General features: G+C 63.3%; 107 protein-coding genes, 1 tRNA gene and 3 pseudogenes (1 of these 111 running past the window's edge). 55 read left to right on the top strand and 56 right to left on the bottom strand.

What is annotated here, in order from left to right; all coding sequences use genetic code 11:
- Positions 1–182 precede the first annotated feature (182 nt).
- A complete protein-coding gene (locus HWV07_RS17950; protein WP_178335639.1) occupies positions 183–1,196 on the top strand; it encodes an N-acetyltransferase DgcN family protein in 1,014 nt (337 codons plus the stop codon).
- The gene (locus HWV07_RS17945; protein ID WP_178335638.1) at positions 1,193–2,227 is read left to right on the top strand and encodes a dipeptide epimerase; all 1,035 of its coding nucleotides are present in this window, start codon (positions 1,193–1,195) and stop codon (positions 2,225–2,227) included. The genes HWV07_RS17950 and HWV07_RS17945 overlap by 4 nt, the downstream gene beginning before the upstream one ends.
- 23 nt (positions 2,228–2,250) lie before the next feature.
- Here the strand turns inward: HWV07_RS17945 and rnhB are convergent, their stop codons facing one another.
- The 4 genes from rnhB to HWV07_RS17925 all read right to left on the bottom strand — a co-directional run bounded on the left by rnhB (position 2,251) and on the right by HWV07_RS17925 (position 6,219).
- Entirely contained in the window at positions 2,251–2,883 is a 633-nt protein-coding gene (rnhB, locus tag HWV07_RS17940; RefSeq protein ID WP_178335637.1) for a ribonuclease HII, read from the bottom strand.
- An 84-nt stretch (positions 2,884–2,967) separates the two neighbouring features.
- On the bottom strand, positions 2,968–3,786 hold the full coding sequence (locus tag HWV07_RS17935) for a lamin tail domain-containing protein (protein ID WP_211694173.1): 819 nt from the start codon (positions 3,784–3,786) through the stop codon (positions 2,968–2,970).
- A 516-nt stretch (positions 3,787–4,302) separates the two neighbouring features.
- Positions 4,303–4,860, bottom strand: a complete 558-nt coding sequence (locus HWV07_RS17930; protein ID WP_178335635.1) for a response regulator — start codon at positions 4,858–4,860, stop codon at positions 4,303–4,305.
- A gap of 111 nt (positions 4,861–4,971) precedes the next feature.
- Positions 4,972–6,219 carry a tRNA pseudouridine(54/55) synthase Pus10 gene (locus HWV07_RS17925; protein ID WP_178335634.1) on the bottom strand — a complete coding sequence of 416 codons (1,248 nt, stop codon included), beginning with the start codon at positions 6,217–6,219 and terminating at the stop codon, positions 4,972–4,974.
- A 310-nt stretch (positions 6,220–6,529) separates the two neighbouring features.
- Here HWV07_RS17925 and HWV07_RS17920 point away from each other — a divergent pair, with 310 nt between their 5' ends.
- The 3 genes from HWV07_RS17920 to glmS all read left to right on the top strand — a co-directional run bounded on the left by HWV07_RS17920 (position 6,530) and on the right by glmS (position 11,110).
- A complete protein-coding gene (locus HWV07_RS17920; protein ID WP_178336097.1) occupies positions 6,530–8,014 on the top strand; it encodes a spermidine synthase in 1,485 nt (494 codons plus the stop codon).
- Positions 8,015–8,129: 115 nt separating this feature from the next.
- Positions 8,130–9,314, top strand: coding sequence for a sugar phosphate nucleotidyltransferase (locus HWV07_RS17915; RefSeq protein WP_178335633.1), 1,185 nt, complete (start codon positions 8,130–8,132; stop codon positions 9,312–9,314).
- A complete protein-coding gene (glmS, locus tag HWV07_RS17910) occupies positions 9,314–11,110 on the top strand; it encodes a glutamine--fructose-6-phosphate transaminase (isomerizing) (protein WP_178335632.1) in 1,797 nt (598 codons plus the stop codon). Before HWV07_RS17915 ends, glmS begins: the two co-directional genes overlap by 1 nt.
- Positions 11,111–11,213: 103 nt before the next feature.
- On the opposite strand, the gene HWV07_RS17905 is transcribed toward glmS, so the two are convergent.
- Both HWV07_RS17905 and HWV07_RS17900 read right to left on the bottom strand, forming a co-directional pair.
- Entirely contained in the window at positions 11,214–12,824 is a 1,611-nt protein-coding gene (locus tag HWV07_RS17905) for a hypothetical protein (protein WP_178335631.1), read from the bottom strand.
- 25 nt (positions 12,825–12,849) lie between these two features.
- Entirely contained in the window at positions 12,850–13,605 is a 756-nt protein-coding gene (locus HWV07_RS17900) for an ABC transporter ATP-binding protein (protein ID WP_178335630.1), read from the bottom strand.
- A gap of 243 nt (positions 13,606–13,848) precedes the next feature.
- Here HWV07_RS17900 and HWV07_RS19995 point away from each other — a divergent pair, with 243 nt between their 5' ends.
- Positions 13,849–13,974: a hypothetical protein gene (locus tag HWV07_RS19995; RefSeq protein WP_281362314.1), complete on the top strand. Its 126-nt coding sequence runs from the start codon at positions 13,849–13,851 to the stop codon at positions 13,972–13,974.
- 106 nt (positions 13,975–14,080) lie between these two features.
- Here HWV07_RS19995 and HWV07_RS17895 read toward each other — a convergent pair whose 3' ends face one another.
- Positions 14,081–14,923: a hypothetical protein gene (locus HWV07_RS17895; protein ID WP_178335629.1), complete on the bottom strand. Its 843-nt coding sequence runs from the start codon at positions 14,921–14,923 to the stop codon at positions 14,081–14,083.
- Positions 14,924–15,146: 223 nt separating this feature from the next.
- On the opposite strand from HWV07_RS17895, the gene HWV07_RS17890 reads away from it, so the two are divergent.
- The 3 genes from HWV07_RS17890 (at position 15,147) to HWV07_RS17880 (ending at position 19,318) form a co-directional block, all read left to right on the top strand.
- Complete coding sequence (locus HWV07_RS17890) at positions 15,147–15,695, top strand: hypothetical protein (protein WP_178335628.1); 549 nt, start codon at positions 15,147–15,149, stop codon at positions 15,693–15,695.
- A 123-nt stretch (positions 15,696–15,818) separates the two neighbouring features.
- Positions 15,819–17,294, top strand: coding sequence for an O-antigen ligase family protein (locus HWV07_RS17885; protein ID WP_178335627.1), 1,476 nt, complete (start codon positions 15,819–15,821; stop codon positions 17,292–17,294).
- Between the two features lie 266 nt (positions 17,295–17,560).
- On the top strand, positions 17,561–19,318 hold the full coding sequence (locus tag HWV07_RS17880; protein ID WP_178335626.1) for a right-handed parallel beta-helix repeat-containing protein: 1,758 nt from the start codon (positions 17,561–17,563) through the stop codon (positions 19,316–19,318).
- Between the two features lie 2 nt (positions 19,319–19,320).
- Here HWV07_RS17880 and HWV07_RS17875 read toward each other — a convergent pair whose 3' ends face one another.
- From HWV07_RS17875 to HWV07_RS17865, 3 genes are read right to left on the bottom strand one after another with little or no spacing between them, the layout of a single operon-like run.
- The gene (locus HWV07_RS17875; RefSeq protein ID WP_178335625.1) at positions 19,321–19,854 is read right to left on the bottom strand and encodes a hypothetical protein; all 534 of its coding nucleotides are present in this window, start codon (positions 19,852–19,854) and stop codon (positions 19,321–19,323) included.
- Positions 19,851–20,591: a DUF4330 family protein gene (locus HWV07_RS17870; RefSeq protein WP_178335624.1), complete on the bottom strand. Its 741-nt coding sequence runs from the start codon at positions 20,589–20,591 to the stop codon at positions 19,851–19,853. Before HWV07_RS17870 ends, HWV07_RS17875 begins: the two co-directional genes overlap by 4 nt.
- 43 nt (positions 20,592–20,634) lie before the next feature.
- A complete protein-coding gene (locus tag HWV07_RS17865) occupies positions 20,635–21,456 on the bottom strand; it encodes an undecaprenyl-diphosphate phosphatase (RefSeq protein ID WP_178335623.1) in 822 nt (273 codons plus the stop codon).
- Positions 21,457–21,650: 194 nt separating this feature from the next.
- Between HWV07_RS17865 and HWV07_RS17860 the strand changes: the two genes are divergently transcribed.
- The 3 genes from HWV07_RS17860 to HWV07_RS17850 all read left to right on the top strand — a co-directional run bounded on the left by HWV07_RS17860 (position 21,651) and on the right by HWV07_RS17850 (position 26,070).
- Positions 21,651–22,133, top strand: a complete 483-nt coding sequence (locus HWV07_RS17860) for a hypothetical protein (RefSeq protein ID WP_178335622.1) — start codon at positions 21,651–21,653, stop codon at positions 22,131–22,133.
- Positions 22,130–24,067 carry a hypothetical protein gene (locus HWV07_RS17855; protein WP_178335621.1) on the top strand — a complete coding sequence of 646 codons (1,938 nt, stop codon included), beginning with the start codon at positions 22,130–22,132 and terminating at the stop codon, positions 24,065–24,067. Before HWV07_RS17860 ends, HWV07_RS17855 begins: the two co-directional genes overlap by 4 nt.
- Positions 24,068–24,402: 335 nt before the next feature.
- Positions 24,403–26,070, top strand: coding sequence for a thiamine pyrophosphate-binding protein (locus HWV07_RS17850; protein WP_178335620.1), 1,668 nt, complete (start codon positions 24,403–24,405; stop codon positions 26,068–26,070).
- A 102-nt stretch (positions 26,071–26,172) separates the two neighbouring features.
- Here the strand turns inward: HWV07_RS17850 and HWV07_RS17845 are convergent.
- Together HWV07_RS17845 and HWV07_RS17840 are read right to left on the bottom strand one after the other, a co-directional pair.
- Positions 26,173–26,574, bottom strand: a pseudogene (locus HWV07_RS17845) (flavin reductase family protein); the annotation flags it as partial.
- Between the two features lie 138 nt (positions 26,575–26,712).
- The gene (locus HWV07_RS17840) at positions 26,713–27,969 is read right to left on the bottom strand and encodes an RNA-guided endonuclease InsQ/TnpB family protein (RefSeq protein WP_178335619.1); all 1,257 of its coding nucleotides are present in this window, start codon (positions 27,967–27,969) and stop codon (positions 26,713–26,715) included.
- 1,551 nt (positions 27,970–29,520) lie between these two features.
- Here HWV07_RS17840 and HWV07_RS17835 point away from each other — a divergent pair.
- From HWV07_RS17835 to HWV07_RS17790, 11 genes are all read left to right on the top strand, one after another.
- Entirely contained in the window at positions 29,521–30,453 is a 933-nt protein-coding gene (locus HWV07_RS17835; RefSeq protein ID WP_178335618.1) for a transcription initiation factor IIB, read from the top strand.
- 599 nt (positions 30,454–31,052) lie between these two features.
- The gene (locus HWV07_RS17830) at positions 31,053–31,220 is read left to right on the top strand and encodes a helix-turn-helix transcriptional regulator (protein ID WP_178335617.1); all 168 of its coding nucleotides are present in this window, start codon (positions 31,053–31,055) and stop codon (positions 31,218–31,220) included.
- Positions 31,221–31,313: 93 nt separating this feature from the next.
- Positions 31,314–31,547 (top strand): DUF8118 domain-containing protein, encoded by a 234-nt coding sequence (locus tag HWV07_RS20225; RefSeq protein ID WP_484549445.1) that lies wholly within the window; start codon positions 31,314–31,316, stop codon positions 31,545–31,547.
- Positions 31,548–31,805: 258 nt separating this feature from the next.
- A complete protein-coding gene (locus HWV07_RS17825) occupies positions 31,806–32,204 on the top strand; it encodes a DUF7985 family protein (protein ID WP_246279794.1) in 399 nt (132 codons plus the stop codon).
- Between the two features lies 1 nt (position 32,205).
- A complete protein-coding gene (locus HWV07_RS17820) occupies positions 32,206–33,933 on the top strand; it encodes a DUF8186 domain-containing protein (RefSeq protein WP_178335616.1) in 1,728 nt (575 codons plus the stop codon).
- Positions 33,933–34,718, top strand: coding sequence for a twin-arginine translocation signal domain-containing protein (locus HWV07_RS17815; RefSeq protein WP_178335615.1), 786 nt, complete (start codon positions 33,933–33,935; stop codon positions 34,716–34,718). Before HWV07_RS17820 ends, HWV07_RS17815 begins: the two co-directional genes overlap by 1 nt.
- The gene (locus HWV07_RS17810) at positions 34,719–35,849 is read left to right on the top strand and encodes a TrbL/VirB6 family protein (RefSeq protein WP_211694171.1); all 1,131 of its coding nucleotides are present in this window, start codon (positions 34,719–34,721) and stop codon (positions 35,847–35,849) included.
- Positions 35,849–36,955: a TraC-like domain-containing protein gene (locus HWV07_RS17805; RefSeq protein WP_178335614.1), complete on the top strand. Its 1,107-nt coding sequence runs from the start codon at positions 35,849–35,851 to the stop codon at positions 36,953–36,955. Before HWV07_RS17810 ends, HWV07_RS17805 begins: the two co-directional genes overlap by 1 nt.
- On the top strand, positions 36,952–39,063 hold the full coding sequence (locus HWV07_RS17800) for a VirB4 family type IV secretion system protein (RefSeq protein WP_178335613.1): 2,112 nt from the start codon (positions 36,952–36,954) through the stop codon (positions 39,061–39,063). Before HWV07_RS17805 ends, HWV07_RS17800 begins: the two co-directional genes overlap by 4 nt.
- A 973-nt stretch (positions 39,064–40,036) precedes the next feature.
- Positions 40,037–41,128, top strand: coding sequence for a glycosyltransferase family 4 protein (locus tag HWV07_RS17795; protein ID WP_178335612.1), 1,092 nt, complete (start codon positions 40,037–40,039; stop codon positions 41,126–41,128).
- 318 nt (positions 41,129–41,446) lie between these two features.
- On the top strand, positions 41,447–42,721 hold the full coding sequence (locus tag HWV07_RS17790) for a glycosyltransferase family 4 protein (RefSeq protein ID WP_178335611.1): 1,275 nt from the start codon (positions 41,447–41,449) through the stop codon (positions 42,719–42,721).
- A gap of 389 nt (positions 42,722–43,110) precedes the next feature.
- Here HWV07_RS17790 and HWV07_RS17785 read toward each other — a convergent pair whose 3' ends face one another.
- Together HWV07_RS17785 and HWV07_RS20050 are read right to left on the bottom strand one after the other, a co-directional pair.
- Positions 43,111–44,103: a glycosyltransferase family 4 protein gene (locus HWV07_RS17785; protein ID WP_178335610.1), complete on the bottom strand. Its 993-nt coding sequence runs from the start codon at positions 44,101–44,103 to the stop codon at positions 43,111–43,113.
- Positions 44,104–44,282: 179 nt separating this feature from the next.
- On the bottom strand, positions 44,283–44,966 hold the full coding sequence (locus HWV07_RS20050) for an O-antigen ligase family protein (RefSeq protein WP_343046124.1): 684 nt from the start codon (positions 44,964–44,966) through the stop codon (positions 44,283–44,285).
- Between the two features lie 726 nt (positions 44,967–45,692).
- Between HWV07_RS20050 and HWV07_RS17775 the strand changes: the two genes are divergently transcribed.
- A complete protein-coding gene (locus HWV07_RS17775; RefSeq protein ID WP_178335608.1) occupies positions 45,693–46,805 on the top strand; it encodes a glycosyltransferase in 1,113 nt (370 codons plus the stop codon).
- Positions 46,806–46,811: 6 nt separating this feature from the next.
- On the opposite strand, the gene HWV07_RS17770 is transcribed toward HWV07_RS17775, so the two are convergent.
- From HWV07_RS17770 to HWV07_RS17750, 6 genes are all read right to left on the bottom strand, one after another.
- On the bottom strand, positions 46,812–48,614 hold the full coding sequence (locus tag HWV07_RS17770) for an ABC transporter ATP-binding protein (RefSeq protein WP_178335607.1): 1,803 nt from the start codon (positions 48,612–48,614) through the stop codon (positions 46,812–46,814).
- 114 nt (positions 48,615–48,728) lie between these two features.
- Positions 48,729–50,186, bottom strand: coding sequence for a sugar transferase (locus HWV07_RS17765; protein ID WP_178335606.1), 1,458 nt, complete (start codon positions 50,184–50,186; stop codon positions 48,729–48,731).
- A gap of 263 nt (positions 50,187–50,449) precedes the next feature.
- Positions 50,450–50,584, bottom strand: a complete 135-nt coding sequence (locus tag HWV07_RS19990; protein WP_281362313.1) for a hypothetical protein — start codon at positions 50,582–50,584, stop codon at positions 50,450–50,452.
- Between the two features lie 47 nt (positions 50,585–50,631).
- Positions 50,632–50,991: an NAD-dependent epimerase/dehydratase family protein gene (locus HWV07_RS17760; protein WP_178335605.1), complete on the bottom strand. Its 360-nt coding sequence runs from the start codon at positions 50,989–50,991 to the stop codon at positions 50,632–50,634.
- Between the two features lie 6 nt (positions 50,992–50,997).
- Positions 50,998–51,303 carry an NAD-dependent epimerase/dehydratase family protein gene (locus tag HWV07_RS17755; protein ID WP_178335604.1) on the bottom strand — a complete coding sequence of 102 codons (306 nt, stop codon included), beginning with the start codon at positions 51,301–51,303 and terminating at the stop codon, positions 50,998–51,000.
- Between the two features lie 204 nt (positions 51,304–51,507).
- Positions 51,508–52,263 carry an FkbM family methyltransferase gene (locus HWV07_RS17750; protein ID WP_178335603.1) on the bottom strand — a complete coding sequence of 252 codons (756 nt, stop codon included), beginning with the start codon at positions 52,261–52,263 and terminating at the stop codon, positions 51,508–51,510.
- A gap of 275 nt (positions 52,264–52,538) precedes the next feature.
- Here HWV07_RS17750 and HWV07_RS17745 point away from each other — a divergent pair, with 275 nt between their 5' ends.
- Together HWV07_RS17745 and HWV07_RS17740 are read left to right on the top strand one after the other, a co-directional pair.
- Positions 52,539–53,468: an ATP-grasp fold amidoligase family protein gene (locus HWV07_RS17745; RefSeq protein WP_178335602.1), complete on the top strand. Its 930-nt coding sequence runs from the start codon at positions 52,539–52,541 to the stop codon at positions 53,466–53,468.
- A gap of 191 nt (positions 53,469–53,659) precedes the next feature.
- Entirely contained in the window at positions 53,660–54,760 is a 1,101-nt protein-coding gene (locus HWV07_RS17740; protein WP_178335601.1) for a PLP-dependent cysteine synthase family protein, read from the top strand.
- A gap of 17 nt (positions 54,761–54,777) precedes the next feature.
- Here the strand turns inward: HWV07_RS17740 and HWV07_RS17735 are convergent, their stop codons facing one another.
- The 10 genes from HWV07_RS17735 to HWV07_RS17690 form a co-directional block, all read right to left on the bottom strand.
- Positions 54,778–56,190: an oligosaccharide flippase family protein gene (locus tag HWV07_RS17735; RefSeq protein ID WP_178335600.1), complete on the bottom strand. Its 1,413-nt coding sequence runs from the start codon at positions 56,188–56,190 to the stop codon at positions 54,778–54,780.
- A gap of 95 nt (positions 56,191–56,285) precedes the next feature.
- The gene (locus tag HWV07_RS17730; protein WP_178335599.1) at positions 56,286–56,675 is read right to left on the bottom strand and encodes a hypothetical protein; all 390 of its coding nucleotides are present in this window, start codon (positions 56,673–56,675) and stop codon (positions 56,286–56,288) included.
- Complete coding sequence (locus tag HWV07_RS17725; protein WP_178335598.1) at positions 56,618–57,238, bottom strand: glycosyltransferase family 2 protein; 621 nt, start codon at positions 57,236–57,238, stop codon at positions 56,618–56,620. Before HWV07_RS17725 ends, HWV07_RS17730 begins: the two co-directional genes overlap by 58 nt.
- A 1-nt stretch (position 57,239) precedes the next feature.
- Complete coding sequence (locus tag HWV07_RS17720; protein ID WP_178335597.1) at positions 57,240–58,595, bottom strand: sulfatase family protein; 1,356 nt, start codon at positions 58,593–58,595, stop codon at positions 57,240–57,242.
- Between the two features lie 22 nt (positions 58,596–58,617).
- Positions 58,618–59,457: a glycosyltransferase gene (locus HWV07_RS17715; RefSeq protein WP_246279792.1), complete on the bottom strand. Its 840-nt coding sequence runs from the start codon at positions 59,455–59,457 to the stop codon at positions 58,618–58,620.
- A gap of 134 nt (positions 59,458–59,591) precedes the next feature.
- A complete protein-coding gene (gene aglG / locus HWV07_RS17710; RefSeq protein ID WP_178335596.1) occupies positions 59,592–60,521 on the bottom strand; it encodes a glucosyl-dolichyl phosphate glucuronosyltransferase in 930 nt (309 codons plus the stop codon).
- 91 nt (positions 60,522–60,612) lie between these two features.
- Positions 60,613–61,455 carry a TrmB family transcriptional regulator gene (locus HWV07_RS17705; protein WP_178335595.1) on the bottom strand — a complete coding sequence of 281 codons (843 nt, stop codon included), beginning with the start codon at positions 61,453–61,455 and terminating at the stop codon, positions 60,613–60,615.
- A 2-nt stretch (positions 61,456–61,457) separates the two neighbouring features.
- On the bottom strand, positions 61,458–62,459 hold the full coding sequence (locus tag HWV07_RS17700) for an NAD-dependent epimerase/dehydratase family protein (protein ID WP_178335594.1): 1,002 nt from the start codon (positions 62,457–62,459) through the stop codon (positions 61,458–61,460).
- Complete coding sequence (locus HWV07_RS17695; RefSeq protein WP_178336094.1) at positions 62,456–63,424, bottom strand: NAD-dependent epimerase/dehydratase family protein; 969 nt, start codon at positions 63,422–63,424, stop codon at positions 62,456–62,458. The genes HWV07_RS17700 and HWV07_RS17695 overlap by 4 nt, the downstream gene beginning before the upstream one ends.
- The gene (locus tag HWV07_RS17690) at positions 63,417–64,592 is read right to left on the bottom strand and encodes an NAD-dependent epimerase/dehydratase family protein (RefSeq protein ID WP_178335593.1); all 1,176 of its coding nucleotides are present in this window, start codon (positions 64,590–64,592) and stop codon (positions 63,417–63,419) included. The genes HWV07_RS17695 and HWV07_RS17690 overlap by 8 nt, the downstream gene beginning before the upstream one ends.
- A gap of 399 nt (positions 64,593–64,991) precedes the next feature.
- Between HWV07_RS17690 and aglM the strand changes: the two genes are divergently transcribed.
- Entirely contained in the window at positions 64,992–66,287 is a 1,296-nt protein-coding gene (gene aglM, locus HWV07_RS17685) for a UDP-glucose 6-dehydrogenase AglM (RefSeq protein WP_178335592.1), read from the top strand.
- A 24-nt stretch (positions 66,288–66,311) separates the two neighbouring features.
- Here aglM and HWV07_RS17680 read toward each other — a convergent pair whose 3' ends face one another.
- The 4 genes from HWV07_RS17680 to HWV07_RS17665 all read right to left on the bottom strand — a co-directional run bounded on the left by HWV07_RS17680 (position 66,312) and on the right by HWV07_RS17665 (position 70,881).
- Complete coding sequence (locus HWV07_RS17680) at positions 66,312–66,641, bottom strand: hypothetical protein (protein ID WP_178335591.1); 330 nt, start codon at positions 66,639–66,641, stop codon at positions 66,312–66,314.
- 3 nt (positions 66,642–66,644) lie between these two features.
- Positions 66,645–66,962, bottom strand: a complete 318-nt coding sequence (locus HWV07_RS17675; protein ID WP_178335590.1) for a helix-turn-helix transcriptional regulator — start codon at positions 66,960–66,962, stop codon at positions 66,645–66,647.
- A 174-nt stretch (positions 66,963–67,136) separates the two neighbouring features.
- Positions 67,137–69,434: an STT3 domain-containing protein gene (locus HWV07_RS17670; protein WP_178335589.1), complete on the bottom strand. Its 2,298-nt coding sequence runs from the start codon at positions 69,432–69,434 to the stop codon at positions 67,137–67,139.
- Between the two features lie 118 nt (positions 69,435–69,552).
- Positions 69,553–70,881 carry an ABC1 kinase family protein gene (locus HWV07_RS17665; protein ID WP_178335588.1) on the bottom strand — a complete coding sequence of 443 codons (1,329 nt, stop codon included), beginning with the start codon at positions 70,879–70,881 and terminating at the stop codon, positions 69,553–69,555.
- A gap of 173 nt (positions 70,882–71,054) precedes the next feature.
- Between HWV07_RS17665 and trmY the strand changes: the two genes are divergently transcribed.
- The 5 genes from trmY to HWV07_RS17640 all read left to right on the top strand — a co-directional run bounded on the left by trmY (position 71,055) and on the right by HWV07_RS17640 (position 74,437).
- Positions 71,055–71,651, top strand: a complete 597-nt coding sequence (trmY, locus tag HWV07_RS17660) for a tRNA (pseudouridine(54)-N(1))-methyltransferase TrmY (protein ID WP_178335587.1) — start codon at positions 71,055–71,057, stop codon at positions 71,649–71,651.
- A gap of 79 nt (positions 71,652–71,730) precedes the next feature.
- On the top strand, positions 71,731–72,495 hold the full coding sequence (locus HWV07_RS17655; protein ID WP_178335586.1) for a DUF7847 domain-containing protein: 765 nt from the start codon (positions 71,731–71,733) through the stop codon (positions 72,493–72,495).
- A gap of 51 nt (positions 72,496–72,546) precedes the next feature.
- Positions 72,547–72,619, top strand: a tRNA-Pro gene (locus HWV07_RS17650).
- A gap of 820 nt (positions 72,620–73,439) precedes the next feature.
- Complete coding sequence (locus tag HWV07_RS17645; protein ID WP_178335585.1) at positions 73,440–73,919, top strand: type IV pilin domain-containing protein; 480 nt, start codon at positions 73,440–73,442, stop codon at positions 73,917–73,919.
- Positions 73,920–73,948: 29 nt separating this feature from the next.
- Positions 73,949–74,437, top strand: coding sequence for a type IV pilin domain-containing protein (locus HWV07_RS17640; protein WP_178335584.1), 489 nt, complete (start codon positions 73,949–73,951; stop codon positions 74,435–74,437).
- A 956-nt stretch (positions 74,438–75,393) separates the two neighbouring features.
- Here HWV07_RS17640 and HWV07_RS17635 read toward each other — a convergent pair.
- The gene (locus HWV07_RS17635) at positions 75,394–75,555 is read right to left on the bottom strand and encodes a hypothetical protein (RefSeq protein WP_178335583.1); all 162 of its coding nucleotides are present in this window, start codon (positions 75,553–75,555) and stop codon (positions 75,394–75,396) included.
- 102 nt (positions 75,556–75,657) lie between these two features.
- Complete coding sequence (locus HWV07_RS17630) at positions 75,658–75,813, bottom strand: hypothetical protein (protein WP_178335582.1); 156 nt, start codon at positions 75,811–75,813, stop codon at positions 75,658–75,660.
- A 142-nt stretch (positions 75,814–75,955) separates the two neighbouring features.
- Between HWV07_RS17630 and HWV07_RS17625 the strand changes: the two genes are divergently transcribed.
- From HWV07_RS17625 to HWV07_RS17595, 7 genes and pseudogenes are all read left to right on the top strand, one after another.
- Entirely contained in the window at positions 75,956–76,678 is a 723-nt protein-coding gene (locus HWV07_RS17625) for a profilin-fold protein (protein ID WP_178335581.1), read from the top strand.
- Between the two features lie 63 nt (positions 76,679–76,741).
- Positions 76,742–76,891: a hypothetical protein gene (locus HWV07_RS17620; protein ID WP_178335580.1), complete on the top strand. Its 150-nt coding sequence runs from the start codon at positions 76,742–76,744 to the stop codon at positions 76,889–76,891.
- A 66-nt stretch (positions 76,892–76,957) separates the two neighbouring features.
- The gene (locus tag HWV07_RS17615; RefSeq protein ID WP_178335579.1) at positions 76,958–77,197 is read left to right on the top strand and encodes an antitoxin VapB family protein; all 240 of its coding nucleotides are present in this window, start codon (positions 76,958–76,960) and stop codon (positions 77,195–77,197) included.
- A 231-nt stretch (positions 77,198–77,428) separates the two neighbouring features.
- Positions 77,429–78,685, top strand: coding sequence for an RNA-guided endonuclease InsQ/TnpB family protein (locus HWV07_RS17610; RefSeq protein ID WP_178335578.1), 1,257 nt, complete (start codon positions 77,429–77,431; stop codon positions 78,683–78,685).
- 16 nt (positions 78,686–78,701) lie between these two features.
- Positions 78,702–79,004: pseudogene (locus tag HWV07_RS17605) on the top strand (PIN domain-containing protein); the annotation flags it as partial.
- 63 nt (positions 79,005–79,067) lie between these two features.
- Positions 79,068–79,418: a CHY zinc finger protein gene (locus HWV07_RS17600; protein WP_178335577.1), complete on the top strand. Its 351-nt coding sequence runs from the start codon at positions 79,068–79,070 to the stop codon at positions 79,416–79,418.
- A 28-nt stretch (positions 79,419–79,446) separates the two neighbouring features.
- Positions 79,447–80,016 (top strand): NUDIX hydrolase, encoded by a 570-nt coding sequence (locus HWV07_RS17595; RefSeq protein ID WP_178335576.1) that lies wholly within the window; start codon positions 79,447–79,449, stop codon positions 80,014–80,016.
- Positions 80,017–80,055: 39 nt separating this feature from the next.
- Here HWV07_RS17595 and HWV07_RS20170 read toward each other — a convergent pair.
- From HWV07_RS20170 to HWV07_RS17585, 3 genes and pseudogenes are all read right to left on the bottom strand, one after another.
- Positions 80,056–80,301, bottom strand: a pseudogene (locus HWV07_RS20170) (HVO_A0114 family putative DNA-binding protein); the annotation flags it as partial.
- A gap of 210 nt (positions 80,302–80,511) precedes the next feature.
- Positions 80,512–81,195: a plastocyanin/azurin family copper-binding protein gene (locus HWV07_RS17590; RefSeq protein WP_178335575.1), complete on the bottom strand. Its 684-nt coding sequence runs from the start codon at positions 81,193–81,195 to the stop codon at positions 80,512–80,514.
- A 422-nt stretch (positions 81,196–81,617) separates the two neighbouring features.
- Positions 81,618–82,700: an SDR family oxidoreductase gene (locus HWV07_RS17585; protein ID WP_178335574.1), complete on the bottom strand. Its 1,083-nt coding sequence runs from the start codon at positions 82,698–82,700 to the stop codon at positions 81,618–81,620.
- Between the two features lie 135 nt (positions 82,701–82,835).
- On the opposite strand from HWV07_RS17585, the gene HWV07_RS17580 reads away from it, so the two are divergent.
- The gene (locus HWV07_RS17580) at positions 82,836–84,773 is read left to right on the top strand and encodes a S9 family peptidase (RefSeq protein ID WP_178335573.1); all 1,938 of its coding nucleotides are present in this window, start codon (positions 82,836–82,838) and stop codon (positions 84,771–84,773) included.
- 27 nt (positions 84,774–84,800) lie between these two features.
- Here the strand turns inward: HWV07_RS17580 and HWV07_RS17575 are convergent, their stop codons facing one another.
- Positions 84,801–85,349 (bottom strand): peptidylprolyl isomerase, encoded by a 549-nt coding sequence (locus tag HWV07_RS17575; RefSeq protein WP_211694374.1) that lies wholly within the window; start codon positions 85,347–85,349, stop codon positions 84,801–84,803.
- 240 nt (positions 85,350–85,589) lie between these two features.
- On the opposite strand from HWV07_RS17575, the gene HWV07_RS17570 reads away from it, so the two are divergent.
- Both HWV07_RS17570 and HWV07_RS17565 read left to right on the top strand, forming a co-directional pair.
- Complete coding sequence (locus HWV07_RS17570; RefSeq protein ID WP_178335571.1) at positions 85,590–85,967, top strand: transcriptional regulator; 378 nt, start codon at positions 85,590–85,592, stop codon at positions 85,965–85,967.
- Positions 85,968–85,969: 2 nt separating this feature from the next.
- Complete coding sequence (locus HWV07_RS17565) at positions 85,970–86,263, top strand: DUF7521 family protein (protein ID WP_178335570.1); 294 nt, start codon at positions 85,970–85,972, stop codon at positions 86,261–86,263.
- Between the two features lie 128 nt (positions 86,264–86,391).
- Here the strand turns inward: HWV07_RS17565 and HWV07_RS17560 are convergent, their stop codons facing one another.
- Positions 86,392–86,646: an MTH865 family protein gene (locus HWV07_RS17560; protein WP_178335569.1), complete on the bottom strand. Its 255-nt coding sequence runs from the start codon at positions 86,644–86,646 to the stop codon at positions 86,392–86,394.
- A gap of 243 nt (positions 86,647–86,889) precedes the next feature.
- Complete coding sequence (locus HWV07_RS17555) at positions 86,890–87,312, bottom strand: SCP2 sterol-binding domain-containing protein (protein WP_178335568.1); 423 nt, start codon at positions 87,310–87,312, stop codon at positions 86,890–86,892.
- Between the two features lie 226 nt (positions 87,313–87,538).
- Here HWV07_RS17555 and HWV07_RS17550 point away from each other — a divergent pair, with 226 nt between their 5' ends.
- On the top strand, positions 87,539–89,881 hold the full coding sequence (locus HWV07_RS17550; RefSeq protein ID WP_178335567.1) for a hypothetical protein: 2,343 nt from the start codon (positions 87,539–87,541) through the stop codon (positions 89,879–89,881).
- 74 nt (positions 89,882–89,955) lie between these two features.
- Positions 89,956–90,345 (top strand): hypothetical protein, encoded by a 390-nt coding sequence (locus HWV07_RS17545; protein ID WP_178335566.1) that lies wholly within the window; start codon positions 89,956–89,958, stop codon positions 90,343–90,345.
- Between the two features lie 105 nt (positions 90,346–90,450).
- Here HWV07_RS17545 and HWV07_RS17540 read toward each other — a convergent pair whose 3' ends face one another.
- Entirely contained in the window at positions 90,451–91,326 is an 876-nt protein-coding gene (locus HWV07_RS17540; protein ID WP_178335565.1) for a homoserine kinase, read from the bottom strand.
- Between the two features lie 121 nt (positions 91,327–91,447).
- Here HWV07_RS17540 and HWV07_RS17535 point away from each other — a divergent pair, with 121 nt between their 5' ends.
- Together HWV07_RS17535 and HWV07_RS17530 are read left to right on the top strand one after the other, a co-directional pair.
- On the top strand, positions 91,448–91,585 hold the full coding sequence (locus tag HWV07_RS17535) for a hypothetical protein (protein ID WP_178335564.1): 138 nt from the start codon (positions 91,448–91,450) through the stop codon (positions 91,583–91,585).
- Positions 91,586–91,646: 61 nt separating this feature from the next.
- Entirely contained in the window at positions 91,647–93,038 is a 1,392-nt protein-coding gene (locus HWV07_RS17530) for an NAD(P)/FAD-dependent oxidoreductase (protein WP_178335563.1), read from the top strand.
- On the opposite strand, the gene HWV07_RS17525 is transcribed toward HWV07_RS17530, so the two are convergent.
- Positions 93,035–93,613, bottom strand: a complete 579-nt coding sequence (locus tag HWV07_RS17525) for a DUF6149 family protein (RefSeq protein ID WP_178335562.1) — start codon at positions 93,611–93,613, stop codon at positions 93,035–93,037. The genes HWV07_RS17530 and HWV07_RS17525 overlap by 4 nt on opposite strands.
- A 199-nt stretch (positions 93,614–93,812) precedes the next feature.
- Between HWV07_RS17525 and HWV07_RS17520 the strand changes: the two genes are divergently transcribed.
- Positions 93,813–95,057, top strand: coding sequence for an NAD(P)/FAD-dependent oxidoreductase (locus HWV07_RS17520; RefSeq protein ID WP_178335561.1), 1,245 nt, complete (start codon positions 93,813–93,815; stop codon positions 95,055–95,057).
- A 287-nt stretch (positions 95,058–95,344) separates the two neighbouring features.
- Here HWV07_RS17520 and lwrS read toward each other — a convergent pair whose 3' ends face one another.
- Positions 95,345–95,752, bottom strand: coding sequence for an LWR-salt protein (gene lwrS / locus HWV07_RS17515; protein WP_178335560.1), 408 nt, complete (start codon positions 95,750–95,752; stop codon positions 95,345–95,347).
- Positions 95,752–96,030 carry a 4a-hydroxytetrahydrobiopterin dehydratase gene (locus HWV07_RS17510; protein ID WP_178335559.1) on the bottom strand — a complete coding sequence of 93 codons (279 nt, stop codon included), beginning with the start codon at positions 96,028–96,030 and terminating at the stop codon, positions 95,752–95,754. Before HWV07_RS17510 ends, lwrS begins: the two co-directional genes overlap by 1 nt.
- A gap of 437 nt (positions 96,031–96,467) precedes the next feature.
- Between HWV07_RS17510 and HWV07_RS17505 the strand changes: the two genes are divergently transcribed.
- The gene (locus HWV07_RS17505; protein ID WP_246279791.1) at positions 96,468–97,271 is read left to right on the top strand and encodes a ferritin-like domain-containing protein; all 804 of its coding nucleotides are present in this window, start codon (positions 96,468–96,470) and stop codon (positions 97,269–97,271) included.
- A gap of 41 nt (positions 97,272–97,312) precedes the next feature.
- On the opposite strand, the gene HWV07_RS17500 is transcribed toward HWV07_RS17505, so the two are convergent.
- Positions 97,313–98,149 (bottom strand): COX15/CtaA family protein, encoded by an 837-nt coding sequence (locus HWV07_RS17500; RefSeq protein WP_178335558.1) that lies wholly within the window; start codon positions 98,147–98,149, stop codon positions 97,313–97,315.
- Positions 98,150–98,296: 147 nt separating this feature from the next.
- Between HWV07_RS17500 and HWV07_RS17495 the strand changes: the two genes are divergently transcribed.
- The 6 genes from HWV07_RS17495 to HWV07_RS17470 all read left to right on the top strand — a co-directional run bounded on the left by HWV07_RS17495 (position 98,297) and on the right by HWV07_RS17470 (position 105,288).
- Positions 98,297–100,555, top strand: coding sequence for an NADP-dependent malic enzyme (locus tag HWV07_RS17495; RefSeq protein WP_178335557.1), 2,259 nt, complete (start codon positions 98,297–98,299; stop codon positions 100,553–100,555).
- Positions 100,556–100,850: 295 nt separating this feature from the next.
- The gene (locus tag HWV07_RS17490) at positions 100,851–101,789 is read left to right on the top strand and encodes an ABC transporter substrate-binding protein (protein ID WP_178335556.1); all 939 of its coding nucleotides are present in this window, start codon (positions 100,851–100,853) and stop codon (positions 101,787–101,789) included.
- 171 nt (positions 101,790–101,960) lie between these two features.
- The gene (locus HWV07_RS17485; RefSeq protein WP_178335555.1) at positions 101,961–102,803 is read left to right on the top strand and encodes a basic amino acid ABC transporter substrate-binding protein; all 843 of its coding nucleotides are present in this window, start codon (positions 101,961–101,963) and stop codon (positions 102,801–102,803) included.
- Between the two features lie 9 nt (positions 102,804–102,812).
- Positions 102,813–103,538 (top strand): amino acid ABC transporter permease, encoded by a 726-nt coding sequence (locus HWV07_RS17480; protein WP_178335554.1) that lies wholly within the window; start codon positions 102,813–102,815, stop codon positions 103,536–103,538.
- Positions 103,535–104,269 carry an amino acid ABC transporter ATP-binding protein gene (locus HWV07_RS17475; protein ID WP_178335553.1) on the top strand — a complete coding sequence of 245 codons (735 nt, stop codon included), beginning with the start codon at positions 103,535–103,537 and terminating at the stop codon, positions 104,267–104,269. Before HWV07_RS17480 ends, HWV07_RS17475 begins: the two co-directional genes overlap by 4 nt.
- A complete protein-coding gene (locus HWV07_RS17470; protein ID WP_178335552.1) occupies positions 104,266–105,288 on the top strand; it encodes an amino acid ABC transporter permease in 1,023 nt (340 codons plus the stop codon). The genes HWV07_RS17475 and HWV07_RS17470 overlap by 4 nt, the downstream gene beginning before the upstream one ends.
- A gap of 27 nt (positions 105,289–105,315) precedes the next feature.
- Here HWV07_RS17470 and HWV07_RS17465 read toward each other — a convergent pair whose 3' ends face one another.
- The 6 genes from HWV07_RS17465 to HWV07_RS17440 all read right to left on the bottom strand — a co-directional run bounded on the left by HWV07_RS17465 (position 105,316) and on the right by HWV07_RS17440 (position 108,995).
- Positions 105,316–106,791 carry a replication factor C large subunit gene (locus tag HWV07_RS17465; protein WP_178335551.1) on the bottom strand — a complete coding sequence of 492 codons (1,476 nt, stop codon included), beginning with the start codon at positions 106,789–106,791 and terminating at the stop codon, positions 105,316–105,318.
- A gap of 42 nt (positions 106,792–106,833) precedes the next feature.
- Complete coding sequence (locus HWV07_RS17460; protein ID WP_178335550.1) at positions 106,834–107,208, bottom strand: PIN domain-containing protein; 375 nt, start codon at positions 107,206–107,208, stop codon at positions 106,834–106,836.
- Positions 107,209–107,439 carry an AbrB/MazE/SpoVT family DNA-binding domain-containing protein gene (locus HWV07_RS17455; RefSeq protein ID WP_178335549.1) on the bottom strand — a complete coding sequence of 77 codons (231 nt, stop codon included), beginning with the start codon at positions 107,437–107,439 and terminating at the stop codon, positions 107,209–107,211.
- Between the two features lie 73 nt (positions 107,440–107,512).
- Positions 107,513–107,881: a hypothetical protein gene (locus HWV07_RS17450; protein WP_178335548.1), complete on the bottom strand. Its 369-nt coding sequence runs from the start codon at positions 107,879–107,881 to the stop codon at positions 107,513–107,515.
- Between the two features lie 46 nt (positions 107,882–107,927).
- A complete protein-coding gene (locus HWV07_RS17445; RefSeq protein ID WP_178335547.1) occupies positions 107,928–108,485 on the bottom strand; it encodes an HD domain-containing protein in 558 nt (185 codons plus the stop codon).
- Between the two features lie 72 nt (positions 108,486–108,557).
- Positions 108,558–108,995 (bottom strand): hypothetical protein, encoded by a 438-nt coding sequence (locus HWV07_RS17440; protein WP_178335546.1) that lies wholly within the window; start codon positions 108,993–108,995, stop codon positions 108,558–108,560.
- A 181-nt stretch (positions 108,996–109,176) separates the two neighbouring features.
- Between HWV07_RS17440 and HWV07_RS17435 the strand changes: the two genes are divergently transcribed.
- A complete protein-coding gene (locus tag HWV07_RS17435) occupies positions 109,177–109,521 on the top strand; it encodes a hypothetical protein (RefSeq protein ID WP_178335545.1) in 345 nt (114 codons plus the stop codon).
- A gap of 110 nt (positions 109,522–109,631) precedes the next feature.
- On the opposite strand, the gene carB is transcribed toward HWV07_RS17435, so the two are convergent.
- The 3 genes from carB to HWV07_RS17420 form a co-directional block, all read right to left on the bottom strand.
- Positions 109,632–112,874, bottom strand: coding sequence for a carbamoyl-phosphate synthase large subunit (gene carB / locus HWV07_RS17430; RefSeq protein WP_178335544.1), 3,243 nt, complete (start codon positions 112,872–112,874; stop codon positions 109,632–109,634).
- Between the two features lie 286 nt (positions 112,875–113,160).
- Positions 113,161–113,388, bottom strand: a complete 228-nt coding sequence (locus HWV07_RS17425; RefSeq protein WP_178335543.1) for a hypothetical protein — start codon at positions 113,386–113,388, stop codon at positions 113,161–113,163.
- Between the two features lie 139 nt (positions 113,389–113,527).
- Positions 113,528–113,919, bottom strand: partial view of a DUF5815 family protein gene (locus tag HWV07_RS17420; protein ID WP_178335542.1) — the 3' portion only. Its footprint extends 139 nt past the window's final position; 392 of the gene's 531 nt are visible here — the last part of the coding sequence; its start codon lies off the right edge, out of view — the gene reads right to left on this strand; it ends in the stop codon at positions 113,528–113,530.

The raw sequence follows: 113,919 nt of genomic DNA, 5'->3' as shown, positions 1-113,919 counted from the left end.
GCAATCACCATCTCACGACCACCCCATAAATACGTTCACCTGGAAATTGCAATTAAGATACGGGAACTCGGGATTGGTTGTGACGATCCGACCAGGTCGGTCACGTACCGGAACCCGGTCACCGAGAGAAGGCGGCGGGCCGAACTGATGTGTTTATCCCGCCGGCCGCTCTCTCCGGGCGTATGCGCATCGCGATCCTCGCCCACGAGCAGTTCCCGGACCGCGCGAAGACGGCGGTCGGTGTCCTCCGGTACGGCGACCAGGAGGTCGTCGCCGTCCTCGACCGCGACTCGGCGGGCACGACCGTCGGCGACCACCTGCCCGACGTCGACGCCGACGATGTCCCCGTCGTCGAGGGCGTCGAGGACGCCCCCGCGTTCGACGCCCTCGTCATCGGCATCGCCCCCATCGGCGGCGGCTTCGACGAGTCCTGGCGTTCCGACGTCCGCGGCGCCATCGAGCAGGGCGCCGACGTCGTCTCCGGGCTGCACTACTTCCTCGAGAACGACGCCGAGTTCCGCAACCTCGCCGACGAGCACGGCGTCGAACTGCGCGACGTCCGGAAGCCCCCGGACGACCTCACCGTCGCCGACGGCGTCGCTCGCGACCTCGACTGCGAGATCGTCCTGACGGTCGGGACGGACTGCTCGACCGGCAAGATGACGACGACGCTGGAGCTGGTCGAGGCGGCCCGCGAGGCCGGCCTCGACGCGGGGTTCGTCCCGACCGGCCAGACCGGCATCGTGATCGCCGGCTGGGGCGTCCCCATCGACCGGACGATCAGCGACTTCACGAACGGCGCCGTCGAGCGGATGCTCGTCGAGCGGGCCGACGAGCACGACTACCTCTTCGTCGAGGGCCAGGGCTCCATCTTCCACCCGGCCTACTCCGCGGTCACCTGCGGCATCCTCCACGGCGCGATGCCCGACCACCTCGTCCTCTGCCACGAGGCCGGCCGGGAGGCGATCCATGGCTACGAGTCCTTCTCGATCCCCGACCCCGGCCGGGTGGCCGACCGGTACCTCGACCTCGCCGAGAACGTCGCGCCCGCGGAGCTGCTCGGCGGCGCGCTGAACACGTACGAACTCGACGACGACGAGGCCGACGCGGCCATCGAGGCATACGAGGAGTCCATCGGCGTCCCCGCGGTCGACCCGGTCCGGGACGGCGCCGAGGAGCTTATCGAGCAACTATGAACCCGAGCTTCGAGACGGTCGAGCTGGCCCTGGACGTCCCCTTCACCATCGCCCGCGGGACGACGACTACGACCGAGAACGTCGTCGTCGAGATCGAACACGAGGGGGAGACCGGCTACGGCGCGGCGGCGCCATCGCGGCACTACGGGGAGACGGCGGCGACGGTCGAGGCGCTGCTGCCAGAGCTCCTCGAGGTCGTCGCGTCCGTCAGCGACCCGCACGCGCGTCGCGAAATCCACGACCGGATGGACGAGGTAGCTAGGGAGAATCCGGCCGCGAAGGCCGCCGTCGACGTCGCACTCTGGGACCTCGCCGGGAAGCTCCTCGACCAGCCGGTCTACCGGTTGCTCGGGCTCTCAGCCGATTCCGATGGCTGTCCACCGACCTCGTTCACCGTCGGTCTCGACGACACGCGGGCGATGACCCGCCGGGCCCGCCAGGCCGCCGACGCCGGCTACCCGATTCTGAAGGTGAAACTCGGGACCGACCGCGACCTGCGGATCGTCGAGGCCATCCGCGCCGTCGCCCCAGACGTGACGCTGCGCGTCGACGCCAACGAGGCCTGGACGCCGACGGAGGCCGTCCGGAAGTGCGAGGCGCTGGCCGAGTACGGCGTCGAGTTCGTCGAGCAGCCGGTGCCCGCCGAGAATCCGTCGGGGCTCCGGCACGTCCACGAGCGCTCGCCGCTGCCAATCGCCGCCGACGAATCCTGCCTCACCGCCGACGACGTCCCGGCCGTCGCCGACCGCTGCGACGTCGCGAACCTGAAGCTGATGAAGACCGGCGGGCTCACGCCGGCCCTGGAGTTGATCCACGCCGGGCGAGCTCACGGGCTGGAGGTGATGTGCGGCTGCATGATCGAGACGAACGCCGCCATCGCCGGTGCCGCCCACCTGCTCCCGCTGCTCGACTACGCCGACCTCGACGGGTCGCTGCTGCTCGAGTCAGATTCCTTTGGCGGCATCGAGGTGACCGAAGGACAGTTCGATCTACAGAGCGTCCAGCATGGGACCGGCGCCACACCACGGTAGGCGAGGATTCCCGGTCGACCGCGTCAGAAGTCGCCGAGCGCGGACTGTTCTGCCGCTGCGAGGACGTCGTCGCAGGTCGACCACGAGGTCCGCGCGCAATCCGGGAGTTCGCCCGTCCTTTCGACGTGGTCGCGGAGGAACTCGCGGGTCGTCGGGTCGCTGGGGTAGCCGCTGCCGACGTCGCCGAACTCCTCGCTGAGCGCGACGACGTGTCGCTCCCGGGCGCTCTTGGCGACGATGCTCGCGGCGCCGACGAGTTCGTCCGCACCGTCGGCACCGTGTTCCGCGGCGACATTCACGTCGGCGTCCACCCGTTCGGCGACGCGAGCGGCGAACCGGTCGGCGTCGACGTCGCCCGCGTCACAGAGGCCCGCGTCGCCAACCTCGACGACCGCCGAGAGCGCCTCCGCGTGCGCGGCGACCGTGAGGTCGTTCATGTTCCCGTCGTCGATGCGGGTGGGGGTGATCTCCGCGAGGCCGACGGCGACGCGGTCGTCCGCGCGGAGCCGGTCAGCGAGGTCCTCGCGGGTCGCGTCGGTGAGCCGCTTGGAGTCGTCGATGCCGTCCGGGAGGGCCTCGAGGGGCGCCCTGACGGCCGCGGCGAACATCGACCCCAGGACGGGGCCCTTGCCGGCTTCGTCGACGCCGAACTTCACGAAGGAACGGATCGTCCGGTACGCTCTTGAACCGTTCGGTGACGTGCGCCCGGGCCGGCGTTCGATATGGGTCGAAACTGCCGATCAGCCGTCGTACACGTGTTCGATCACCGTCTCGCCGGCGTCGTCGGTGACGTAGATGGTGTCTCCGCCGTTGTTCCAGACGGCCCGGCCCGACCCCCAGTAGAGATCGTCCTCGGTATCCGAGCCGCTCCCGGTGTAGATGGTCACCGAATCGCCCGCCCCGAGCGTGAACCCGGACGGGAACTGGTAGGTGTGGTCGGCCTGGTCCGATAGGGTCCAGCCGCTCATGTCGATCGCGCTCTCGCCGTCGTTGGTGAACTCGACGTACTCGTCGTTGAGGTTCTCGTGGTCGTTGCCGTCCGCGTCGGCGTGGACGCCCGAGACGGTCAGCGACCCGGACTGCTGGCCGCCGTCCGGTGCCGCGGTCGGCGTCGACGTGTCCGTGGCATCGTAGTTCCAGACGCCGACGTCGCCGTTCTGCGCCTGCGATTCGGCGGCCTCATACGTCGAGCGCTGCGTGAACTGCGTGTCGTACATCCGCGCGTAGCCGTCCTCGATCAGCCGCAGGTTGAACGATGTGTCCGCGGATTCCGACTGCGAGGCGTAGACGAGCAGCCGATCGTAGGTGCCGCGACGGTCGGACTCGGAGTCCGTCTCGATGTAGATCTCCTCGCCGGCGAGGTGGTCCTCCGCGTAGGCGGTTGCATCGTTACCCCACGACGTGAGCCACGCTCGGCCGTCCGAATTATCGGGGATGCCCTCCCACTCGTCGGGGCTCGTCTCCGAGGCGCTCGTCTCGGGGGTATCGACGCCGAGCAGCCGGATCGTGTCCTGACTGCCGTCCGGCATCCGGACCTCCATCGTGTCGCCGTCGATCACCTGGATTACGTCGACGGTCCACGACGACTGCTGTTCCGGTTGGGCCGTCGCGGTCGGCGTGGGCGTGGGCGTCGCGGTCGGCGTTGGTGACGAGGTTGGAGTCGCCGTCGCGGTACTGGACGGCGTCGCTGTCGCAGCAGGAGCCACCGCTGGAGTTCCTGTCTCAGGTGATTCTGTGGTCGCAGTCTGCGTCTGCATTGGCGTCTGGTCGCCTGCTGCTGCTGGCGTCGTTGCTCCGGTAGTATTGGTCGTCGCGTTGGGGTCGGCTGTCGCCGAGGGAGTCGGTGCCTCGGTCGCGTTGGATTCGACAGTCGGGGTGGGCGTCGCCGTCGAGTCGACGTCGCCACAACCGGCCAACAGGAGCACGCAGACGAGCGCGAGGAGGGGCCATCGCATGATGGCCCACCTTTCGTGACACCGTAGTAGTGCCTTATTTCGAATTCGGTTCGATTGGCTAGGGACTGCGAAACCAGTGTGGGAGAAGGAGAGCGGATCGAGGGATGTCAGTTGGGCCGCTCAGTGCAGCGCCGAAAGTGCGGTCTTGAACTCGTCGTCGTCGAACTGCTCGGCGAGATCCGCGGTCTCGTCGCGAAGCTTGTCAATCTGGGCCAGCAGGTACTGGTACTGCGGGTCGTCCTCGAGCTCCTCGCGGTCGTGCTGGTTCTCGAGGGCGATCTGTTTGGAGATGGCCGCGAACAGCTCGCGGACGTTCTCGTCGTAGACGCGCCGGTGCAGGAGGTGGTCGACGAGCTCGTAGATGTCGTCCTCGCGGATGGGCTTCGTGATGTAGGCGTCGAAGCCCATGTCGACGACGTCGACGTCGGGCTCGACGGCGGTGACCATCGCGACCTGCACGTCGGGCTTGCGGTCCCGGAGGAGCGGGAGGACGGCGTCGCCGTCCATCCCGGGGAGCTGCCGGTCCAGCAGGACGATCTCGACGTCCTCGTCGAACTTCTCGAGGGCCTCCGACCCGTCGTGTGCGACCCGTACTGGGTAGTTCTGCTCCAGCCAGCCGCTGTACAGGTCCGCGAGTTCTGGCTCGTCCTCGACGACGAGAATGACGTCTTTGCTCATGGAAGGATGCGAACGGCGTTCGTGGTTTATGCACCGCAATGGACGGTAATAAATCTCTGGATGAATCCAGCACGTGACCGCGCGCCCCGATAGCCGGCCGGTAGGCGGCGACTAGGCGTGGCCGGCGACGGGGTCGCCCTCGCGTTCCAGCCGGTACTCGTCGGTCAGGAACGGTTCGTCGACGCCCTGGACGTCGACGACGTCGAGTGCGCTCACGGTCGCCGCGACGCCCAGTAGCCCGGCGAGGCTTGGCTCGGTCCGGCCCTCGTCGCCGCTGACGAGTTCCTTGATGTAGAGGCCGCCCTCCCCGTGGACGTCGACGGTCGCCGTGCGTGCGTCCTCGAGGTCGCCCTCGATGGAGAGGACCTGTCGCTCGCGGACGAGGTCGGCGCGGCGGTGGTCGACGCGGTGTGGGGTCCGCTGCTCGACGGTGACGCCGTCCAGTTCCGCGAGGGCGTCCTCGAAGTCGGCTTCTGACACGTCCTCGTCGAAGCGGACGGACGCGCGGTAGGTCTTCGAGGCGTCGTGCTCCTTGACGCGCTCGACCATCTCGTGGGAGGCGAACGCGAGGTCCTCGACCTCGGCTTTGCCGTCGGCCTGCGCTTCGACCTCGGCCTGCAGTTCGTCGAGGTCGGCGTCGCGGCGTCGGGGCTGTTTGACCTCGAGGACGAACGGCCGGCCAGGGCCGAGCATCAGCGCGTCGACGTCCTCGCGGCCGGCGCCGTGGAAGACCGCCTCTGTCCCGCGGAACGCGCTGAGGAACGGCGGCGCGACGAGCTCCTCGACGCTCTCGTCGAACTTCTCCCACTCCGTCTGGGGGATGTCCCGCTCGAGCTTCCGGTAGCGGCCGTAGATCGCGATGGAGTTGCGCTGGACCTCGACGCGGTCGTCCTCGAGGTCGAGCAGGAACTGGACGTCGGGGCGCTCGAAGTCGACGTCGGCGCCGAGTTTCCGGCCGACGCGGCGCCCCACCTCGCGGTTGACCTCGGTCTTCAGCTGCTCGCCGGCGTCCTCGTCGAAGCCGGCGTCGAGTCTGAGCAGGCGGTCGTTCTCCTCGAGCAGGGGTGGGACGCGCGTCCCGATCTGGTAGGTGTACAGCTCCGTGTCGCCGAGCGCTTCGACGACCCGGTCGGCCAGCTCGTCGAACCGCTCGCAGGTGCCCTCGCAGACCCAGCACTCGGCGTCGGGAGCCTCGAAGGGCTCGTCCTGGGCGAGGGCGACGGTGGTGCGGAGCGCCCGCCCCCGTTCGGCGTTGGTGAGCCCGAAGCTGCGGTCGGCGACGGGGCGGCCGAGACAGGAGTCGCAGAGCTGCCCCGTCGCCAGGAGCGCGCGGGCGCCGTCGATGAGGTCCGGATCCATACGCCACGGTCGGGCGGCCGACGGTAACACGCTTGCTATCTTGCTATCCCGGTCGGGCGGCGAACCCGAGCGGTCGGCGACCAACTCTGCCGTCGCCCCGAGATTCAACTACGAGGCCCGCTAACGACGATAGCATGACTCGGGAGTCCACCGGCGTCGGGAGCGCCCTCGGGGCGCGAACCGGCACCGGGCAGGGAGACAGCGACGCGGGACGGGGCGACCGACCGTGAGTGCAGCGTCGGTCGTCGACCGCGTCGACGCGTCGGTCACGAAGCCGGAGCTGGCGGTGTTCGTCTCCGGCGTCGCCAGCATGGGTCTGGAGATCCTCGCCGGCAGGGTCATCGCGCCGCAGTTCGGCAGCAGCATCTACACCTGGGGGACGATCATCGGCGTGTTCCTGGCGGCGCTGAGCGCGGGCTACTACCGCGGCGGGAAGCTCGCGGGCCGCGCGAACGACCGCCGGCTCGTCCGGTTGCTGCTCGGGACCGCGGGCTACGTGGCGATCGTCGTCTTCGCCGGCGAGTTGCTCGTCCGGTCGACGGTCGCCTTGCCGCTGCCGAGCCGTGCGGCGTCGCTGCCCGCCGTCGTGTTGCTGTTCGGGCCGCCGACGTACCTGCTGGGGTTCATCAGCCCTTACGCCGCCGAGCTCTCCGAGAAGCGCGGCATCGGCGAGGCGTCGGGCCACGTCTACGCCGTCGGCACCATCGGCAGCATCTTCGGCGCCTTCGGGACGACCTACCTGCTCGTCCCGACGTTCGGTATCGACGCCATCGCCTTCCTCTTCGGCGTCCTCCTCGTCGGGACGGCGGCGCTGCTGACGCTGCCGTCGCCGTCGCGGTCGTCGATCGTCGCGGTCGCATTCGCGCTCGTGCTGCTGGTCGCGGCCTTCAGCACAGGCTACGCGGGCGTCTCCGTCGACGGCCGGGTCGTCTACGAGACCCAGACCCAGTACCAGGAGCTGCGGGTCGCCGACATGGGCGACACCCGGACGCTGTACCTCGACGGCCAGCGGCACAGCGCGATGGACAAGAGCGCGCCGAACCGCCACGTCTTCGAGTACACCCGCTACTTCCACATGCCGTACCTGTTCGCGTCCGACCCCGACCAGATCGACCGGGTGCTGTTCGTCGGCGGCGGCGGGTTCACGGGGCCCAAGCGGTTCGCCGAGGAGTACAACGCGACCGTCGACGTCGTCGAGATCGACCCGGAGGTCATCAGCGTCGCGAAGGGGTACTTCCGCGTCGAGGAGTCCGAGCAGCTCAACATCCACCAGGGCGACGGCCGGCAGTACCTCCGGGACACCGAGACGGAGTACGACCTCATCGTCCTTGACGCCTACAAGAAGGACAAGGTCCCGTTCCACCTGACCACCGAGGAGTTCATGGAACTCTCTAGCGACCGCCTCTCCGAGGACGGCATGCTCATGGCGAACCTCATCTCGGCGCCCTCCGGGCCGGCCTCGCAGTTCTACCGCGCGGAGTACCGGACGATGGACCGCGTCTTCCCCAACGTCTACTCGTTCCCGACCTCGAACGCCAACGTCGTCCAGAACATCGAACTGGTGGCGACGAAGAACGACACCGTCGTCACCGAGGAGACGCTCCGCGAGCGCAACGAGCGCCGCGACATCGGCATCGACCTCTCCAGGGAGATCGACAGCTACCGGCGCGACGAGGACGTCGGCGACGCGCCGGTGCTCCGCGACGACTACGCGCCCGTCGACTCGCTGCTCGACCCGATGGTCGGCCAGCGGTACGTCATCGAGCAGACGAACGGGACGACGGCGAGCGGCTGAGGGACCGGTCGAACCGCTGGAGACCCCCGGACGTCCGGGCCGGCGATTCCGGACGCACGTACACTCCGCTGTCCGCTGCCGGTACTTTCATTCCTCGCGGGGGTCTCTGGTCGCTATGGACGTCTCCACCGGCATCGTCCTCGCGGCGGGCGAGGGGACGCGGCTCAGGCCGCTGACCCACAACCGCCCGAAGACGATGCTCCCCGCTGCGGATCGCCCCATTCTGGAACACGTACTCGACGTCCTCGTCGAGTGCGGCATCGACCAGCTCTGCGTCGTCGTCGGCTACCACCACGAGCGCGTCCAGGAGCACTTCGGCCACGCATACCGCGACGTTCCGATCACCTACGTCCACCAGCGCAAGCAGCTCGGGAGCGCCCACGCCCTGCTGCAGGCGAAGAACGAGGTCGAGGGCCCGATGCTCGTCCTCAACGGCGACCGCGTCATCGACGAGCGGATCGTCTCGGAGGTCACCGTCGGGTTCGACGGCACGCCGACGCTCGCCGTGATGGAGCACTCGACGCCGTCGAACTACGGCGCGGTCAAGGTCTCGAACGGCCGGCTGACCGAACTCGAAGAGCGGCCAGAGGCCGACACCTATCGGCTCATCAACGCCGGCGTCTACGCCTTCGACGAGTCGGTCTTCGACGCCATCCAGCGGACGCCCCGGCGCAGCGGCGAACTCCCGCTGCCCGACGTCATCGAGACGCTGCTCGACGACGGCGAGGTGCGGGCCGTCCAGACCGACGGCCTCTGGGTGGACGCGACGTACCCCTGGGACCTGCTGTTCCTGAAGCGGGAGCTGCTCGCCCGGGGGCGCGTCTCCCAGCCGGCCCGCGAGGGGAAGGTCTGGGTCGCGGATAGCGCGCGCGTCCACCGCGACGCGACGATCCAGGGACCCGCCGTCGTCGGCCCCGACACCGAGGTCGCCGCCGGCGCCGTCATCGGCCCCGACGTCGCCATCGGTCGCAACGGGACGATCGGCGCGAACGCCACCCTCGAGAACGTGCTGCTTGACGCCGACTGCCGCGTCGCCGCGGGCTCGACGATCGTCGACTGCGTCGCCGGCGCCGACGTGACGATCGGTGCGGGCTCGACCGTCCCGGGCGGCCCGAGCGACGTCCGGGTCGGGGACCGGGTCTTCGAGGACCAGAACATCGGCGCGGTGCTGGCCGACCGGGTTGAGGTCGGCGGCAACGTCTCGTTCCACCCGGGCGCGATGGTCGGGGCGAACGCGAACGTCGAGACGGGCGCGCAGGTGAGAGGGGCTGTCGACGAGGACGCGGAGGTGGTCCGCTGATGTGCGGCATCATCGGCTGCGTCGGCTGCGGCGACCAGACCCTGACGACGCTCGTCCACGGCCTCTCGAAGCTGGAGTACCGTGGCTACGACTCCGCGGGCGTGGCGCTCGTCGGCGACGACGGGCTGCAGGTCGTCAAGAAGGCCGGCGAGCTGGACTCGCTGCGCGGCGAACTGGACGCCCTGGAGGGCGTCTCGGGGACCCTCGGCGTCGGGCACACCCGCTGGAGCACGCACGGCCCGCCGACCGACGAGAACGCCCACCCCCACCAGGACTGCACGGGCGACGTCGGCGTCGTCCACAACGGCATCATCGAGAACTACCAGTCGCTGCGCGACGAACTCGAGTCCGCGGGCCACACCTTCGAGAGCGACACGGACACGGAGGTCGTCCCGCACCTCGTCGAGGAGGGCCTGGAGGACGGCCTGGACGCCGAGGCGGCGTTCCGCGAGGCCGTCTCGCGGCTGGACGGCGCGTTCGCGCTGGCCTGCGTCGTCGCCGGCAGCGACGCCGTCCTCGTCGCCCGCAACGACTCCCCGCTCGTGCTGGGGATCGACGACGGCGCGACGTACCTCGCCAGCGACGTCCCGGCGTTCCGGGAGTTCACCGACCGCGTCGTCTACCTCGACGACGGCGAGTTCGCGCGCCTCGACGCCGACGGCTGGCGCGTCTCGGACGTCAAGGGCGAGACCATCGAGAAGTCCGTCGAGACCGTCGAGTGGGACGCCGAAGACACCGGCAAGAGCGGCTACGACCACTTCATGCTGAAGGAGATCCACGAGCAGCCGCGCGCCCTCCGGCAGTGCCTGCAGGGCCGCGTCGACGAGCTCGGCGGGACGGTCACACTGGAGGAACTCGGCGACCTCGAGCCCGACCGGATTCATCTGGTCGCCGCGGGGACGAGCTATCACGCCGCGGTGTACGGCTCGCAGCTCCTCCAGGCCGACGGCGTGCCCGCCCAGGCGTTCTTCGCCCACGAGTACGCCTCCTCGCCACCGCCGGACACCGACGCGCTCGTCGTGGGCGTCTCCCAGAGCGGGGAGACGGCCGACACGCTGTCGGCGACGCGGACGGCGCGTCGCCACGGCGCCGAGACGCTCGCGCTCACCAACACCGTCGGGTCGACGATGGCCCGGGAGTGCGACCACGTCTGCTACATCCGCTCGGGGCCGGAGATCGGCGTCGCGGCGACGAAGACCTTCGCCGGCCAGCAGACCGCGCTCAACCTGCTGACGCAGGTGGCGACGCCCGGGCCCTCCGACCGCGACGTCATCGAGGCGCTGCGGGAGCTGCCGAGCGACACCCAGGAGATCCTCGACGAGTCCAACGCCGAGACGGTCGCCGAGGAACTGCTGGACAGCGACGCGTACTTCTTCATCGGCCGGGCGCTGAACTACCCGGTCGCCCTGGAGGGCGCCCTGAAGATGAAGGAGATCACCTACAAGCACGCCGAGGGGTTCGCCGCCGGCGAGCTGAAACACGGGCCGCTGGCGCTCGTGACCGGGAACACGCCGGTGTTCGCGACCGTCGTCGGCGACGGCGAGCTGGCACGGAAGACCATCGGGAACGTCAAGGAGGTCGAGGCGCGGGACGCGCCGGTCGTCGCCGTCACCGACGGCGTCTCGGACGTCAAGCGCTACGCCGACCACGTTCTCGAGGTCCCTGACACCCACCCCCGAACCGCGGCCATCCTGGCGAACGTGCAACTGCAGCTGGTGTCGTACTACACGGCGGCGAAGCTCGGGCGGTCGATCGACAAGCCGCGGAACCTCGCGAAGAGCGTCACCGTGGAGTAAGTCGGACGGTCTTCCCCGTCTTGGGGAGCAGCTGGCTGACATAGCGGAACTGATTCTCACTTTCTTCGAGCAAGTACGAAGGAGCGAGTAGCCGAGAGCAGCGTCAGTCGAAGCGGAAGGCGTCGACGGTTCGGACCGCATACAACGCCGAGAGCGCGCCCGTCGGAAGGGCGAGGACGGTCGTCAGGAGCGTTCCCGCGAGTCTGACGGTCGGTCGTGGGATGCCGAACCAGGATTCGAGGGCGTGGCCGACGAGCCCGCTGTGGCCGACGAGCGCGGGCAGAGCGACGATCACGATCACCGTCGAGAAGATCGCAAACGCGACCATGCTCGGGACGATGGCGCGGGTACTCCGGGAGAGCCGGACGGCCTGGAATCGCGGGAACGCGGCGCCGATACCGCTCGCGATCGGGCCGGCGGCCATCGCCAGGACGAGCGCGCTCGCCGATAGCGTCGCGACCGCCGAGAGCGGTCGGGGACTGGCGACGGCGAGCCCTGCGGTCGCCAGCACCGTCACGGGGACGCCGACGAGAGCGGCGGCGATGACGTGGCCGCCGACCAGGGCGCGGCCGGGATCGCGGCCCAACAGCGTCGCCGGGAGCACGGCGCCCTCGTTGCCGACGACGTTGAGCGGGAAGACGGCGCCCGTGACCCAGGCCCCACAGAGGACGATCCACAGTGGGAGCGCGCCGTCGACCGACCCGGTCTGGACGGTCGTCATGATCGGGTTGACGAGCAGGAAGAGCGGGTAGAGGACGAACGACAGCGAAACGGGTGCGCGGCGCGCCCGCCGGTAGTCCACCGCGACGACGCCAGCAATCGGTTGCGGGAGCAGAGCACCTAGTCGAGTGTCAAGCGTCGAGCCCTCCGTCGGCGCCGCCTCGTGTTCGATGTGAACCCCGTCGGCGTACCACAACAACGCCGCGAGCTGGGTGATCGCTGCAATACCGACCAGGAGAAGGCCGCCGCTCGCGAGGACCGCGCCGACGCTCCGACCGAGTGACGCGGCTGGCGCCGTTCCGACGAGCAGGAGGTCGCCGAACCAGGCGACCGGCGTCGGCTCGAGCAGCCGGTAGAGCGGTGCCAGGACGGTGTCGAACGATTCGGTGAAGATCACCCAGAAGTACACGACTCCGAGGAGAACGAATAGGAGCGTCCGGAGTCGCGTGAGGAGCTTCGACCGGACGCCCATGTTCCGGACGACGAGGGCCAGCAGGAAGCCGACGAGCAATGCCGTCGCCAGCACACACAGGACGGTCGCGACGGTGAGCGGCGCGGCGACCGGTGAGCCCGCGCCGACAGCGAAACTCAGGGCGCCGATCCCGGCCAGCAGGAGCGTCGGAACCCCCACTATCACTGCCTCGGTGAAGAGGAGCCCCCCGATCAGCTCTCGATGGGAGACGGTCGTCAACAACCCGTCGAGGTGGTCCGGTCGGAGCGCCGTGGAGTACGCTCGCAGCCCGCCGAAGCCGACGGCCAGCAGCCACACGTAGACGAGGCCGGTCCGGGCGAGGGTCACCGTCGTCGTGGCCGCGCCGTCGCCGATGCTGCGGCCGAACAGGAATCCGCCGAACGCGACGAGCGCGACCATGGGAATCGCGAACAGCGCCATGAACGCGATCGCGACGAGCTGTGCCGGGTTCCCCCGGACGACGCGCCATCGGCGCCGAAGCTCGGTGCGGCCGATCGTCGAGACGTGCTGCCACTCGGTCATCGCGACCGGGCCTCCTGACGCATCGTCACGGCTCCGGCACCGCCGTTCGATCGGTCGTCACCGCGAGGAAGACGTCCTCCAGCGACGAGTCCTCGCCGCTCTCGAGGGCCGCCGTCAGCTCCGCCGGCGCACCCTCCGTGACGATTCGACCATCCGCGAGGACGCCGACCTCGTCGGCCAGCTCCTCGACGACGGGGAGGATGTGCGTCGACAGGAAGATCGTGTGGCCCTCGTCGGCGAGCTCGGCGATGACGTCCATCACGGTCCGGGCGGCACGCGGGTCGAGGCCGCTGGTGGGTTCGTCCAGGAAGAGCACGTCAGGCGCGTGGAGCAGCGCCTGTATCAGGCCGATCTTCTGGCGCATCCCCTTCGAGTAGTCGTCGATACGCTTGCCAGCGTCATCGGTCAGCCCGAAGCGGTCGAGCCATTGCTCGATGCGTCGGTCGGCCTCGTCGGACGGGATGTCTCGGAGCCGCGCGAAGTACGCCAGCTGCTCTCGGCCGGTGAGTTCGTCGAAGACGGGCGGGTCCTCGGGCAAGTAGCCGATGGCGTCACGGACGCCGTCGCGATCCGAGATGGGGACGCCCGTGATCGCTGCCTCGCCGGCGGTCGGACGGGTCAGCGTCGTCAGCATCCGCATGGTCGTGGTCTTGCCGGCGCCGTTGGGGCCGAGGAACCCGTAGACGGTTCCGTCCTCGATGGCGAGGTCGACGCCATCGACGGCCACGCTGGTACCGTAGTACTTCGTCAGTCCGGACGCGGCTATCGCAGGGTGTGGCATGTCTCTCGTGGGGTGAGTCGCCGCCACGGAGCGGGAGTGGAGGGCGGCGTAGTCGGGCGGGGTCGTCAGTATCGCCGATCGGTGGGCCGATCGGGAGCGACGCCTGGTGCATCCGCCCTGACGCCGGCCCGATAGAAGCCCGTTTCGGTCACCCCGACCGGGTTGCAGGAAAGCCAGACAGGGACCATCAGTTCCCGAGACCGGCGGTACTTTCAATAAGGGTATGTCCGTTTGTGGATGTGAATGAGCCTCAAAGGGGAGCAACGGCCGACCGCGATCTGTAACGCCTGCCAGCGACCGGTCGTCGACGCGACGACCGGCTACGATGGGGAACCGTACCACGTGGAGTGCGTCCGCAAGCTGCGATAACAACGACCGAGCCGAGAGACGCCGACTGGGAGCTCGGCGTTCGACGTATCCACGCGGTATCGACTGCAATCGACCCACACGATTTTTTCGCCGCCGCTGACCTCACTCAGCCGTCGGTAACCCACTCCGGCTCGGTGGCCGGCAGGAGATCCGGCGCGTCCTCGGTGTAGGTGACCGCGTTCTCGGACGTCCAGTCGACGGTGTACTGGTCGCCGTTCCGCTGGAACTGCTGCTTTGATGCCAGCGTCCAGCCGTCGATGCGGCCCTCGGCATCCAGAGAGAGGTCGCCCGTCTGCGGGACGCCGCGCCAGCCCTCCCAGAAGACCTCGGGGAGACCGTCGCCTGCGGGTCGGTTGCTCGAGAGCGCGAACGCGCCATCGGCGTTCCTGGTTGCGTCGGTCCAGCGGAACGTGACGTAGAAGTAGGGGATGGAGCCGCCGACCGCCCGTCGCGTCACGTGGGCGCGGTCGGCCGAGCGGTGGACGACGCCGTCGGCGTCCCGGAAGTGATGGACGCCGTCGGCACCGTAGCGTTCGGCTCCCCGAGCTGTCTCGATGTAGTAGTGTCCTGCTTCGACGTCCGCGGCCACGCGCTCGGTGGTTGTCGTCTCGTCCGTGCTGCCATCCGGCCGATGTTCGACGCGGGTGTCCGTAAGCGTCGCCGAGACGTAGGTGGACTTACTCACCTGCACGTCGTGGAAGCGGAGGAAGGCCTTCGGGTCGGGCATCCCGCCGGCGTCGACGCCGGGCGGCCACTCGCCGTCGAACTCGGGGGCCGACTCCGGGTCCGGTTCGACCGGCCAGTCGTGGTCGGCGTGAGGGTCGCCGTACTCCCCTTTCGCCGACGCGACCCCCGAGGCGTCGCCGTCGTCGCCACCGCTATCGAGGCTGTTACAGCCCCCGATGGCCAGCGTGGCGCCCGCGACGCCGAGGAAGGCTCGTCGGTTCATGGTTGCGCCATGTCACTACCAGGACGGTATAAGCTTACTTTAGGATATATTGTGTGAGCAAGTCGGAGACCGGAAACACAGCCAGCGGATTTGGAGCCGCTCTCGTGTCATTCCACCCGACCTGGGTGTTCTCACACAGGCCGCTGAGATAGTTCCAGCCGGTCGTGAATCGCGTTCTAATCTGTCCACAACAGTTGTGAGGCCCGCTTCGAGATACCGGGCAGTGAGTCTGCTGCCCTGGCTGCTCGATTGGCCGCCCACGCGGGCGCAGGTCGCCGTCTTCCTCCTCGTGTCGGCACTCAGCGTCGGTACCATCGCGATGATGGGCGGGGTGGCCGACGACCCCGCCAGCGAGAACGTCACTGTCGAGGATATCGACCTCGCAGTCAGCCTGAACGACGAAGCGAGCTACCCGGAGGGAGCCAACGGGACGGTCCAGACATGTTTCGCGAGCGGCACGCCGGGCGACTCCGTGAGCGTGCTGGGCGACGTGATCCTCGACGTTCCCGAGAGCGATGGTCGAGGGCGGTCCTCCGAGCGACAGCTGCGCGTCACGGTGAACCTCACCGAAATGTCGGAGACAACCGCCCAGACCGAGACCGGAACGGGAACGGTGCACAGCGACGTCTTCTGGCTGATCGACGACGACGAGACGCTCGCCGTCGGCGATACGGTAACGCTGCATGTGACGGTTCACGACGAGCGGGGACGGGTGGCCACCGCGACCGACAACGTCGTCGTCCAGGGAGATTCGCGCACCTACGACTGCTGACAGGTCGAATACGTCCCACGGTCTTGTTACTCTATGCCAAGGGCCCCATACCGGAAGTAGCCCCAAGAACCCAGGGACTTAACCAAGTGATAACAAAGCCGGTCCCGTCGAACTGCTGCGCTAATGGCGCATCCAGAAGTCGATTCTACGAGGTGGCGATTCGACACGTCCGGGCTCGTCGAGCGACTCGGCGGCCTCGGGCTGTTCGCGATCGTGGGGGTGGCGATCCTCGGCAACGCTGCGGGCGGCCCCGAATGGCTCGTCGCCTGGCACGTCACGGCCTCGGTCCTGCTGTTGACGGGGGTGCTGATCGTCGCCCAGTTCCTCCGCTCGGAGCCGACGGAGTTCCGGTCGGACCTCCAACCGTACCGCTTCGGCGCGCAGCTCGTGTTGCTCGTCGGGTTGCTGGGAATCACCTATCAGAGTCAGTCGCCAGGGTTCGGCCTCGGCATCGATCGCGCGATCGAGGCTACGATCATCTTCCTGGGGCTGGTCGCGTTCTGCGTGCTGGCTCGCGACCCGCGTCGGTACTCGGCCGTCCAGTGGCTGGTGATCGGCTGCGTGGCGACCGTCGTCGGCATCTTCTTCTATCACAGCGTCTCGATCGCCGAGGTCAGCTTCCGGTCGCGCCACCCGGTCTGGGCGGGATTCATCATGGCCGTCGGGCTGATCGTCCTGCCGCAATACCTCTCCAGAGAGCAGTTCCTGTGGGCAGTCAACCGCCTCGCTGCCGTCCTGGTTCTGCTCACGGTCCCAGTGTACGTCATCGGTGAATACACGCTGTTCGGCCTGTCGTTCACCTTCCACGGTGCGTACACGATCCCAGTGGTCGATCACGAGGTGCAGGCGACACGCTCGCTGTTCGTCAACCGCAACGCCTTCGCGGTGGTGGTGTTCACGGGCCTCGTCGCGGCCGTCTCCGAGGTCCACCGGTCGTACATTCGAGAGACGCCGACCTGGACGGTGGTCGTCCCGGCTGCGCTGCTGGCGATCAACGGCGTCGGCCTGGCAATCGCCTACGGGCGGGCGCTGTGGGTCATCACGCCGATGGCCGTCGGCGTCTATCTCGCGTACGTCGCCTTCGGACGTAGGGCGGTTCCGTTCGCCGTCGTCGGTGGCTTCGCGTACCTGGTGACGGGTATCGCCGCCGTCCACAACGGTATCATCCCGCTCCCGGAGGGCACGCCCACGCGGGCGGAACGCTGGTATCCATCGGTAGCTGCGATACTGGACCAGCCGTCGCTGCTGGGTGCGGGACTCGTCGACCCCGGCCAGGTCATCGCCGAGTACCACCCGACAGGCTCCTCGGGGAGCCCGCACAACTCCTATCTGACGATGGGGATCCGCGCCGGTCTCCTCGGCGGCATTGCGTACGTGCTCGTGATGCTCTCGAGTCTCCTGCACGGCATCCTCTGGGACCGGGACGTCGACGTGGCCGCCGGCGTGGCCATGCTCGCGCTCGCGGTCGGATTCACTGCCCACCAGCAGTTCGAGGCCTACACGCTGTTCAACTGGGCCAGCGGCACCGTCCTCGCGGTGCTCGTCTTCGGCTTCCTCGTCTTCGCCGGCGCGGACAGACCCTCGCGCACCTCGGCCTGAAAGGCGATTTCGCGAACGTCTGGTCTCCCCTATATGCTCGTTCAGTAATTGCCGAGTGGCCAGACAGCTGATGGCTAGTGGTTGAGTCGGTGATAGGCGTCGGATAACTGCCGTGACATACGGACAGCGTCGATTTACCGATTGCATACCTGCTGTATTGTGTACTTACCATTTGACATCCACCTCAACAATCTGACGGGTTTAATTACGGTCTGGGTCAAGCGATGGCAGTCAGACGGCCCTCCGGTTCCTCACGAGATCCCAATATGAACGGACTACACCTTCGATTCGGACCTGCATCGCTCACTGGCGCGTGGCGTCGCTTCCTCGTCGTTTCGATCGCCTTCCTGGTCGCCGGGAGCGTCCTGGCGCCCGTCGGGTTCAGCTCGACCGCACTCGCACAGGACAACCAGAACCAGATCACGTCGTGTACCGTAATCGACGAACCCGGCGACTACCAGCTCGCCAACGATATCACCGCGGACTCCCCGACCGAGTGCATCGAGGTCCGCGGTGTCGAAGCGACCATCGACGGCAACGGCAACGCCATCGTGGGACCGGGCGCGACCGGCGATCGCGATCCCCCGAATTCGGGGATCGTGGTGAACCAGAGCACGACGGGGACGGACCTGACGGTCCAGAACGTCAACATCGAGGGCTGGGACCACGCCCTCTTCACTGATTACGTCACTGGCCCGGTCACCGTCGAGTCATCCGAGATCAGGGACAACGGGGTCGGTGTCAGCGCCTCCTACGCCGACCAGACCACCATCACGGATACCGTCATCGAGGACAACGGTGTCGGGTTCATGGGCTCATCGCCCACTGGCGTCACCCTCTCCGAGGTCACCGTCCAGAACAACAATGGGTCCGGGTTCTCGACGACCGAGAGCCGCGACGTCGAGATCGAGTCGTCGACCTTCAGTGACAACGCTGGGGCGGGAATCATGGTGGGCGGCCGGGCGGGCACGTTCACGTTCAGCGACATCACGGTGACGGGCAACGAGAACCACGGGATCGGCGCGTTCGCGGACGGCGAGCGCATCACCATCGATGGTGCGACCGTCAGCGACAACGGCGGGACCGGCATCGGCGTCGCGTTCGACGCCCAGATCACGGACGCCGATATTCAGAACAACGGCGAACGCGGCCTGGCGCTCTCGGGGACCACCGACATCGAGAACACGCTCGTCGCGGGCAACGATGGCCGGGAGTTGGATGCACGGGACGGAAACGCCTCCGCGTCCGGGCTCACCATCGGCGATAGCGCGGCCGCAGCATTCTCGAACGAGTCTGTCGCACTCGAACCGGTCGAGCAGGACTCGCTCCCGGACCGGGCCGACGGCGATGCCGCCGGCGATGGGATGGCCGTCGAGGGTGACGTCGGGTCGGTCGACCTCGAACTCGGCGTGACGACGGGCGATGATACCGTCGACTTGTGGCGCCACGACGGCTCCGAGTGGTCGACCGTCGACACGGACATCCCGGTCTCCGACGGCAGCATCGTGGTGTCCGTCGGGAACGCCGGCACGTACGCGCCAGGGACGACTGCAGGCGAGGAGACGGCGACGCCGACCCAGACAGCCTCGCCGACGACGACATCGACTGCGACCGACTCAGGGCCGGCGCCCGCAGCGACCGAGACGCCCGGGTCGGGCCCAGGGCCCTCGAGTGACGGAAACGGTGATACGGATTCGACGCCGACGGCGACCGAGGCGGCGCCGTCGAACCCGAACCCGACGCCAATCACGACGGGGACGGCTGGCGTCGATACGGCGACGCCGGCTGCCACGGACGCGCCCGTGGAGACCGCCGTGGTAGGTGGAACTGATACGGCGACCGAAGATGGGGGCACAGATTCCACGGAGGGGACCGCGACCTCGACCGACGATGAGGATACTACGAACGGCGCGACGTCCCCGGAGCCAGCCGACGATACGGAGAACGACGGGCCCGGGTTCGGGCCGCTGGTCGCTATCGGCGCGCTGCTGGTGAGTGCGGTACTCGCTCGACGGCGCGAGTGAGGCTACTCCCGTCGTTCTGGGGGCTGGGGTGGTTCGAACGCGGCGATCGCTGCCTTACCCACGCGGGTCCTTGCTAATGCCGCTGCTGACCGAGTCTCCCGAGTTGCCAGCAGCGCGAGTCCGAGGAGAATCAGCCAGCCGCCGACAGCGCCGTCCGATGCGAGGGTCGTCACGATGCCGCCGAGTGCGACCAGGCCGAGGAGGACGCCGAGGACGAACAGTGGCGCCGACGTGACGATCGCAGCGAGTCGGGAGAGTCCGTCGGAGATTCCGGTCCGGTCGTCGATTCTACCGGCGACGGCGACGACCCGATCCAGAACCCTGAGCACGGGCCCGACCGTGTAGGTCTCCCGGAGGTCGATGACGATGACCTCGGGGTCGGGTTCGGCGAGGAACCACTGGACGAGTCGCGAGCCCCGGCCCCACCGCCCGAGCGTCGACTCGATGCCACGCGTGGCCCGGACCAACAGCGAGTTGTCGATGGCCCGTTGGAGTCGGCTACGGGTGGCGTCGAACCGCGAGGAGCCATCGGTCATGGTCTCGCGATGATCTCGCCGTCGAACTCGTACTCGTCGGTCGCGACCGTGAGCTCGCGGCCGAGTCGGACCGGGCGCCCGCCGTAGTAGGGCGTGTCGTCGACGGCTCGCGTCTCGAGGTCGAGCGTCGCCTGCAGGTCTGTGTGGGTGTCGTTGACCTGCGTCGTCTCGGTGTTCGTGATCTCCAGGACGGTCCCGTTGCCCACCTGCTGTTCGTCGCCCTCGGAGACGGCCTCAGCCAGGGGCGTCCGGACGGTCGTCTCGACGGTGACCGTCGTCGTCTGGCCGTCGAACTCGGGGGCGACGTCGCGTTCGACGACGCGTGAGCCAGTGCGAGTCACGTTGTTCGTGACCGTGTACGTGTCACCGACTCTGACGTGGCTGTCGGCGAACCGGAATCGCCCCTCGGATTCGGTGCCGTTGAGCGCGACGCGGAGATACGAGCGCGGGCCGGGCGTTCGGTGGACGTCGGTGATGTTCGCCGACGTGCCGTCGAGGTGGACTTCCTCGGTATCGAGCGCCGTGGCCGCGTCACCAGTCGCCAGCAGCGTCACGTGGAGCGTCCGTTCCTCGGGCTCGGAGTCCGAATCGGGCCCGGGCTCCGGCGTTGTTGCTGGGCTGTCGCCGACCACCAGTGCCGCCCCGGCGACGATGACGGCGACCGCGAAGAGCACGACCAGCGCGTCGACGATGTTCACACGACCGAAGAGCCGGCCTTCCTCGTCGAGGACCTCCATTGGGCGGGAGTGTTCGGCGACTCACAAACCAGTTTCGTTCGCCCTACGCGACTGCCAGCCCGCCGAGGACGGCCAGCGATCCGAGGGCGACACAGACCGCCCAGAAGGGGACGCGGGCGACGAACCGCATCAGCGCGTCGATGGTGAGGTAACCGACGACGGCACTGGAGGCCAGCGCGACGAGCGCCGCGAGTGGCGAGATGCCCGGGAGCCCGCCGTTGGACAGCAGGACCAGCAGGGCCGCGCCGACGCTTGCCGGGATGGAGAGCAGAAACGAGAGCCGCAGCGCGGTGGGGCCCTCGTAGCCACGGAGGAGCATCACCGAGACGGTCGTCCCGGAGCGGGAGATACCCGGCAGGATCGCGAAGCCCTGGAGGGCGCCGACGAGGAGCGTATCGCGGAACGTTGGCGTCTCCTTGCCCACGACGTCGATGGCCTCGGAGGCCCGCTGGAGCAGGCCGGTGGCGACCAGCAACGCGCCGATGAGCGCGATGAACAGCCCGCCAGCGAGGCCGGCTGCGGCCTCCCGGAGCGTGAAATACAGTGGGATGCCGACGAGGCCGGTCGCGACGCTGGCGAGGACGAGAAAGGTCGTATCGGCGTTCTCAGGTTCGAAGGCGCTCTGTGGGCGCCACCCCGGTGCGTTTCGGAGTGCGTCTGCGATGTCCTCGCGGTAGTAGGCGGCCGCGGAGGTGATGGTGCCTAGCTGGACGAATAGCGCGAGGTCGACCGCCACGGTGGGATCGACGTTGGTGACGAGCGTCGTGAACAGCGAGACGTTGCCCTGACTGGAGATGGGGAGCCACTCGAGGAGGCCCTGGAGGATGCCGACCAGCAGGGCGAAGACGAGATCCGCGCGGGTCACTATCCGTGGAGGGGGTCCGGGGGTAGAAAACCGACGTGGTTCGGTCGGCGCTCGATTCTGGCCAGCCCGAGTGGCCTCGTACTCGCCGGTGGCGTCGAACGGGCGGTGTCGTCGTTTCCGCCGTCGTTTGTGGGCGTTTCAGCAACGATGGGCCACACAGGGATTTTAACCCCTGACCGCGGAGAGAACGAACGATGAACTGCGAACGGGCCGTCCTCGTCGCGACGGTGACCATTCTCCTCGGCGTCACCATCGTTTCCGGCCCGCTCGTCGGCGTCTCCCTCACCACGTCGGAGGCCTTCGATCCCGGCTCCGGAACGATCGAGGCGTCCGTCACGGCGGCGCCAGAGACGGCGACACTCGAGCGTGGTTCCCACGGGGCCGGCGTCTACTATCTCCGTGCGGCTCCCATCGAGGTCGAGATCGAGGAGGCGTCCGGCCAGCCGTCGCTCACGTACGAACTGCTCGTGACCGAGCTGGGCCATACCGCATCCAGCATCACGTTCCTCGACGGCGATGCCGCGGGGACCGCCAGCCTCGAGTTCGACGCCTCGACGCTGGAGGCCGACCGCGTCGACGCCGAGGCCTACTCGGGCGTCTTGCGCGTGATCGCCAACGACGGCGACGGCGAGCGGGTCCTCGTCGAACGGAACGTGACCGTCGAGGTGGTCGAATGACACATCCGCCACAGCTGAGACGAGTCCTGCGGCGACTCCGTGCGGGGGGCCGCGACGTCTCGGTCGGTGATCTGCAGCGGGCGATCTTCGGCGATCGCCTCGGTACCATCGTCTTCCTGGCCGCGCTCGCGGTGTATCTGAGCTACTGGCGCATCGGGATGGTCATCACGGACACCTACACCGTCGCGAACACGCTGGTCGCCGTCTCGGAGGGCCACCTCCACGTCGAGCGTGCCGTCTACGGCCCCGGCCTGGACACACCCGGGATGGGCACACGGGATGGGCTAGCGTACGGGCGGAACTACGGGCAGGTCTTCCTCGCGCTGCCGTTCCTGTGGCTGCTCGAGGCCGTCGCGGCGGTCGCCGACCTCCGCGTCGCACTCGCCGCCCTCTGGGCGGGCCTGTTGTTGGGCGTGAGCCGTCTCGTCGGCGCGGAACTCGAGCGGTCGACGGCCGGGACGTACGTCGGGTGTGCGCTCGCGCTGCTGGTCTTCGCGAGCGTGGTGACCGGGGCGACCAGTATCGACGCCAGCCAGCATTATCTCATGGCGCTGCAGCTGCAGACGATGGTCGCAGCGGCGCTGGTGGGCGTCGTCTGCTATCGGTTCTTCACGTGGGCGTACGGTCGCCGTGTCGGGCTGGGCGGTGGCCTGGCCGCGAGTCTCGCGACACCGATCGGGTTCTGGGCACAGTTCCCGAAACGCCACGTCCTCGTCGCCCTCTGTGTCGTCACCACGATGGCCCTCCTCTATCGGAGTCGCGAGGGCGACGGCGTCGACACCCAGTATCGTGCCGCGGCGTACGTCCCCGTCGGCATCGCGGCCTGGGTCAGCGCCGCCGAAGGGATCGTCCTCCTGTTGGCGTTGCTGGCCATCGACGTCCCGACCGGCGGCCGGAGCATCCGGTCGCTCAGTACGGCAGGTGTCACGTGCGTTTTGGCGGTCACGCCCATGTTCGTCACCAACCTGTTCGTGACCGGGAATCCCGCCGAGCCGCCGCGGGCGCTCACCTACGGCGGTGGGGGCGGGTCCCTCGCCGAACGCGGCAGCGAGGCGACCGGCGGGAACGGGGGTGGTGGAGACACCGCCTCCGGATCAGGGACGGGCTCCGGATCAGGATCGGGCTCCACGGGCAGCTCGGGAGCTGGCGATGACAGCGGACTCCTGGGGTCGCTCGACCAGCTGGTGGACACACTCGTCGGCGGGTTCGATCTCGCGTTCGAACTCGTCGGTCGGGGATTCGATACCGCGACGATGGATGTCGGCCAGCTGTATCCGGTGTTCGTCCGTGGCGGCTACATCTCGACCGTGGCCAGCCGGGACGCCGGCGAGGCGATCCGGCTGTCGTTCCTGGAAGCGATGCCGCTGGCGGCCGTCCTCATCGCCGTGCCGGTCGTCGTTGCACGGAGCGATGTCCGGGCGCGACTGACGGCGCTGGGCGACAGACAATGCCTCTCCGCCCTCGGGACGGTCGACGCCTTCGCGGTCGTCTACGCGCTCGGGCTGACGCTCGTGTACCTCCCTCGACTCCCGCTGCACGCCACGATCACGGTGCGGTACCTGCTGCCGTTGTTCCCAATCGCACTGTACGGCCTGCTTCGACTGCCCGCCGTCCGCCGCGTCATCGACGAACAGAGCGTGACGTGTGCACTAACGTATCTGGGCGGTGTCTGCATCGGTGGCCAGCTTCTGGTCGTCTATCTGTGGTCGATCGACGCCGCGCGGGGCGAGGCGATGCAGGCACACGCTCTCGTCGGCCTCGCGGTCGCGGCACTGGTCGCGGGCTGGGCGGTCGTCGATGCGAGCGGCTCTCGGAACGATCGACTCGGGGCGATCGCGCTTGGATTGGCCGCGGCCGCGGGGACGGTCTTCCTCCTCTTGGCCGCCCTGTGGCACTTCGCGTTCGTCGGTGGACTCGCCTTCCCCATCTTCTGAGTGGTGGCCGGCGCCCGGGGAGAGCACATCGAATGTAGCAGTGATCGAGTCTCGAGAGGGACTCGTCGGGTGGTGCATCGCATTGTCCAAAGCGGGATTCGTTCACGTCACGATGACGTGGTACCCAATATCAATCCCCCTGACGAGCCTCAACCGGTGTGATACCGGAACCGACATCGAGAAGCTCCTCTCGAGTTCAGATGATAATAGAGGACACTACGTCGGCCAATTCCGCATCCATAAACCTTGGAGGAGGGAACGCTTATTATCCGAATCCGATTAGTCCGCGCCATGGATGCACATAGTCTGCCACCGCACATCGGAGGGTCGGCCGCGTGACCGTCGGTGACGAGGTCGTGGCGGCGCTGGCCGAGGCCGGCATCGATACCGTGTTCGGCATCCCCGGCAAGCAGACGCTGCCGCTGAACGAGGCGATGGCCGACCACGGCGTCCGGTACGTCGTCGCGCGCCACGAGACCGCGGTCAGCCACCAAGCATGGGGCTACGCGGAGACATCGGGACGCCCGGCCGCCACGGTCGTCATCCCCGGCCCCGGCGACATGAACGCCATGAACGGGCTGAAGAACGCGCGCAACGACTGCACGCCGCTCGTCCACGTCGCCGTCGAGACCGAACCGGACGTACGGGGCGGCGATGGCATCCACGAGACGCCGCCGGACACCTACGACAACGTGGTCAAGGAGAACGTCACCGTCGAACGGCCGCAGGCCGCCGCAGCGGAGGTCACCCAGGCGTTCCGCACCGCGACGACCGACCCGAAGGGCCCGGTCCGGGTCGGTATCCCAAAGGACTTCCTCGGAATGACGGTCCCTCTGGCGGTGCCGAGTGCCGACGGACCAACTGAGTCGTCGAAGCCAGGGCCGAGCGGCGTCGCGGAGGCCGTCGAGACGCTCGAGGCGTCCGACCTGCCGGTCGTCATCGCGGGTGGCGGCGTCCGTGCATCGGGCGCGACCGACGAGCTCGTCGCGGTCGCCGAACGGCTGGACGCACCCGTCGTCACGACCTACAAGGGGAAGGGGACGATTCCGGAGGATCACTCGCTTTCGGCCGGCGTCCTCTGTGGCGGGACCAGCCCCGATCTCGCGGCGCTGGTTGCGGAGTCCGACGCGGCGCTCACGGTCGGAACCGATTTCGACGCCGTCTGGACCGGCCAGTGGCGGTTCGACCTCCCTGCGGACCTGATCCACGTGACGCTGGACCCGGAGGACGTGGGGACCGGCTACGAGCCGTCGACAGCCATCGTCGCCGACGCCGGCCGGACGCTCGCCGAACTCGCCGAGCAACTTCCTCCGAGCGACGCGACGGGCGAGACGGAATCGGACGATCGAAACGGTGCCGACCGAGCCACCGGTGTCCGCGAGGCTGACGCGGCCCGCATCGACGACCTCCGCGACGACGACGAACCGCCGCTCACCTCGCCGTCTGCCCTCGCCGCGGTGCGAGCGGCGCTCCCACGGGATGTGACCGTGGCGGCCGACGCTGGCGGCTTCCGTATCTGGACGCTGGTGTCGTTTCCCGCGTACGGCCCGCGCTCCTACGTCAATCCCGGCTCCTGGGCGACCATGGGGACCGGACTTCCTTCCGCGATCGGTGCGAAGCTCGCGAATCCCGACGACGACGTACTCGCGCTGACGGGCGACGGAGGACTACTGATGTGCATCCACGAACTCCACACCCTCGCTGCGGAGGGCCTGGACGTGGTGGTCGTGGTCTTCTCGAATCAGGATTACGCCATCATCAGCGAGGAGGCCGAGCGGAGTTACGGGCTGGCCCCGATGGCCTACGGCTGGGACGATGCAGCGATCGACTTCACCGCCATCGCCGAGGGCATGGGCGTCCGTGCGACTCGCGCAGAGACACTGTCCGGGATCGAGACTGCCGTCGCGGACGCACTCGCCCACGACGACCCGGCGCTCATCGAGGTGCCGACGGACCCCGAAGAACCGCAAGCGAGCGAGTGGATGCGCGACGGCACCAGCTGAGCTGGCGTTCTGGTTGTCCAAGCCTTTCGGTACTCCTCAGGGGTGTCCGGCGGCGAGGAGACAACCCGGTGCCGGTCGCCACCGCTGACCGTACGCCAACGGTTAGAACTGCCGTTCGAAGTCGACTGGCTCCGAGACAGTGTAGTACGGCCCGCCGAGACGGCCGACAGTGGGGATCTTCTGCATATCGATCTCGCCGTCCGTTAGGATCGTCTCGTCGACGTGGACGTGCTGGACCTCGCCGAGGACCATGGTCCGGTCGCGGACGTCGAACGTCTCGAAGAGGGTACACTCCATGGTGACGACGGCGTCGGCGACGCGCGGCGGGTCGATGGTTCGACACGCTGCTCGCTCGACGCCGGCGACGTCGAACTCGCTTTCGTCCGCTGGGACGCTCTTCGAGGTGTGATCCATCGCCTCGATCAGCGGTTCGGTGACCACGTTCACCGCGAACGCCTCGGTGTCGAGTGCGTTCCGGACCGTGTCCTTCGGCCCGCCGTCGGAAGCCTGCGACGCGTTGAACTGGAGGAGGGGTTCGCTCGACCCGACGTATGTGTACGAAGTAAACTACCCCACCCTACTCCCTCGGCGCATACGCGCCTCGGTCCGTGAGGGTGGGGTTTTGATGTGGACTCCCGGCAATCAGTCTCCAGCAATAGGCTGGTGACTCTTGCCGTTCAACGTCCCACCATTCACACGCACGTCTACTGGTGCGTCTCCGCTCCCCGACTTGGGCGAGGACCGGAGTCTATGTGTTCGCTTCCGAGCGTACCGCATCCCGATGTTCTTTGCGCCGTTGTAGTCCGCGTTCGCTTCGTACCCGCACTTCTGGCAACAGAAGCGTTCTCCGTGGCGGTTGTCGTCGTGTGTGAACCCACAGTCCGTTCGAGAACAGCGTTGTGACGTGTGGTTCGGCTCGACCTGTTCCACGGAGATGTCGCGCTTAGGTGCCTTGTAGGAGACGTACTCGTAGAGGCGTCGGAACGCCCAAACGTGGTGCCACTCTGCCTGCGGAAACCGCTCGCGTATATCGGTCAGGTCCTCGAACACGATAATGTCGCAGTCGTGTTCGACAGCTTCCGTGACGAGTTCGTTTGCGACGGTGTGGATGTACTGTTTGCGCCACGCTTCTTCACGCTTCCCGAGGCGAAGGAGAGCATTGTGCGCGGGTTGCGTCCCACGCTCTTGCATCTCTCCCCGTCGTTTCTCGAACTCGCGGCACCAGTGGTCGTAGTCGTCTCCCTGCCAGAACCGCCCCGTGGAGGAAACGGCGAGGCTATTGACGCCGAGGTCGATACCAAGGACTGTTTGGTGCTCGGTATCTTCCGAAACCTCGGATGAATCGCCGTCTCGATCAGAGTCATACTTCCGAGTGGTGATGTGAAAGTAGAACTCGTCATCCACTGCGTCGTACTGGAGCGTACTCGCTCGGAACTCAAATTCCTCGGATAGCACGTACCGCTCATATGGCGTAGGGCTGTCTGAGGGAAGTTCAAAGTCGCACTCGACACGCCCGTTGATAGTCGAGAGCGAGACTTTGTTCCGGTAGAATGTGGCGCTTCGTTTGTCGTAGAGCATACTCCACGATGTGAACTCCGGTTGACTCACTCGCTTCCCCTGTTTCCACCGTTCGACACATCCGGTGACGGCTTGGACAGCGCGGCGGATGGCTTCTTGGACGAGGTTCGCGGTAAGTTCAGTTTCCTCACGGAGCTCGTCGTACAGAGCGTTTCGTGCGGTTGTGTTGGCCGTGACGCATTCGTTGTAGGAGTGATCGGACCAACAGAACTCAGCAGCACGGTTGGCACACTGAAGAAACTGCCGGGCGGATTCGTGGAGGTCGTCGCGGTGCTCGTCGGGAACGACGAGTTTGACAGGTGCGGTACGCCGGACCTCCATATTTCAGATTAGTAGTTCACGGTTGTTAAAGACCTGGGAGTCGGGCGGTCGTAGTATGCCGGTTGTATCGCACCATGTCGGTTTCCTCTCCGGCCTACTCGCTCACTGCGTTCGCTCCTTGAGGCCGGAGGCTCCACCTCGAAAGTGCTGAACGGGGCGAGGTTGTCCACCCCATCCTCGCCGACCGTGCTCACCCACGCGATCGGGCGGGGCGTGACAGTGCTCTTCACCAGCCGCGCGTTCTCTCGATCCGTCAACTCCGCAACAGCAAATTCGGGCATTGCCGACCGTTCGGTCGCCCGACGTATACCATCGGCGTTGCTGGAAACTCGAGCCATACAGGAGTGGCCAGTGAACCGTGAAGTACCGCAGAGACACGCCCCGAGGTACTCGCCTTGCCCCGCCTGTAGACCCGGGTCGCACTGACCGTTCGTATCAGAACCCCGAGGCGTGTGAGGGAGAGACGGCACCCCCTCGTTGCCCACTGAACTACAGGGAGAAAACGCCGGATAGAAACCCTGTGCCCGGCGTATTCTGGACCCACCGCTACTGAATAGTGGATAGCCCGGGATTCACCCGGGATTTCCTTGCTTTTCGGCTGGCCGGTTGTACAGAGAGGCGGTCTCCCGCAAGAATACGTGTGGTAGCGCGCTGTAGTTGCTCCCAGCGGAGGGGCGGTGCCGAGGGGGAGGTCGCCGCGATGGGCTGACGAGCGAAGGTGAACAGGAGGCAAGCGATCCCTGGGTAGACGATAGCTATCCGTGATATTCGGCGGGGAAGGTCGATAGCGCGATCGGTGATGGGGGGACGCCGCGGAGCGGGGAGAGTCGGCGGTGTGTTCGATCGAGGGGGCGATCGTACTACAGGGACTCGCCGTCCGGGGGTTTTGGGTGCGCGGAACCGGTGGGGTGAACTCGTTCCAGGAGAGTCGATATCGACAGATAGCAGGCTGCTAGCCAGGCATATCGAGCGAAGAGGGGCTATGACGACCGTCGAGGAAAGTGCCAGATAGCAGATAGTAATGGCGAATTCCAGGGAGCCGATACCAACTACAGGGACTCGCAGTCATGCGGTTTCGTCTCTGTATCGATTCCCATATGAGATACGATAGGTTCGGGAACCGTGGTTCAGACCCATCGCGCTGGGGCCGCTCACCACCGATTCTGAAACGGCCGTCCGAGACACCAGATTGCACAGCCCGGGGCATCCCCACCCCCGTACTACAGAACCCACAGTAGAACACGTCTTCCGGGGAATCACTCGCTGTAGTTCCAACATGGGAGATAGAACGTCGGTTCACACTCGACGTTGTGATCGAACGTATCAAGTTTTCGACTATGGATCGCCGAGGTCCTCACGGGGGGCCGGGTAGGGAGAACTGTCGGTGAGTCCGGGGGTGGCGATGGCGACGTCCTCGGAGCACATATTCACGCGACACGGGTTGCGGGACGGAGCAGTGGCTTCAGGACACCCGTTAGCGGCGGTGCCCGCGACGTGTTTGTCTGTCCCTGACGGGCGAGGGTCGTAGTGAGGCGTCCTTCGTGACGTGAGATGGCGTCGAGAGAGATCTACGAGCAGACGTTCGACGAAGACGGACAGCAGACCGACCAGAACACGTGTCCGGAGTGCAGCGGTCGCGTGACGACCAACGTCCACGAGACGGTCTGTGAGGACTGTGGGCTGGTCATCGACGACGAGCAGATCGACCACGGACCGGAGTGGCGAGAGTTCGACGACGACCGGACGGGCAAACGACGAACGGGGTCGCCGAACACGGTCGCACGGCACGACCGGGGCATCGGCACCGAGATCGGCTGGGACCGGGATAGCAACGGGCGGCAACTGGACTACAGCACGCGGCGTCGGCTCTCCAGACTGCGACGGGAGCACCGGCGGGCGAAGGTCGGCTCGAAGGCCGACAACAATCGAATCGCAGGGTTCGTCGACATCCGACGCATCATAAGTGCGCTGGGGTTGAGTCGAAGCGTCCGCGACCAAGCGTGTCAGCTGTTCCGGACGGCACAGGACGAGGGGCTGCTCTGCGGGCGCTCCATCGAGGCGATGGCGTCGGCCTGTGTCTACGCGGTGTGTCGACTCAACGAGCAACCGCGGACATTTGACGACATCGCCACCGTCTCGAAGCTCGGTGCGGAGCGAATACGTCATTGCTACGGCGTGCTGAATCGCGAGCTCGACCTTCCGGTGCCGCTGGCTGGGCCCACACACTACCTCCCGCAGATCGCCTCGGAACTCGACGCTCACAGCGAGACGGAGCGGCGAGCCCGGGAGTTACTCGAACGAGCGGACGACCGGCGCGTCGCGAACGGGAAGAAGCCGATGGGGGCCGCGGCGGGCGCACTGTACCTCGCTGGGCGGACGACGGGCGAGTACTTCGATCAGGACTCGGTCGCGGACGCGGCGGGCGTCTCGACGGTGACCGTCCGAGAGCGGTATCGCGACCTGGAAGACGTCCCGTGTGCTTGAACGCTCGTAGCGACGGGGGTGGCTCAATGGAAGCTGCCGGCTGATCGCTCCACTGAACGCTTAGAGAGTCCAGGTCCGCGACAGTACGGCGACACGGACGGCTCGAGAGGTGCCGCAGGCCGGATGCCGCAAAGCCGGATCGGAGGTGCAAGAGGGCACAAAACGGAGGAGAACTCGTCCGAGCGCTCCCTCCAGATGGGGTCATAGTCGGATGGATCGAGGGGTACTGTCGTTCACCCCTGTATAAACTCCCGGTTAATCGCGGGAATAGAATCTCGGTTGCATCCACGCACCCGTCAGATAGCTATGGATGCCAATGGAATGTCAGGTCACCGTCGATGGGGACGGCGCGCTACCGGGAGCTCGACCAGCGAACCGAGGTCCGTCCTGGAGTCCATGACGCCGAAGCGCGCTGGGTGTCCCAACACATGTTAGGGGACCTCGTCAACGCCGTTACCACGTCAGCCGACGACGAGCCGGAAACGCCGGCGTCTCCCAGCGACAGCACCCCGACGAGGGACCACGACACGCCACCAGTCGCGTCGTCGCAGTCTCCCGAAGCGACCGTCCAAGCGCTCCTGGACGAGCGTGGTGGCCGGATGTTCCAACAGGACGTCGTCGACAACACGGACTACTCGGCGGCGACCGTCAGCAGACTCCTCACCGAGATGGAGGCCGACGGGCAAATCACCCGCTACCGGAAGGACCGCCGCAAGGTCGTCGCGTATCCCGGCCTGGGTCCCGAGTCGGTCAAGCACGGTCAGTGACATCCTCCCCGCGCTGAAGCGCGAGGATTCCTTCGTAGGACATCGGGCCGGTCCATCAGCCCCCGAAGGCAACTTCCTCCCCGAAGGTCGTCGGTGGGTTGCATCACCAAGCGTACGCGCTTCCTCCCACGGTTGAATGGCGGTGCAGGGGCCGGGACAGATATCGACCTCGACGATGAGGACAGACGGCGCGTCGATGGCCCGCTCCAGGAGGTCGACAGGCACGGCCGGCCGACTGGCGCCGTGTACTATCGCTGTACGGTGTGTGGCTCGGAGGCGATGCGCCGACAGGACCTCGAGGACTGCTGTCCGGTCGCGCGGCGCTGAGCAATCCTCTCTGGAGAAACGTTCTCCCTCAATGTCACGTTCTCGCAGGATTTGCGTGCAGTTTTAGCAAGCTAAATCACACTAAATCAGATGATAAATTTCTGATATAACAATGTCGTTTGAGACATAGTTTGTGTGATATCTAGTCCGGTTAATGCTTCCTTGCTTCAATGACGTCGATGAAGTATGACGGAAGCTGTCGCAACGAGGTTGTCTCGTGTCTGTAGGAGCGGTCTTCCTACATGTGCTATCCGGAACGTGTCCGTCGATTCGACGCGTCTCGTCAGTCTCGCTCGTCTCTGCGTCGGGCTGCTTGTCGTCGGGCTGCTGGTCGGAATCTTCACTGCGCAGCCGGTGGCTGCACAGGCCGACAATCCCGTCTGTTCGGGCGAGTCAGGGGTACTGCCGAACATGATCGAGGGGATCGTCCAGTTGACGACGACACTGGGGCTGATGGGCCTGCTCGTCGTCTGGCAGATCGACGAGCTCGCCCAGATGTTCACGGTGCCGGCCGATCGGGTGGAATCCCTCAAGCGACACAAGTATCAAGCGGCGAAGTCCGCGGCCGTGTTGGTCCTGCTCGGTCCGACCTTCACCATCGCCGGGCAGTTGATGCAGTTGCCCGTCGCCCAGTGTGTCGACCTCGTCCCGTTCTAGGATGCGGCAGGTCGGCATCGCACTGAGTGTCGCGCTCCTGTTCGTCGCCTCTGCGACGGCCGTGGTCGGTGGTGACCCACCCAGGCCGGGGACGACCAACAGCTCGCTGTCCGAGAGCGAGGAGGCGACGCTGTGGGCACGCCAGCCCACCGAGGCGTACGTCTCGAACGACGCGTATCAGGAATCGTTCGGCGAGAACCGGACGACGATCCACCAGGTCGCCAACGGGACGGACCTGACGTTCACCGAGCCGCCGTCGACGGCCAGCCGCTGGACGCGCTTCGCTCACGGCGAGTTCGAGCCGGGCGACGCGAGCACCTCGCGGTACCCGCCGACGGCGAACACGACCAACGGCACCTACATCAAGGACGCCCACGCGACGATCTTCGCCGTCTCGCCGTCGACGCGGGCCCACGTGGCGCCTGGCGACGAACGGTTCTACGTCCCGACGGAGGGCGAGGTGCTGGGCCTCGTGGACTATCGGCTCGCTGGCTCGGGCGGTGGAGATCCGCTGCGGCTCTCCGACTCGATGCAGGTCGCCGGCCACGAGGTCTCGGAGACGCGGCTGTACGCCGACGGCGAAGCGATCGCCAACGGGTCGGGCAGTCACCGGCCGGCCCTCAAGTACGCGACCGACAGTGCGTCGAATCTGACCCTGGAGGCGGAGATCACGGTGACGATCGTCCCCGCGTCTGGCGGAGACGCGACCGTTGCGAACGGGACGATTCCCGCCAACGAGACGGGCACCGACGTCCTCACGGAGACGGTCACGGTCCGCGATACCATCGCGGTCGACCTCTACGACCTGCGGGCGTCGGTCCACTACGCTGAGTATCCGAGCGGGGAGACCGGCGTGTCGATCCACCAGACCGAGCCCTGGCAGGGGTACACGCTCGACGAGTCGGGCGACGAGAGAGTCCGAGGCGTCTGGCGGTTCTTCACCGCTCGCAACCCCGAGTGGGACCAGCTGGTCGAGTCCAATAGCACCGACTCGCGACAGGTCGACTCGGACGTCCTGCCGGTCTTCGTCCACGCCTATCCGTCGAAGCTGGGGCCGCGGGCGAAGCCGGAGCACGCGGGGCCGACGATCATCCGGACGTGGGGCGAACAGCGCCGTTCGCCCGCGGGAGCGTTGCCGGAGAACGTGACCGTCGACGTCGTCAACGAATCGTACGAGCCGACCTACGGGCTGGCCATCGAGTCCCGGGCCGTGGATACGGAGAACCTGACCGTCCACGGCATTGTCCACGGGACCAAAGCCAAGCTCCTCGGCCCGCTCGAGGACCGCGAGATACGCGAGAGCGACCTCACGACGGAGATCGTCGACGAGAACGAGAGCGGCATCACGGTCCTGGTGACGCTCCGGGAGGCCGAGTCGGGTGACCCAATCGTCCTCGCCGACGACGACCGCATTGCACCGATCGCGGACCTCGAACGCGAGGGGTACGTCGAGATCGACGGGCAGCGAGTGAAGACCAACGCGACCGGCGAGGCGGTCGTCCACCTCACCGAACAGGGTGTCTACACGGCGCGGTACGAACCCGCGTCGTGGCTGGATAGCTATCCCGTGTACGCCGGTGACTCGGCGATGGTGCGGTGGCACGCACTGGGGTCGATCGATGGGTGGCTGGAGCTGTTCGTCCGGACGGGGCTCTTGCTGGCTCCGTTTTTGGTGGTGTGGTATGCCGGGCGGCAGCTCGGTTCGATGTTCGAATGGAGGCGATACTGATGACGAAGCTTACACGACGCGACGTACTCGGTACCGTCGGAGCAGCCACAGTGTTGGCAGGCTGCTCGGAGAGTAGTTCAACCAGTTCAAGTGGCTTCACCGAGATCGCAGTCGAAGACCAGCAACTCGTCGTCGAGTTCGAGGAGTCACTCGAGGCGGAGACCATCTCCGTGATCGACCCGGCCGGTGAGTCGTTCGCTGAGACGTCCGTGGCCACAGGGGCATCTCGCGTTACGTTCGACATCTCGATGCCATACACGCCCGGTGAGTACCGTCTCGTCGCCGCTGCTGATGACGAGACGCTCGCCGAGACGACGCAGGTAATTCGGCCCGAGTTGGAGATCGTTGACGTCGGCGTCGGCGCGAACCGACTCGACGAGATGCCTGAATCGCTTGGGACAACGAAAGGTAGTCAGGCGGTAGTAGTGGTGGAGAATACAGGGAATGGTCCCGAGGCAATGCAGAAGATGCACTTCCTAGGGGACGTGCCCAATCCGAAGCAAGTAGAAGGTGATCGAACTGGGGTATGGGATCCGGAATCGGGCGGTCGAAGGTATGACCCATTAATAGTGAACGGTGGAGAACGAAGAACTTTCTTCAGCAGTACATTTCCATTCTTCTTCGAGGGGGATGGCATCCGATGCACTTCGACTCAGCAAGAGGGTACATTGACGGTCAAAATCCGTGGTGGGGTAAGTGGAACATCATCTGTACAATATAACGTCGAGTATTCAGCTTCAGACACCTACGATGGTTGCGAGATCTCCCTAAAGGAGGTGTCGTAGTTGGCCGAGATACCGTTTTCCGACTTCGGGATTAAGTGGTTTGAGGATATTGTCGACCAGATTACTGAGTGGTTCGTTGAAGAGTTGGTTACTGGGCTGCATGAAGCTTCTATCTCACTATTCGATACACCACTTCCAGAGGGCGAAGGCATTGATTTGATCTTTTCTCCACCGAGAGGGTCTGACGGTCTTTGGCAGAGCATCTACGAATCGACGGTTGCGGGTGAGACGACGTTCTTCGCTCTATTGATTCTCTTCCTCTGTGTCCAAGGACATCACTTCATCCGGATATTCAATTACGGGAGTGCCTACGAAGCTCGCAAAGCTCGTCGTTCATCTTGGGTAGGGGCATTCCTCATAATCACATGGTACTGGTTGGGGGTACTCGCTCTCTATTTCGTTCAAGGATTGACCGTAGGTTTACTGCCAGATATCGGCAAAGTCGGTGGAGTAGTCGCCGATATCCTCCCCCAGGCGGCCGGCACACCGGGGCTGACCCTCGTGATGGCCAGTTTAGGAGGGCTCGCGATGGTCGCGCTGAAGGCGTTGTTCATCATCCGGGAGTTGCTTCTGTACGTCTATCTGTACGGCATGCCGTTCGGCATCGCCATCGCGTACGGCAACCTGCCGGTCCTCTCGAACATCGCCCGGCGATTGATCGCCCAGTTCATTCCACTGGCCGCGTTGCCCCTGCCGGCAGCCATCCTCTTCCGTGGCTACGAACTGCTGTTCGCTGGCGACCACCAGCTCGAACTCGGCGGACAGTTCGCCCAGTACCTCGTGGTGATCTCGCTGCCGATCATCACCCTGTACGTCACCTGGAAGACGTTCAAGTTCGCCGCGCCGATGGCGTCTCGCGCAATCAGTGGCACGGGACGTGGTGCGGTCCTCGCGGGAACGGTCGCGACGGCTGGGTATCTGGCCGGGCCGACGGCAGCCGCAGCTGGCGCACGGTGGGGACCGACCGCGGCAGCGGGGTCGGCACTCGCCTCCCGGCAGTCGCAGTCGAACAGTTCGGAAGGGCAGGCCCAGGCAGCGGGACCAGGCGATGACGGTGACGGCAGCGGTGGCGGTGGCAGTGGTGGCATCCCCGAGTATCGGCGCTCAGAGAACGATCCTGGATACTACTAATGGCAGACGAACACAGCGCAGCAGCACGACGCATCATGAATCGCCTCGGGGAGGATACGCGCCTCCCCATCGTGAACATCCGCGAGGGTGACGTCGGCGTCCTCCTCGGATTCCCGGTCGCGGGCCTGTTCATCGGCGCCAGCACCGGCTTCGGCGCCCTCGCCATCACCCTCCTGTTCGTCGGGTTCGGGCTCGGCGTGGCCACCGTCTATGCGTCGCCACCGCACCTGACGGCCTGGGAGTGGCTCCGCATCGTCGGCCGCTATGTGTTCAAGCGGCCGCGAGTCACGCACAGCTATCGGGCCGACGACGCGAATCCATCGACGGAGGGTGGCTGGGTCGAGTACACGCCGTTCAGCGTCGACGAATCGACCCAGGAACTCACCAACGTCGAGCGGGCCTGGCCCGGGGCTGGTGCGATCGAGCGGACGGACGGGACGATGGAGGCGTTCGTCGAACTGGAGCCAGCGAACATGGACTTCGCGATGGCCGAGGACTGGCAGACCGTCCAGGAGCAAGCCGAGGAGTTCGCGAACAACGAACTCGACTTCCCGCTCACGTTCTACGCGACGACGCAGGCGTTCCCGGTCGAGCGATTGGTCGCACAACTCGACAGCCGGTTCGACGACCCGGACGTCGAATCCAACCCCGTGTTCCGTGAACTGCTCGGGGAGTACCTCGAGCAGCGACCGGCCGATCTCGCTGGCGCTCGGCAGTTCCACTTCTATCTCGGCGTCGAGGTCGACCGGATGGCGGTCTATCATCGCTACGAGGAGGAACTCACGCCAGGCGAGCAGCTCGTGCGGTTCCCCGTGATCGGGCCGCTGTTCAACCCATTCGTCACTCGACGGGAGGACTACTCGGAGGCCGAGCTCCGGGCGGCGATGTTCGAGAAGCTCGATGACCGCATCCGGACCGTGCGCACCGAGTTCGTCGAGAAGGTCCCCGGGTGGTCTGCGCGGCGATTGGATTCCGTCGAACTGTTCGTGCTGAACGCCGAGTTCTGGAACGGCGAAGAGTACTGTGAGGACGCGGCAGAGCGGCTCGTCCGCGAACAGCCGGTGCTCGACAACTCCGAGCGCGTCGATGCGGAGGTGGATGGATGACGGGCTCATTTGTGTTTCAGATCCAGGCACAGCAGCTGCTCGACTCGCTGCCGCCACTCGTCTCGACGGAGGGCCTGTTCGTCTACGGCCTCGGCAGCGTCGTCCTGCTGATCGCCGTGGCGAACCTGCTCTCGTGGTACCGCGAACGCAAACGTGACGACCCCGTGCTGGACGACCTGCTCGACGAGGAGACGCTGGAGGCGGCCGAGGTGGAGTATCGCGTCCTCGACGAACTGGCCGAACGCCAGCAGGACGTGATGGCGCCAGCGGCCATCGAGTGGGACACACGGACTGCCCGGGTCGGCGAGCAGTGGACCTCGACGCTGTACGTCGCCGAGTATCCGGACGCGCCGAACGACGGCTATCTCAGCGACCTGTTCGAGCTGACCGACGTCGAGTTTGATATCACGGCGCGTGTCGACCCGAGGAACCAGGCGCGAGCCCGGGACGAACTCCAGCGGGTCGCCGACGACCTCCAGGCCGAGGCCGACCTCGAGCGGACCGTGCGGAGTTCGTACCTCCAGGAGCGTGCGAACGCGGCGAGACAGACGTACACCGCGGTCGAGAACGGGCAGAAAGTCTTCGACCAGGAACTCGTCGTCACCGTCCGTGGAAACACGAGAGACGAGCTTCGCCAGTCGGTGAAGCAGGTCCGAGCCGCGCTTCGCGAAGAGCCAGCGCAACTGGAGCCGAAGACGGCTATCTGTACGCAGGATCTTGCCGTGCAATCGGCGGCACCGATCGGGCCGAGCAAGTTGGAAAGGAACGCTGTCGCATTGGGTGGCGCTGTCGGTGCCTTGCTGGCCTCGCCACAGGACGCCACGATTCTTGAGGAGGGTGGCGTCGAGTTCGGCGTTCACAAGGACACGCGCAGTCCGCTCGTCATCGACCCGTTCGCCCGCGAGGACGGCTATGCGATGTTCACCGTGGGCGATCCAGGGTCGGGGAAGTCCTTCGGTTCGAAACAGAACTTCATCCGGACGATCGAACAGGACCCCGACCGCATCGGCGTCATCCTCGAGCCGCTCAACAACTGGGCCGGTGTCGCAGAGGCGCTCGGTGGCCAACGCATCACGGTCGGTGGCACGCTCGGGTTGAACCCACTGGAGATCAAGCCCACGCCAGAGCACGTCCTGCAGGCGCGTGGCAATGATGCGAGTCCCCTGAAGGAGCGTCGGAACCGGGCTGTGAGTTTCTTCGAGAACTTCTTCGCCCACCGTGATATCGAATTGGGCGACCGCAGAACGACGCTGGAACTCGCGATTGACGAGGCGTACCAGCGGAAGGGCATCACCGAAGACGTGACGACGCACGACCGGGAGAGCCCGACCGTTCGAGACGTCCTCGACATCCTAGAGGAGATGAGCGAGAAACCTGAAGAGTACGTCGTCCGCGTCGAAGCGGAAAGTGAGAAGATCGAGACTGACGTCTTGTGGTTGCTCGACCAGTTGCGGCCCTTCGACGAGAACGGGCAGTTAGAGAACCTGGGACGGCACAGCGAGTTCGATATCCGGAATGAGGATCTCGTCTACCTCGATCTCCAGCAGCAAGGCGGTTCGATCGGCGGTCACACGAGTCTCCTGATGGAGTTGCTCATCACGCTCGTCTACGAGCGCGCCAAAGCCACGGACAAAGAGGTCGTTCTCGTCGTCGACGAGGCGCGATACATACTCTCCGATACGGCCACCTTGGAGCATCTGGAGACGATCTTCCGACATCATCGCCATCACGACCTCTCGATACGCCTCGTGACCCAGACCGTCGACGAGTTCTTCCAACAACCCGAGGCGGAGATGATTCTCGATCAGTGCGCCATCAAGCAGTTCCACAAGCTCGACGGCATGGACGAACAGTGGGCCGACGAGTTCGGCTTGAACTACGCGCAGATGCGATTCGTTCAGGACGCGGTCCCAGGGAGTGATGAGAAGGGGTATTCACAGGCGTTGCTCGGAATCGACGGGGAGTGGCGCGGCATGGAGGTTCGAGCATTACCGACTGAAAAGGCTGTCATTGACTATGAACCGCGTTCGAAGCAGGGTGTCGAGGATAATTTGCCACTCGAGGGGATTCGCCGCGGAGGAAAAGGTCCGTTAGCGGGAGACGACTAAACCTAATGCCCGTTACTGTTCACTGGCTGTTTGACAAACGGTGGCAGGCCTGGTGTATACGGTGCTGCATCAAAGTAGCAACTGATATAGAGGGTGATTAGATTTCGGGGAGCATTGAATACATCCGGATTCGACGACGTGCATGCTCCACAGATAAGGTGGACATCGAGTTGCCGATCAAAGTCTTCCTTATGAGCGGTCTCGCTGAGTCCGCAGGCGACACATTCTCGACTATCCCAGTCCCGAACCTTCTCACCTGACCTTAGACCCAAGATATGTGACGGAAGTCGGTCGCTGACGGCTGGTATCGTTCAATACCAGCAGAATCAGAGATTTCATGGTGAGCACTATCCAATTCAGATAGCGAAAAGTCGGTCGTCTATCCACCGGGTCCTAGCTACTACAGAGCAACGCCCTCTGTGAGTTTTCTAGCTGTACCAGGTCACATCAGCTCACGGATGGGTTGGAACCCCCCATCGAGAACAGTCGTATACTCCCCTGAAACAGCCGATTCTGATCATCGATAGTTCTGGTCACTACTGGAGTACAGCAGTGGTGTTCTGGTAGATAGTCCATCACCTGGGGGAGCCTTTCTTCCGGAATATCGTCCCTGTATTTCAATTGGCTGGGTGCGCGACATCGACATGGACCAGTCCTCAATTCTATACACACCATTCTCGATGATTTCTTCCGGCGATTCCACCAACAGTTCTTGTGGAGTCAACTGGATGTAGCTGTCCTCGATCTGAGTGCCAATATTGAGCCCACTATCGCGGCTGCCCCGTGGTGACCTTCAAGGGTGGCCAGTGTGTCCCAGTATGGATTGGCAACGACTAATCTGCCCTATTGAAGATTATCTTGCCCATTTAGTTGGACAGAAAGGAAAGGGGAAGTATTAATTTGATGTATGAACAAGCTAAGTCCTCATGACCCCTGGACGAAAAGAAGGGAATAAATCGTTTTACAAGAACCAATGAAGTTGGGACTGTATATTGGGACACATTCAGACCCCGTGAGCAATATAGCCCCTGTTCTTAACGGATGGTCGGATATATTAAAAAACACCTCAATAGAAGTTGAGTTATATGGAGGCGCCTCAGTTCCAAAATCTTTAGAATCCAAATACAATTATATAAAACAAGAACGTCGATCGGATCAGCTACCACACAAGATAATACGAGGGTATCAATATACTCGGGATTACATCCGAGATCACAAACCAGACGCGGTTATGCAGGTCTGGAAATATGCAACTCATGCACCAGGCGTTGCACTCGCCGGAAGAAGATGCGGCGTCCCAGCAATTGGCCGATTTACTGGAGACACGTTTAATGAATATCGGGGAATATCATATCCCAAACGCATTGGGATCTTCGGACTAAATAATGTCAGTGCTCGTTTCCCACTACATCTTTTTGATAAAATAATCGCCCTTGGACCTTACGGTGAATCTCAAATTATCAAGAGAGGGGTTTCAAAGACTGATGTGGTTATTCTTCCACCACCAAAGCCATCCGACAACCGGTTTAATTCTCAATATTCCACCTCTGAATACCGGGATAAGCTTAATTTACCCCATCATAAGAAAATATTCCTCTATGTTGGACGAATGAGTTACCACAAAGGATTGGCATTTCTTTGTGAAGCTATAAACGAATTATCATCACTGGACCAGTATATGTTCTTATTGGTTGGAACGGGTCCGTATGAATCGGTGATTAATCGTGAATTCGATAATAATCATGTACGTGCGTTGGGGCGAGTTCCTTATGAAGAGATCGATCAGTATTACAAAGCTGCAGATTGCTATCTACACCCCTCAGAATATGAAGGTATTCCACTCGTGATTCTTGAAGCATTAGCTTGTGGCACACCAATTCTAGCTCGTAGTGCCGGTGACATTCCTTTTGTGACAAGCAACATCATACACTCTCCAAACGAGCTCGCATCTGCAATTGCCAATGAAAACTATACAAATACCTGGAAGAATAAAAAGCTATTTGAAAAACCCGAACAACGGCGAAGGTTGACAAAAATGATAACTAATACGGCTGATAAATATTGAAATAAGACCACAACTACATAATAACATCCTCTTGCTTCCAGTAACAAATCCTCATACACGGTGGTTTTTTTAATCTGACTGAAGAATTTTATGGGCTTATTTACCCGAGAAAAGACACCCTAGTTATGACCAGCTGTCAGATAGTTATAGAGGGAAAGGCAGTCGCGGTATTGCTACCGTTGGGACTACCAAGAGAACCAAATATGGAATCCGTTTAGTCAAGAACATTGTTGAACTACATGTCCCAATTTCGAAAGTACTCTATTTCTAATCAACGGGCCCAGAAGTTCCGAATCTGCCGCGCCAAGACCATTTGAAATGAGTTTCGTCATCACTAGACGTACATATTTTAACCCCGCGGAAAAGGCCTTATCCCTCATGAGGTTAGGTTTCAGAACAGGTAAAGGCGACGACAGCGATACATCTCACGAAACCCGTTCTATGTACACAATACTGCTCTATGACGAAGGTGCTCAGGGGAAAACTGAGCTTGGGGGAGGACAACTTTCTCGGCTCTCACTCATGGAACGATTGAGTAAGGACTTCAACCCCATTCTTCTTACATCAGAGAACGGCGTGCTCGCCGAAGAAGCAAGAAAACGAGGAATCAGCGTACTGGTAAAGAACATCACTGAGTCGCAGAATCGATTCACCAGATCAGAACTTCAGGCGAGTCCGCACCTCGCAATCTTATCGAGTTTATCCCTTGCGAAAGCAACGATTCGACTTCGACAAATCATTCGAGAAATCGATCCAGACATCATTCATCCTAACGAGAACCTCTCGCGTGTACTTACCGTTGCCGCCACTGTCGGGATGGACGTTCCCTGTGTTATGCACATCGATGGAGAGTGGGATTCGTCGTACATCGACGCACTCATGCGCCGACTATATGTCCGCTCGTTCGACCGTCTCATAGCGGTATCTGATGAGGTAGGGGATGCATTCGGGGACGACAACCGTCCCGCCAACATTCAGACGATATACCCAGGTATCGAACTCGATCGGTTTGAGAACGTTGGAGAGCCTACTGAACCATTACCCAATCCGGACGAACGTCTCGTACTCACCTCGGTCGGAGCGCTGATTCCAATCAAAGGACACGAGACGTTGCTCCATGCTCTTTCAGGATTGGATTTAGAATTCGTTCTCTACATCGTCGGAACAGGACCCCTTAAATCGTATCTCGAATCGTTGGTCCGAAATCTTGGCATCTCGGATGAAGTGCACTTTCTTGGATTCCGCGAAGATGTCCCAGAGATTTACGCCCAAACTGACATTGCCGTAACTCCGTCATTGTCAGAAGCATTCCCGCGAGTCGTCCTCGAGGCAATGGCGTCATCTATCCCGGTAGTGGCCTCGGATGTAGGGGGAATCGGCGAAGCCATCAATGATGATCGGACCGGAATCCTGGTTCCACCGAAGAATTCCGATGCGTTCGCCTCTGCCATCTCTAATCTCGCGAAAGATCCTGACCGACGGCAACGGATGGGTATAGCGGGGCGCGAGCGAGTCGCAGAAAGGTTCGCGTTTGAACGTGGTGTCGAGCAGGTTGAAGCCGTTTACCGAGATCTGATTCAGTCGCGGGGATAACCCCAAGTCCCTCCATTTACAATACTCTCACTCTGACACCCGGATAAATGCCAATATGTAGCCCTTCAATACATTCCCTTACATCGCTAACGAGCTAAGTACCTTGGTAGATTGACGGATTAGATTCGTGGCATCAAGGAGGAGATATTCGAATATCTTTGAGAATTCGCCGACCAGACGAGTCAGGACTGACGTGTCATTGGCTATTGCCTTCAGAATGACATCCCGTAAACCTTCGATTCGTAATGGATGGACAAGGAGATTGGCATGGACAAACTAACTCGAAACACCAGCATTAACAACCATATTACCCATTATTATATAATTTATTTATAGTGGTAAAAATATTTTTATAAAATTTCTTTAATATTTTCGTATTTATTGGGCGCCTATAATAGCAGCTCGTAGAGCCTTTTGTATTGACTAGCAATCTTCTGCCAAGAATACATTTCTGCTACTCTTCGAGGGTTCAAATCATGGTCTTCAAAAAGGATTCGGTTCAGATTGTTTATCCATTCCTCTTTTTTCAGGGTTTGGCAGAGGATCCCTCCATCTTGGCCAATTAGGTTTGAATGATTACCCCCATCCAGAGCAAGCACGGGAGTCCCTGAAGCTATCGACTCTAAAACGACCATTCCAAACCCTTCGTTCTCTCCAGGACATACGGTCACGGCCGCTTTGGCATATAACCCTCTAAGCTCCTCCCAGGGGACATGTCCTAAGAAATCTACATTCTCCGGCGCGTCTTTCTCTAGTTCAGCCTGAAGAGGGCCAGTCCCTGCTATATTGAAAGAGAGGTCTGAGAATTCACGAGCGATTGCAATCATCATTTCTGGATGTTTTTGATCGCAAAGCCGGCCAACAAACAGAACCTGGTCTTCATGGGTTGGAGATGCTTGAGGGGTGAATTTTCCAAGATCAACACCGTTGGGAATAACCTTATTGACAGTTGCATCGATAGTGTCCTCAGCCCAACTTTTCACATAGGGGCTGACGGCAGTCACCTGATCTGCATTCTTGCAAAGAGTTTTGTTCAAAGCAATTTGTTGTGGGGATGTTGGAGCTGCATGAAGCGTATGGACCCACGCCGCTCCACGGTGCGCAGTAAGTTTTCCAAACCTGTCCCGGGATGCTGGCCCAGTGTGGATAATATCATATCTCCCAGTATAAGCCCGTAAAAATTGTACGGCTTTCCAAATGATTGTCGCGTCAGCTGGGATTATATATACATTGGAAATCGTTTCTTGAAGACTGTTTTGACTGCTGTTGACAAACGCTATTAATTCGTAGCCATCAAGATGTTTCGAGACCTCCCGATGGACTGATTGTACCGGATTTGGTAAATCCAAACGTCTGGGATAGAATACTCGCGGGGGACTCATTGGTGAAGTTCTATAACTTCAAGAGGTAAATATTACATCATAAGCAACTCCAGACATATCATTTAAGTCCGTTGAATGGGTCGCCGCGGTGATAGCCCTTTAATCGAACCAATTGCACCCGCTCAATGGTCGTTACACGGTCCACTCTTTCTCGTATTTGGCATTAATCTCCTGACCAGTCATGTTAGACTTTTATATTTACACTCCCTATCTCTAGGTTTCAGCATATATCCGAGGACAATTGCCTGCATAGAGGAGGTAACCCCGACTCCGAAAAAGAGCGTACTTTCGAATAACATGTATCCCAAAAATCCAACTGCAATTGCGGCAGGGAAAATGTTGCTCTGCGGATCGCGCATAGATTTAAGTATCGGATAATAATAGAAATATAGATTCATTAGTAATCCAATTAGGCCAAATCTCATTATTGCGTGATAATATGCGTTGTGAATTCCTTTACCCACAAACCGTGAATCTCTTATATGAGGTTCTAGCAGGATTGGGGGATGTACGAAACCTTTCCCCAGGATGAGATCAACCATAGACATTCTGGACAAAACTATTCTTGTTGAATCCCAAATTATCAGACGTCCACTAAACTGAACCGACGATAGAATTGATGGCTGGGGAAAGATACTCATGAAAACGAACAGAATGACTATTAGTAATCCGAAGTAAAGAGAAACGCCAATTGAGGCCATTCGCCGACTAATGACTTGATCTGCTGCAATGACACCTAGCGCCAGAAGGAGAGCTAATAGGGCTGTTCGAGAACGACTGAAGTACAGGCCTATTGAAGAAATAAAAACAATCAACAATGGCTGCCAATCCTTCGTTTCTTTATACTCATTAAATGATGCCATTATAGATACCATCGTCACAATACCAAGTGTATTTGGATTATTAAATACCGACCTCATTATATGGGGTCGCCATGGTGTGAGTTTGAGAATTGTCAGGTCAATACCGCCACTTAGAATCAGTATAACGCCTATGCTACTAATTATCGCACCTAACCTCCCGATAATTTGGCAAAATTGAAACCAGCTACATATTTGCTGAATAAGGAAGATGTTCACAATGAGTATTACTCCAACATATACCGGAAATACCAATAAGGATGAAGGCAGCTCAGGAGTAATAACCAACGCTATCGAAAATAATGCTATTAAACTAAAGACTCCTATGGTAGCCCAATATTGTCCTCGTAGCACCCAATCACCCCGATATAGAAGCCACGTGAATGTAAGGATATACCCTACTATCATTACCTGTCTCCCTATAGATTGAAATATATCAAATTGAGTTTGAGACAATGCTGAGAGAGATAATAACGTAACAACCACAGCTGCCCCCCGATTCATACCGACTCTGTCATCCTTAAGGGTTAATATAGATGTGGATTCTCTGTAGACTAGGCAACGTAAATCACATTCTCAGAAATGTCTGAGCAAATAACGATTGTTCGTTACCATCCTATCTGGAGAATTCAATCTAATATACAGATCGATTAGTGGTGGTGAATAAAAAGTCACTGTAAACCGAATCTTGTACAATATAGAACCCCGGATATTGATAGTACTCCCGCTATGAACATACTCCAAGTCAGCAAATACTACTATCCGACAATTGGTGGCGTTGAAGACGTCGTCCAAACGATAGCGGAGGGACTCTCTCAAAGTCAATGGACTGTCCGTGTTCTCACATCCAGAGAATTCGGTATCGGCTATTCTAACGATGTCAATGATATTTCGGTCTATCGTACAAGCAGCCTAGGTGAACTCATGTCAGTCCCTATTGCGCCGGCCTTCCCACTTCGGATCTATCAACACACAGATTGGGCTGACATTGTCCACCTCCATTTACCCAATCCGCTCAGTGTCGTCTCACAGACTATTGCCGACCCTAGTTCTTCCAAACTCATAGCCACGTATCACAGTGACATTGTAAAACAACGTTCCGCGGCGAAGTTCTATCGCCCTCTTCTTGATAGCTTCCTTGCGCGCACCGATCGCATAATTGTGACCTCACCGTCCCTTCTGGAACACTCCAAAGTCCTTGCGCCCTATCGGGACAAGTGCGAGATTGTTCCACCCACGGTGGACTTGGACGCGATAGACCGCTTAGATGCACTTTCTTCCGATGAAATATTGGTGGATAGAGGCGCGGTTATACTATTCGTTGGGCGACTCGTCTACTACAAGGGCCTTGAGCACCTGATTGATGCAATGAAAAATGTCGACGCGACGCTCCTTGTAGCTGGTTCTGGGCCCCGTCGAGCTGCATTGGTTAAACAAGCAAAAAATGAAGGCGTAGCCAATCGCGTGAGATTCCTAGGCAGAATCACTGACGATCGATTACACCAGCTCTATGAACAGGCCGACGTCTTCGTCCTCCCTTCAGTTGAACCGAGCGAGGCATTTGGCATTGTTCAGCTCGAAGCGATGGCCCACGAGACGCCAGTCATCAATACCTCACTTCCCACAGGCGTCCCATGGGTCAGCAAGGATGGAGAGACCGGTCTGACCGTCCCTCCTCGCGATTCGTCCGCCTTATCGAAAGCAATCAATGAACTGCTTTCGAACCCAGATCGTCGTCGTGAACTCGGTAGAAATGGCCGGCGGCGAGTCCAGAGGCACTTCACGCACGAAGTAGCTACGTCAAAGGTAGAGCAAATCTACTGCGACGTGTTTGGCAACTGATTCGGTTCAAGACTGCAGAGAGTATAGTTGTGAGTACGCCCCATCTTGCGATATGAGGGATCCATGATCACCCGATTCGACGATCCTGCCATTCTCCATTGCATAGATACAATCAGCGTCCGTAATGGTCGATAGTCGGTGAGCAATCACCAGCATAGCATAGTCGCGTTCCATCGCCTCGATGCCATCATGTACCTCTTTCTCAAGAGAAGTGTCCAAATCACTGGTCGCTTCGTCAAGAATTAGGAGGTCCGCGTCCTTCAATAGCGCCCGTGCGATGGCTACACGTTGCCTTTGTCCGCCCGATAATCGAACCCCTTGGTCACCTAGCGTTGTATCGTACCCGTCCGGAAGTTCATCCAAAAACTCGGTTACTCGCGCGATCTCGCAAACTTCTTGGATTTCCTTCTGCGTCGCGGCGCGGTGTCCAACGGTAATGTTCCTTCTGAGCGTGTCGTTGAAGATGTGGGGGTTCTGCCGGACGATGGAGACGTGGGAGCGCCATTCGTCAATGTCGAATTCCGCTAGCGGGATGCCATCAGCCGTAATTTTCCCCGAGTTCGGTTCGTACATCCGGGCCAATAGTGAAGCAATAGTCGACTTCCCAGCGCCAGACGGCCCGACAAATGCGATGAAATCACCGCGCTCCACATCGAAGGAGACCTCCCTAAGGACCGGTTCGTCGGCAGAGTCGTAGGTAAACCATACCTTATGGAATTCGACTCGGTCGACGGGTGCCTGTACAGACTGCGAACCGCCTTCCACCTCTCGGTTCGATTCTAGCTTGTCAAGGAACCGTTGCGTCCGTACGAGATGAGGTAACTCGCTTTCCATCCGGTAAATATGTTTATTCACGTTACTGACCCGTGGACCTAGCTGATACATAGCGAAGAGGAATACACCGAGTTCACCGACATTCATCGCCGAGAAAGTTAGGGCGAAGTAGATGAGTACAAAAACCGTTACCGCCACCGTTAGGTTGTAGAAGCTGCTCATCGCCTCCTCATTGCGCTGTAACTTAATGCGATACCGTTCAAACTTGTCAGCTGCCTCCGAGAAACCCTCGCGAAGTTCATCACCGATCCCGAACAGTTTTACCGCGCGTACACCTTGTGTTCCGGCTTGGGCTCGGGACTGAATACCCTCCTTAGCGTCGGCCACCTCGTCACCAAGAGAATATCCTGTGTCAAGGACATTTCTGAAGAGAAACGTTACGCCGCCAAGAAAAATCCCTGTAATAATCGTCAATAGTGGCGAGAGGTAGAGCGCTAGTGCGATGTATATCAGCGCCAGCAAGCCCTGCTCAAACGCTTGTAGCGTGTATCTGATTACGAATCCTGCATACTCCGCCTGCGTTACAATGGCATTCAATATCTCGTCGGAGCCTTGCTCATCGAAGTATGCCACATCAGCATCTAGCGCACTATTGAATGACGCCTCCTGTAAGTACCGTACGTATCGGGTCTCTAAAGCCGCTCGGAACCAACGGACTAAGAACGTCATCGTATAACGTGTAGTCATCACGCTCGCGACCCCAATGATCAGATAACCCAGCGTAAATGGAATGCCCAAGAATTCATAGAGACCCATAAACACACTAAGTAATCCGTCAGCTTCTGCAATACCCCCAGACGACTGAGATAGCTCAACGATAGGCATGATGAAACTCAATCCGAAGCCCTCGAGGACTGCTGCAAATACGCCTAAAACAAGAATGGCGGCGGAGAATCCCGGTTGAAACTTCGCAACCTGATATAGCGCGCGCCCCTTTTCCCTCCACGAAATATCGAGATTATCTGTGTCGTTCATTAGTACAGAAGGATCACCGGAGGGCTTCCCTTACGTCCCTCAGTGATCCATGAGCGTAAAATAGCGTCGGTCTAAACAGTGTACCTAAAACCAGAATATTTGGTTTCATATTATTTACTGTATATTGGGTCCACTTGGTAGTACCTCCCAAAATTGTTGGGCAATAATCTTCAAATCGAACCACAATGATTGTCGTCTGATGTACTCTATGTCGAGTCGAAGTTTCTCCTTCGGTTGAAACCCGGTGACGCCATTAATCTGTGCCAGTCCAGTCAAACCGGGTTTCACGAACCACCGCCGGCGCCATGCTACAGCATCCGATTCCATATTCGTCTCCAATTCGGGTCGCTCGGGTCGTGGACCGACCACACTCATATCACCAATCAGAATCGACCAAAGCTGTGGGATTTCGTCAAAATGAGTTCGACGCAAGAACCGGCCAATCCGGGTGACTCGTGGGTCAAAGTTGCCGTTATCTTCGTCGCTGATCTTTGCTCCACTTATCGATTCTGCGTCCTCCACCATACTCCGAAATTTGTACACACTGAACATATCTCCGAAGGCTGCAGTTCGGGCCTGTTGATACAATACAGGCCCGCCGTCGTCTAGTTTGATAGCCAAAGCAATAACCAGCATCACTGGCACCGTAGCAATCAATCCAAAAATCGAGAAAACTACGTCGAAGGTCCGCTTCAACAGGTGGTCCACCGTGTCCCAGGGCTCGAGGTCCACGTCCACCAGCTCTCCGCTCCCAAACCCGTTCGTCAACACCGAGTCCGCGTGCTCGCGGTGGACCTTCACCGTTACACCGTGCTCGTAACACGCGTCGAGCGTCCCGAAGAACTCGGCCCGGTCCGCTCGAGAGAACGCCAGGAACGCGGTGTCGACATCGTATTCAACCAGTGCCTCGTCGAGCCGCGAGAGCCCCCCCAACCGGTCAAGTTCGCGGAGCCGTGGCCTGGCGTCAGCCTCGTCTACCAGCTCCTCCATTACGGAACCTCCGTCAGTCACATAGGCCTGCGAGTACTCGTCTGAGCTGATTGTCGAGTGCGACAGCGGCGAGACGTAGCCGATGACGGGGCTCTCCGCAGCCGCCAGGACGGCCTCCATCGCCTCTGTATCGTCACCGATGATGATCACTCGGCTGTTCTCGCCGTTCGGCCTTCGTCGAATCAGCACAAACCAGGTGGGCAGCACGACGAACAGAATCCCGCAGGTTATCACAAGCGTTGACCGAGGCAACCGGTGTGACCAATTGAAGTACCCGAGCGTCGCGAGAATACAGCCCGCGACGACGGTCCGCTTGTCTGCCAGCGTGACGGTGTCGAGGACGCGTCTCGGTCGCGGCTTGTATAGCGGGAGGAAACAGACGACGAATACCGTCGCCGCCACCCACAATACCGTTGTCAGCGGCCCATATGAGAGCGTCACAGGATCGAGCCGCCAGAAGACCGGGACATACGTCGTGAATACCGACTGCATCACCGGCTGATTGGCTACGACTACGGCCAACATGGAGAGTCCCGCGACCCCCACTATGCTCCCAACTCGATAGGGCCACCCTGTTCGCATCCTTAGCAGTTAACTGTATCCTGACCGAATAAACGCTGCGCTGGAGTCAGTCCCTGACGTTCCCTTGAAATATCTCTCCGAGGGTAAATTATGAACTAGAATGCCAACCCGATGAACATTTCTCTCCGATTAAATACTAAGCACATCAGTCTGACAAGCGCGCGTCTTCGACGGCTCGTACCACTCGCGATTTTCCCGGTACCTTCCAGCTAACTTCGTGTTGGCCTCCCCCATGAGGTGCTCGGGCTGTAGTTGAGCAGCTCCTAATCCTTCGTGGTGTCATTGGAGGTGTAGTCGGTGTCGTAGCGTTGGGCGGACTCCAGGTCGGGCGCCAGCTGATTGCGGATTTCGTTGACGAGCGTCCGAATCTGGATGTTATTCGTCGAACTGATGTTCATAGCCCCACCATCGCCGGCGTCAGACTCGAGCAGCGTCCTGTGGACCTTTAGAACGTCGTCAATGGATGTGAGTCTCTCGTCTGAGTCCCATCACCGTATACGACCAGTGACTGGCCGTTCAGACACCGCGAGACAAAGTTCAATATGGCCATGATTGGGTGGACCCACAGCCCGTAGACGATGAAGTACTGCAGCGCGACCGCTGGATGTCGTACACCTCGTGTTAGGCGCAGGCGCAGCACTCGGCAGCGAGCTTCGAGGCGCCGCGCGGCGAGACGAGCATCGTCGGGCCAGTCTTCAAAAACGGGGGGGTACTCCTCGCGGCCGCCGTAGACCGACGACGAAGAGGTTATCACAAAGCACTCGAGAGCTGCGTCAAGAAGGTTGAGCGTCTCATTGTCCTTCATCTCATTTTACTCTCGCGGCGCCTCGACATTCGGCCGTATCCCTGCCTTCGCGGCCTGATGATGTATGTAGGCAACCTCCTCAACGTGTTCCTCAATCAGATCAGCGTCGCAAATATTCCCATTGACGAACTCATAGTCGCTACCCATCTCTGCTGCCGTCTCATGGTTGATCTCGATGGTATGTTCCTTGATCCAAAGATCGTTGAACAGGTCCATCGCCTCGATGACAGTCACGTCGTAGCCATTTGAGAGGATTGTCTCCGGATGGGATCCACCGATGGAGCCAGCCCCATCCACGTCGAGAACGTACATACTCCTGCAATCGGCAGAAGCCGTGAAAATCGATTGGAAGAAATGCACCAATAGTCGCCCATCGAGTAGAACAATTCGGATCTGTAATAAAACCGAAAGTAGAGCAAAATCCTGGATTAAAGGGCGAGCTGAGTTCACACCACTCAAAACAGCCAAACAGATTGCACTCGAATCAACTGAAACGACCTGAGTCGAAACGGACCACTATGTACTGGGGGTAACTCCCTTGACAATCGTATTCGGGTCCGGAAGGTGGTTGATATCATCGAAGTCGTGGTTGATGAGGATGGTTTCGACCTCGTCGAGTTCTGCATCGTCGTGGACCTCAACGTAACAGAGCTGGCACGCATCCAGGCACTCCCCCAGCCCATCGAGGACCTTCAGTTCGTGGCCTTCGACGTCGATCTTCATGACATCCGGGGTTGGTGCGTCAACTGACTCTCCGCGCTTAATCTGCACTGTATCGCCGTCCTGTTCACCATCCGAGACGAGACTCCGAGTCCCGGTATTCCCCGTCTTCGCGAGGGTCTTCTCGCCATCTTCGTCACTCAGCGCGAACGAGTGCACGTTCACATCTACGTCGTTCAGGGCTTCATTCTCCCGCAGAATCGAGCGGGCCTTCTCACCGGGTTCGAAGGCGTGGACGTCCAGGTCCTGTTCAGCTGCCAGCATCGAGTAAATGCCCTGGTTTGCACCCACATCCCAGAATACCTTGCCTTCATCCACATTCTTCACGAAGTCCTCCATGACGACCGTCTCGCTGATGCCGATTGCACGCGACGCCGACTCCTGATTCGCGATCGTCCACTCAATCTCGACGTCATCTACTTTGATCTGGCTCGTGTCCTTGATCTGGGTGAAGACGGGCCGTTTAATCTTGTAGAGGTACCAATCGGTAACACCGCGTTGGACTTCCGAGAGACCGCCTTCCGAGTAGAGTTCGACAGGACGAATTGACATCGTACGCGGGAAGTTCTTGGCGTCCGTATTTAACCCGTAACTCGGTTCACAGCTTCAACCGTACCTACTCCAGACAGGAGTCAATTAACGTCCGTATAGCACCGGTTTCACGACTGAAACCGAGCATCGGTCGCCCGCGATTCGAAGATATCTCCAAGGTCTACAGGAGAGGGGATGGTTGACGGTCTTCGACACGTCAGTTCACGTGGAAGAAGGTGTTCGTCGGGAATCACCACGTATCAATGCTTATTGGTGGACTTCCTGTAGGAGTAGCCGTGCTCCAGCGAAAGGCTGCCATCCTGAAAGACTCCCTGCTGCAGGAAGGGCCGCTCGCTGCCCTGAAACGGATCGCGAACCACATCCTGATCCATAACCCTGCCAGCCCCTATCTGAAGGCCGCTCTGGGAAAGGAACTCCATCTGAAGCTCTTCATGTATCTGCGGCTGGGCTACTGGCCACAGATCAAGAATCCACGCACCTTCAACGAGAAGGTTGCTCATCGCAAACTCTACGAGGACAACGAGCTATTCTCGACCGTCGAGGACAAGTGGCAGGTCAGAGACTACGTCGCCGAGAAGGTCGGGGAAGACTTCCTGCCAGAACTCTACCACGTCACTGACGACCCCGAAGACATTCCGTTCGATGAACTACCCGAGTCGTTCGTCGTGAAGCCGAACCACATGGCGGGGCCGATCATCTTCGTCGAAGAAGGGGACACAGTCCCCAGAGAGGAGATCAAGGCGAAAGGTCGGGAGTGGCTCGAGACGACGCATAACGTGATGAAAGAAGAGTCCTGGTACTGGGATATCGAACCCCGCATCCTGTTCGAAGAGTACCTTCAGAACGAGGACGACGACGTTCCACCTGATTACAAGTTCTTCGTTTTCCACGGAGAGGTCGAGTACGTACAGGTAGACCTGGACCGGTATTCCGATCACAAACGACGGTTCTACGATAGAGACTGGAACCCCCAGGAGTTCAAAAGAGGCTATCCTCTGGCCCCGGTGACAGAGAAACCAGACACGTTCGACGATATGGTCGAGATAGCCGAGACGCTGGGCGAAGATCTCGACTTCATCCGCATAGACCTCTACGACATCGATGGCGAACGAATCGCCTTCGGCGAGATGACTGTCGGGCCAGGTTCAGGCGTCGGTGACTTCGAACCTGAAGAAATCGATCACCACTTCGGGGAACTCTGGTAACCATCTACGAAGCCGCTGTAGTCTCCGGACAATCCTATCCCCGATTGAAATAGAGAAAGTCGTTGAAATTAGGTCGGCTCCTCCTTTGGTCCCTGTACACCCGCTCTCAACGGTCTCTATAGCATTTCAGCGCCTGAATCCATCTGGAATCGGGAGTACCTATTTACAGTTCGGACGACTACTCCAGGGTAATGACAGACGATACGAATGATGAGGCATTTGAAAACTCCCCTGTCGATATTGATAGTTCTAAAGCTGTAGAGTACACGACGGAATATGGAGAAGAGGGCTCGAAAGCAACCCGAAATCCAGAAGACGATCTCAGCCAAACGTTCGTAACCCTTGAGGAGAAGGAGGGGATTCCATTCGACGAAATCCAAGAGGACCCGATTCTCCGAGAGATCGGGAACACGCCACTGGTGGCACACCCGGAGAACGAACAGATCGTCGCCAAGGTAGAGCGGGAGAACCCGACGCTCTCACATAAGGACCGCATCGGTCCCGGGATGATCCTCGGACTCCGCCAGATGGGCGAGCTCGAACCCGGACAACGTATCGTTGAGGCGAGCTCTGGCAACACGGCCGGCGCGGTCGCACTCGCAGCGAATCGGCTCGACCACCCCTGTACCATCGTCATGCGCGAGACGACCTCACCGGTGAAGGTCGGGTTCGTGAAAGCCCTCGGCGCCGAGATCGTGACGACGCCGGACGTCGGCCACGAACACGACTACTACTACCAGACAGTGGCCGAGCGCTACGCCCAAGAGCACGACGCGGTGTATCTCAACCAGTACGGACGCCCCCTGAATCGCCACATCCACTACGAGTGGACGGGCCCCGAGTTGTACCAACAGATCAAGAACGACGACGTCACCCACATCGTCGGCGCGATGGGAACGTGCGGTCTCCTGACGGGCGTGGCTGAATACTTCAAGGAGGTCGCACCGCACATCCAGATCGTCGGCGTCGACGGCGAGGACTCGAACATCTCTCGAGAATTCCACGACGAAGAACTGGGCGACTACAACGTTGATGTCGAAGGCCTCGGGCAGTGGCGTGTCTCGGCGTCCGCGAATCTCGACGTGATGGACGACATCCGGTCGGTCTCGGACTCGATCGCGGTCTCACGAGCGAAGCACGAGGCAGCCGACAACGGAATGTTGATGGGACCGAGTTCGGGTGCCGCGATGGAGGTCGCCCAAGCCATCACGCAGGAAGACGACGACGCCAACGTGGTCACGTTCATCCACGACGGAGCCGAACAGTACTTCCACGAAGTCGACGGCTGGTAGGCGACGACGATCCTGTTTCAGAGGACGGGGAGATTATCGGCCACGGTCGTCCGGAATCCACTCGAGAGGCCGAACAACGAGACGAAGTATACCGTTGCCCCCAAGACGGTGAGTGCGACACCGACAGCGAAGATATCCGGGAGGAACTGCCGCGGGATATACACCACGACACTCATCATGCCCGCTGCAACGGCCTGCCGGGCGAGTTCGCCACCCGGGATGGGGACACCGTCGATAATCGCTCGCACGTGTCGATACGAGATCACCAGCGCAGCCACGGCTGAGACAACGGTCGCGACAGCGGCGCCGTACCATCCGTAGAGGTACACCAACACGAGGTTGAGCGACAGGTTCACGACGACGAATGCAGCGTTCGCCCGGAACGCCAGGTCCGGGCGATCGATGCCGTTCAGGACGGTGAGCAACTGGTCGGCGTAGTTGTAGACGAGTCGCGAGAGGACGAGCAACACCAAGATGTAGTGGCCTCTGGGGAACTCGTTGCCGTAGACGTACAGGACCAGATCACCGATGATGACGGCACCCACGAGGCCAGGGATCAGGAACAGTCCGGAGAACGCGATACTCTTCTCGAGGAGTGACCGCACCTCCTCGGCGTTGCCTGCACTCGAGAGCTTGCTGAACTCGGGAAAGAGCGTCTGACCAAGCACGGCGCCGAAGACGGCGAGTAGCGACGCCAGGTTCCACGAGACCTCGTAGATGCCGATGAGATTGACGGAGACGAAGAGTCCCAGGACGATCGTGTCCATGCTGGTGAAGGTTCGTGAGCTGAGCGTCCCCAGCCATGCGAATTTGGCGTAGCCGAACAGGTCGTCAAAATGCTCCCGGTCGGGGCGTTTCGGTGTGAGATCGACGATATAGACCAGGCCGATGAACGCTGCGATGATCGCGCCCAGCCCATAGCCGAAGAGGATGCCGCCGAGGCTGAATCCCAAGACGACAGCCGCAATCTGGACGACGCTTCGAATACCGATATCCACCGGCCGCAAGAGAGCTGCGTAGTGGACGAGATGCTGTCCGTGAAGGACGCCGGTCGCGAGCGACAGCAGCGAGACCGACCACGTCAGCGCGATGATGCTGTACGTCGCAGTCGTCCCGATGTATGAGTCGACGTAGCCCTGCGCAGTGACCAACACTGCGGAGAGGAACAGGAGAATTGCAACGAGGATGCCAGCGCCAGCGACGACGTATTCGCTCGTTTCGCCGGTTTCACTCGCCCGTTTGATGACCGCGGAGCGAACCCCCATCACGGCGATCGTCTTCAGCCAGATGACAACCGCGATGATGAGTGCGTACGTCCCGAAGACACCCGAGCCCAACAGCTGGGTGATGACGACGGTCGCAACGAAGCCGCCAACGGAGGTGACGATCTTCGAGACGAAGTTGACGAACGATATCTGTCCAAGCCTCATAACTAGGGGACCGCTCAGAGAGAGTGTGTGGCAGTGCGATGCGGCGTTATTTAGTCCCTCTCATCTTTTCGGGGCTCACGGATCGTCTGCCACGATCAATCAAGTAGCGCTCGCTTGACCCGTCTTCCAGCCGTGTACAGTGGCTTTCCACCGAGGGCGACACCAAGATACAGCCAGAACGTGAATTCGAACGGATAGAGCCGAACCGCGCGAAACAGGAAGCGACGCGCGTCCGCAAAATGCCCCGTCCGCAGCGCGTTGTATGCGCCGACTCTGAAGGCCGCCCACGCCAGCATCTTGCGTTCGAATACGCGACCGTATTCAGCAGCGAGTGGGCGATATTTCTCGAGAAACAGTGGATACGCTTCGTCGCGAATCGTCGAGAAATCGTCGCTGATCTGTTCGTGGTCGGCCTGCTGGATGACCGTCAGCGATTCGTCGACGGCGACGAACGCCCAGTTCTGGGAGAGAGACGGACGTACCACTCCATGTCCTGCCAGCTCGGGAAGCGTGAATCCGGGAGGCCGACCTCCTCGATGGCCTCGGCCCTCACGAGCACCGTCGAGTACGAACCGACGACGTTCCGACAGAGCAACGTCTTCGTGAGATCGCCGGATTCGGTCGGGACGTGCTCACGTTTCGTCTCGCCGTCCGCATCGACGTACCGCATTCCGGTGTATGCGACACCGGCGTTCTCGCCCCATACCCGGATGGCTTCGACCTGCGTCCGTAGTTTCTCCGGTGCCCAGCGATCATCGTCATCGAGGAACGCGATGAACTCGCCCGTGGCGGCTTCGATACCCGTGGCTCTGGCTGCAGCTGCCCCCTGGTTGTCGTCGTGGCGAAGGACACGCACGTCCTCGAACGTATCCAGGTCCATCTCGCGGATTCGAGGTTCGATCGGCTCCGGTGAGCAGTCGTCGACGAGGACGAGCTCGATGGACTCGTAGGTCTGCTCTCGAACCGTCTCGACGGCGCCGGTCACCAGCTCCGGTCGGCCGTAGGTCGGGATGACGACGCTGACGAGTGGGGCGTCCGTATCGGCCATCTTACTCCGCGTAGCCGAGATCCCGGAGCCGCTCTTTGACGTCCTCGTCCATGTCGGCCTCGACCATCGACTCAGAGTTCGCTCGGACCGCCTGTTTGTGTTCGTCGAGCACCTCGCTCAACCGTTCGACGACCTCGGGATGCTCGTCGAAGACGTTCTGCCGTTCCTCAGGGTCGTCGGTGAGGTGGTAGAGTTCGTCACCGGAGTTGCGCTGGATGAGCTTCCACTCGTGATCCCGGTAGGCAAACCGCTGTTCGTCCTCGCGGTTCCCCCAGTCAGCGACGATGTGGGTACGTGGCCAGTCGTCGTCCTCAAGCAACGACCGTAGTGAGTAGCCATCGAAGGCCTCTGGCTGCTCGAGACCCGCGTAGTCGACGAGCGTCGCTGGAACGTCCTGCAGGCCGACGAGGTCGTCATGGCGGCCCGACCCATCGACGCCCGCGAGGACGAGCGGGACGTGCAGTACCTCGTCGTAGAACGTGGCGTAGTGGCTGAACCGGCCGTGGTCCTGGAACTCCTCGCCGTGGTCAGCCGTGACTGCGATGAGTGGATCATCACCCCACGCGCCTCGGATTCCACTGACGAGACGGCCGATCTCGGCGTCGTTGAACCGGATCTCCGCGTCGTACAGATCGATGATGTCCTGCCGCTCCGCCTCGGTCACGTTCTCCGGCTCCTCGATCATCTTCCGGCGAAGCTTGATCGACTCGGTCTCAGAGATGGGGTCGTCCCGGAACTCCCGTTGGTATCGCTCGGGCGGGACGTATGGGTGGTGAACGTCCATGTAATGAACCCAGAGGAACCGCGACTCGGCGTCCTCGGTCTCCTCGACCCATTCCAGCGCACGGTCGGTGGTATCGTCAGCCGACTCGTAGGCGGAGCCGATGTTCACGCCAGCCTGTCGCTCGGCGGTATCGAACGCCGACGCGAGGAACTGATAGATGGCGCCATTCTGGTCGAGATTGTCCTTGACGAACTGGCGGAGTCGCGCAGTCGCCGAGGGGTCCGTCTTCGAGTCGTAAAACGTGTCGAACCCGCGGTCGTAATCGAAGTCCGCACTGAGATAGAGGTTCGAGTGGAAGCCGGCGGTATCGTACCCGGCGTCATCGAAGACTTCGGCGAGCATCGTTCGGCCCTCGGTCATCCGCTCGAACCCACCGTGGTTGAGCGCGTGCGAGGAAGAGAGGATCGACGGGAACGACGGGCGGGTACTGCAGGCGTGTGCGTACGTCTCCTCGAACAGGTGTCCGTCATCGGCCAGCGCGTCTATCTCCGGGGTCGTCTCCCGGTCGTAGCCCATGCAGTGGAGGTGATCTGCACGGAGCGAATCGATCGTGACCAGCAGGACATCCCTCATAAGCGAAGTATGCCTGCGGCCGCTATTTCACGGTTGTGATAGCTCGAGCGTACTGCTCGGCGATGCGACCCCAGTCGAAGTGTCGGACGTACGTTCGCAGAGCTTCGCCAGTCTCTGACCGACCCGCTTCTCGAATCGCCTCGGGAATCGCCTCCGGGCCCGGATCCGTGTAGGTCACCAGGCCACCGAACCGCGACTCGGCCCGGCCAGCCAACTGGACGACCGGCAGTCCGGCCGCGCCATACTCCAACACCTTCAGTGTGTGCGGGTCGTCGACCAGCGCGATTCCCACGTCCGACAGCGAGAGATATCCCGGGACGTCCTCGTGGGGAACCGTCCCGAGATACCGGATCGACGCCGACTGGTCGGCTGCAGTCTCGACCTCCGACTCCAGCGATCCCGTCCCGGCGACGAGCAACGTCCAATTATCAAGATGCTCGACGGCCTCGAGCATCGCCTCGATACGATAGATCGGTTCGAGCCCACCGACGTACACGGCCACGTTGTCTTCAATATCGCCGATCCGGTCACGGGCGGTTGCAATGGCATCCTCTGACGGTTCGGCGAACCGCTGATAGTCGACGCCGAGGTCGGTCATCGAGTACGAGTCCGCACGCGTTCGAAGCCGGGATTCCTCCTCGGGATAGACATAGAGGACATGCGCTGCACGTCGGAACGCAAGGTTCTCGAGGCGCTCGACGATGTGCGGCAGCGGTCCCGACTCCGTCTCGTAGAACTGACGGATGGGATCGACGTGATCGACGACCAGCGGGATGCCCTTCGCGATCGAGACAGCTGTCCCGACGATAGCACCAGCACGGGTCGTCCCGATGACGACATCGTAGTGCTCGTCGCTCGTCACCTGCTCCCGCAGCGTCGCTCTGTCACCGGCCCGGAGCGTGACATCGATGCCGTTGTCCTCGAGATGCGAGGTGATTCGTTCTCGGCCGACGCTGATGTTCCCGGGTTTGTTCGGCGTGAGCCAGAGAACCCGCGTCATGGTTGGCCACGCCACTTGACGAGCCCATAGAGGTACCCGAAGCCGACCAGCGCGGTGAAGACGAACATCATCACGAACTGCAGTGCCTTCTCGATGGAGGGTGCGTCCACCAGCTCCTTCGTCCGGGCTGGGACGAACTCGGTCACCAACTGGCCGAGGAAGTCGAACTCCTCATCGGTCGACTCATCGACGAACACTTCCATCCCACGTTTGGAGTACCCCTGCCAGAAGGCTCGATTGAGGAGCCACCCCACCTCCGTGCGGTACGCGAAGACCTTGTGTTCGACCTCCGCGTCCGGGATGTACCAGACGCCCTCGCCGTACTCGGCCTGTAATCGGGCACAGAGTTCCGTCTCACCACCCTGGAGGTTGGCATCACCTTGCCGACCGCCTACGTCGCTCTCGAAACCACCCAACTCGAGGAAGACGTCACGACGAAACGAGATGTTGGACCCGAAGGTGTTCCGGACCTCACACGGCCCGTCCGCGAAGCCGCGCTGGGTGACGCCGACCAACCAGTAGAATTCAGCAGGGAGATACGACGGCTTCCCAGCCACCCAGCGGGGCGTCATCTTCCCGCCGACGGCGAGAGCGTCCCGTTGCTCGTAGCCTTCGACGAGCAGTTCAATCCAGTCGCCGGCCGGGACCGCATCGTCGTCGATGAAAGCCACCACGTCGCCAGTTGCTAACTCTGCCCCGCGGTTGCGGCTCGTCAGCAACCCCACGTTCTCATCGTTACACTCGACGATGACGTCATTCCGGTCGTCGAAGTCCTCGAGAGCCCGCTCGTAGACGGTCTCGTTGCCGTCGATGACGACCACGAGTTCGACGTCGTCGTACGTTTGCGAGAGAACAGCATTCGCAGCTTCGGTGAAATCGTCGTACCGCTCCATCGAATGCTCACAGAGCACCACCGAAACTCGCATTGGCGACTGTTACAACGATGAGGGATATGGGCTTTTTTGTATCCTATTCCCGCAGTCTACAGAGAGGACACTTCTGCCTCAAGTTGGCGGGCTACTCGAAGCTCTCGTACTCCCAGATCAGATCGAAGTAGCGTTTCATCCCCGCGACGAACGACCCGTTCTCCGTGATCGCGGCCTGGCGCTTGTAATCGGGAACGTCGGTCTCTTCGACGAGGAAGATCGCTTGTCCGGAGCCGTAGTCCATACTCGGGTCGACGAACGTCCCGCGCCACGGCAGCACCTCCTCGCTGAACCGGAAGTCGATAGCCGGATACTCCGATTCGATCCGCTCGACGATGGCCTCCTGGTGAGGTACGTTCTCCTCTGGTAGTAGCTCGGGATTCAAAAAGAGCACCGAGACGTCGATACCCTCCTCCAGCGCGTTCGCGACGGCAGGCTCTACATCATCGAAGTACGCGAAGCTGTTGGTGATGACGTAGACACTGTCGTCGGCGATGCGATAGAGACGTCGCGTCTCGGTCTCGCTGGGCTCGCCGACGTCGACGACGTGGAACAGCTCGGAGATCGGGGAGACGGCCTCCTCGGCCTGCTCGTACATCGGCTCGAACACCTCAAGGAAGCCTGGACGCATCTCGTCGACCTCGCCGCGGAAATCCTCGAACTGCTGGCGGCGGTTCTCCTTCGCCCGGTCGAGGATCTCCCCGGGTGCCTTCGGCTGATAGTGCTTCGGCCGCCCGGGGATGACCTCGATGAAGCCGCGGTCGGCCAGCGAATCGAGCACGCCGTAGATGCGGGCATTCGGGATACCGGTTGCCTCGGCGATATCGGGCGCCGTGGTTCGCCCGGAGCGCAACAACCGAGCCAGGGCCTTCGCCTCATACTCCTTGAGGTCGAGTTCCTGCAAAAGGTCGGTCGGTTCGCGATTCGGATCCATTGTCAGGCCCGCCGCTGAAGCAGGTCTCGGATGGACTCCTCGACCGTGTGGGTCGGCTCCCACCCGAGTTCCGACTTCGCCTTCGAGATGTCGACGGTGAAGTCCTCGACGTTCGTCTCAGCAGCCCGGGGATTCTCGACGAGCTTCACCTCCGGTTCTTCACCGAGTTCCTCACCAGCGATGCGCTGGACCTTCTGGGCGACCTCCATCACCGATGGATCTTCCGTACCGGCAATTTCGTATGCCGCCGACCCCGTCTCGCCGGCCTCAAGCTGGTCGAGCAGACGCTCTGCACTCCGGACGTACGACCGGGCAACGTCCTTGACATGGATGAAGTTCCGCGACTGCGACCCTGGTTCGTATACCGTCAGGGGCTCTCCGGCTTCCACACGGCTGACGAAGAAGTTGATCACCGTCGACTTCGAGACGGCCGTCCCATTGATCTCGTGTTCGCCGTAGAGATTCGACTTCATCAGCTGGTGGGCGGGGAACGATCCCTTAGCGAACGTCTCGATGGACCGTTCGCTGATGTACTTCGTTCGCCCATACCAGTTCATCGGCTGCCGTGGCAGGTCGACAGTGATAGGGAACGACTCGGGGTCACCCAAAACGGCCATGCTGAACGGGAACGTCAGCGCCGCGCCCGTCCGACGACAGAACCAGGCCACGTTGTTTGTCCCGGTGACGTTCACCTCGTAGGCGAGATCAGCGTGCTCCTCACAGTCGTCGACCCCACTCACCGCGGCCAGGTGAAGGACGACGTCCGCACCTTCAATCGCTTCTTCCAGGCGGTGTCTGTTGCGGATGTCGACGTGCTGGATGTTGACGTCACCAATTGAGTCGACCTTGCCGAGATAGAAGTTGTCCAGAGCGGTTATCTCCCAATCGGGATGCGTCGCCTGCAGGCGATCCACTACCCGGCTGCCGATGTAGCCAGCGGCTCCCGTTACCGCGATTTTTGGTGTACCACTCCCGTCGTAACGTTCGGTTGCTGTGTCCGTCATGTTTCGATCATCTCTCTATTTTTCCGAGCCATCTGTTCGGCCACGTCCTGGATTCCCTCACGAAGCGTCCATTCCGTCTCGAAGCCGGTCTCCGAGAGCCGATCGAAGTTCACGTGATAGGACGGCCCTGGATGCTCGTCCTCGAGGTAGGTAATGTCAAGCTCATAGTCGAGTTCCTCGCGGACAATCTCAGCAATCTCTGAGATGCGGTAGTTCCCCTCGTTCGAACCGACGTTATAGACGAACTCAGGCCACTCATCGGGTTCCAGGACGGCACTCGCGTACGCCCGAGCGGCGTCCTGTACGTGGATGAACGGTCGCCAGTTGCTCCCGTCACCGTAAACGGTCAGCGGTCGGTCGGTCAGCGCCCGGAACACAAAGTGGTTCACCACGAGGTTGAATCGAATCCCTGGTGACCACCCATAGACCGTGCTCATCCGGAGTGCAGTAGCGTCAATGCCGTGTTCGTCGACAGCCTCCTGAAGCAACTCCTCGGATTCGACCTTCGACTCCGCGTAGGGGTTCAGCGGGTTCTGTTCGGTCTCCTCGTCGATATCCGTGCTGGCCGCCCGCCCGTAGTTGTTACACGAGGAAGCGAAGACGATCGTCTCGACGTCGAACTTCCGGGCGGCCGTGAGAACGTTCTCCGTGCCGTCCTGGTTGACGGCGAACGTCTCTCCTCGTCGGTCGTGTGTTGAATCGGCGCCGGTGATCGCCGCGAGGTGGACGATGCGGTCGATGTTCCGCGTCGCACTCTCGACGTCACCGTACACCCGGACGTCGCCGCGACGGAACCGGAGGTCGTCGCCGAGACAGCCCGCGAGGTTCCGGGGGGAACCATCAATCAACGAGTCGACGACGACGACCTCGCCGACCTGGTCGTCGTCGAGAAGCTGGGGAATCAGCGCACTGCCGATGTACCCGCAGCCACCTGTGACCAGAACGCGAAGCCCGTCGTCACTCATCATCGGTCAGGACGCCCGGGAGGAAGCGATCCTCGCGGGCGGTGATTCGGTCCTCGTGGTCGACGAGGGTCCCGAGGATGCTCCGGACACCCTCCTCGAACGTCGTGGACTGCCCGCCGATGAGATCATCGTAGCGGTCGTGCTCCATCTCCATCTTGTGGGTCTCGTCCTCTTCGCGGGGGTTCTCGAAGTGTTCGACCTCGACGTCGAGGTCGTACTCGTCGGAGACGTCCGCGATGGTCTCGGCGACCTCGACGATGCTAATCGCGCGCGTGACCTGGTTGTAGACGACGTGGTCGTCGGGACGGGAGTCGGTCTCCGAGAGCGCGAGCTGTGCGAGGCCCTCGACGGCGTCCTCGAGCGCGATGAACGGCTTGCGCTGCTCGCCCTTCCCGTAGACCGTCATCGGGTAGCCGGCGATGGCCTGCGCGCAGAAGCGGTGGGCGACGACGCCGAAGTAGTAGTCGAAGTCGAAGCGCGTCGCCAGTCGATCGTCGGCAGAAGTCTCCTCGGTCTCGGTCCCGTAGATGATGGCGGTCCGGACGTCGGAGATCGGGAGGTCGAACTGCTTGTGTGCGAGCCGCATGTTCGCCGCGTCGTGGCTTTTGGTGAGGTGATACCAGCTGCCAGCCATCGCCGGGAACGGGACCTCGTCGCGCTCGCCCTGGTTCTCCATGGTCGCACCGCCTTCCGGGATGGGGAACTCGGGAGCGCCGTAGACACCCGTGGTGGTCGTCTCGATGAAGTGGGTGTCCGAGAGGTCGTGTTCGTGGAGCCCCCACAGCAGGTTCCGCGTCGCCTGGAGGTTGTTGTGCTGGGTATAGTTCGCGCGCTCGCCGTTGATCTGGGAGTACGGCGCCGAGGGCTGGGCCGCCGTGTGGACGACGACCGAAGGTTCGTGGACGGACAGGAGCTCGTCGACGGCCGCACGCTCGGTGAGGTCGGCTTCGACGAACGAGAGGTTCGAGAGGTCGTGGACCTCCTCGGCGGCTTCGATTCGCTCGTCGATGCTGCCGATCGGGACGGCGCTCGTCGAGCCGACTGATTCGACCCACTCTCGGCGCGCGAAGTTGTCGACGAGGACGACGCGCTCGTCGGTCCCGTCGGCGATGCGAAGTGCGGTCGGCCATCCGAGGTACCCGTCGGCACCGGTAACTACGATTGACACAGTTACTCAGGTAATGAGTAAGCGGAAGTAAAAACCTTCCCATGACTCAACCTCCACCTACGGGTTCAATGCAAGGTTTCTGGGGGAGTGACAAATCGCAGTCTGTGGCAACCGAAGAGTTTTGTATCAGTATGTAGTAACAGTTACTCACAGATTGAGAGAATGGCCAGCAACTATCGATCCTCTGACGACGCGGACGACCGAGACGACGAGCACCTGAAGGACGTGGAGGACGGCTGTGGGTGCGCCGAAGTCTGGGAACACCTCTCCGACCAGCGAGCGTCCGAATAAGACTTCTCGGGTCTCTTCGTTCTGGTGTCTCAACACCGGATTTCTACACTTCTACTACGACTGCAGCAGAGCCGAAGTCTCAAATCCTCCCGGCCGAAATGAGTCGCTATGAACGTCAGCGTCGTCGGGAGCGGGTACGTCGGCACCACGCTCGCGGCCTGTCTTGCAGACCTCGGTCACGATGTCACGGCCATCGACATCGACGAGGAGACGGTCGACCGTCTCAACGAGGGCGAGACCACCATCCACGAACCCGGCCTTGACCCCCTGGTCTCTGCGTACGCGGGCACTAGTCTACAGGCGACGACGGACCACGCAGCGGCCGTCGATACGGATCTCACGTTCCTCGCCGTCGAGACACCAGCCCGTGAAGATGGGTCTATCGACCCGACTGCACTGCTCGCCGCCGCGGAGGACGTCGGTGAAGCCATCGCCGACAAAGACGGCTACCACCTCGTCGTTGTGAAGTCAACCGTCCTGCCGAACGTCATCGAGGAAGAACTCGTTCCCACCATCGAGGACGCCTCGGGTAAGGTCGCCGGTGAAGATATCGGCATCGCGGTCAACCCCGAGTTCCAGCGTGAAGGCAGCGCTGTCGACGACTTCATGAACCCCGACAAAATCGTCGTCGGGACCGAGGACGACGGCCAAGCGCTCGACCGCCTCGCCGAACTCTACGAACCGCTCATCACCGACTGGGACGTCCCCACGGTCGAGACGGGTCGCAAGGAGGCGGCGATGATCAAGTACGCCAACAACACGTTCCTGGCGGCGAAGATCAGCCTCATAAACGACCTCGGGAACGTCTGCAAGGAGTTCGGCGTCGACACCTACGAGGTCGCCGACGCCATCGGCCTCGACGACCGCATCGGTGCGAAGTTCCTCCAGTCCGGGGTAGGGTGGGGGGGTTCGTGCTTCCCAAAAGACACCGCAGCACTCGTCTCAGCTGCAAACGAGGAAGATTACTCTCCTGCGATGGTCGAGGCAGCAATCGAGATCAACGAGGTCCAGCCCCAGCGTCTCCTTGCCCTCCTCGACGACCACGCCGATGTCGACGGCAAGCGAGTTGCGGTGATGGGCCTGGCGTTCAAGCCGGGGACGGACGACATCCGCGGGTCACGCGCGAAACCGGTCATCGAAGGGCTACAGGACCGCGGGGCAGATGTCGTTGCCTACGACCCACTCGCGGCGGACGTGATGGCCGAGGAATATCCTGACGTCGAATACGTGGAGTCGGCAGCCGAGGCTCTCGACGACGCGCACGCGGCCGCGTTCGTCACCGACTGGCCAGAGTTCGCCGACCTCGACGACGAATTCGACGCGATGGCCGACCCTGTCGTCGTCGACGGGCGGCGAATCGTGTCTCGGCGTGAGGGCCTCACCTACGAAGGGTTGACCTGGTGAGGTAGGAAGATTTCTGCTACACGCCTAATTAACACCGAGGTAGCTGGCAGCCTCGATTGCAATTGTTCTCGTGATATCCTCTTGGAGACGGCCCTCTTCTCGTTCGATATCGGCGAGACGAATCGAAACGAGTGTCCAAGGATTCACGTAGCTCTCTCGCGGGAGATTACCGGACGTGAAGTGGTTGTCGGTAAGCGGAATAGCAGCGTCACGCGGGGTTGAGGTAACAGCGGTGTAGAGGGCCTCCTCATCGCTGAATGGATGAGATTCGTCGCTGAGCTGTACATACGGGCGGTAATCGTGATCGGCAAACAGGTCAGGCCCTTTCACCACCGTGCCACGGTCGTATTGCATCCGCTATTCTTCTCCATAGTAATCATCAGTGGTCGAAATCGAGCTCGCCTGTGTCTGGGCCGCATAAGAGGCCAGTCGGTCGTCCTCAGCGATAGCCCAGTATCGTCCCCGGTGGCGGACAAGCCCGCGATCTTCTAGGCGTGACAGCGCGGCGCCGACACTGCCGCGCTTGATATCGGTCGCCTCGTGGATTTCCGTTTGGGTGAACGCCTGAGCATCGTGTTGGGAGAGAAACTGGAGGATGCGATAGGGCTGTGTCCCCTCCTTGATGTCGAGTATGTCCCCTGGGACGTCTTCGAAGTTGTCGATGCTAATAGGCATAGGTAATATAATGTAATAGCTTGCAATAAGATTGATGGCTGCCCACCTACGGCAATAGTGACTTTCAAACCAGCATCGGGACGATCATCCGGAGCGCTGAGGGAACGACTACCGGTACCACAGGTGACTATACTGGTATCGCATAGGTTCCCTGAATCCGGAGTTCCTGAATTGCTACGACAGGCTAATATTCCCCCCATTCTGGACCGCACTCTCGTCTATCGTCACCGTCTCTGCACCAGCTCCTTCGAGTTCGTACTCGCCGGGGTAAGGGACGGTCACGTTGAATCGGCCGTTCTCACCAGCCGTGGTCTGTCGCTCGTAGGTGAACGAATCACCTGAGATATCCACGTCCGTACGTAACAATACAGGTTCGCCGGCAGTCGCATTGCCCTGGATGGTCGCCCCATCGACCACGCGGAACGCTTTGTAGTCGCCGCTGGGGCTGGCATACAGCGCCCGGTAGTGGCCAAGCCCCTCGACACCGCTCCCACGACTGCCGTAGCGATCGTGGAGCCGCGACTGCATCGACGCCTCGGGGATGTCCGGATCACCCGGGACTGGCTCGGTGACGAGATAGGCGCCATCCGAACGACCCCGCTGTATCATCTGATAGGCCTGCTCGGGGGATTGCAGCTGCGTGAACGGGCGATAGAACTGCTGGGCATAGGCGTACGATTGGGCCTCACCATTGACGTGGTAGTTGTACATCCGGTTCCACGACCACGGACTGAACACGTACGATTGCGGGTACTCGGTCCCCGTTTCTGTAGCGTGTCCTTCGATGAACGCAGCAGTCTCGTACTGCTCTTCAGGGATTGCAACGTTGTTGGCGCTGATCGGCGCCAGAATCGCCGAGAGGCCACAGACGAGGAGGACGACGAACCCGAGTCGCATAGCAACGTCGCGGTCCGGCAGCGAGATGGACTCGTGGACGCCCCCGAGCGGCACTGGAAGGCCTGCGGCATCGACGCGCTCGGCGAACACGAGGATCGCGAAGCCACCGAACAGGGCGGCGAAGGGCGCGAACTCACCAGCATACCGGGATTGCACGGCAGCGAGGAACAGCATGAACCACGCGTAACTGCTCGCGACCAGCCACCGGCGATCACCACGATACGCCCTGTAGGCGCCCCACAGCATCGCAGGGATGACCACGAGCAACAGCAGCCCAAACAAGACGAGCCAGCCCATCGTCGTCGCGCCGAACAGCGAGTGCATCTCGACGATCTCCTCGTCCGAGAACAGTCGCGAGACCTGTGACGAGACGCGCGCCCACGCGTCGGGCGCGAGGAAGTACACGCCAGCAGCAACGATAGCGATCCCGCCAACGCCTGTCGTCGGGAACGCCCAGGCTGGGAGTTCGGCACGGCGCCACGCATATGTCGCGGCGACCACGCCGACAACACCGATGGCCACGGCGACAGGGACGCCGACGATAACTGGCTCGTGCCACCCAAAGGCGACGTGTGCCAGAACGACGATGGCAGCGCCGAGTCCGACCCCCAATCCCGTAGCGATACCCGGAGCCACGAACGCCGTATCGTCGCGGACTGCGAGCGTGCCGGCAACGACGACGGCGATAGCGATCGGGAACAGCAGTAGCGACCCGGCCCACCACGCGAGGACCCCACCAGCTACCCCGGCAGCGAGCAATCCAATCGATCGGATGGTCCGATGGTCGACGCCCAGCGAGTCGAGACCCATCGTTCCCACGAGTCCCCACGCAGCCAGAACAATCCAGAAGTAATCGAAGGCGTGGTGGTCGACGAAGCCCAGCGACGTGCGCAGGACGTGAATCGGCAGTGTCGCGAGTACGAGGACGCTGGCGAGCGCGATACGTCGGTCGTGGCTCACCGCCCGGGCGAGCCCGTAGAGTGCGAGTGCGGTCGCCACGGCGGCGATGACAGGTAGCCACGCCAGGATGGCTCGATGGCTTCCGAGGCCGCCTGCAAACTCGCTGGCGAGTAGCATCACGACGAACGTGAGCGGTTCGCCGGTCAACATCTGTCTCGGAAGCTCACCGAGCGACCAGCCGTTCGCGAGGGACTGCTCGACGAGATACACGTAGAAATACGGGTCGTTCCCGGAGTAGACGACGCGGTCACGGAAGACCGACCCGTACGTGCTCGCACGGAACACGATGGTTAGTACAAGCAGCGCGACGAGGGCCAGAGCTGCATTCCGGTCGACCGTAGGTAGGGAGAGATCGATGCCATCCCGTTCGGTCGACTGGTCGGTGACGTCCCCCTCGAGTGCCCGGTCGACGGCCGAGGGGTCCGCGACTCGGTACTCGTCGCCGACGGACTCGACGACACCCTCGCCGACGAGTTCGCCGAACGCGCCCGAATCAACATCGACGTCATTGAAAGTCCACGTCTCCTGGTTCGCATCGACCGCCCGGACCTCCTCGAGGGCACGTTCGAGGTCCGGGCGTTCGTCGAGCAACTCGCGCACGTCGCGGGCATCCATACCACCCCTTGCCGAGGCGCGGGCGATAAAAACACCGTCCTCGAATCGGACTGTCGCGCCGATACGGCGAGCCGTCCCCCGATCCAATGCCGTGGATTCGACCTAGGGGGTTCCTGCCTCAGTTGAACTGTGCGCCTTGCTCGACGGCACGTTGGGCCTCGGCTTCGTCGACGAAGTCGTTGTCAGCGAGGAAGTCCGCGACGATACTGAAGAAGTCGTGGTCGTCATCGAGCGTGTTCGCGACGCCATCGGCGAGCGCCGTTACGCGCAGAATCAACGCCAGGTCCGCGGGCAGCCGGAACGGCATCTCATAGACGGTCGCCTCCAAATCCTCGAGCAGTGCGTCGAGTCGGTCGACGTCGACGTCGCCACCACGCGACCGCTCGACGAAGAGGTCGATCACCTCCCGCAACTCCTCGCGGCCGTCGTCGGCAGCGCCCGGATGGAGCGTCCCGAGATCGACCAGCGCATCCAGGACGCCATCGACGTTGGTCCGGCCGACCGCGACGAAGAGATCGACGATGTGCTGCCGGAGGTCCTCGTCGAGGCGGTCGCTCATCCCGAAGTCGTAGAAGACCAGCGTACCGTCGTCCTTGACCGCGAGGTTGCCAGGGTGGGGGTCGGCGTGGAAGACGCCGTCCAACAGCGTCATCTCGAGATACACCGACCGGAGCGTCCGCGCGAGTTCAGGTCGGTCGATGCCCTGGTCGTTGAGCGCCTCGACGTCGGTGATCTTCGTCCCGTCGACGTACTCCATTGTCAGCACGCGGCGTGTGGAGTGGGAGCCGACGACCTCGGGGATGCGGACGCGTTCGTCGGCGGCGAATCGCTCTCCGATCTCGGTCATCAGCTCAGCTTCGCGCTCGTAGTCCATCTCCTCGCGGAGCGTCTCGCCGTACTGTTCGACGAGCGTCTCCAGGGAGAAGGCCCGTCCTTCATCGAGAAGGTGTGTCGCCAGCGGCACGACGGTCTCGATGATCCGAAGGTCACGGAGCACTCGCTCCTCGAGGTCGGGGCGACGAACCTTGACGGCGACATCGTCGCCATCGACGGTCGCCCGATACACCTGCCCGAGACTAGCCCCACTCAACGGCTCTGTCTCGAAGTCGTCGAAGCGGTCCTCAACGGGGCCGAGTTCCGCCTCGACGACCTCCTTGGCGTCCTCCCACGGCGCGGGCTCGATGTCGTCCTGCAAGGTCTCGAGGACCCGGACGTACTCAGCTGGGAGGAGGTCGGGTCGCGTCGACATGGTCTGGCCAAGCTTCACGAACGCCGGTCCGAGATCGACGAGGGCGGCTCGGAGTTGGCGTGCACGCTTGGTGCGCTGGGCGCTCGACGTCGAGCGGCGCTGATCGCGGGCGATGCCAGCTACGACGGGGAGGGACGTTGCGGCGATATCGAGGCTTCGGCGAGCGTCGTCGACGAGGTCGCGGGGACCGTAATCCATACCCCATACATGGGTGTGCAACACGTGTGCGTTCAGCATCGCATCAGAGGCGTTATTTGAGTCGGTTAGCAGACCACACAACATCGGGACTCGACTGCCCTATCTAGTATGCATTCTACCAGCCAGTCGCATAGTTCCGACAGCGGTAATGCGGTGTCCATCGAACTCGCGGTATGCGCCAGTTCGTCGTCGTCGGCCACGACGCGCCGACGACCCCCGACGAGATATCGCTCGAGGACCTGCCGGGCGCCGGTCGCCTCGACGTCCTCTGCCGGTGTGTCAACAGCGCCTTCTTCCTCTCACATGACCTCCGCGAGAGCGTCCGCGTTCACCTCGTCCTCGACGACGAGTACGTCGTCCGTTTCGAGGGCTCGGAGCTCAGACGACTCAATCCCGACGAGCGATCGACGGCAGCGTTGATTCGCGGCGCTCTCGAGGTCCGCGAGGAGGCTATCGGCGCGATGGAGGCCAACCCCTCGCCGGGCGTCTACCTCGGCAAGGGGGACTTCGAATCGACGATCGAGACCGTCGCTGAAGACGCCACCCTCGTCGAACTTCACGAGGAGGGCGATCCGGTTGTCGACGTCGATCCGCCTGAGAACCCTGCGTTCGTCCTCTCGGACCACCACGACTTCACGGCCGATGAGGCGGACCTCCTGGCAGCGTACGCCGACGAACGCGTCTCTCTCGGGCCAAAGGCGCTCCATGGAGACCATGCGATAACGGTCGCCCACAACTACCTCGATACGGTCGGATTCGCCCAGTACTGAACCTCCACCCCCATATTAGACACTTGATTGGCACAGTTCAACACCTCATTTTATGTCAGCCACGGTCGGAGTAAGTGATATGACCCTCCAGATAGGCGACGCGATCGGCGACGGCATTCGGCGGTCGCTCACGAAGAGTGGTGGCGTCCTGATGGCCCTGATGTTCGCGTACATGCTCGTGTTCATGGGCGCGATGAACACAGTCATGCTCGAGTTCCTGCCAAAGGAAGCGCAGGGCTCCGAGCAGTTCGGCCTGGCACTGCCTGTACCGCCAGCGGTCGCCGGTGCCATCACTCTCCTCGGGATGCTCTTCGGCATCGTCTTCTACATCGTCGCCGTGCGGGCGTTGACGCGCGATCAAGCCAAACTCTCGTCGCTGCCCTCCGAACTGTTCACCCGTCGTATCGGCCGGGCGACGATCTCAGCGATCGGCGCGAACATCATCACGCAGATCGCCATCACGATCGGGTTCATCCTCCTGTTCATTCCGGGGATATTCCTTGCGGTGAGCTTGATCTTCGTCGTCTTCGCGATCGGCGTCGAGGACCGCCGCGCCATCGACTCGCTGAGCCGTAGCTGGCAACTGGTCAGCGGCAATCGGTGGAGCCTGTTCGCACTCGGGCTCATCGTCGTCGTCACCGTCGGCATCGTCGGTGGTGTGTCGTCGATATTCACCATCGTCGACCCCGTGATCGGCCAGATCGTCAATCTCGCGGTCATCTCGATCGTCTCCATCGTCTCGTATGGCATCCTCGCGGACGCGTACGTCCAGCTTCGCGACGACGAGGAGATCGGCGGCTCGGGCGGTACAGAAACGCCCGACACGACGGGTACTGCAATCTGAATCGGGTCGTATCACAACCCTTAAAGTTAGCCACGGCGTGGATACGCCTGCGGGCCGGTGGGGTAGCTTGGTATCCTTCGGCCTTCGGGTGGCCGTAACCACGATTCAAATTCGTGCCGGCCCACTTCACCCCATCTTCGTACTCGACGACCAGCAGTGCGTAGCTTCTAATCGCAGAGTTTCAGTTACTCTCCAACCCTCTGCTTCCAGCTTGTCAGCCTGGATACGGACGCTGGCTGGATAGGCTGAATCGACCAGAAGATATTCACCCCTCATTTCCTACGCTGCGGGTAGTCATGACTCAGAGCCCAGGGTTCCCCGACTGGATTCCACGCGAGGAACGGCCGACCCCGACACCGGAAGCTGTCCCCGAGGAAATAGTCGAGCACGCTATCAGGGTCGGCACTCGTTACGCCAGCTGTCCGACCTGTGGCACCGAACAGTGGTTTCCCTGGACACCCGACGAGACCACCAGTACGGAATGTACGGACTGCGGTACAGACATCACCGTTGTCTGATACGGAGCCAAATTCTACTACTGTACCAGTATTCGATGTGTTCGCATAGCACAGACGGATATGTGTAGGCTTCTTCCAGCTGCGATAGCTGTACGCGAATACCGGCCATTCGATTTATACCCCTGTCTTCACTATAGAGTCTTGTCCGCGTGCGCTCGGGGAACCGTCGACTCAACGCAACGACGTGAGCGTCGCGGTGTGTCGCGAGCAGGACGATCCGCCCTGGGTCGTCCACTCGTTTTTATACTCCCTAGTGGTCAGACTCAGCATCTGAATCGCATAGGATTATTAAGTAGTTACCTAGCCACGACCAGAGTAAGCGCTCGCGACACCGCGACAGATACCCCGGCGTTCCCCTCGGGCACTCGCTCGACACCTCGCCACTTCTGTCGCGCCTCAGCTGGGCGCTCGATACAGGACACAACAATGCAACTGAAACAACTACTCAACGACAACGACGCAGTTTCGCCCGTCATCGGCGTCATCCTGATGGTCGCGATTACCGTCATTCTGGCTGCCGTCATCGGGACGTTCGTCCTCGGTCTCGGCGACCAGGTACAGACCACGGCACCTAACGCACAGTTCAGCTTCGACTACAGTGCAGACAACAGTGCTAGTGGTGATAACCCCCAGCTCGACATCACGCACGCCGGCGGTGACGGAATTGCTGGGAACGAACTCATCATCCGTGGCGACGTCGAATCCCCACATGAATGGGGATCCTCTGACTCGACCATCCGCGCAGGCGATAGCGTAACGGTCGATAATGACGGAACAGGCCTTGATTGGGCTTCTAGTGCGAATCCCAGTGACGGCGATGTCGATCAGGGTACCGAAGTCCGTGTCGTCTGGCAGGACAGCGACAGTGAGCAGTCCTCCACGCTCCGCACCTGGACGAAGCAGTAACTACTAGGATTGCAGCACCAAAATTTTCAATGAATCTCAGAGAATTACTCAACGACGAGGATGCTGTTTCGCCCGTTATCGGCGTCATCCTCATGGTCGCGATAACCGTAATCCTGGCGGCCGTCATCGGGACGTTCGTCCTCGGTCTCGGCGATCAGGTCCAGACGACCGCACCCAACGCACAGTTCAGCTTCGACTTCAATGACGGGTCAACCGAAGACATCCTCACCATCACGCACGAAGGTGGTCAAGGCATCAATGCCGGCGAAGTCGCGGTCATGGGCGACGTCTCCAACCCTGGGACGTTCGCTGAAACAGTCGACGGTTACGACGCCAGCAGTTCCGTTCGAGCAGGCACTGACGTTACGGTTCGAAGTAGTGCCGAGGGAGACCAATATCATTGGGACGCTAGCGATGGTGACAATGGCATCGCTCCTGAGGACGCCGAAGTTCGCGTTGTCTGGCAGGACGCAGACAGCGATCAGTCCTCGACGCTCCGCACCTGGAGCCGCAACTAACCACCGCACTTAACGCGGCCCCGACGCTTTCTTTCGGTGAAGCTCATTGACCCAACAGAACCCTCTATCGTCGTCGGCGAGGTAGCACGCACTTACAACACACGGCTACGCCAATCCTGGGAGTGCTTGCAAGACTACCGGCGCGTCCAATACTACTGCGCTTACCACCCACGACAGAAATTCCAGGCCGTCATACCGCACTAGACCTCTCCCGTGTACACGTCCGGGGGTGGTAGACATCGATGGCAAATCTGACGCGTACTACGGCCTCCAGACAGCCATCGACAACGACTGGATTATCGACGACTGGCAATAGGATACAGCCCGTGCACTCAATCGACTCGCCACCTAAATCCTCGCCTTGGAGTCAATCAACGACAACTGGGTCGCTGCCTTCGTCGCAGAAGAAGCTGGAATCTAACAGCTCCGAGCAATCGGACAAGCAGCGGTCATCCCGCTCAGGCGGACACGAAACGAAGACGAATGCTCTGGTGAATGGATTCCACGACAAGACACCAGCATGCTCAGCTGTGTCCTCCATACCTGGACTGACGTTAGGAACAGTCAGTCCGAAAACGAGATGCAGTTCCCGCGGTACCCTCCGTTCGCACAACGAGATTTCGTCACCGGTTCGCGCAACCTATGTCCAACTCCGCGCCATTGTACGCGAAGACACGGCCGACGAGCGCATCCAGATAAAAGAACATCGAATCAACCACTCCCGCAAATCACTGGTTGACCTGAGCGAGCGCCCGTCAACAACAAAGACGCAATCCGAGGGGCTTTTTGACGATTTACATCGCCTGCATTGAGGCTATCCAGCACCTAACCGACCCTCGAAAGAACAACACCACCTAACGCCCGCTCAATCAGCATAACCGACACACCCATCTCTACAATCTTACCAACAGCCCATCTTCTACCGCAACGGACCATAGCCGTCCCTAACGCCGAGTCTAGACCCCGCGGGCGATCGCGGGCGTGACGGCGACGACGGAGTTGTCTTGCTGGAAGTCGCGGACGCACTCCTCACAGAGCGTGAGTTTACAGAGTCGTTTGCTCTCGAAGTTCACCCGCTGGTCTGTCCCATCGGGGGCGCCACAGTGGTTGCATCGCATATCCATCCGTGCAACCCAGACCGGGTTATTTCCGCGGCCTAATATCTTAGAGCTCGTGTAGGGCGCCCAACACGACCGTTTTCAGTCGAATTGACACTACCGTCAGTGGGTGATCTGGTAGGTGGCAATCTCCGCGGAATCACACACCGGGCATTCCTCCTCGGTGGTCTCGACTGTCGTCCCGCACCGCCTGCACTCACAGACCGTCTCGGGGCGCCTCCGGCCGAACCGTCGGAAGATTGTTGCGATCGATGCCATGGGAGTTGTCAGACGTGCGGCACACTCCGACTTGTATGTTGTTGTTCAAATTACGTTCACTTGTTTACCAGTAAGCTCTACCAGGTGTCACAGTAATCTCTCAGACGTGTGGGTTATCTACCTTGGCGTCCTCCATTCAGTAATGGAAGCACTGCGGGAACTCGACCTCGAAGACGTCTCGGTCGTCGCGGATCGACGCGACGACCTCCTGGCGGCCGTCCGGGACCACGCCGGCCAGATCGCCTACGACCTCGCGCGCGTCGAGGGCGGCGACTACGGCCAGCGGGCGTTCAAGACCGACGCCGGCGAGTGGACGCTCAAGTACGAGGCCGGCGACCTCGATTACCTCCGGTTCGCGCCGCGCGGCGGCGGCGAGACCTACGTCGTCTCCTCGAAGCAGGCTGCCGACCCCGAACCATTAGCAGAGGCACTGTCCGACTACGAGGCGTTCGTCAAAGCGTACAACGACCACGTCCGCTCGCTGGACGGCATGCTCGACGACGTCGGCGGCGAGTTCCCCGCGGTCGAGGCCACCGACGGTGTCGTCGCCGAACGCGACCGCATCCTCGAGCGGGTCGACTCGGCCTGCGCGACGATGGCCGGCGAGCTCCGTCGCTACGAGGGCACCGACTACGGCACCTTCGCCTCCCGGGTCGACTCCACGCGCTGGGAGCTGAAGTGGGACACCGACGGTGTCTCCTACCTCCGGGCGGGCGGCTCCAATGGCGTCTACCTCGTCTCCCAGTACGGCCCACCCTCGGCGGCCGACGTCCGCGAGTACGCCCCCAAGTTCGGCGGCTTCGTCGAGGCCTACAACGACCACGTCGCGGAACTCGAACTCGACCTCCAGCAGATCGACCTCTGAGACAGGGAACTGGTCGGGAAGGTTTTGCCTTTCCAGACACAATTTCCTATGAGGTGTTACCGCATGTGCCACCACACCCGTGATGCGGCCCGAGAACGGTGGAGCGAACCAGAAACCACCGACGAAGAGAACCTCGAGTCGGACGAGGACCCGTCGTTCGCACAGGACGAGCGGGAGGTCGACGTCGACCTGCTGGAAGCGGACGACGACTAATCACCATTTTTCGGCCGGCAAGGGCACAATTCCTAAATCCTGTCAACGCCAACGTCAACGAAAGCGATGGCTACAGCAGACGAGCAGATCCGCGTGAGCAGCGCGGTCAAGCGCGAATTGGAACGACGACGCCGAGAAGGGGAGTCGTTCAATGATGTACTCGAGCGTGTCCTAGACGATAATCGGGATTTCCTAGCTGGCTTCGGACGGTGGTCCGACGACCATGCGGATCGGGTTCGAGAAGCTCGACGTGAACACAAACGCCAATCGAAGGAACGAACGGAACGACTCGAATCCGACGGATGAAAGTCCTGGACGCATCTTTCCTCATCGATTATCTAGATGGTGTCGACGAAGCCGCTGAGTACCTCTTAAACAATGAGGACAAACGATTCATAAAACCGCAGCGCGGAAACCCACGGCTTCAGCCGTGGGAGGAAGCACGTCCGCTCCAGTACAACGTCTCTTGGTGCTCGCAAGGCCGACTCCTCGGTCCCGGTCCAACCTTTATGTACGATAACGCAGCCAACGGGCGGTGTGACGGTCGTCCGGAACATCCAGGTGAAACTCGACGTGCCAGCGGACGCTCACAGCGTGCTTGATGCAACGTTCGAGCAGTTCCGCGAAGCTGCCCAGTACGTTGCGGATCACGGATGGGCCGACGACCCACGCGATATCATCACTAACCAACGTGACCTCAACGCTGCCACCTACGACGAGGTACGCGCTCAGACCGATCTCCACTCGAATCACGTTCAATCGGCGCGGCGGCTCGCTGCCGAAGCTCTATTGAACTGTCAAGACCGACTGTTCGAGGGTGGCACGGCGAGCAAACCCACGTTCCGCGGGTCGGTCATCGTCTACGGCGACCGCACCATCACGTACAGCGAAGATCACTGCACGCTTGCTACTGTCGAAGGGCGTGTTCGCGCCGACTACGTCATGCCCGAAGACAAGACCGGTACACCGTTTGAGGATTACTGGAATCGCGAGGAGTGGGAGCGTAAGGAAGCGACGCTGCACAAGCGGAACGGTGAGTACTACCTTCATATTGCCATAGAGAAGGAGCCGGAGACGGACGTGTCGACAGTCGAGAACGGAGTGGTTCTCGGCGTCGACCTCAACGTTGACGGCTTTCTGGCCGTTACCAGTACGGGCCAGTTCCTCGGCAAGGCCGATTATCTGAACCACAAGCGTCGCGAGTACGAACGGCGGCGTGGTCGTCTCCAGCAGACTGGCACTCGGTCATCTCATCTAACTATACAGAGCATCGGTGACCGGTTTGCCAGATGGAGCGACGACTATCTCCATTGCGTCTCGAAAGCCATCGTGCAGGAAGCTCGTCGCCACGACTGTGCTGGAATCGCCTTCGAAGACTTATCTGCCATCCGTGATCGGATTTCGAACGCTTCGAAGTTCCAGCAATGGGCGTTCCGGTTGATTCAGCAGTACACTGAGTACAAGGCCGAAGAGTACGGGGTCCTGGTGGAGACGGTCGACCCCGCCTATACGAGTCAGCGGTGCAGTCACTCGACGTGCGGATTCACCCACGAGAACAACCGTGACGGCGACGAGTTCGAGTGCATGGACTGCGGGAAGGAACTACATGCCGATTACAATGCCGCGCGGAACATCGCGTGGCGATTCCTCCAGGACTGGCACACGTCTGGCCCTGGAGGGGCCGACTGTCAGGTGGCCCTGAAGTCAGGGACGCTGCACGCGAACGGCGAGTTTACGCCTGCCACTGATACTGGTGGTCAGAGCGGGAGTCCACTGACAAGCCCACCCCTTTAGGGGTGGGTGCCTGACCCTCCCTGCACCGGCCTACGCCGAAGCACTTGTTGGAGAAGGGAATGCACCTGATGGAGATATTGCGGAGGTGCAGGCTGATCTCTCCTGGGGAGAAGTCTACGAGACGGGAGAGAAAACAGCAGCGCTGGCGGGGAAGATCGCCGACGAGATTGGACCAGAAGGTCCGTTCCTTACAGGGATGGACGGTCTAATTCTTGCCGTGGGTCGGGAATTGGACGCACCCGTCGTCTCCGCCGATAGCGACATCACACATGAGGAGATTAAACAGGTCGTCGAAGTGGAGGAGTATCGGAATGGATGACCAGCGTATCAGAAGATTCCGTTTGCCGATCACTAGTCGTAGGTTCAGACGAAACTGCCACCCATGTTGATTCACGGCCACGAGGTCCGGGGCGTCGACGTCGACGAGGAGACCCGGTGTGCCCACTACGGCACCGAGCGGGACGTCGTCGCCATCAAGTTCGCCTGCTGTGAGACCTACTACCCCTGCTATCGCTGCCACGAGGAGGTCGTCGACCACGAGACCGAGCAGTGGCCCCTGGAGCGCCGGGACGAACACGCGGTCCTCTGCGGCGCCTGCGGTACCGAACTCGCGGTCCAGGAGTACGTCGGCGTCGACGCCTGCCCGGAGTGCCTGACGCGCTTCAACCCCGCCTGCGCCGACCACTACCACCTGTACTTCGAGCCGGTCGAAGACACGCCCGACCAGCAGTAGTTTTCCCCGCCCCGGTCCCAGCAGGGCCATGGACGACTCCGAGGACGACGATACAACTGACGCCCTGGCCTGGGAGACGCTCGACTCCGAGATCGACTACTCGTGTCCGGGTTTCGACGTCGTGCGCGACGATGTCCGATTGCCGAACGGCACTGAGACCGACTTCCATTACGTCTCCGAGCCGCCGTCGGTGGTGATCCTCCCGTTCACTACGGACGGTGACGTCGTCGTCATCGAGGAGTGGCGCCAGGCCGTCGACCGCGTCAACTACGGCCTACCGGCGGGCGGCCTCGAAGCCGACGACAATGATCTCCTGGCAGCCGCCCACAGAGAACTCGCCGAGGAGACCGGCTACGAGGCAGAGGGCATCGAACAGCTCGCCACCTACGAACCATCCAACGGCCTGTTCGACTCCGTGTTCCACTACGTCGTCGCGCGCGGCTGTACGCCCACGGCCGAACAAGATCTCGACCACAACGAGTCCATCCGCGTCGACACGACCACGTTCCCCGACCTCCGAGAACAAGCCGTCACTGGCGACCTCAGAGACGGTCGGTCGGCACTCGCGATCCTGCAGTATGCACAGCAGGAAGACTGAGAGATAGCGTCTCCTGTTTAGGAGCCTGTTCGGTGCGTTTCACGATGCAGCAGCCGCCGAATCCTCACCATCGCGATCGAACGGGAGCTCGATCACGAGTTCGTCGAACCTGACGACCGGGCGCTTGCGCGCCCCTCTTCCTCGAAGAAGATGATGCCCAGTCGAGCAAGCCGGTCGAGTTCATCGTGGACGTTCTTCAGCCCGATCGATGATCCGGGCGGTCCCGTTGATACTGGACGGCTCCTGGGTCCGAATCGCCTCGATGAGGTCGAGCACCCAAGGAGTCCACTGACAAGCCCACCCCTTCAGGAGTTGGTGCCTGATTCAACCGGATACAGGGGTGGTGTGGTATCGTTCATATCTATCTCCTTTGTGGGTGGTCCATCCATTTTGGAATCAATGATAATCGAAAGCACGTGAGATGAGCACCTGGCAGCGCGATCATCGAATTAGAAATATTAGAGAGGTCCTCTGCTTCACAGGAAATGTTCAACCCTAGACGGGTCGGCCCGCCACCTTTACCGCCCCTCGCATACCAAACTCGTTGTACACCTCGACTGTTTCGCCTGTTTCCGGATGTTCTACCTCCCTTACTACGAATGGTGCACCGTGAGGTGTGCAATAGTAGAGATGATTCCCCCTGTCGGTGAACGTCTCCTCAAAGGTTGGTAGGTCCTCCTCAGCCGGTTCGTCGGCATCTTGGGATTCTTTGTAAGAATAATGCGGGCTGTGAAACCGTGGGTGACCGTCGTCTTCCAATACGGGTTCGCCATCGTCATCCACCAAGGAAACCACGTCATGTGGAACCGATATTCCTCCCGGATTACTGACCCATGTCCAACGGACGGTAGCCCCCGGTGAAACCTTGACCACCTGTGGTGCATAGGCCACTGGTAACGCATCTATATCCGGGAAGAAGTCAGGGAGATTCACCGGAGTCATGGCTCCCACAGCAACGTCTACGACCTCTTGGCCCATCCGATTCGTAATCTCCCCATCCCAGAGGGGATCATCTTTGAACATCGCATCCTCGTTCAGGAACACGTCAAGACCGTTGCCGTACCCGTAATGATCCTCCTCGGCACTCGCACCCCCGGTTAACGCCACACCACCGAGAACACCAGCCCCTACTGTTTGCAGCACTGTTCGCCGCCGGAACTGCCGATTTCTGCGTCCCATGGTTTCCCTCCCCCGGCCGAGGGGCGTGTCATGATATACCACACAGCACATAAAACGAGATGATTGTACCGGTTAAACGGAGCCATTAAATGATATCTCGATAGAATATATGTGTCCCATATTTACCGTAATACAAGTGAAAAATCTCATCGCATGACGTATATCTGGCGAAGGAGGCGTTGAGGGCCACTTTTACCAGAGAATTACGGAATGGATATCCCCGGTCAAGCGAGGGTGCTGACGCTATTGGTGTAGTGGCGAAAGAATGGACGCTAATTTCCAGCGTTGATAGCGAACGCTATCGGTACTGGGCTAATTGATCTGGAAGTCGAGTTTCGGGATTTCGCTCCAGCATTGTTCGGAGTGAAAATCGTCCCATGTATAGCAGGGCGGCAATCAAACCCAAAAAGCGACGACAGTCTTCAGTTCATCGCGCCCTCGTCGATATCCGGATTCTCCCGGACGAACTCCACGAGGTTCCCGGCATAGTCCTCGAAGTCGGGACACTCCACGCCCGAGCCTTCGAGGTCCTCCAGCGTGTTACTGCAGTCGAAGCTCGCCGACCAGGTCTGGTACTCGAGTGCGCCACCCTTGATCAGATCGTTCTCCGGCGACAGCGACTCCAGCAGCCCGCCGACGATGCCCTTCGGATACGGCACCACCAACGTCCGTTTCTTGCCCAGCGCCTCGCCGAAGGTCTTGATGAGCTCCGTCGTGGTAGGCGGATTGGGGTCGGCGAGGTGGTAGACAGTGCCCTCGGACTCGTCGATGCCGCTGAGGTAGCCGATAGCGTCGACGACGTAGTCCCGCGGCACCAGGTTGAACTCGGAGTTGCTCGCGCCGCGCGGCGCCGGGATAACGGCGTTGTCGCCCTGGTCGAGCAGCATCTCAACGAAGGCGTAGGGGCCGTCGTACTTCTGGGTCTCGCCGGTCTCGCTGTCTCCGACCGCGACCGCGGGCCGGTAGATCGTCGTCGGGATCTCGTCCATCCGCTGCTGGACGAGCACCTCAGCCATGTGCTTGGTCGTCTCGTAGTAATTGCCGAACAGCTGGCCCTCCTGGAGCATGTCCTCGGTGAAGGTCCCCTCGTAGAGCCCCGAGACGACGACGGTGCTGACGTAGTGCAGCCGGTCGACGTCGGCGCCCTCGGCGAAGTCGAGGACGTGCCGCGTCCCCTCGATGTTGACGTGCTTGCCGGGCTCGCGATCCATCGTCAAATCGTAGATGGCCGCGAGGTGATAGACCTCGACGCTCTCGTCCTGCAGGTCGTCGTAGTCGTCGCCGAGCCCGAGTTCCGCGTCGGTGATGTCGCCCTCGACGAGTTCGATGCGGCCATCGGCGTCCTGCTCGGCCTCGATCTCGTCGGCGCTGGCTTCGGCCTTCGCGCGGTACTTCGACTGGATGAGGCAGGTCACCGTCGTTTCGTCGTCGTGGCGGTCGAGCAGTCGTTCGACGAGCGCCGACCCCAGGAACCCGGGGAAGCCGGTCAGGAATACGGTTGGCATGAGAGACGACCACACCCGGGGGTTCCGTATAGGTTCTGCCGGCACGGGGCCGGGGGTTTATACAGAGCGAATGGCAGAACCTGTGACGCGTCTCCGGGCCGAACCCCTAAGCCGGCCCCCGCCCAGGCATGTGCCATGGTCGCCGACCCTGAAACCGACCCCGACTCTGAGGCCGACCGCGACGTCCTCGAAGAACTCGCTTCACTACCGACGCTCGCCCATCCGACCGTCTCGCCGGACGGCGACCGCGTCGCCTACTACCACGACGTCACGGGCCGCAACGAGCTTCACGTCCTCGACGTCGAGACCGGCGAGTCCGAGCGCTGGAGCGCTGGCGAGGTACCGCGGAACGCCCGCTGGTTCGTTCGCTGGGACGCCGACGGTGAACGCGTCTACTTCCACGACGACGCGGCCGGCGACGAGCAGAACGACGTCTACGCCATCGACGAAGCAGGCCAGGTCGACTCCATCGTCGAGACTGACGGCCAGAACGTCCTCCAGGCGGTCGACCCCAACGGCGAGTTCGTCGTCGCCGGGTCGACCCGCGACGGCCAGATGAACTGCTATCGCCACGACCCCGGGGACGGCAGCGTTACGCAACTGACGGACTACGACCGGGCCGTCTGGGGGGCGACAATGTCGCCGGACGGCCAGCGCATCGCATACACGACCAACGAGACCGACGACTACGACAACCTCGACGTCTACGTCGCCAGCGTCGACAGCCTCGCCATGGACGGGCCGGCCGGCAGCGAGGACGACCGATCGGACGCCAGGAACCTCGAGATCGGCGAGGTGGGTGCCGAGGCGGGGATCGCCGACTGGCACCCCGATGGCGACCGCCTGCTCGTCTCCGATAACACCGAAGATCTCACCCGCTGTGGCGTCTACGACCTCGAGGCAGACTCGGTACGGTGGCTCGGCGACCTTTCCCACGAGGAACAGCCGGAGTGCTTCGACGCGACCGGCGACCGCGTCGTCGTGACGCGGACTCGCGACGCTACCACGACGCCGGTCGTCTACGACCTCGACACCGGCGACGGCCGCGAACTCGACCTCCCGGAGGGCGTCGCCAGCTTCGGGATGGCCGGCGAGACCGTCATCGACGAGGACCGCCTGCTCCTGACGCACACCACGCCCACGCGCCGCCCCGACCTGCTGGCCTACGACCTGACCGACGACACGACCGAGACGCTCGTCGCCGCCGATCACGGTCCGTTCTCGCCCGCGGACTTCGCGGACGCCGAGTACCTCACCTTCGACTCTGACGGCGTTCCCGCGGCGCCCGCCGAGGCGGTCAACCACGATCCCTACGAGACCCTCGAGATCGGCGCGCTCCTCTACGACTCGGGCGAGCGCCCCTCGCCGCTCATCGTCAATCCCCACGGCGGCCCCCGTGGCCGCGATAGCAAGGCCTTCGACCTCTACACCCAGGTGCTCGTCCAGCAGGGTTTCTCCGTCCTCCAGGTGAACTACCGCGGCTCCACCGGTCGCGGCCGCGAGTTCGTCGAGGCGCTGTACGACGACTGGGGCGGCGCCGAGCAGGGCGACGTCGCTGTCGGGGTCGAGCACGTCCTTGAGGAGTACGAGTGGCTCGACGACGACCGTATCGCCGTCTTCGGTGGCTCCTACGGCGGCTACTCGGCGTACTGGCAGCTCGTCCAGTACCCCTCGCTGTACGATGCCGGCGTCGCCTGGATCGGCCTCACCGACCTCGAGGAGATGTACGAGACGACGATGCCGCACTTCCGGACCGAGCTCATGGAGAAGTACCTCGGCACCCCCGACGAACATCCCGAACTGTACACCGAGCGCTCGCCGATCACCCACGCGGAGAACCTCGCGGCGCCGCTGTTCCTCGTCCATGGGGTGAATGATCGCCGCGTCCCGGTCTCGCAGGCGCGGCTCTTCCGCGACCGCCTCGAGGAACTGGGCTACGTGGCCGGTGAAGACGGCGACTTCGAGTACGAGGAACTCGGCGAGGAAGGGCACGCCTCCTCGGACATCGACCAGAAGAAACGGATGTTCAGATTGCTCGTCGACTTCCTCTCACGGCGCGTCGAGGCCGCCTGAGACGACGTCGACGCGAGCCGTCCGCGACTATTCCTGAATGTCGACCGACTCGATGACGACGTCGTCCTTCGGCTGGTCGTTCCGGCCCGTGGGGACGTTGCTGATCTCCTCGACGACGTCCATGCCGTCGGTCACCTGCCCGAAGACGGCGTGCTTGTCGTCGAGGTGCGGCTGGGCGCCCAGCGTGATGAAGAACTGCGAGCCGTTCGTGTTCGGCCCGGAGTTGGCCATCGAGAGGATGCCCGCGTCGTCGTGGCGGAGCTCCTCGTGGAACTCGTCGTCGAACTCGTAGCCGGGGCCGCCGCGGCCGGTCCCGGTCGGGTCGCCGCCCTGGATCATGAAGCCCTCGATGATGCGGTGGAAGACGGTGCCCTCGTAGAGGGAGTCACCGCGGATCTCGCCGGTCTCGGGGTCCTCCCAGGTGGTCGTGTCGGGGGCGGGCTCCGCGTCGGCCGCCGGGTCGTGCGTCGCGAGGTTGACGAAGTTCTCGACCGTCCGCGGGGCGCGCTCCGCGAACAGCTCGACCGTGATGTCGCCGTGGTTCGTGCCGAGCGTGACCGTCGGGTTGTCGCTCATATCGGGTCCAGGCGTGGGCGTCGCAAAAGACTGCCGACTGCCATCCTCGCCATCGTCGCCGTCGCCGCCGAGACAGCCGGCCAGCAGCGTCGCGCCCGCCGCGCCGACCGCACCCAGAACCACCCGTCGCGTTGCGTCCATGCGACCCGAAGAACCCCGAGCGGGAAAGCTTCGTCTGTCGACACGAACGGCGTGTGCGCCTTCGGAACCGTTTACAATCCCGGGCCGGAACGCCACGATATGGTCCGCGACCCGCTGGGCGCAGAGGAGGACCCGGACCTCGATACGGTGCTGGGGGCGCTGTACGACGAGGACTGTCGCGCCATCGTCGCGGCGCTGGACGAGCCCCGGACGGCCAGCGAACTCGTCGAGCGCTGCGACATCCCCCGGTCGACGCTTTACCGGAAGCTCGACCGCCTGACCGAATCGACGCTGCTGTATGAGGGCACCGAGATCAGACAGGACGGCAGCCACGCCGGCCGCTACGAGGTCGACTTCAAGGAGGTGGTCGTCACCCGCGACGGCGACCGCGTCCTCGACGTCGAGATCGAACGCCCGGCCCGGCGCGCCGACGAGCGGCTCGCCGAACTGTGGTCCGAGGTGCGAAAGGAGCTCTAACCATGGTACACGACACCGTCAGTTCGCAGGTACAGCTCGCCATCACGGCCGTGAAGACGCTCATCCTCGTCGTCGGGGGCATCGTGACGTACCTCGCCTACAGCGCTTACCGTCGCACCGGCGACCCGTCGCTGCGCCTCCTGTCGTTCGGGTTCGCCTTCGTCGGCGTCGGCGTCCTGCTCGCCGGCTTCACCTTCGAGCTACTGGGCGTCAGCCTCGGCGTCGGCATCCTGCTGGAGAGCCTGTTCGTCCTCCTGGGCCTCTCCATCATCGCATACTCGCTGCGCGTGCAGTAGCTATCCGGCTTCCGTAGATTGCTCCTGAAAAGCGAGATGCGTCGCTGTTCGATGTAGCACGCAACGAGAACGAACTCGCGGGAGACCGCGAGTTCAGATGGTCGACGTTCCGCCAGCAGTGTGCGGTTCTAGACGTAGCCCTCTTCCTCGAGGCCGTCCATCATGTCGTCGACGAGTTCGTCGACGCTCTCGTAGGGGAAGTCCTGACGGCCGGAGGCCTCCTGGTTGAGCTCCATCGCGGTGATGGTCTCGTCGCCCACCTCGAACTGCGTGCCGGGGCCGTTCGGCAGGGCCGGCACGAGGTCCATCGGGCTGTTGACGGGGTAGTCTGCACCTTCGAACGCGTCCACGAACTGTTGACGGACTTCTTCTCGGTCTGCCATGGTACACCATAGAGTGTGCAGCTTAGGGGTTGGGTGTACTGCCTCTCAATGACGGGAGTTTATTGCGAGGCTCCATCCACGCCCGTTCGGTGTCGTTTCTGAACGCTCGATGGAGGTGTCCGCCCTTCGAAGCCATCCCCGCGAAACCCCCTCTAGCGCCCCAGTATCAATTCTTCTCGTACGTGCACATGGGACCTACGTGCAACACAGAAAACGGGACAGCAGCGTCGGCTGCCGACGCTGTCAATACTTGTAGTCGGTGTCGATCACCTGGCCGGTCTCGCTCATCGCGACGGCGGCGTCGCTGTACTGCAGGACCTTCTGCATGTCGCCCTCGATGTCGAAGACGCCCGACATCATCCCGTCGATCGGGCCGATTTCGCCCTGGTTGAGCGCGACCCAGTCCGAGTAGTCGCCGCGGTAGATGAACCCGGCGTCGACCGCGTCGGGATGCTCGATGCGGGTGGCCTCGGTGCACCGGCCGTCCTCGAGGCCGATGTAGAAGTACGCGTCCTCCGGGAGCCGGTCGTCCGCGCGGACGTGGAAGACGAAGTCGCCGTCGAATCCGACGCCCCAGCCCTGGCCCGCCTCGGCGTACTCCTCGTTGTCGTTCAGTCGGTGCCGCCACTCCGTGATCCACGCCTCCGAGGGGAACGGTATTGCCATGCACCTGCCATGCGTGCACATGTACCAAATAACTGGTCCCCCGCTTGCGGGGCGGCCTTAAGTCCCACCACCGATCCTGGACCCGTTCGGGGTCCGAGGGCGACCCGTTTCACCCTCCATACCCCGTTTAAATGACCGTGTACGCCCCCCGCAACGTTTTATTAGGTAGCATAACAGGATGGGGTAGAGAACCGTGACTACACGAGAAGCGCACGGTCAACCTCAGTTGACCGGAGAGCGAACGACGGCCTCGGAGAACGGCGTGGTGGTCGCATCGATGGTCGGCGCGATACTGGGCGGACTGATGGGCGGCCTCGCCCTGTACGCGTTGACGACGTTCCACCTGCCGTTCATGGCCTCCATCGTCGGCCTCACGGGCAGCACTGGCGTCTTCGGCGCTTGGATGGGTGCCGCCCTCGTGATGGGCCTGCTGTTCGGCTCCATCGCCGACCCCGCGGTCGACTACTTCGCCTCCCTCTCGACGTGGCTGACCGAACGATCCGCACTGTTCCGCATACTACGAGATACGGTGCCAGCCGGTAACACGACCGCCGTCGGCCTCTTCTTCGGCCTCGTGATGGGCGACATCGTCGGACTCGTCGCCGTCCCGTCGGTCGTCGGCGGCAACGTCCCGCCCCTGGAGGCCGGCCCCATCGTCGTCGGCTACGCCGTCTTCGGGCTCTTCCTCGGCTTCGGCTACGAACACACCCGCGCCGGGACGATCCCCGTCCCCTCCGTCGCCATGTTCAGTCCCGGCGTCCGCGGGGCCATCTTCGCGCCGCTCCTCGCCGGCGCAATCTCGGGGGCCATCGTCTACGCCGGCGAACCGCTCTACCTCCGCTACCTCTCGACGCTCGGCGGCTACGGCTCGCCGCGCGCCGGCTTCGGCATCTGGATGGTCGCCGCACTCGTCCTCGGGCTGGCGTTCGCGGCGATGGCCTACGGGCAAGCCGTCCGCGGCAACGCGACGACGGGCTACGGCTTCGTCTACGGCGTCGTCCTCGCCGTCTTCGTCGGCCTCCTCGCCATCCCCGCGGTCGTCTCGTCGACGACCGAGTGGAACCTCGGCTTCGACAACGTCGGCGGCGCGACGCTCGCCGCCTTCGTCGTCTACGGGCTCACCCTCGGCTCCGTCTACGGGAAGACGATCAACCGCCAGCCGCTGCGACCCACGTTCCTCGTCGGCCGCACCCGCGCGACCGTCATCGCCGCGCTGATCGCCGGCGTCGCCTCGGGAGCCATCGTCTACGCGGCCGCCCCGGTCGCCCTCGTCCTGCTCGGCTACCTCCCCGGCCCCGGCGGCATCACGGTCGGCTTCGTCACCTGGGTCGGCATCGCGGTCCTGCTCGGGTGCGGCTTCGCCGCGTTCCCGGCGCGCCGCGTCGAACGCGACGCCTCCCCCGCCCAGTCCGGCATCAAGCTCGGACTCCTCTACGGCTTCCTCGTCGCGCTCCCGGTCGGCGGCCTGCTCGTCCCGCGCGCCGTCGACTCGGTCATCTACGGCTTCTCCGTGGCGCCGCTCACCCAGGGGTCGGTCCTCGGCGCGTGGGTCCTCTTCGGCCTCCTGCACGGCGTGAGCTACGGGGCCATCAAGGGCCAGGGCCGCGCGACGCCCCTCTTCCTGCGGGGCCGCGGCATGCCGGTCCTCGTCGGCGTCGTCGCAGCTGGCTCCGTCAGCGCCTTCGTCGCCTACATCACCTCCGTCGCCCCGGGCGTCTACCTCCGCGTCCTCGGCGGCGCCCTCGGCTCCACGTCCGTCTGGGCCGGCCTCGCCGTCTGGCTCGGCGTCATGCTCGTCGCCGGCGTGCTGTTCATCCCGTTCGCCGCACGCTCCGTCGAGTCCAGGCCCGGACTCGTCCGCGGACTCGGCGTCGGCGCCGTCTTCGGCGTCGTGATGACCGCCATCGTCGGCGCCTACGTCGTCCCCTCGGCGACCGGCATCGACACGCCGCACACCAACACGCCCGTGATCGCCTACTTCGTCTTCGGGCTGCTGTTCGGCGGCGTCTACGGCATCCTGCGCAAGGAGACGCTCAAGGACGAGGCGGCCCCCACCACGACCGCCATCGGCTCGCGCGGCCAGCGCGCCATCCTCTTCGGCTCGCTGTTCGGCGGGTCGGTCGGCGGCCTCGTCATCTACCACATGTTCGCGCCGGTCGGCATGCTGTACTTCAGCTCGCTGGTCGGCTACGGGAGCTACGCCATCGGCTGGGGCATCTGGCTGCTCATCTGCGTGCTCCTCGGCGGGCTCTTCGCCGTCGCCGTCGGCCCCCGCATCGCCACCTACGCGGACTCGATGAACGAGCTCACCGAGCGCGACGAGGACATCGACGAGGTCTTCGGCGACCTCTTCGAGACCGGGCCCTTCACCACGGCGGCCACCGTCGCCGGCCTCGCCTACGGGATCGTCGTCGCCGTCGCCGTCGGCGCCATCCTCTTCCCCATCGCGATCAACACCATCACGCCCTACGGCCTCGCCGTCCCCACGCTTCAGGGATACTTCCTGTTCGCGTTCGTGATGTACGGCCTCGTCATGGGGCTCGGCTACGGCGTGGTCAAGGAGTTCTAGAGTAGTTGGTCTGCCAGATTCCGCAATGTGATTCCACAGCAAAATATATCACAAGCAATTTGTAAGTTGGGTGTATGTCGAACGAGTTCTACAGTTCTGCCAATCCAACTACGAACGGGGTTGAACAAGCAATCAAGCGGATGGATTGGGATGAACCAGAAAAATACCGTGTCGAATGGGAGAGTAGTGAGAAATGGCAATTTGACTCCGCCTATGCAGTCAAAGAAATCCGGTTCGGCGGAAGTGCTCGTGCGATGATGTTACTCATTGGTCCAAGAGGAGGTGAATATCTAATAGACGCAAATCCAGCGGGCCAGCCTAGGGTTCGTAAACAACGGTCTGATGGATATGAGAGTGAAGATCGATTAGCAGAGATCAGGATATTCAGTGAGGATTTCAACTGGCGCCATCGTGTCTTGCGGGCAATAGAAGAAGCATCAGAAAAGGTCCCAAATCGTTCGTAGAGGCTATTTCAACCAACAATTCAACGTGGAACGGTGTTTATGGAGGAGTAGACAGTCACCAGACGAATCATTGCTCGGCGTGATTCCCAGTAGTCGAAACGGCCTTCAGTAGATAGTCGCGCCCTGGCCGATCCGCGTCTGGTAGGCTCGCGCCTCCACGTCGGCGGCCTCGAAGGCGTCGATCATCGCCATCGCGACGTCGCGCCGGTCGGGTTCGTGGCAGGCCGCGATGACCGCGGGGCCGGCACCTGAGATCGTCACGCCCGTCGCACCGGCGTCGAAGGCGGCCTCCCGGACGTCGTCGTACCCCGTGATGAGTTCCGCGCGGGCGGGCGTGACGATGGCGTCGAACATCCCGCGACCCACGAGGTCCGGGTCGTCGCGAGCCATCCCGATGGCTAACGTCGAGGCGTTCGCGACCGTCTCGACGACCTCCTCCATCCGCGCGCCCTCCGGGACGACCTGGCGGGCGTCCCGCGTCGAGACGACGATCTCCGGCAGGCAGGTCACCAGCGGGACCGAGGCGTCGACCTGCGTGACGCCGTCGTTCCGGGCGATCGTGAACCCGCCCATGATCGAGGGGGCGACGTTGTCGGAGTGGGCGGCCCCCGAGACGACTGCCTCGCCCTCCGCGGCGATCGGGACGAGCTCCTCGCGGGTGAGTCCCCGGTCGTAGAGCTCGTTGAGCCCGACGGCGGCCGCGGCGGCGGAGGCCGCAGAGGACCCCAGCCCCGAAGCCGGGCGGACCCCCTTGTCGATCTCGATGTGGGCCGGCGCGTCGAGTTCCTCGGCGACCGCACCGACCGTGTTCTTCTCGGGGTCCTCCGGGATGTACTGGCTGCCGACGCCGGTCACCTCGATGGTCGTCCGGTCGGCCTTCTCCACGCGGACCACGTCGGCGGGCCGCTCAAGGGCCGCTCCGAAGACGTCGAAGCCACTCCCGAGGTTCGCGCTCGTCGCCGGGGCCCGCACCGTCACCATGCCCGGAGTATCCCGTCGCCTCCGGATAAATGTACCCGAACGAGGCCGGTCGCGACCGACGGACTTAACGTGGCAGAGAACAACTAGCACGCGCCCGAACGCGGCGTTCGGGGAGGATACCATGCGATCCGAATACGAATGCGTCTGCTGCGGGGAGGTCTGCGAGGACGCCGTCTCGCTGCGCCACCACGAGCGCACCCAACACGGCGGGCAGAAGCGGGAGCGCCAGCGCAGGCGGCGCGCGCTGACCACGAAGTAGCCCCGGCAGCGACACGCCGACGACCGGAACAGGCAAAGGGCCGGACTGACCACCGTTGGGTATGATCGGCATCGTCGGCGGCGGGCTCGCGGGGCTGGCCGCGGCCCACCGCCTCCAGCGGGCGGGCCGGGAGGTCCGCGTCTTCGAGGCCGCCGACCGCCTCGGGGGGCTGGCGGCGACCTACGAGACCGACGGGGACCGCGTCGAGAAGTTCTACCACCACCTCTCGAAGTCCGAAGAGACCATCGTCGACCTCGCCGAGGAACTCGGCGTCGGCGACCGGATCGAGTGGCGCGTCGGCGAGAACGCCTACTATGTCGACGGCATCGCCCACCCCCTGGACGCCCCCTGGGAGATCGCCGCCTACCCCTACCTCTCGCTGTACGACAAGTTCCGCCTCGGGATGCTCACCCTCGGCGTCGACGTCCGCGGCGGCATCCCCCGCACCGACACGTACGACGACCTCGAGGACTTCGAAGACGTCCCCATCAAGGAGTTCCTACTCGAACACACCACCCGCGGCGTCTACGAGTACTTTTTCGAGCCGCTGCTGGACGCGAAGTTCGGCTCCCGGAAGGAGGACGTCTCCGCGGCGTGGCTGCTCGGCCGCGTGAAGTTCCGCGGCGAGCGCGACCTGCTCCGCGGGGAGGTCCTCGGCTACCTCGAAGGCGGCTTCGGCGTCCTCCTCGACGCGCTCGTCGACAGCGTCGGCCGCGAATACATCGAGACCGGCACCCGCGTGACCGAGGTCGGCTTCGCCGACGGTGATGGCCCGACGCCGGCAATCCGCCCGGCCTCCGGCGACCTCGCGAGCGACTGGTCGACACCCCGGGGGCCGGTCGAGTCGCTGACCGTCGCCAGCGAGGCCGACGCCGGCGACCGGACGACCCGGACCTACGACGTCGACGACCTCGTCGTCGCGACGATGCCCGATGTCCTGGAGGCGCTCACCGGCTACGAGTGCGACATCGACTTCCAGGGATCGGTCTGCGCTGTCGTCTCGATGGACGAGCCACTGATGGACACCTACTGGCTCAACATCGCCGACGACGCGCCGTTCGGCGCGCTCATCGAGCACACGAACTTCGTCTCGCCCGAACGCTACGGCGGCGAGCACCTCCTGTACGTCGCCAGCTACGTCCAGGACCCCACGGAGGAGCTGTGGCAACTCGACGACGACGGCGTCGCGGAGCTGTGGCTCGACGGCGTCGCCGACCTCTTCCCGCAGTTCGACCGCGAGAGCGTCAACTGGGTGCAGATCGCTCGCAACCCCAAGACCGCGCCGGTCTACGAGCGCGGCTACCTCGAGATGGTGATCCCGTACGACCTCGGCGACGCGGTCGCGCCGGGCGTCCACTACGCGGGGATGGCCTCGCGCGCACAGTACCCCGAACGCAGCCTGAACGGCGCCATCGAGGCGGGCTACGCGGCCGCAGAATCGATCCTCGATTAGTCGTCCGCGCCCGGCGCCTGCGTCGGGTCGACGTCCTCCGGTTCGTCGGTCCCGCCGACGACCGTCTCCCCCTCCTCGGTCTCGACGTAGACGTCGTCGGCGAACCCGGCGATCGCGTTCTCGTACTCCGGCTTCTCGAGCTTCCCGGGGGTCGCCGGCGCGTCGGCGATGCCAGCCGGGGGCCGGAACTCGCCGAGCGGGTCGTCGATGGTGATACCGTGCTCGGTGAAGAACGCCTCGTAGCGGCGGAAGTGGGCCTCCAGTTCGTCGCCCGGGATCTCCATCATCTCCGTCCAGCCGTGGTTGAAGAAGTCAAAGTTCCCCTGGACGTGGGTGATCTCGCGGGCCTCGGCCTCGGTGTAGCCGGCCTCCAGGGCGGCGACGTAGCTGTCCATCGTCGCCGCGAAGAAGTCGTCGAGGTGGTCGCGGCGCGCCTCGCGGTGGGCCTCGTCGGCCTTTTCCAGGAAGATGCGGGTGTGCAGGTCGACCAGCTTCTCCCGCGCCATGTCGCCGACGACCGGCGTGGTCAGCGCCTTCTTGGCGGCCCAGTGGCGGACGTTCTGGCGGAGTTTCATACCCGCCACTCGGGGCTCTGACTCCTTGAACGTCCCGACAGTGGCGAGTCGTCCGGGGCCCGTATCTCCGTCCTGTTCGGTCGTGGAACCCTGCCCGCAAGCGACCGCTCGAATCGGACGGCCGTCAGAAAAGCCCGGCGGCGCAGTTCGGAATCGTCACATAGCAATTCACTTTAAGGCGGCTGTCGTAGCCGTGCGCATGTGTGCGTCGCACGTCATAATCGGTGACGGCATCGCGGGGTCCTCGGCGGCCGAGACGATCCGCGAGGCCGACCCCGAGGCCGACGTCACCGTCATCACCGAGGAGGGGGAAGCTCTCTACAACCGCATCCTCATCAAGGAGTTCGCGAAGGGCAAACTCCCGGAGGCCCCCGTCTCCATCCACGACCCCGACTGGTACGCCGAACGGGACATCGACCTCCGGCTCGACACCGTCGTCACCGAGGTCGACACCGACGCCCGCGAGGTCCACACCTACGAGGGCGACGTCTTCGAGTACGACAAGCTCCTCGTCGCCACCGGCGGGACGCCGACGCAGCTCCCCGTCGACAACAGCGACGCCGAGGGCATCCACCACTTCTGGACCTTCGAGGACGCCCGCGCCATCAAGGCCGACGCCGAGGCCGCCGAGAAGGGCGTCGTCATCGGCGCCGGCCTGCTCGGCATCGACCTCGCGGCCATCTGCGGCGCCCAGGACGTCGAGGCCCACTACCTCATGCGCGGCAACGCCTGGTGGCGCTACGCGCTCAGCGAGGAGGGTGCCGAGATCATCCACGACGCGCTCCGCGAGATGGACGTCACGCCCGTCTTCGACTCCGGCGTCGACCACTTCGAGACCGACGACGGCGGCCGCATCACGGCCGCCGTCGACCCCAACGGCGAGCGCTTCGAGGCCGACTTCGCCGGCGCCGCCATCGGCCTGAACTTTAACACCGAGTTCCTCCGCGGCTCCGGGCTCGAACTCGACGACGGCATCGTCGTCGACGAGTACATGCGCACCAACGTCGACGACGTCTACGCCGCCGGCGACATCACGCAGTTCCACGACGTCATCCTCGGCGATCGCGCCCAGAACGGCGCCTGGGGCTCCGCGAAGGAGCAGGGCTCCGTCGCCGGCACCAACATGGTCGCCGACGCCCCCGAAGAGGAGTTCCGCTGGGTCTCCTCGTACTCCATCACCCACTTCGACTTCCCCTTCCTCTCGTTCGGCCACCCGACGCTCGGCGACGACTCCGTCGAGAAGAAGTACGACGAGGGCACCTGGCGCCGCGTCGCGCTCAAGGAGGGCCGCGTCGTCGGCGGCGTCCTCATCGGCGACCTCGCTGCGCAGTCCGGCCTCAAGAAGCTCGCCCGCAAGCAGGTCGACGTCCGCGGCAACGAGGACCTCCTGCTAGAGGAGCAGATCGACGTCGACGCCTTCGAGGAGACCGCGGCCGCGGAGTAACAACCACTTTTTGCACGCTCCGGCGGTCCGCCAGGGGCGGACACGCCTCCGCGGAAAAAACATGGGTGTAAATAGGCGCGCCCTCCTCCTGTCGCGCGGCTTCGCTCCGCTCAGCCGCGCGGTAGTCGTCGGGTGTCCTCAGAAGTGCGAAGCACTTCTGATGGGCTGCGGAAATCGCCTGAGGCGATTTCCGAACGCTACCGAGCGCTCCCGTCGGTCGCGCTCGGCGAACCGCTCGCTCACTTCGTTCGCTCGCGGATGCTCCGCATCCTACGTCTCGCCTCTGCTTACGGCTCCCTGACGTGGACCCGAGAACCGAGGTACTTCGTGACGACCTCGGGGGTGTCGTCGGCCTTGAACAGCTCGAGGTTCTCGTCGATCTCCAGGCGGAGCGCCTCGTAGTAGTCGTCGTCCGTCCGGAGTTCCCGGAACTCGATGGACCGGACCTCGACGCCCAGCGTCTCCTCGGCCAACTCGCGCAGGTGGTCGTGGTCGTTCACCTCGCCGCGCCAGAGGTTGTCCCGGAAGAACAGCCAGCCCTCCTCGCCGGGCGTCGGCGCGCGCTTGTGGAGCGTGGTCTCGACGCTCGCCGGCTCCAGCCATACGTCGGGGTCCGACGGCGACAGCTGCAGTTCGACGGCGAAGACGTACTCGGCGGAGCCCGCCTCGTCGGCCTCGGGGTCGGCGTCGGCCATCAGTCGGCGAGTTCGTTGAACCGCGCGGCCAGGTCCGTGTCGGCCTCCGTGATGCCGCCCTCCTCGTGGCTCGTCAGCCGCACCTCGACCTCCTGCCAGTCGACGGTCATCTCGGGGTGGTGGAACGCCTCCTCGGCGAGGCCGCCCGCGCCCGCGGCGAAGCCGACGCCCTCCAGGTACGAGTCGAACTCGAAGGTGCGGACGATCTCGTCGCCGTCGCGCTCCCAGCCGTCCGGTAGCTGTGCCTCGATCTCGTCGTCGGAGAGCAGGTCGCTCATGGTCGAAAGTGGGCCGGCAGGCGGATAAATCTACGCCGGACCCCGGCGCCGAGGTGACGGAAATCGTGGCTTTCGGCGGTAGGTGGTCGACGGATTCGTGTTCTTTGTTAGCGCGCGCCACTATTTCGCTCGGATCGAGGCCCCGTTTACGCCGACGCGGGATATCCCGTTATTCGGCCTCTCCGGTACGATATGCCGATATCGGGGGCCGAGCCACCATCACCTCTGGACCGAGGGCCCGATCGGCGTTCGAGACGATCGTGCGTGTCGCACGACCTTCCATTCGAGTTACAGTTACGGGCGGGTAAGCCCTCAGGAGGCGGCTACCCTCCCGAGATTTGTATTTCCTGTGCAGACACGAGTGACAACGTCCTGTACGTTCTCCCTGACGTTCGACGGTATCGAATAACGAATGACGAGGAGTTCGACGCCCGACTGTGAGGTTCGATACCAACAGCGGAGACGGCACGGAGCAGGATGGGGCGGAGACAAGCAACACGCGACGGCGGTTCATGGCGGGGTCGGCCGGAGCACTCGGCGGGGTCGCTCTCGGGAGCACCTTCGCCACCGGGGCGTTCGCCCAGGACGACGAGGACGGAGGCGAGGCCCCCGAGGCGCCGCCGCAAGGTAACGCCACCGAGGGCGAGTTCGAGGACGACCTCGAGATCCTGAACTACGCGCTGACGCTGGAGCACCTCGAGGCGGAGTTCTACAACGAGGCGCTCGACAACCTCGATGACGACGCCATCCACAATTCCGAGGCACTCGGGGACTTCGACGGACCGGTCGTCGACCGCGTCGTCGACGAACTGGAGACGATCCGCGACCACGAGGTGGCCCACGTCGACACCCTGACGGCGGTCGTGGGGGACCTCGGCGGCGACCCCGTCGAGGCGCCGACGTTCGACTTCGGCGGGGCGACCCAGGACGCCGACGCGTTCCTCGAGACGGCGATGGCCCTCGAGAACACGGGCGTCGCGGCGTACGCCGGGGCCGCACCGTCGATCGAGAACGCTGACGTCGTGCCGCCGGCGCTCAGCATCCACAGCGTCGAGGCCAGGCACGCCTCGTTCGTGAACGTGCTCAACGGCGAGAGCGGCTTCCCCGAGGCCTACGACGACCCCCTGTCGCGAGCCGAGGTCCTGGACATCGCGTCCGACTTCATCGTTCAGGACGACGAGAACGGGGAGGATGGAGGCGATGCCGAGAACGGAGACGATTCAGACGACGGCGGCTGTTGATCGAGAGCGGGGCGAGTGGAGGTCCCACCCACACCAGTTTTTCAGTCACCGGTCGGGGACGCGCCGGAGGGCCGACGGCTCAGCGACCGCGTCCGCCAGACGGCGACGAACGTCAACGCGAACGCGGCGAAGGACAGCCCGAGGATGACCAGTTGGCCCTCGCTGCCGAAGGCGCGCCGCGTGACGACGAGCTGGGCGACGATGAGCACCGCCCCGAGGCTGCCGGCTGCGGAGACGCCGCGGGCGCCGAGCTCCCGGCCCCACAGCGCGACGACGCACAGCGCCGAGAACACCGCGAACCCGAACCCGTAGTAGAGGAGCTGGGCGACCTCCCCGAAGTCGAGGAACAGTCGCGGCGTGAGCGCCACCAGCAGCGGGAAGCCGAGGAGGGCGGCGCCGCCCGCGCGCTCGACGCGGTCCAGCGAGACGGCCCCCGCGGCGGCGTAGGCCCACACCGTCGCCGCGACCAGCAGCGCGAGGATGAGCGCCGCGAGCGCGAAGTGCAGCGTCAGGACGACGATGGAGTAGCCGAAGACGAACTCGTGGACGAGGACCGTGAACGCCCCGAAGACGATCTGCAGCGGCGTGAGCAGGAGGGCGCCGACCGTCGCGAACCGGACGCGGCGCTGGTGGCCGCCGCGCCAGGCAGCGACGGCGGAGCCGACGATGAGGACGCCCGTGATCATCGCCACCAGGCGGTGGGACCACTCAATGAACGACATGAAGTTCGCGGGGAACAGCCCGAAGACGGCGCCGTCGCAGAGCGGCCACCGTGCCTCGCAGGTCAGCCCCGCGCCGGTGGAGGCGGTGAACACGCCCAGCAGCGCCGTCAGCGCCGTCGAGACGGTGGTCACGAGCAGGAGCCGGCGGAAGTTCATGCGCGCCAGTCGGGACCGCGTGAGTATATAGCCCGCGAAAGCGGGCGGCCGAGACTCGTCGCCGCTCGCCCGACGCGAGGTTCGGGCAAGCTCTGCCAGCGCCGCCACGTTGGGTAGCTTTTTGGGGAACGTGGACGGGATACCTCTATGGGACTAGACGAGGACTCACTCGAGTACCACCGGATCGACCCGCCGGGGAAGCTCGAGATCTCCACCACGAAGCCGACCAACACGCAGCGGGACCTCTCGCTGGCGTACTCGCCGGGCGTCGCGGCGCCGTGCAACGAGATCGCCGAGAACCCGGACGACGCGTTCACCTACACGACGAAGGGGAACATGGTGGGCGTCGTCTCCAACGGCAGTGCGGTCCTCGGCCTCGGCGACATCGGCGCGCAGGCATCCAAGCCCGTCATGGAGGGCAAGGGGGTGCTGTTCAAGCGCTTCGCCGACATCGACGTCTTCGACATCGAACTCGACCAGGACGACCCGAAGGACATCATCACCACCGTGCGGGCCATGGAGCCGACGTTCGGGGGCATCAACCTCGAGGACATCAAGGCCCCCGAGTGCTTCGAGATCGAGGAGACGCTCCGCGAGGAGATGGACATCCCCGTCTTCCACGACGACCAGCACGGCACCGCCATCATCTCCGGGGCCGCCCTACTGAACGCCGCCGAGATCGCCGGCAAGGACCTCGACGAACTCGAGGTCGTCTTCTCCGGGGCCGGCGCCTCCGCGCTCGCCTCCGCCCGCTTCTACGTCTCGCTGGGCGTCGACCGCGACAACGTCACGATGTGTGACTCATCGGGCATCATCACCCAGGAGCGCGCCGACAGCGGCGACGTCAACGAGTTCAAGAAGGAGTTCGCACAGGACGTCCCCGAGGGCGGCCTCGACGACGCCATGGAGGGCGCCGACGTCTTCGTCGGCCTCTCCATCGGCGGCCTCGTCGACCAGGATATGGTCCGATCGATGGCCGACGACCCCATCATCTTCGCGATGGCCAACCCCGACCCCGAGATCCCCTACGAGGAGGCGAAGGAAGCACGCGACGACACGGTCATCATGGCCACGGGGCGCTCCGACTACCCGAACCAGGTCAACAACGTCCTCGGGTTCCCGTTCATCTTCCGCGGCGCCCTCGACGTCCGCGCCACCGAGATCAACGAGGACATGAAGGTCGCCGCGGCGGAGGCCCTCGCCGACCTCGCCAAGCAGGACGTCCCCGACGCGGTCGTGAAGGCCTACGGCGACCAGCCCCTGCAGTTCGGCTCCGAGTACATCATCCCGAAGCCGCTGGACCCCCGCGTCCTCTTCGAGGTCGCGCCCGCGGTCGCACAGGCCGCGATGACCAGCGGCGCCGCACGGAAGAATATCGACCTCCAGGATTACGTCGAGCGGCTGGAGGCCCGCCTCGGGAAATCCCGAGAGATGATGCGGGTCGTCCTCAACAAGGCCAAGAGCGACCCCAAGCGCCTCGTCCTCGCGGAGGGCGACGACGAGAAGATGGTGCGGGCCGCCTACCAGCTCGTCGACCAGGGCATCGCCGAGCCGGTGCTCATCGGCGACCGCGAGGAGATCTGGGAGCACGCCGAGCGGCTCGGCCTCGACTTCGACCCCGAGATCGTCGACCCCGAGGAGGGGAACCTCGACCCCTACGCCGAGCGGCTCTACGAGCTCCGCCAGCGGAAGGGCATCACCCGACGCGAGGCCGACGAGATGATCGAGGACGGCAACTACCTCGGCAGCGTGATGGTCGAGATGGGCGACGCCGACGCGATGCTGACCGGCCTCATGCACCACTACCCCTCCGCGCTGCGCCCGCCGCTGCAGGTCATCGGCACCGACGAGGACGCCGAGTACGCCGCCGGCGTCTACATGCTCACGTTCAAGAACAACGTCGTCTTCCTCGCCGACGCCACCGTCAACCAGGCGCCCGACGAGAACGTCCTCGCCGAAGTGACGCGCCAGACGGCGAACCTCGCCCGCCGGTTCAACATCGACCCCCGCGCGGCGCTGCTGTCGTACTCCGACTTCGGCAGCGTCCGCAACGAGGGGACGCGGAAGCCGCGTGAGGCCGCCCGGATGCTCAGAGAGGACCCCGAAGTCGACTTCCCGGTCGACGGCGAGATGCAGGCCGACACCGCCGTCGTCGAGGAGATGCTCGAGGGGACCTACAGCTTCTCGGAGCTCGACGAGCCGGCGAACGTGCTGGTCTTCCCGAACCTGGAGGCCAGCAACATCGCCTACAAGCTCCTCCAGCGGCTCGGCGGCGCCGAGGCCATCGGCCCCATGCTCGTCGGCATGGACCAGCCCGTGCACGTCCTCCAGCGCGGCGACGAGGTCAAGGACATCGTCAATCTCGCGGGCGTCGCGGTCGTCGACGCCCAGTCGAACGGTTACTGACACTCGTCCAACGACCTTTTTCGCCCACGTTTTTGCGCCGAGCGGGGAGCGGGAGCGTGGCGCGACTGGAAGGAGCGCCACGAGGCAGTGACCTCGAGGCGCAAAAAGGTGGAAGTCGAGGACATCGTCAATCTCGCGGGCGTCGCTGTCGTCGACGCCCAGTCGAACGGCTACTGAGCCGTCATCGGCGTCCAGACGGGCGGTTCCGGGGCGGCCGCGACGTCCCCGCCGATTTCGCCGCGTCGCCCCCATTCTCGCCGAAACGTTAAATCGGATGTCACCCAACTGATTGTCCATGGCCAGAGACTTCGACGTCGACCGTCGCACCTATCTCGCGACGGTCGGCGCGGCGGGGGTCGCGGGACTCGCCGGCTGCCCGGGCGACGGGGGGAACGGGAACGACGACGACACGGGGACCGACGACGGGACCGGGACCCCCGACGACGGCGGGCCGAGCGGCGAGGACGTCATCCGCCTCGCGACCGCCGGGGATTTCCCCCCGTTCGCGACGCTCGAGGAGGGCGCGCTCGTCGGCGTCGACGTCGACCTCGCGGAGACGGTCGTCGAGCGCGCCGGCTACGAGATCGGCACTTGGGCAGACATCCGCTTCGAGGCGCTCGTCCAGGAGCTGAACGCCGACCAGTTCGACCTGGTCGCCGCCGCGATGTCGACCAGCCTCGGCCGCGAGGAGGAGGTCGCCTTCTCGGCGCCGTACTACGAGACCGACCAGGCGGTCCTGGTCCGTTCGAGCGGGGAGCAACCCGCAGACGAGTCCGACCTCGAGGGGCTGTTCGTCGGCGCACAGGCCGCCACGACGAGCGAGGCCGAGGTCGAGCGCCTCATCGAGGAGGAGGTCCTCACCGAGGACGACTACCGGCCGTTCGTCGACTTCACGAACGCCGTCGAGGCCCTCTCCGACGAGACCCTCGACGCCGTCGTCGCCGACCTCACCGTCGGCGAGGCCGTGACCGACGGGGTCGACCTCGAGGTCGCGTTCATCATCGAGACCGGCGAGGAATACGCGCTGGCGATGCGTACCGACGACGACCGCCTCGAGGACGTCGACGCGGCCCTCTCGGAGATGATGGACGACGGCACCTTCGAGGAGCTCGTCGCCGAGTACCTCGGCGAGAACGGCGAAACAGGCCAGAACAACGAAACTAACGGGAGCAACCAAACCACCGAGAACAACGAAACTAACGGGAACAACCAATCCACCGAGATCAACGAGTAGGTCGGACCGGCCGGTTCCGGGGGAATCCCGGGCCCTCCGCGACCCTCGGCTCCCATCCGTGCTCCTGCTCGCGAGTCCCGTGGCCGTCCGTCCACCGAACGGCCGGATTTCGAGTGGTTCCCTCGGCCGACGTTCGAAACGTTAAAACAGGTCTCTGACAACCACATCCCTATGACGAGTGAATCCGACATGAACCGTCGCGCCTACCTCGCGACGGTCGGCGCCGCAGGGGTTACGGGTGTCGCCGGCTGTCTCGGCGGCAACGGCGACGGGGACGGTACCGGGAACGGGAACGGGAACGAGAGCGGCAACGGGGACGGCGACGGCACCGAGGTCATCGTCCCGGGGACCGCGTCCGGCTTCCCCCCGTTCGAGTACACCGAGAACGGCGAACTGGTCGGATTCGACATCGAGCTCGCCGAGGAGGTCATCACTCGCGCCGGCTACGAGGTCGGCGACTGGGTCGACATCGAGTTCGAGTCCCTCACACCGTCGCTGCTCAACGAGGAGCTCGACCTCGTCGCAGCCGCGATGACGATCAACGAGGAGCGCGCCCAGCAGATCGCCTTCACCGACCCCTACTACGAGGCCAACCAGGCCGTGCTGGTCCCGTCGGGCGGCGACTTCCAGCCCGAGGCGGAGTCCGACCTCGAGGGCCGTGTCGTCGGCGCCCAGTCGAGCACCACCGGCGAGGACGAGGTCGATCGCCTCATCGAGGAGGGCGTCGTCGACGAGGGCGACTACCGCCAGTACGACAACTACACGCTCGCGGTCCAGGACCTCGAGAACGGGAACGTCGACGCCATCGTCATCGACATCCCGGTCGCCAACAACTTCTCTGACAGCCGGGACGTCGAGGTCGCCTTCACCATCGAGACCGGCGAGGAGTACGGCCTGGGCATGCGGCAGGACGACGACCGAATCCAGGACGTCAACGACGCGCTCGCCGAGGTCCAGGAGGACGGCACCTACGAGGAGCTCGTCTCGAAGTACTTCGACCAGTCCGACGAGTAACGCGAGCCGATGGATCCCGTCCCGCTGCAGTCGGCCGACTGGCAGTTCATCTTCGACAACGCCGAGTACCTGCTGTTCGGGACGGTCGTCACCATCCTGCTGACGCTCTCGAGCCTCACCCTCGGCTTCCTCGCCGGCTTCCCGGCCGGCGCGATCGAGGTGTACGGCTCGGGCTGGCTGCGCGACCTCGTCAGCACCGTCGGCGTGCTCCTGCGCGGAACGCCGATCGTGGTCCTGATCTTCCTGTTCCACTTCGGGCTCCCGATCCCGCGGCTGTGGACGGTCGAGGTGCTCGACCAGGAGCTCTTCCAGCTGGGGGTGTTCGTCTCGGCGACGCTGGCGCTCGGGTTGCGCAGCGGCGCCTACCAGGCGCAGGTGTTCCGCGGCGCCATCCAGTCCATCGGCGAGGGCCAGATGGAGGCCGCCCGCTCGGTCGGGCTGAGCAAGCTGCAGGCCATCCGCCACATCGTCTTCCCGCAGGCGATCCGGCGCTCCGTGCCGGGCTTCCAGAACGAGTTCACCATCGTCCTCAAGGACACGAGCGTCGCCTTCGCCATCGGACTGGCGGAGCTGCTCACCCGCGCCGAGAACCTCTACCTCCAGCCCGGCCGCGACACTGCGGCCGTGGAGGTCATCCTCGCGATCAGCGCGATCTACTTCGTGCTCACCTTCGCGACGAACCGCGCGCTCGACCACCTCGAGGACGTCTATGCCGTCCCAGGAGGAACCGAATGACGCTACTCAACGTCGAGAACGTCGACAAGTCCTACGGCGACGAGGAGGTACTGCGCGACGTCAGCTTCGAGATGCAGCGACAGGACGTCGAAGTGGTCGTCGGCCCGTCGGGGTCGGGCAAGTCGACGCTGCTGCGCTGCGTCAACCGCCTCACGGAGATCGACGACGGCGCGATATACCTCGACGGCGAGGAGATCCACGGCATCGACGAGAACGACCTCCGGCGCCGCGTCGGGATGGTGTTCCAGGACTTCAACCTCTTCGCCCACCGCACCGCCCGCGGGAACGTCACGCTCGGACTGACCGAGGTCCTCGGCCTCTCGACGGAGGAAGCCCGGGCGAAGGCCGACGACTACCTCGCTCGCGTCGGGCTCGCCGACCAGGCGGACTCCTACCCCGCCGAGCTCTCCGGCGGCCAGAAGCAGCGCGTCGGCATCGCCCGCGCGCTCGCGATGGACCCAGAGCTCATCCTCTTCGACGAGCCGACCAGCGCGCTCGACCCAGAGCTCATCGGCGAGGTCCTCGAGGTGATGCGCGACCTGGCCGCGGAGGGGATGACGATGCTCTGTGTCACCCACGAGATGGGCTTCGCGCGGTCGGCGGCCTCGACGATCACGTTCCTCGACGCCGGTCGCGTCGTCGAACGCGGCCCGCCCGAACAGCTCTTCGAGAACCCCGAGCACGACCGCACACGGGCGTTCCTCGGTGAACTCACCGACCTGAACCGATGACGACCGCCGAGGAGACGCGCGGCAGCGCCGTCGGCGACCTGCCCGGCAGGCGACGGCTCGTCGTCGGCGCCGTCGGCGTCGTCTTCTGGACGTGGCTGCTCCTCCGGTGGGCCTACCACAACACGCTGGTCGACCGGCTCTTCACCGCCGTCGGCTTCCCGGACCTCGTTCAGTCCGAGCGGGGCGTCCGGTTCCGCGAACCGTGGATCCCGGCGGGTCCGTTCGAGTCCGTCGCTGCGACGCTCGGCGGCGTCGCCGACGCCCTCGGACCGGTCGGCCTCCCGGTCGAGTGGCTCGCCTGGCTGTTCGACCTCGCCGGGTTCGCGACGACGACCGGCCCGCAACTCGCCGCGGGCGCGTTCATCACCGTCTACCTGACGCTGCTGTCGATGCTGTTCGGCCTCGTCATCGCCGTCCCGCTGTCGGTCGCGCGGGTCTACGGCGGGCCACTGGTCCGCGGCGTCTCGCTGGCGTACACCGAGCTCATCCGCGGGACCCCCCTGCTCGCCCAGCTGTTCTTCCTGTACTTCGGGCTGCCGCTCGGCAGCATCTTCAACGACTTCGGGTTCGTCGGCGAAGGCGCGGTCCCGCAGGCCGCAATCTTCGTCGCCGTCGTGGGCTTCACCATCAACTCCTCGGCGTACCAGGCGGAGTACATCCGCGCTGCGCTGCAGTCGGTCGACCCCGGCCAGCTGACGGCGGCCCGCTCGGTCGGGCTCACGAAGCTGCAGGGCATCCGCCACGTCGTGCTGCCGCAGGGGCTCCGCTTCGCCATCCCCGGCTGGACTAACGAGTTCATCTACCTCATCAAGTACTCCTCGCTGGCGGCGTTCATCACGGTCCCCGAGCTGTTCCGGCGCGCCCGCGACGTCGGCTCCGACACGTTCCGGTACACGGACATCTACGTCGTCGTGGCGGTGTTCTACCTCGCGCTCGTGCTGACGACGGCGCTGGCGATGGGGAAACTCGAATCGTCCCTCGCGATCCCGGGCGTCGGGAGCAGCTCGGGCCGGGACTGAGACACCGGGGGCGTCCGCGGTACCCGATTACGTGAAGTCGGAGAGGCCGGCCTGGCCGTCGTCGGAGTCGGCCTCCTCGGCGCGTTCCTCGGTCGACCGATCGTCGGAGTCGTCGTCCGCCGTTCTCTCGCCGCTCTCGCCGCCCGACGCGCCGAAGTCCGAGAGCGTGCCGGCGCCGTCCTCGGAGTCGTCGCCGTCACCCTCTCCATCGGCCGCTTCAGCCTCCACCGCCGCGAACGCGCCCCCCGAGTGGTCGACGGCGGCCTGTTCCCTCCGCTCCTCGGCCTCCTCGACGATGCCTTGGACCTTGTTCGTCGTCTTCCCCGACCCCGTGATGAAGGAGACGTGCTCGGCCTCGAGCTCGTAGCGGGCGACCATCCGGATCGTCAGCTCGCGGTTCCGGCAGTGGTGGGTCATCGCCGCGAGGTAGGGCATGATCTCCCGCCGGGCCGTCGCCGTCGAGACGCCCGCCTTCTCGGCGATCTGCGTGGCGATGTAGTCCCGCGTCGCGTTCCGCGAGGAGCGGTAGGGCGCGCCGCCGTAGCGCGTCCAGCCGCCGCGGTCCCGCTGGCGGACGGCCGCGACGCCAGCGGCGACGTTGTCGGTCGCGTAGCGCCAGTAGCTGTAGTTCTGGGTCGCTCGCACCCGGCCCAGCCAAACGTCGGCGTTCGCGAGGTACTCGTAGGCGTCGGCCAGCTCGTCGCCCTCGTAGACCTTCGGGACTTTGTCCTCGATCCACTGCAGCAGGTCGTCGGGCGTCTCGTCGACGGCGTAGGCGGTCTGCAGCGCCTCCTCGGCTGACTCCTCCTTCAGGACGGCGTCGAGGAACGAGAAGATGCCCTCGGTCTTGTCCCGGGAGCCCTCGCTGCCCTCCGCGCGGATCTCGCCGTCGCGCTCGCGGGACTGCAGGTCCTTGATGGCGCCGCGGAGGTCCCCGCGGTTCTGCTCGGCGATGCGCTGGAGGACGTCCTCGTCGAACTCGACGCCCTCCTGGCGGCAGACGTCCCGCAGGACCGGGACGATGGAGCGCTGCTGGATGTCGTTGAACTCGATGTCCCGGCAGGCGCTCCGCAGTCCGGAGGACATCTCGTAGTAGTCGTTGGCGATGAGGACGATCGGCTGGGTCGCGTTCTCGACGAGCCGCGTCATCGCAGCGGCGCCGCCGCGGTCTTTGTGCTGGTGGAGGTTGTCGGCCTCGTCGAGGATGATGAGCTGGCGGTCGCCGCCGAGCGTCGTGTTCGCGGCCGCCCGGCCGGCGAATCGCTCGATCTCGTCTTTCGTGCGCGCGTCGGAGGCGTTCAGCTCCAGGATCGGCCACCCCATGTCGTTGGCCAGCGCGTGGGCCGCCGACGTCTTCCCGACCCCCGGCGAGCCGTAGACGATGACGGCCTCGCCGTGTTCCTCCCACGTGTCGGCCCACTCCTTCAGGGCGTCGCGGGCCTTGTTGTTCCCGCGGACCTCAGAGAGGGTCGACGGGCGATATTTCTCCGTCCAGTCGGCCATTACCGGGGGAAGGTCCGAGGCGCGTTTAGAGGTTGCGGACGCTCACTCGGCGTCGACATCGCGCAGGTCCAGCCGGGGGGCGAACGATTCGTAGGTCCCGTCGCTCGAGACGATGGTGTCGCCGTCGGACTCGACCAGGTGGAGCGCGTCGAAGGGCGTGAACCCGTGGTCGGCGACGTACGTCGCCGCGGCGACGACCGAGTCCGCGTCACCGCGCACGTCCAGCAGGCTCGCCGCGTTCACGACCATCCGTTCGGCGTCGAGGTCCTCCCGGTATGCGACCATCAGCAGTTCGACGAGCGTGAATCGGGACGTCCAGAGGTCGTCGGCGTGCTCGCGGTAGACCGCCTCGGCGGCGTCACCGAGCCAGTCGTCGTCCTTGACGAGCGCGAGGAGGAAGTCCGTCTCCGCGTACATTCACCGACCCGCCTCGTCGAGCGCGGCCTCGCGTGCGCCATCCCGGAGTTCCTCGGGGGTCTTCTGGACGTCCGCGAACGTCTCCCGGAGGGCCTCCAGCGGGTCCTCGGCCACCGGGACGAGCTTGATCCCGTCGTGCAGCTCGACGATGTGATAGCGGTCGCCGTGCCGTTCCCGGAGCTCCTTCGGCAGGGTGAGACGACCCCGGTCGTCCAGCTTCGCGTCGGTCATGAGCGTTCCTACGGTGGGAATGTAGAAATATTTTCCCCGTATCCGATATCTTTCCCACGCAGAAATCGCCGCCCTATCTCTCGGCCAGCCGCTCGCCGAACCGCCGGAAGTGCGGCGTCAGCGCCGCGTTGAGCGCCCCGACGGCGACCAGCAGGACGCCGAGCATGTAGTAGCTGCCGCCGTCGAGGTGCGGCCAGATCCAGACGCCGAAGGAGCCGGTCAGCAGGCCCAGAGAGAGCCCGCGGGCCCCGCCCTGCGTCGCCTCGAGGACGAGCGCTGCGACGGCGAGCCCGCCGAGGCCCCACACGAGGATACCGTACGGTCGGGTGCTGACGGAAGCGACCAACAGCGTCAGCAGGCCGGAGACAGCGATGCCGTAGCCGACCAGCCGGAGGTGTTTCCGCTGGCGCTCCTCCTCGGTGAGTTCCGCCTCCTCGCTCATGGCCGACGCTCGTCGGCAGGACGGTTAGCCCTTGCGCTCGGCGGGTTCAGGCCTCGCGCAGGTCGTCCACGGCGCCGGCCCGGAGCTTCGCCGCCGCGACCTCGTCGGCCCGGCGGACGATCTCGGCCTCCAGCGTCGCCGGCTCGACGGTCGTCCGCGAGGAGTGAGAGAGGACGACGTGGGCGATCTCGACGGGGAGGTTCGCCCGGGAGACGACGGCGACGCCGTAGTAGGGGTGGCCGAGCAGTTCGCCGACCTCGGTGCGCTCCATGCCGTCGAACTCGTAGAGCTTCGAGACATCGTGGACCAGCGCGCCCGCGATGACGGTGTCGAGGTCGACCTCGAGGTCGTCGTCCCGCGAGAGCAGCGACTCCGCGAGCCCGACCGCACACGAGGCCACGTCGCGGACGTGGTCGACGAGCAGCGCCTCCTCGGCCTCGATGTCGAGTTCGCGCTGGGTCGCCGGCAGCCACGGCACCTCGGGGAGCTCCTCGACCTCCAGGCCGTTGATGCCAGCAGCGGTCGTCCACGCCGTCGAGACGCCGGTCCGCAGCGAGTCGTCCGCGATGGTCTCGATCTCCGGGAAGACCTCCTCGATGTCCATATCCTGGGCCTTGCGGCCGGAGGGCTAAACCCTGTGGAAACGCGACGGGTGCGCGGAATGCTCTGCCCCGTCTCAGTCCCCGAACCGGGGGTCGACCTCGTCGAAGGCCGACAGCGGCGGCAGCGCGTAGCTGATCGGGAGGTAGACCAGGACGGCGACGACGGCGCCCACGAGCAGCGGTCGGAGGAGCTCCGCCTCGACGACGAACCGACCGGTGAGGGCGACGAAGCCCCCGACGGTCAGCGCCATCCCGGCGGCGGCCCTCGGGACGTATCCATCGCCCATCGCCTCGGCCCACGCGTCCCCCTGCTCGACGACCGACCGACGCAGGATGTACGGGAGGTACAGCAGCGTCCCGGACCCGAGGGCGATACCCACGAGGCCACCGAACAGCACGTCATCGAAGAGGGTGTGGCCGAGATACGCGAACGCCGGGACCGTCGTCGCGAACGCGGCCAGCCCGATCCGCTCCGGCGTGACGGCGCTCTCCGCGAATGGGTCCTCCGACATGGTTCGGTCGCGGGGTCGAGCGCAGCCAAGTTAATCGTTCGCTCGATTATCCGGGTCGAAAAACCCGTTCTACGCGGTCCCGGACACGGGCCCCCGACGTTGGGTGCGGCGTCCGGCCGTGCGGATAATACACATACGAGACAGGGGAACACTAAACTTCTCGGTGGCCGAATACTACTCTATGAGCGCCAACCTCGACGAGACGTCGCTGGCCCAGCGCATCGTCCTCTGTTGTCTGGCCGACGCCGAGGAGTCCGGCACCGCCCCGCTGAACACCGCCGAGATCAGGGAGGCGGCCTCGGAGCGCCTCGACCGGGAGGCCGCCGAGGAGATGGGCCACCTCTCTGAGGCCGACGTGATGCGGGCTCTCAACGGCCTCACGGAGACGGAGATCGTCGACGAGAGCCGGCCGGACGACCGCTCGCCCGTCGGCAAGGGCCGACCGGAGTACTCGCTGACGGTCGACGCCGGCGAGGTCAGCGCGCACCTCGAGGGCGACGACCGCGTCGCGCCGCTGCTGGACTGACGGACCCGCGCCGCTCCCCGATTCCCGATCGACCTTTCTACCGACCGCACGGCTCCACGGGGGATCGACCGTCGAAGAAATAGACCGAACGCAGTGCTACCGAGTCGACCCTATTCGCCCCAGTTGCGGCGCTCGGTCGGCCGCTCCGAGAGGGCCATCACGTCGAGGGGCTCGTCCTTCGTCTCGATGGCCTCCAGGGCCGCGCGGGCGCTCGGGACCGTCGAGAAGTAGGTGATGTCCTCCTCGACGGCGACCTCGAGGACGTCGCGGTCGCGCGAGAAGATGACGTCGACCTCGCCGTCGCGGAGCGCCTGGAAGACGTCGTCGAACTCGTCCTTCTCGCGGACGTCGAAGGTGCGCTCGGCGCCCTCGCGGACGTCCGTGATGTCCTCGTTCTTCTGGGACATGCCGCGGAGCGTCTCGAGGTCGACGATGGCGGTGCCGTCGGTCGGGATGGCCTTGCCCGTCGCCGGCTGCGCCTTGAGGTAGGCCTTCCCGAAGGAGCGGGCGGTGCCCATGACCTCACCGGTGGACTTCATCTCCGGCCCCAGGCGAGGGTCCGAACCCGGCAGGCGGTCGAACGGCAGGACGACCTCCTTGACCGAGACGTGCTCGGGGACCTGCTCGTGGGACTGCAGTTCCTCGAGCGACTTGCCGGCCATGACCTTCGCCGCCAGCTTCGCGATGGGGACGCCCGTCGCCTTCGAGACGAACGGGACGGTACGGGACGAGCGCGGGTTGGCCTCCAGGACGTACACCTCGCCGTCGCGGACGGCCAGCTGGACGTTCAGCAGCCCGACGGTGTCGAGCGCGCGGGCGATCTCGAGGGTGACCTCGCGGACGCGCTCCAGGGTCTCCTGGGACAGCGAGCGCGGCGGAATCATGCAGGCGGAGTCGCCGGAGTGGACCCCGGCGGCCTCGACGTGCTCCATGATGCCGCCGATGAGGACGTCGTCGCCGTCGGCCACGGCGTCGACGTCGAGCTCCACCGCGTCGGCGAGGAACTCGTCGACGAGGATGGGCTTGTCGGGGGCGACGCGGACGGCCTCCTCGATGTACTCCTGCAGTTCCTCGTCGGAGTAGACGACGTCCATCGCGCGGCCGCCGAGGACGTAGGAGGGGCGCACGAGCACCGGGTAGCCGATGTCGTGGGCCAACTCGAGGGCCTCCGCCTCACTGGTCGCGGTGCCGCCCTCGGGCTGGCTGATGCCCAGCTCGTCCATCAGGGCGTTGAACCGGTCGCGGTCCTCCGCGAGGTCCATCGCCTCGACGGAGGTGCCCATGATCTCGCAGTCGAGGTCGCGGCGGGCCAGCTCCTTCTCGAGGGGCTCGCCGACGTTGACGGAGGTCTGGCCGCCGAACTGGACCATCACGCCGTCGGCGTTGGTCTCCTCGACGATGTCGGCGACCTCCTCGGCGGTGATGGGCTCGAAGAACAGCCCGTCGGAGGTGTCGTAGTCCGTCGAGACCGTCTCGGGGTTGTTGTTGACCACGTGGGCGTCGATACCCTGCTCGCGGAGCGCGCGGACGGCGTGGACCGCACAGTAGTCGAACTCGACGCCCTGGCCGATGCGGATGGGGCCGCCGCCGACCACCACGACGCTCTCGACGTCGCGGTCGACCTGCACCTCGCTGGCACCCTGGCCCGTCGGCGGCTCGCGGGCGGAGTAGTAGTACGGCGTGGAGGCGCGGAACTCGCCGGCGCAGGTGTCGACCTGCTTGTAGGTGCGGCGGGAGGTCTCTCCCTCGACGTCGTCGATGGTGACGCCCGCGCCGTCGGTCTCGACGGGGCGACCCTCGTCGTCGACCTCTTCTGCGTCCTGGACGTCGGAGGGGATCCAGGAGGCGTGGGTGTCCCCGAACTCGCCGCCGGCGATGGCGGTGACCTCCTGGTTCGTGAACCCGGCGTCGGCGGCTGTCTGGAAGTCGCCGTCCTGGGCGGCGTCGGCGGCGTCGGCGACGCGCTTGAACCGCTCGACGTACCACTCGTAGATGCCCGTCAGGTCGACGATCTCGTCGACGGTGTAGCCGCGCTCGAAGGCCTCGAACATCGCGTACGGGCGGTCCGGCGTCGGGGTCTCGAGGTAGTCGGCCTCGAGTTCGTCGTCGTCGACCTCGGACCAGTCGACGGCCGGGTCGTACTCGGAGGACCGCAGGGCCTTCAGCAGCGACTCCTCGAAGGTCCGGCCGATGGACATCGCCTCCCCGGTGGACTTCATCGCGGGGCCGAGTTCGAAGTCGACGTCGGAGAACTTGTCCTTGGGCCACCGCGGGACCTTGGTGACGACGTAGTCGATGGCGGGCTCGAAGGCGGCGGTCGTCTCGCCGGTGATCTCGTTGTCGATCTCGTGGAGGCGCTTGCCCATCGCGACCTTCGCGGTGACGCGGGCGATGGGGTAGCCGGTCGCCTTCGAGGCCAGCGCGGACGAACGGGAGACGCGCGGGTTCACCTCGACGACGCGGTACTCGCCCGACGGCGTGCCGTCGTCCCGCCAGGCGTGCTGGATGTTACAGCCGCCCTGGATGCCCAGTTCGCGGATGACCTTCAGCGCGGAGTCCCGCATCTCCTGGTGGGCCTCGTCGGGGATGACCTGCGAGGGCGTCACGACGGTGGACTCGCCGGTGTGGATGCCCATCGGGTCGATGTTCTCCATGTTGCAGATGATGATACAGGAGTCGTCGGCGTCCCGCATCACCTCGTACTCGAGTTCGACCCAGCCGGCGATGGACTCGGTGATCTGGACCTCGTGGTTCCGGGAGAGCTGGAAGCCCTTGCGGACGATCTCGCGGAGCTCGTCCATGTCGTCGACGACGCCGGAGCCGGAACCACCGAGCGTGTAGGCGGTGCGGGCGATGACCGGCAGCCCGCCGACGGATTCGACGGCGTCCTCGAGTTCGTCCATCGACTCGATGGTCTCGGAGCGGCAGACCGGTTCGCCGATGTCGCGCATCCGCTCGCGGAACAGTTCGCGGTCCTCGGTCGCGTAGATGGTGTCGAGCGGCGTCCCCATGATCTCGACGTCGTATTCGTCGAGGACGCCCTCCTCGGCGAGTTCGGCGGTGACGTTCAGCCCCGTCTGGCCGCCGAGGCCGGCGATGACGCCGTCGGGCTGTTCCTCCCGGATGACCTCGGCGATGGCCTCGGTCGTGATGGGCTCGACGTAGACCTTGTCGGCCATCTCGTGGTCGGTCATGATGGTCGCCGGGTTGGAGTTGACGAGGACGACTCGTGCTCCCTCCTCCTGTAACGCCCGACACGCCTGAGCGCCGGAGTAGTCGAACTCGGCGGCCTGTCCGATCTGGATCGGCCCGCTCCCGATGAGCAGGATCGTACGGTCCTCGTCGTCTGGCATTACTCGACCGAAGTTCGTACATCGTAATAAGCCCGGCGATAGAGTACGGATTTCGTAGCGACAGTTCGAAATTCGTACCGGCGCTCGATCGCCGTCAGGGTCGGCGAGCGGCCGGATCTCCGGAGAGAAGCCGTTCGGACACCCGTGAGAACCGCACTACGGCTACGTTGTTCGTAGCGAGGCGACGGGGGAACCTGAATCCGTCGACATCGAGCGCGCCCGGGGCTCCGGGCTCTCGATACGGTAGTGGCTGCAGAACGAAGACCGCCTCTGGGACGACTCCAGGTCAGCGCTCGCCGCCGACGCGGTAGCGGTAGGGCTGGTCCTCGATGACCTCGATCTCCCCCGACCGCGCGCGCCGTCCCAGGACGGTCGCGACCTGGTGGGCGCTCTCGAACTCCTCGCCATGCTCCTCCAGCAGGTCGAGGATCTCGCGGGCCGTCAGCGGTTCCTCCGGGTCGGCCTCGGAGAGCACCGACCGGATTCGTTCGAACTCGCCCCCGCGAATCGCCATGTCACACGGTATGTGTTCCGTTCCCATAACACCCCGTCAGACGGCTGTCCGACGGGCTCTCTCGAGAATCGCCCGACTGCGTGCGGTTCTTACCAAATACAAGTGTCCGACAACAAGCGCCGAGTCGTGTGACGGCGTCTCACACCGGCGTGTCGATCTCGGAGTCGAAGTCCCCCTGGTCGCGGTACTCGTCGACGAACGCCTCGACGTCGAAATCCAGCATCTGGGTCTCGAACTCCGAGGCCGTCTCCTCGTCGGCGTGGCTGACCGCGTGCTCCATCAGCTCGACGAGCAGCTCGACGACGATCTCGTGGAGCCGCCGGGAGTCGAAGTCCGTCACCCACACGAGCGCGTAGCCGACCGAGCCGTCCTCGGAGACGTCGGCGACGGCGACCTCGTCGGGGAACTCCTCCATGACGACGCCCATGACGTGGGCGATGCCGAACTCGGGGAACTCGTCGTCGGTCTCGATGGTCTCCCGGAGCACGTCGCCGATCGACTCGGGGACGAACCGCGAGACCGGGTGGACGT

Origin of the sequence: Natronomonas salina (genome assembly GCF_013391105.1) — an archaeon.
Taxonomy (GTDB): Archaea; Halobacteriota; Halobacteria; order Halobacteriales; family Haloarculaceae; genus Natronomonas; species Natronomonas salina.
This window is presented reverse-complemented; position numbering and strand designations above follow the sequence as displayed.

What these genes read in the sequence shown, in the direction of transcription:
- HWV07_RS17950 (WP_178335639.1), top strand. Translation starts at nt 183, where the DNA reads ATGCGCATCGCGATCCTCGCCCACGAGCAGTTCCCGGACCGCGCGAAG.
- HWV07_RS17945 (WP_178335638.1), top strand. Translation starts at nt 1,193, where the DNA reads ATGAACCCGAGCTTCGAGACGGTCGAGCTGGCCCTGGACGTCCCCTTC.
- HWV07_RS17930 (WP_178335635.1), bottom strand. Translation starts at nt 4,860, where the DNA reads ATGAGCAAAGACGTCATTCTCGTCGTCGAGGACGAGCCAGAACTCGCG.
- HWV07_RS17925 (WP_178335634.1), bottom strand. Translation starts at nt 6,219, where the DNA reads ATGGATCCGGACCTCATCGACGGCGCCCGCGCGCTCCTGGCGACGGGG.
- HWV07_RS17920 (WP_178336097.1), top strand. Translation starts at nt 6,530, where the DNA reads ATGGGTCTGGAGATCCTCGCCGGCAGGGTCATCGCGCCGCAGTTCGGC.
- HWV07_RS17915 (WP_178335633.1), top strand. Translation starts at nt 8,130, where the DNA reads ATGGACGTCTCCACCGGCATCGTCCTCGCGGCGGGCGAGGGGACGCGG.
- glmS (WP_178335632.1), top strand. Translation starts at nt 9,314, where the DNA reads ATGTGCGGCATCATCGGCTGCGTCGGCTGCGGCGACCAGACCCTGACG.
- HWV07_RS17905 (WP_178335631.1), bottom strand. Translation starts at nt 12,824, where the DNA reads ATGACCGAGTGGCAGCACGTCTCGACGATCGGCCGCACCGAGCTTCGG.
- HWV07_RS17900 (WP_178335630.1), bottom strand. Translation starts at nt 13,605, where the DNA reads ATGCCACACCCTGCGATAGCCGCGTCCGGACTGACGAAGTACTACGGT.
- HWV07_RS19995 (WP_281362314.1), top strand. Translation starts at nt 13,849, where the DNA reads ATGAGCCTCAAAGGGGAGCAACGGCCGACCGCGATCTGTAACGCCTGC.
- HWV07_RS17895 (WP_178335629.1), bottom strand. Translation starts at nt 14,923, where the DNA reads ATGAACCGACGAGCCTTCCTCGGCGTCGCGGGCGCCACGCTGGCCATC.
- HWV07_RS17885 (WP_178335627.1), top strand. Translation starts at nt 15,819, where the DNA reads ATGGCGCATCCAGAAGTCGATTCTACGAGGTGGCGATTCGACACGTCC.
- HWV07_RS17880 (WP_178335626.1), top strand. Translation starts at nt 17,561, where the DNA reads ATGAACGGACTACACCTTCGATTCGGACCTGCATCGCTCACTGGCGCG.
- HWV07_RS17875 (WP_178335625.1), bottom strand. Translation starts at nt 19,854, where the DNA reads ATGACCGATGGCTCCTCGCGGTTCGACGCCACCCGTAGCCGACTCCAA.
- HWV07_RS17870 (WP_178335624.1), bottom strand. Translation starts at nt 20,591, where the DNA reads ATGGAGGTCCTCGACGAGGAAGGCCGGCTCTTCGGTCGTGTGAACATC.
- HWV07_RS17860 (WP_178335622.1), top strand. Translation starts at nt 21,651, where the DNA reads ATGAACTGCGAACGGGCCGTCCTCGTCGCGACGGTGACCATTCTCCTC.
- HWV07_RS17855 (WP_178335621.1), top strand. Translation starts at nt 22,130, where the DNA reads ATGACACATCCGCCACAGCTGAGACGAGTCCTGCGGCGACTCCGTGCG.
- HWV07_RS17840 (WP_178335619.1), bottom strand. Translation starts at nt 27,969, where the DNA reads ATGGAGGTCCGGCGTACCGCACCTGTCAAACTCGTCGTTCCCGACGAG.
- HWV07_RS17835 (WP_178335618.1), top strand. Translation starts at nt 29,521, where the DNA reads ATGGCGTCGAGAGAGATCTACGAGCAGACGTTCGACGAAGACGGACAG.
- HWV07_RS17830 (WP_178335617.1), top strand. Translation starts at nt 31,053, where the DNA reads ATGTTCCAACAGGACGTCGTCGACAACACGGACTACTCGGCGGCGACC.
- HWV07_RS17820 (WP_178335616.1), top strand. Translation starts at nt 32,206, where the DNA reads ATGCGGCAGGTCGGCATCGCACTGAGTGTCGCGCTCCTGTTCGTCGCC.
- HWV07_RS17815 (WP_178335615.1), top strand. Translation starts at nt 33,933, where the DNA reads ATGACGAAGCTTACACGACGCGACGTACTCGGTACCGTCGGAGCAGCC.
- HWV07_RS17805 (WP_178335614.1), top strand. Translation starts at nt 35,849, where the DNA reads ATGGCAGACGAACACAGCGCAGCAGCACGACGCATCATGAATCGCCTC.
- HWV07_RS17800 (WP_178335613.1), top strand. Translation starts at nt 36,952, where the DNA reads ATGACGGGCTCATTTGTGTTTCAGATCCAGGCACAGCAGCTGCTCGAC.
- HWV07_RS17795 (WP_178335612.1), top strand. Translation starts at nt 40,037, where the DNA reads ATGAAGTTGGGACTGTATATTGGGACACATTCAGACCCCGTGAGCAAT.
- HWV07_RS17790 (WP_178335611.1), top strand. Translation starts at nt 41,447, where the DNA reads ATGAGTTTCGTCATCACTAGACGTACATATTTTAACCCCGCGGAAAAG.
- HWV07_RS17785 (WP_178335610.1), bottom strand. Translation starts at nt 44,103, where the DNA reads ATGAGTCCCCCGCGAGTATTCTATCCCAGACGTTTGGATTTACCAAAT.
- HWV07_RS20050 (WP_343046124.1), bottom strand. Translation starts at nt 44,966, where the DNA reads ATGGCATCATTTAATGAGTATAAAGAAACGAAGGATTGGCAGCCATTG.
- HWV07_RS17775 (WP_178335608.1), top strand. Translation starts at nt 45,693, where the DNA reads ATGAACATACTCCAAGTCAGCAAATACTACTATCCGACAATTGGTGGC.
- HWV07_RS17770 (WP_178335607.1), bottom strand. Translation starts at nt 48,614, where the DNA reads ATGAACGACACAGATAATCTCGATATTTCGTGGAGGGAAAAGGGGCGC.
- HWV07_RS17765 (WP_178335606.1), bottom strand. Translation starts at nt 50,186, where the DNA reads ATGCGAACAGGGTGGCCCTATCGAGTTGGGAGCATAGTGGGGGTCGCG.
- HWV07_RS19990 (WP_281362313.1), bottom strand. Translation starts at nt 50,584, where the DNA reads ATGAACATCAGTTCGACGAATAACATCCAGATTCGGACGCTCGTCAAC.
- HWV07_RS17760 (WP_178335605.1), bottom strand. Translation starts at nt 50,991, where the DNA reads ATGAAGGACAATGAGACGCTCAACCTTCTTGACGCAGCTCTCGAGTGC.
- HWV07_RS17755 (WP_178335604.1), bottom strand. Translation starts at nt 51,303, where the DNA reads ATGTACGTTCTCGACGTGGATGGGGCTGGCTCCATCGGTGGATCCCAT.
- HWV07_RS17750 (WP_178335603.1), bottom strand. Translation starts at nt 52,263, where the DNA reads ATGTCAATTCGTCCTGTCGAACTCTACTCGGAAGGCGGTCTCTCGGAA.
- HWV07_RS17740 (WP_178335601.1), top strand. Translation starts at nt 53,660, where the DNA reads ATGACAGACGATACGAATGATGAGGCATTTGAAAACTCCCCTGTCGAT.
- HWV07_RS17735 (WP_178335600.1), bottom strand. Translation starts at nt 56,190, where the DNA reads ATGAGGCTTGGACAGATATCGTTCGTCAACTTCGTCTCGAAGATCGTC.
- HWV07_RS17725 (WP_178335598.1), bottom strand. Translation starts at nt 57,238, where the DNA reads ATGGCCGATACGGACGCCCCACTCGTCAGCGTCGTCATCCCGACCTAC.
- HWV07_RS17720 (WP_178335597.1), bottom strand. Translation starts at nt 58,595, where the DNA reads ATGAGGGATGTCCTGCTGGTCACGATCGATTCGCTCCGTGCAGATCAC.
- aglG (WP_178335596.1), bottom strand. Translation starts at nt 60,521, where the DNA reads ATGCGAGTTTCGGTGGTGCTCTGTGAGCATTCGATGGAGCGGTACGAC.
- HWV07_RS17705 (WP_178335595.1), bottom strand. Translation starts at nt 61,455, where the DNA reads ATGGATCCGAATCGCGAACCGACCGACCTTTTGCAGGAACTCGACCTC.
- HWV07_RS17700 (WP_178335594.1), bottom strand. Translation starts at nt 62,459, where the DNA reads ATGACGGACACAGCAACCGAACGTTACGACGGGAGTGGTACACCAAAA.
- HWV07_RS17695 (WP_178336094.1), bottom strand. Translation starts at nt 63,424, where the DNA reads ATGAGTGACGACGGGCTTCGCGTTCTGGTCACAGGTGGCTGCGGGTAC.
- aglM (WP_178335592.1), top strand. Translation starts at nt 64,992, where the DNA reads ATGAACGTCAGCGTCGTCGGGAGCGGGTACGTCGGCACCACGCTCGCG.
- HWV07_RS17680 (WP_178335591.1), bottom strand. Translation starts at nt 66,641, where the DNA reads ATGCAATACGACCGTGGCACGGTGGTGAAAGGGCCTGACCTGTTTGCC.
- HWV07_RS17675 (WP_178335590.1), bottom strand. Translation starts at nt 66,962, where the DNA reads ATGCCTATTAGCATCGACAACTTCGAAGACGTCCCAGGGGACATACTC.
- HWV07_RS17670 (WP_178335589.1), bottom strand. Translation starts at nt 69,434, where the DNA reads ATGGATGCCCGCGACGTGCGCGAGTTGCTCGACGAACGCCCGGACCTC.
- HWV07_RS17665 (WP_178335588.1), bottom strand. Translation starts at nt 70,881, where the DNA reads ATGGATTACGGTCCCCGCGACCTCGTCGACGACGCTCGCCGAAGCCTC.
- trmY (WP_178335587.1), top strand. Translation starts at nt 71,055, where the DNA reads ATGCGCCAGTTCGTCGTCGTCGGCCACGACGCGCCGACGACCCCCGAC.
- HWV07_RS17655 (WP_178335586.1), top strand. Translation starts at nt 71,731, where the DNA reads ATGACCCTCCAGATAGGCGACGCGATCGGCGACGGCATTCGGCGGTCG.
- HWV07_RS17645 (WP_178335585.1), top strand. Translation starts at nt 73,440, where the DNA reads ATGCAACTGAAACAACTACTCAACGACAACGACGCAGTTTCGCCCGTC.
- HWV07_RS17640 (WP_178335584.1), top strand. Translation starts at nt 73,949, where the DNA reads ATGAATCTCAGAGAATTACTCAACGACGAGGATGCTGTTTCGCCCGTT.
- HWV07_RS17635 (WP_178335583.1), bottom strand. Translation starts at nt 75,555, where the DNA reads ATGCGATGCAACCACTGTGGCGCCCCCGATGGGACAGACCAGCGGGTG.
- HWV07_RS17630 (WP_178335582.1), bottom strand. Translation starts at nt 75,813, where the DNA reads ATGGCATCGATCGCAACAATCTTCCGACGGTTCGGCCGGAGGCGCCCC.
- HWV07_RS17625 (WP_178335581.1), top strand. Translation starts at nt 75,956, where the DNA reads ATGGAAGCACTGCGGGAACTCGACCTCGAAGACGTCTCGGTCGTCGCG.
- HWV07_RS17620 (WP_178335580.1), top strand. Translation starts at nt 76,742, where the DNA reads ATGTGCCACCACACCCGTGATGCGGCCCGAGAACGGTGGAGCGAACCA.
- HWV07_RS17615 (WP_178335579.1), top strand. Translation starts at nt 76,958, where the DNA reads ATGGCTACAGCAGACGAGCAGATCCGCGTGAGCAGCGCGGTCAAGCGC.
- HWV07_RS17600 (WP_178335577.1), top strand. Translation starts at nt 79,068, where the DNA reads ATGTTGATTCACGGCCACGAGGTCCGGGGCGTCGACGTCGACGAGGAG.
- HWV07_RS17595 (WP_178335576.1), top strand. Translation starts at nt 79,447, where the DNA reads ATGGACGACTCCGAGGACGACGATACAACTGACGCCCTGGCCTGGGAG.
- HWV07_RS17590 (WP_178335575.1), bottom strand. Translation starts at nt 81,195, where the DNA reads ATGGGACGCAGAAATCGGCAGTTCCGGCGGCGAACAGTGCTGCAAACA.
- HWV07_RS17585 (WP_178335574.1), bottom strand. Translation starts at nt 82,700, where the DNA reads ATGCCAACCGTATTCCTGACCGGCTTCCCCGGGTTCCTGGGGTCGGCG.
- HWV07_RS17580 (WP_178335573.1), top strand. Translation starts at nt 82,836, where the DNA reads ATGGTCGCCGACCCTGAAACCGACCCCGACTCTGAGGCCGACCGCGAC.
- HWV07_RS17575 (WP_211694374.1), bottom strand. Translation starts at nt 85,349, where the DNA reads ATGAGCGACAACCCGACGGTCACGCTCGGCACGAACCACGGCGACATC.
- HWV07_RS17570 (WP_178335571.1), top strand. Translation starts at nt 85,590, where the DNA reads ATGGTCCGCGACCCGCTGGGCGCAGAGGAGGACCCGGACCTCGATACG.
- HWV07_RS17565 (WP_178335570.1), top strand. Translation starts at nt 85,970, where the DNA reads ATGGTACACGACACCGTCAGTTCGCAGGTACAGCTCGCCATCACGGCC.
- HWV07_RS17560 (WP_178335569.1), bottom strand. Translation starts at nt 86,646, where the DNA reads ATGGCAGACCGAGAAGAAGTCCGTCAACAGTTCGTGGACGCGTTCGAA.
- HWV07_RS17555 (WP_178335568.1), bottom strand. Translation starts at nt 87,312, where the DNA reads ATGGCAATACCGTTCCCCTCGGAGGCGTGGATCACGGAGTGGCGGCAC.
- HWV07_RS17545 (WP_178335566.1), top strand. Translation starts at nt 89,956, where the DNA reads ATGTCGAACGAGTTCTACAGTTCTGCCAATCCAACTACGAACGGGGTT.
- HWV07_RS17540 (WP_178335565.1), bottom strand. Translation starts at nt 91,326, where the DNA reads ATGGTGACGGTGCGGGCCCCGGCGACGAGCGCGAACCTCGGGAGTGGC.
- HWV07_RS17535 (WP_178335564.1), top strand. Translation starts at nt 91,448, where the DNA reads ATGCGATCCGAATACGAATGCGTCTGCTGCGGGGAGGTCTGCGAGGAC.
- HWV07_RS17530 (WP_178335563.1), top strand. Translation starts at nt 91,647, where the DNA reads ATGATCGGCATCGTCGGCGGCGGGCTCGCGGGGCTGGCCGCGGCCCAC.
- HWV07_RS17525 (WP_178335562.1), bottom strand. Translation starts at nt 93,613, where the DNA reads ATGAAACTCCGCCAGAACGTCCGCCACTGGGCCGCCAAGAAGGCGCTG.
- HWV07_RS17520 (WP_178335561.1), top strand. Translation starts at nt 93,813, where the DNA reads ATGTGTGCGTCGCACGTCATAATCGGTGACGGCATCGCGGGGTCCTCG.
- lwrS (WP_178335560.1), bottom strand. Translation starts at nt 95,752, where the DNA reads ATGGCCGACGCCGACCCCGAGGCCGACGAGGCGGGCTCCGCCGAGTAC.
- HWV07_RS17510 (WP_178335559.1), bottom strand. Translation starts at nt 96,030, where the DNA reads ATGAGCGACCTGCTCTCCGACGACGAGATCGAGGCACAGCTACCGGAC.
- HWV07_RS17500 (WP_178335558.1), bottom strand. Translation starts at nt 98,149, where the DNA reads ATGAACTTCCGCCGGCTCCTGCTCGTGACCACCGTCTCGACGGCGCTG.
- HWV07_RS17495 (WP_178335557.1), top strand. Translation starts at nt 98,297, where the DNA reads ATGGGACTAGACGAGGACTCACTCGAGTACCACCGGATCGACCCGCCG.
- HWV07_RS17490 (WP_178335556.1), top strand. Translation starts at nt 100,851, where the DNA reads ATGGCCAGAGACTTCGACGTCGACCGTCGCACCTATCTCGCGACGGTC.
- HWV07_RS17485 (WP_178335555.1), top strand. Translation starts at nt 101,961, where the DNA reads ATGACGAGTGAATCCGACATGAACCGTCGCGCCTACCTCGCGACGGTC.
- HWV07_RS17480 (WP_178335554.1), top strand. Translation starts at nt 102,813, where the DNA reads ATGGATCCCGTCCCGCTGCAGTCGGCCGACTGGCAGTTCATCTTCGAC.
- HWV07_RS17475 (WP_178335553.1), top strand. Translation starts at nt 103,535, where the DNA reads ATGACGCTACTCAACGTCGAGAACGTCGACAAGTCCTACGGCGACGAG.
- HWV07_RS17470 (WP_178335552.1), top strand. Translation starts at nt 104,266, where the DNA reads ATGACGACCGCCGAGGAGACGCGCGGCAGCGCCGTCGGCGACCTGCCC.
- HWV07_RS17465 (WP_178335551.1), bottom strand. Translation starts at nt 106,791, where the DNA reads ATGGCCGACTGGACGGAGAAATATCGCCCGTCGACCCTCTCTGAGGTC.
- HWV07_RS17460 (WP_178335550.1), bottom strand. Translation starts at nt 107,208, where the DNA reads ATGTACGCGGAGACGGACTTCCTCCTCGCGCTCGTCAAGGACGACGAC.
- HWV07_RS17455 (WP_178335549.1), bottom strand. Translation starts at nt 107,439, where the DNA reads ATGACCGACGCGAAGCTGGACGACCGGGGTCGTCTCACCCTGCCGAAG.
- HWV07_RS17450 (WP_178335548.1), bottom strand. Translation starts at nt 107,881, where the DNA reads ATGAGCGAGGAGGCGGAACTCACCGAGGAGGAGCGCCAGCGGAAACAC.
- HWV07_RS17445 (WP_178335547.1), bottom strand. Translation starts at nt 108,485, where the DNA reads ATGGACATCGAGGAGGTCTTCCCGGAGATCGAGACCATCGCGGACGAC.
- HWV07_RS17440 (WP_178335546.1), bottom strand. Translation starts at nt 108,995, where the DNA reads ATGTCGGAGGACCCATTCGCGGAGAGCGCCGTCACGCCGGAGCGGATC.
- HWV07_RS17435 (WP_178335545.1), top strand. Translation starts at nt 109,177, where the DNA reads ATGAGCGCCAACCTCGACGAGACGTCGCTGGCCCAGCGCATCGTCCTC.
- carB (WP_178335544.1), bottom strand. Translation starts at nt 112,874, where the DNA reads ATGCCAGACGACGAGGACCGTACGATCCTGCTCATCGGGAGCGGGCCG.
- HWV07_RS17425 (WP_178335543.1), bottom strand. Translation starts at nt 113,388, where the DNA reads ATGGCGATTCGCGGGGGCGAGTTCGAACGAATCCGGTCGGTGCTCTCC.